The organism is Robertkochia solimangrovi, from assembly GCF_007279655.1.
GTDB lineage: Bacteria > Bacteroidota > Bacteroidia > Flavobacteriales > Flavobacteriaceae > Robertkochia > Robertkochia solimangrovi.
On record NZ_QKWN01000011.1, the window covers coordinates 1 to 115,343 of the forward strand.

Sequence of the window (115,343 nt, forward strand, 5' to 3'; positions counted from 1 at the left end):
TAACATGTAACAATGTTACCGTGTTACGGGGTGACTTGAAACAGAATACGGAAAACGGATTACAGAAAACAGTTTACTGTGTTACTGTATTACTATATTACTGTGTTACTACTCTCCTATTTTGCGGCTTCACTACTCAAAATAAAATCATATAGTACTTGTATTCAATATCTTAACATTTTATTTATAATTAATCTAAATAAATTTTGTCAGACAAAAAATGAAATATACATTTGCACCTATCCAATTATTTATATTTAATCTAAATAAAATGATCAAGCAACTTACATTAACATTATTCCTGATGATCACCCTGATCGGATATAGTCAGAACGGATCGATTAAAGGAAAAGTGACATCAGAAAACGGACAGCCCATCAGCAATGTGACTGTTCGTATCACGGAGATCACCGCCGGTACCGTAACCGACAACAGAGGTGAATACCAGATCAATACTATCAAACCAGGCACCTACACCTTGGTTTTCAGCTATATCGGTTTCTACAAACAGGAAAAATCGGTTACTGTATCATCGGGTATAACCACGTCCCTCCCAACGGTAATATTAAAGGAGAGTGAAGAAAGTCTCGAAGAAGTAGTCGTGAGTACGGATAAGAACAAATACAGCAATAATGAGCCTTCCAACAGTTTAAGACTGAATACTTCCCTAATGGAAACCCCTCAGAACATCCAAATATTGAGTAAAGCACTTCTGGAAGACCAGCAGACCCTCAGTATCATGGAGAATGTGACACGAAATGTCAGTGGGGCTCAAATGATCGAACACTGGGGACATTTTGCACGGATCAACATGAGAGGGTTCCGTATTCCTGCCTTTAGAAACGGGATGAATGTAGAGATGACCTGGGGTCCACTTGCCGAAGATATGAGCATGGTGGAAAGAATCGAATTCGTAAAAGGACCAGCCGGTTTCATGATGGCTGCCGGACAACCCGGAGGATTCTATAATGTAGTCACTAAAAAGCCTACCCTTCAAAACATCGGTGAAATATCATTTACCGGCGGTAGCTTCAACACCTATCGCGGTACCGTTGATTATGCCGGTCATACCAATAACGGAAAATTTCAATACCGGATCAATGGAATGCTACAATCTGAGGAATCATTTCGGGATTTTGAAAAATCTCAACGTTATTCCATCGTTCCTTCCTTAAAATATGAATTCACAGACAGAACTTCCCTAACTACTGAGTTTACCTATCAGTCTGCTGATATGCCGATCGGTGCTGCTTATGTATTTGCTCCTTCATCAGCCGGATATGGGAGTCTCGACCGAGATTTCACCTCCATCGACAACAATTACCCGAACACCGATATCGAAGAATACAGCCTGTTATCTATCCTGAGACATGAGTTCAATGACAACTGGTCAGTACAGGCTCAGTACACCATGTTCCGTTATGATCAGGAAGGCTTCTCTCCCTGGCCATGGTCTGTGGAGGAGAACGGAGATATTATCCGTGGTGTCTCGATATGGGATGCATTAGGAGATATGAATCTGGCACAAGTTTTCGTAAATGGTAAGTTCAATACCGGAAGTATCAGTCATAAGGTATTAGGTGGATTTGATTATAACGAAAAGGAATACTGGGCAGACTGGGCACAGGGAGGCGCTATCGATGCGACGGATGATCCGTTCAACATCTATAATCCAGTTTATGGTAAGGCGGTAATGCCGGAGGTAGACCGTTCTCAGGACATCAAGGTACGCGGGGAAGGCGGACATCAGGGACTTATAAACCGTGGTCTCTATGTTCAGGATGAAATAGGCTTTCTTCAGGATAAGATCCGACTCACACTGGCGGGTCGCTATACCGATGCCGATATCTATGCATACGGCTCCGGTGCAAAAGCCGATAAGTTCACACCCCGAATCGGAATCAGTGCAGACATCCTGCCTACGCTAACGGTTTATGGTTTATATGATGAATCCTTCTATCCGCAATATGGAATAAGCGCCACAGGGCAATCATTCGATCCGGAAGAATCGGATGATATCGAAGGGGGGATCAAAAAAACATGGTTCGAAGGTAAACTGAATACCTCTTTCACCGTGTACCAGATCACCAAGAACAACCTGCTGGTAAGCGATCCGGAAAACATCAATTTCTCCATTCAGTTAGGACAAGTACAATCGAAAGGTGTGGAATTCGATATGCAGGGTCAGATCACTCCTGAATTCAATGTAGTACTCAATTATGCCAACACCAATGTGGAGATTACCGAAGACACCAATCCCGATAATATAGGGAATCGCGTTGCAGGACATGCGAAACACATCACCAATGGTTGGTTCAATTACAACTTCAATGAAAATACTGCCCTGAAAGGCTTTGGAATCTCTTTGGGATATCAGTATCAGATCGACCGTTCATCCTGGAACTGGGGTGCTGAAAACGAATCAGAACTCCCTGATTATTTCAGGCTCGATGGAGCACTGACCTGGAAAAGTAAAAAGTTTGACGTAAGACTCAATGTAAACAATATACTGGATGAGTATCTGTATTCCGGTTCCAACTATGGTTCCTACCTCTATTGGCAGGCAGAACCTGGGATAAACGGAAGAATATCTGTGACCTACAGATTCTTATGATTCCTTAAAACTTTGATTTTTGTTCGTGATTCAAAACCGCTTCAGTCTTCGGATTGGGCGGTTTTTTTATATCATCAATAGCTGATTAACAGTATTTTATATGAAATACCATAGTGATAAAAAAACTTATTTGAAATTAATCTAAATAAGTTTTGCTTATCATACGATCATTATTATTTTTGCACTTTCGAAACTTATTTTTAACAAGTCTAAATAAAATGCAAAAATTATTACCCCTAACTTTATTAGTATTCCTTATCAGTTTCACTGCCTTCGCTCAAAGTGCAAGCGTTAGTGGAAAAATACTTTCATCTGATAAGTCCCCCTTACGATATGCAACCGTAAGTATCGAAAATAACTCCCGTGGAGCTATTACCGATGAAAAGGGTGCATTTACCATATCAAATCTGGCTGCGGGAACCTATACCCTGGTAATCTCCCACGTTGGTCATACCACAAGCAAAATGGATTTCAATCTTGCTAACGGACAAGCACTGACCCTGGCGGACATTATCCTGAACTCCACTGAAGAAGAACTGGACGCAGTAGTAGTAGAAAGCAACAAGACCAACAAATTCTATAAAAAAGAAAGTGTTACGGTTTCAAAAATGCCCCTGAAAGACATCGAGAATCCTCAGGTTTATAATGCAATCTCTGGAGATCTTTTAAGAGATCAGGTTGTTACCAATTTTAACGATGCCTTGAAAAATGCTACCGGGATCAGCCGCTTATGGGAATCTACCGGACGTGGTGGCGATGGTGCTGCTTATTACTCCCTCAGAGGTTTCTCTGTACAACAGACCATGACCAACGGACTACCTGCAAAGAACAACGGCGGACTGGATCCTGCGAACGTGGAAAGTATCGAAGTGATCAAAGGTCCCTCCGGAACCCTTTTCGGAAGCAGCCTTATCTCCTACGGAGGACTTATCAACGTGGTTACTAAGAAACCTTATAACTATTTTGGTGGTGAGATCGGGTATACTGGAGGATCTTACGGACTCAACCGTTTTACAGCCGATATCAACACTCCTTTAGATAAAGACAATCAAATCCTGTTAAGAACCAATGCGGCTTATACGGTTAAGAACAGTTTCCAGGATGCAGGGGAGCAAACTTCAGTCTTCGTCGCTCCTTCGCTTACCTATAACGTAAACGAAAAGCTGACGTTTATTCTGAATACGGAGATCCTGAACAGAGAATCGGTGAACGCGCCGATGATCTTCCTGAACAGAAATGTTCCACTTCTCTATGAAAGCATCGATATCTTTGAACAGAACTATAAAAATTCATTTACGAGCAACAACCTGTCGATCAAAAACCCAACCTTCAGTTTCCAAGGACAGATGCTGTATAAGCTCAACGATGCATGGACTTCTCAAACCGTCCTTTCCAGAAGTACTGCAAAATCTGACGGGTATTATTCCTACCTATGGGATCTTGGCGATGGTGACAGTTTTGCTCGCTATATCCAAAGAGCCAATCAGGAGACCCGTACCACCGATATTCAACAAAACTTTATCGGTGATTTCAAGATCGCGGGAATGCGTAACCGCGTTGTTGTCGGATTGGATTATTTCCATACAAACCTCCTCAACAACAGCAGTGGATGGGCAGGTCATGGTGTTGTGACTCTTAGTGATGGTGCTGATACCGGTGTACTTTCTCAAAATGCAGTAGACACTTCTCTTGAAAATTCAGGAGTTACCAATGCACAAACTGAACAAGAGATCTATAGTGCCTATGTTTCTAATGTAACGAACATTCTCCCTGAACTTTCCGTAATGTTAAGCTTAAGAGTCGATCAATTCGAAGGAGATAAAGCTAATGATGATGATGATCAAACCGCATTGTCTCCGAAATTCGGAATCGTTTACCAGCCGATCAAAGATAAGCTTTCCGTATTTGGTAACTATATGAACGGATTCAGCAATATCGCAGCGCAACCCTATTACGATAACGACGGAAATAATCTTGGCAACAGAAGTTTTGATCCGGAACAGGCCAACCAATGGGAAGTTGGAGTAAAGACCGACCTGTTAGAGAACAAACTTTCTGCAACCGCCAGTTATTATGACATAACCGTAAGCAACATCCTGATGACCGATCCTAACAACCCTCAGAACTCTTATCAGGGTGGAGAAATCGCCAGCAAAGGTTTTGAGCTTAGTGTAATCGCGAACCCGCTCGAAGGATGGAATATCGTGGCTGGATTCAGCAACAATGACAGTGAGGTAGTGAAAGATGAACCGGATGCAGGTTACATCGGAATGCGCCCGGAAAGTGCAGGACCTGAAACCCTGGTTAATTTCTGGACCAGCTATACCCTTACCGAAGGTCCGCTTGCAGGCTGGGGTGTTGGATTCGGAGGAAATTATGCGAGTAAGTTCGCCACCCTGAACAGAAGTAATATCGGTAGCTTCTACCTGCCTTCTTACACGGTATTGAACGGATCGGTATCGTATAATGCGAAAAAATATTCAGTGATCCTGAAACTCGATAACATTACCAATGAGAAGTACTTCACCGGATGGTCAACCGTATCTCCGCAACAAGCAAGAAGTATCTCAGCCGGATTATCATACAGATTCTAAAAATCAACCTTTATGAAAAAAGTATTCATTACACTCACCCTACTCCTCCTCACCGGAAGTCCGTTATTCGCCCACTATTTATGGATCGAAACCAACGCAACCGGAAAAAGTGGAAAAGCACAGGAAATCAAAGTTCATTTCGGTGAATATACCTATGGAATGATCGAAGAAGTTGCCGGAGATGCATTTTCTAATGTAAACCAGTTCAAACTTTGGGTTGTGGCTCCTGATGGAACTAAAACCGAACTTGAAACGAAGGCTCAAAAAGATCATTACCTCGCCTATTTCACCCCGAAACAAGCTGGTCGTTATACCGTATTACTGAACAATAATGAGATCGATGTGATCGATTATACACAGTATGATTTCGGAATCTTTAAAACCCATTACCATGCAGTATCCAGTTTTACAGTTGGTAAAGCAGATAATGACAGTAGCTCCATGAACCCCGAAGGGATCACCGTAAAGAGAATCTCTGCTGCAAATGACGAAGTAGCACTCCAGGTTCTTTTTAAAGGAGTTCCTATGGAAGGAAACGAATTGAAGATCTATATCAGTGATCTTTGGTCAAAGACCCTGACCACTGATAAAGAGGGGATCGTTCGATTTAAATTACCCTGGAAAGATACCAAGTACATCGTGGAAACGACCACCAAGGAGGAAGTTCCCGGTACTTATAAGGGAGAAGATTACCAGTTTATCTGGCATTGTGCAACGTATTGCATCCTATAATAATTCAGGTGACAGTGGTTAATTCCACTGTCACTTTTTAATTTTAATCCGTATGATTTCATCAACCATCCTTATCATCAGTCTCGCATTTTACCTGCTCTATAATACTTCAGCGAAATCGGTAAAGAACACCGGGCTTGGTATAGAGAACTTGATCATACAAAACCCCGTTCCGGCTAAATTAACCGGACTAATCTTGCTGATCATAGCTGCTGTAACCGATATCATTATTTTCGGATTCGGGTCAGGTTCGCTAACTTTTTTTATCATTCTCATGACCGCGGGAAGCCTATTGATCCTTTTGACACCTCTGAAATTAGTAACCCTGAGAACACTGTCTGTATTTTTCGTATGTAGTCTAACCATTGAATTGTTCATTCAATTTACCTGATCCATTATGCCAGCCAACCCAAAATATCTGTCATCACCGTTACAACGTTTTGCTAAGATCTCCGCAGGTTTTTTAGGAGGGTATCTGGTTACTATGTCGATACACCTTGCACTGGCGTCATGGTTCGATACTGCAAACATTGTCATCACCTCTGCCTATTCCGGCTTCATTCTCTGGGCGGTACTCTTCGTACTGGCATTCCTGGGTAAAAACGGATGGAAAGTATGGCTTCTGTATCTGGCTATAACCCTGTTATTTGGCCTGATCTGCTATTTCGGAATACAAAACCAATCCATTGTCTGATCGATCTATGAAACAACGCACCTATAACATTCTTTTTCACACTCACACGGTCAGCGGTATCGTGATCAGTGTCGTACTCTATGTGATCTTCTTTGCAGGATCATTCGCATTTTTTCGTGATGAATTTGTAAACTGGGAGCGTAATTCCGGAGTAGATGTTACCGACCATATCACCTTCAGTTTTGATCATTTACTGGATTCGGTTGGCCAGAACTACAATCTCTACGGAAGGGATATTGAGCTTTCAAAATATTATATAGAAGATCGTGTAAGTGTCAATATGACCGGGACACAAAGCAAAACTGCTGCATCAGAGGATCAATTGCCAAAGTTCTTCTATTACACCCCGACAGACAATAGTGAGGCGACCTATGCTGCATCTTATACTTTAGGAGAATTCCTCTACCGTTTACACTTTCTTGCACAGATTAAATATCCGATCGGCTATTATCTCGCCGGACTTATCGCCTTCTTCTTTCTTTTTGCAATTATCACCGGTTTTCTGGTCCACTGGAAAAAGATCGTAAGCAATTTCTACATCTTCCGACCGATGGCCAAGGCCAAAACTATTTGGACTGATGCCCATACTGCTCTCGGCATGATCGGACTACCTTTTCAGTTCGTCTATGCAGTTACAGGGGCTTTCTTTATGATCAAAGCTATATTGATCGCACCTAACGTTTTCTTGCTCTTCAATGGCGATCAGGAAAAATTCTATGCTGAGCTCGGTTATTCACACCCACACTCCAAATTCATCGACGAAAGAGATGCTGCAAACTATAGTATCGACGAATTCGTAGAAACGACCCGTGATCGTTGGCCGGGATTTAACGTTACGCAGGTACATCTCTTCAATTATCAAACCACTGACATGCAATTACTGGTGGAAGGTCATTTACCCTACCGCAGTAAATTCAATGGTACTGGTCAGGCACTTTACCAGGTAAACAGCGGGAAACTTATCTCTGAAAGAAGTCCGCTGGAAAAGGCTTCCTATCTGGAAGCGGTGAAAAATATATTATACCGAATTCACTACGGTGATTATGGGGGATATGCATTACGAATCATCAGTTTTCTTCTTGGAATCATTTCCTGCTTCGTGATCATTTCAGGAGTTATGATCTGGCTTGTCGCCAGAGATAAAAAGCACATCCCTGAAAAAAGACGAAGATTTAACGAAAAGGTTGCCAGGGTTTATATGGCAATAGCCCTCAGTATGCTGCCGGTAACTGCCTTGTCATTTATAGCGGTTAAGATCTTCGAGCCGCAGGGACAAAGCTTCATCATTAACTTTTATGGCATCACCTGGTTGCTGTTCACTATTTTCTATATCCTTAAAAAGGATCTTTCATTTATCAACAGAAATACCTTATTACTGGGAGCGGTGTTCGGACTCTTGATTCCTATTACGAACGGAATTAAAACCGGTAATTGGCCCTGGGTAAGCTACGAAAAAGGACTGTATCACATTTTCTTTACCGATGTGTTCTGGATTATTTTACCAATCCTTTTACTCTTTGCCTGGAAAAAAACATTGAAGTCTGGCGGACCAGGAGGAATACCACAAAAGAAAGTTTCAAAGAAGACCATACCCACAAAACCGATAGCTGAGGCAGTGAATTAAGACTTGTGTGCACTTACCTTCTTAAATATTCACTAATTCTAAGAAGGTAAGTATTCGCAGAATTATTTTTTTGGTACTTTTACTTTAAATCTACAAAAAGTATGAAGTATCCACCTATATACCAATCTATTACATTTATTTTCATCGTTCTTTTAACCTCCTGCAGTTCTACAAAGACGCTGTATCAGACTATTGGTGAGAATAAATGGGAACTCAACTATATTTCCGGAACAAGAATAGCTTTCGACGGTTTATACCCGGATCGCAAACCAGAAATCAATTTTGACCTGGTCGATAATAAGCTCTATGGAAATACCAGTTGCAATGCTTTTAACTCAGCCTATGAGATGAAAGGAAACCAGATCAGTATCAGTTCTCAGGGAATTATGACTATGGTCGCTTGTCCGGGGAATGGAGAACAACAATTCCTCGACATGCTATATAAAGTTGATACATTCAATGTGGAAGATGATGAACTTACCTTTTATATCGATGACGTCGCGGTGATGCGGTTTAAAAAGAAAGTGTAACCATGAAAATAGCAAACTTTATAAGCGCAGGATTATTGGCAACTGCTTTAATATTCGGAATATCCTGCAAGAATCCACAACAAAAGAACACGGAAACCGAAGAACAATCAATTTCAATGGATACCTTACAAACTCAAGATGATGATAACACCATGATGGAATCTAATGAAAAGTTCTTTCAAGGACTGGGAACGGAACCATTCTGGGGGTTGGATATCAGTGAAAACTCCATACGCTTCCATTCCTTACTGGATGATTATAAGGAATTCATTACTCCTCTTCCGGAGGTAATCAGGGTTGCGGACGCCAATATCAGAAAATACCGTGTTGAGACTGAATTGGTAAAGATGGATATTACCATTATGCAACAATCCTGCAGTGATGGCATGAGCGATAACACCTATGATTATAAGGTCGATCTGAGTATCACAAAATCGGGAGATGGAATTACCAAAGAGTTTCATGGATGTGGTTTCTTTGTAGCCGATACTAGTCTGGCCGGAGAATGGGAAGCAAAAAGCATTCTTTCAAATCCGGTAGATCCTGAAAAAAGCAACGGAAAATACCCTTCGATTACCATCGATACCGAATCCAGATCTTTCAGCGGTTTCGCCGGATGTAACAATGTTCGTGGTGAACTGTTCATGGAGCAACAACTGTTGCGCTTTACAAAAGTAGTTTCCACCCGTAAAATGTGTCTTCCCGGTAACCCGGAAGATGCTTTTCTAAAAGCGCTACAGGCTTCTACAACCTATGATGTTACCGAAGATACCCTGATTCTAAGTAATCCGAACGGTGAACAACTCCGATTCGAAAAAGTAAAATGAGCGTAGAATACTAAAAAATAAATACGTAAAGTATTGATTATTAAGGTAAAATAACTATTTTTAAATAGTTGTTCGGGCATAACAACGACTATCCTAAAATGGCTAATCAGTATTAATCAATCCTTTTATCATGAGAGTATTCTATTCCTTAATGTTCCTGTTACTATTCGTTTCCTGTGGATCAAGCACCAGTATCACCGGATCCTGGAAAAATGAAAACGCCTTACAGTCCAAGACCTATAAAAAGGTATTTATCATGGCGATCACCACCAATGTTCCTGCCAAAACCATCATTGAAGATGAATATGCCTTCTATGCCAAAAGAAACGGAATGGAGGTCGTGAAGGGTCACGATGAATTTCCCGGTACATTTACGAAACAAACTGTACCGAGCAGGGATCAACTCATCAAGATTATCCGTGATACCGGAAGTGATGTCATCATGACGATAACACTTCAGGACAAGGAAACCCAATCTCGCTATGTACCAGGCACTACCAATTACGCCATGGGATATAACCCGATGGGCTTCGGTTACTATGGAAGTTTTTACGGCTATTATAATTACTGGTATCCGATGACCTACGATCCGGGATATTATACCACTGATAAAATCTATTTTCTGGAGACCAATCTTTATGATGTACAGTCAGAAGAACTGTTATGGTCAGCACAATCAAAAACCTATAATCCTTCCGACCTGGAGGACTTTACCAAGGATTATACCCAGGCCATTATTAAAAAGATGCAGAGTGACGGACTGTTAGTGCATATGCAATAATCGTAAACAACCTTATTTTATGAGCTTGGAGCCGTTCAAAATAAAGTTTAATACGATACTAACCTTCTTGATCTTACTATCAGGAACATCACTACTTGCGCAGACAGATTCCCTGAAGCTAAAAAATGGGAACATCATTGTGGGTGAAGTGAAATCTATGGATCAGGGAGTATTGGTGATCGAGACCGATTACAGCGATGACGATTTTACCATAAAATGGATCGAAGTCATAGAAATGACGAGTGACCAGGAATTCCTGATCACACTGGAAGACGGAACCCGGATCAATAGCAGTGTTCAAAGGGATCCGAAAAACAAATCTCATGTGATCTTACACAGAAATGAAGAACCGATCAGTGTTCCCATCACAGACATCGTCTTTCTGAAGTCGGTTAAGGAAAACTTTTTATCGCGACTTGATGCGTCTATCTCTGTGGGTTACAACTTTACAAAAAGCAGCAGCCTGCAGCAATTTACAGTTCGAAGCACCCTCAACTATACCGGCCGAACCTGGGCATTCTATTCCTCGTATAACTCCGTTCGCAGTAAACAAGATAATACCGATGAGATCCACCGTACGGATGCATCGATCGGATCCCGATATTTTCTGAAGAATGATTATTTCCTGTTATTATCTGCAGACTTTCTGGCTAATGATGAGCAGAAATTAAAACTGAGAACCGCGATCAAAGGAGGTGGTGGTAAATACTTTGTACATTCCAATAAGCTTTATTTCGCTGGTGGAGGCGGTATTGCATGGAACAATGAAAATTACACCGATGAAACCATTCCAAGCAGAAATAGTGTGGAAGGATTTATCTCAGCGGAACTGAACATCTTCGATATGAAGAATCTCGATCTGATCTCGAATCTGACGGTGTATCCCAGTATCACGGAATCCGGAAGGGTTCGTAGCGATTTCAAGGTCGACCTGAAATATGATCTTCCCCTCGATTTCTTTATCAAACTGGGCTTTACCCTCAACTATGATAATATGCCGGTGGCAGGTGCTGCGAAAGATGATTACGTATTGCAAACTACTTTTGGATGGGAGCTATAATGTCTCGATTGGAATTATGTTTGGCGAATTTTATTTCATAACTTAGTGAAATTAAGCTTTTTACATATAAATCGTTTAAAATATTCATCATATGCTGACCACCCTCACACGTAACTGGAGGATCCTGATCCTTAAAGGAATTTTGTTGATCCTGTTTGCTCTATTTGCATTTTTTAATCCGACTCTAACCGCCACAACACTCGTGATGTGGTTCGCTGCACTTATTATTCTGGACGGAATTCTGACGATCATTGCCGCTATTGTCAGCTGGGATGAAAGAACCAATAATTGGATTCTTATCGCAGAAGGACTGGTAAGTCTGGTGATGGGAATCGTACTGCTGGTCGTTCCGCAGGTAACCTTATTCTTTATTTCTATCGCTATCGCTATGTGGTTTATCTTTATAGGCATCAGCCGGGTCTTTTCCGGCTACCGACTGCGCAAAGAGATCAAAGGAGAAGGTTGGGTTATTCTGGGAGGCGTCGTTGCGATCATACTCGGACTCCTGATCTTTGTAAACCCTACCCTGGGTATCGGATCATTGATGTACCTCATCGGGATCACCGCATTACTCGTGGGAATCGCGTTAATCTTTATCGGCTTTAAATTCAAAAAAGGTCACCAATTGATCAAGGAGAAGATCGACTCCATCAAAGAACAACACCAGGGAAGCTGAGGTTATGAATTAAGAGTTAAGAATTAAGAGTTAAGAATTAAGAATTTAAAGTTAACGGATTACTCTTAACTATCCGCAGCTACATAATCCTGTAGATAAGAAAATCTTTCTGTTAATTTACCACCGGAGGTCATTCGGGCGCGTTCGAGAATACCTTTTGAATCATTATCGAAGAAGGCCGGAATAACATATTTAAGAAACATATCTCCGAAACCTACACTAGCATCTGCGGGGAGTTCACAGGGTAAATTATCAACGGCCATTACCGCGATAGTTCCTGGCTCTTTATAATCTGTTTCAGCTTCTGATTCGGCGTTATAACCGTAAACAGGATCTGCGATGGTGGAAGCGCGCAAGGTAGAGGCTACCGGTCCGTCGATATCACAACTGATATCTGCAACGACCGAAATATTGAACTCCGGAGTTTTTGCATCTTCTCGAGTAAAGATAAAAGGTGCTCCGTCTCCATAGAAATGACCGGCGATGTATAGATCACTAACCCGGGCAAACCTCATAAAATCGGATGCATACTCCTTAGGATTTTTAAAGAAATCGGTTTCGCCCAATACTTGTCCATCTTTTCGTTTGTTATAATCGAGCACATCGATCTGGCAAAGTACCGGATGGTCATACGTTTTACTCAGGAAATCAGCTACGCTAACCGATTCAAGCCCCATAGCATCGAGAATTTCGCGAGCACCATTACCTACTCTGCCTTTTCCGGTCAGAACGATCTTCATAGCCGGAAGATCGATATTTTTCAATTCCGCTATCAAGGCTTTCAGATCTGGCAGTGTCTCCGCCTTAGGCATTTGAAAAAGTCCATGTTTGAGCCCATACGTTCGGATTCCGTTATAGGCTCCCACAAGTCCGGCATACCTACCAAATGCAACAAGCCTTCTGCCCTGCTGATCGGTGATAACCTCATGGTCATAGAGTTCAACATTTTTGGCGAGAATCGCCTTGAGCAATTTCCGGTTATAAGGTTGTTTTTTGATAGTATGGGAGAAAAAGAAATACTTTTTACCTGGTATTAATGCATCGATAGGAACTTCCTTAACGCCAAGCAGAACGTCACAATCAGATAGGTCGTCTGAAACTTCGAGTCCGGCCTCACGGTATTGGTCATCGGTAAAGATGCGAATGTCGGAGGGTTCGACTACGATACGGGCCTCGGGAAACTGTTTCAGGACATCCTGACAGGCTTTTGGAGATAAAACGACTCTTCTGTCGGGTGGATTCTTGCGTTCTCTGATAATTCCGAACTTCATACAGGATTGGTATAAGATTTGCACTAAGTTACATGGATGGCGGTAAATGAACAAGAATTTTAAAAATTGTATTACATTTGCCTCCCTGTCTGACAAAGACAGGAGTTCTTTGAAAGAAATTGGGGTCGACTGGTTTTGACAGCGAGTCTAATTGAAGTGTAAGCATGCAGAGCGCTGGGATACAGCTCTTAAATCTCATATTTCAAACTTTTTAAATGGCGAGAATAACTACGCTCTTGCTGCCTAATCTGAATTTATAGTAAGATTCCGGCCACGTCCCTGCAAGGCAGGGAGGCGAGATGTCTCCGGGAAGCCCTTGTTGATGGCGTCCCGTTTGGAGGCACCATAAAAGTCAACATAGAACAGCTATAGCTTCGGTACCTGTTCAAATCTAAAGAAGCTAAGCTTGAAGTAGGCGGTTTTCGGTCAGCTTCAAGTCGAAAATCAAACGAGAACTAAGCATGTAGAAAGCATTTGAATTGCTTGTTTGGACGGGAGTTCGAATCTCCCCGACTCCACCTACGCCCTCCTTCGCTAAAGCTATGGGGGGCTTTTCTTTTTCCAATAAAACTTTTGAAATTTATTTCACCTCCGTTACAGGCTTCGGTGGATGGGGATCCATATTTTTCCTATAATGATAGGCATTCGCAGCTATTGCGAAGGGGCTAATGTTCTCCGTAGCTTTAACGATGGAGGGTAACCTCCTCCGTAACTTTAGCGAATACGACTAATGCTTTTCATAGGATACGTTGTTGGCAACTGGCTTTGGTCAAGACTCTATTTTATATCCAAAAACCCTTTGGTAGCAAGAGAATCTAAAAAATCGCTCGAATCAAAAGTTTCTCCAGCACTAACAACACCTACTTCTTTAAAAAGACCTTGCTCAATCCGGATCAAGGCCTCAACAATTAATGGTGCGGTAATCCCGTAAATATCTATTCCAGAAGCTACAATTTTATTGGTTTTTTTGTTCGAACAGGCTTCGACTTCCATAATGAAGACCTGAGAAGAAAGCCCATTCTCTTTTGTTGCAACGGGTGTAGGCGTTTCAGGGTTGCGGATGTCCATCAAAGGTGCCAGGTTCATGTAAGTATTGATTTCGTTCACATTGAGGTGTTTTGAAATAGTAATGATTTCGGTCAAGGGAAAGCTTTCAACTTCAAGACTCCCAAAAGGCTCTGAAAATTGCCACATACGTTTAGGCTTTATAGTCGGAACTTCTATCAATTTTTTGTTCCTGTAAGTAAATCGAGGATATATATTTCTACTTCCTGTTTTGCGTGTTCCCAAGGTTGGCATCCAATTATCCAGTGCAACAGAAATATTTATTGTATCAGCAGCAACCAGCTTGTCCATCAAGCTAGTTGCTAATAAATCTGCTAGTCCACCAAAAAAGGCCATTGCAGGTAGTATCACGATTCTCTCTTTTCGAGCTCGTTTTGCAAACTGTTCATAGATTGAAATAACACATTGTTGTTCAGCCGTCATATCCAAATAATGAATATTGTTACGTAGTGCACATTCAATAATTGACATTGCCGTATCCAAAAAAGGACCGGCACAGTTAATTATTGCGAAAGAGTTATTGACTGCATTGTCTAAATTTTGAGGATTGTCTATAGAAATATGACGGATTTCTAGGTTCGGGTATTTTTTGCCGATTTCCTGAAGTTTTTCTTTGTTCCTACCCGCCAAAACTGGAATAAATCCCTCTTTCAGTAATTCGGCAATTACAAATTTACCCGTATGACCATAAGCTCCGATTACCGTTACAATTTTATTGTTTAAGTTCTTATGAGTTCTTTTCATTTATTTTAATATTTTTGATTTAACTATAAAAAGTATTGTAGCAAAACTAATTATAGTATATTTAAAATAAAATAACGGTCAAAAAGGATAGTTGAATTTCAAATATATAAGTTAAGTAATGTATAAGGTCAAAGGCAAAAAATATCCATGTTGTACTAGTGTTGCCATGGGAATAATCGGTGGCAAATGGAAGGCCGCAATTTTGTACTATCTATCTGAACAACCTTTACGATATAGTGAAATCCGTAGGCAAATGCCAACCGTAACCGAAAGGACATTGAGCCTACAATTGAAAAGTCTTGTTGAGGATGGTGTTCTTTCAAGGAGGGCTTATACGTCAAAACCTCCGCTCACGGTAGAATATTCATTAACGGATTTCGGCAAAACGTTGATTCCAATAATTTCCGGTATTTCCGATTGGGGTGCTTATGTAGTCAAAAATCACTCGGATGCTAAATAGGTCATAGTTTTTAGCTTGTTGCCAACTTGATTATATACTAAACTTTATTGGGCATATATAGCCAATTTGGTTGGTTATGCCTAAGTTTTGTAAATTATTGTTCGGTATAGATTCCATATTTTAATTACACGTAGAGGATACTTATACACTAATTTTTCGAATTGTAACTGACCCTTAATTTATTCATTTACATTCGATAAATCGAACAGACCTCTATTTTTTAATAGGATACATAGTTGTGTATAGTCTATAAATTAGAGAATTCTAACATGAAGGATTTGATCTGATAATATCAAGATTGAACTAACAACCATTATAATTATAGTTGTCCACGTATTAAATTTCCAACCTAATTTATACTTGTTTGAAATCTTGTAAACCAAGAAAAATAAGAAAATATTTACCAGTACAGATAATGTAAAAACTCCTAATCCAAAGTATTCACTTATTCTTCCTTCATCATTTGGATTGATGAAATTCATCCACCCTGCAAGCAACCTCATGTATAATGGAGTGAATAAGAAGGGGTAAACTAACTTATTCCAGTTTCGGCTAAGAAGAAACACAAACACAATTACGGCTTGCAAGATAGTGATTAATGGTCCCGACACTGAAACATAGACATTATGTAATTCAGAATATTTTTGCCCGGATAAAGGTGACACTGAGTTTAGTGTTAAAACTGATTCATATCCAAGTGATTCACTTGTAATCCAATGAGAGAATTCATGGATAATCCAGGTAAAAAATACAGCGCCTGTACAAGCTAAAAGATATTTCCATGTTACTCTCTGATCAGTCATATTTTAAGAAATTATGCACAATGGTTTTGTGTAATTGTTAGTTACGGATTTAAAGTTACTATTATTTGGTAAAGAACCGACGTTAGCAATTCCGAGTAGATTGCTTCACCAGTTCGCACTTCGGACTCGTGCCGGGCAGTTTTAATGCAGTTTCTGCCTGGGATGGAAAGATTGATTGCGTCCGAATTTATTATTTTTTAGAGTAAGAAACTAGCCATAAGCTATAGCCAAGGTTAGCACAAGTCTATAATCTTTTAATTATTTTATTTTCTGCAGTAGCCATCTCAATAATTAATTGATTGTTTCTCGAAAATTCTTGATTGTTTTCAATAAAAGATTTTAGATCAAAAAGTGCTGTCGGCTACCCCTAAACAGCACAGTTAATCAGTACAATATTACATCCAGGAATACTGAATTATTGTAATGCATATTTTATTCGGTGGTCAATGTTAACCATTTATTTTTTCCGATGGTGAGCGTCCCAATAACGGCAAGAATCATGACTACAAAAATTGCAATCCCAATATTTTTTGGAAATATATTCAGCTTAAAAATTATAAGTCCAAGGAGAGGAAATATGGCCCCTAATAACGAGAGTTTTCTATTTAAAAAGACATTCCCTTTTACCGTTACTTTTTCGTTGTCGGTAATATTTTTTAGATTTAATTTTTTACTACCACACCATTGAATTTTTGCACTTAATTCTTCATTTTCAAAGTCTGGTGGAAGCTCAATCATTTTTTCTTCGCCATTTTTTAAATCACTTAGAACTTGATCCCGTACTAAAATCTTATAAGAACAATATTTATTAAAGTTTTCTTTTGGCCTACTTACTATTATTGTTTTCATCTTTGTAATTTTTTCCTTTTAAATAATTTGATTATTGCAGGTATTCTAATCAAAGTTCACTTGCGAATATTTAAATGTAACTCATTGATTTAATTGCTGCAATAGATAATCAAACAATTTGCTTTTCACAGTTTTCAATTTTGGAAATTCTCGTTTTTAAGACTGTATGTTCATTCCCGAAATACATTGTACAGGCGGAATTTCATGCTAGTTTCATAATATCTGTTTTAATTGAAATGATTAACATACTTTTGAATTTGAAATGCTAAACACCTTGAAAACATTCTTTCAAGATACTTAATGGGGCCTTAAAATTGCCTTAACTGGTAATCATTTTAGCATTTATTCAATAAAAGGTTATCATCTCATAGTTAAAATTGATTTTTTTATTGAAATAAATACCTATTTGCTATATATGAATTCTCATTTAGCAACCGAATTCATCCATCACAATCGGGTATATAATCCAAATCGTGAGGTATAAAGGGTCGCCCCTCGTCTTTCGATTATTTTCAAGCTACAATCTCCTCCATTTACTTACAGCGTCTCTTCTCCTCCAGCCCTCCAATATCCAGAAGTTAAAAATATCATTGATTATTTAGGGATTAGAAAAAATAATGATGAATATTTATAAATTTTACAGAATTTTCCTGAATTTGACAGAAAAAACATTATTACAAAAAATGATTCTTATATTGATTCCAGTTTTTTAACTAACGACAATATTTTATGCCGATCCCTAAACATTCTGTGCATATATGAAGCTTCTGTATGCACTAAATTCAAGTAAATATCACTTTCATTTACTATGCCTATCGTGCATCCTATTCGGAGTCCGCCCGACACAGGCACAGACTTCCACCGCTCCCATGGTCTTTAACGCCTTTGACAAATCCGTGGGTATACAGAATACACCATTATATCAGGGGATAGCCTTCATTCCCATCTATAGAACCATCAATGAAAACACCCAATATTTTCTCACGTACGCTTTTCTGGATGGGTCGGTAAAATATGCCGGTCAAGCCTATAATGACCAGCAGCTAAAATATGATGTCTATGAAGACAAGGTATTGTTAAAACTGGTTTCCTCGGTAGGTGGTGCCACCATGGAACTGATCCCGGAATGGCTGGATGAATTCATCATAAACGGACACCGATTCGTACACCTCAGACCCACAGATACGCCTTCCTTAAGTAAATACGGCTTTTATGAAGTTGCGACAAAGGGTTCTGTATTGACCCTTTATACTAAACACAATATGGAGCGAATAGACCAACGGGATGAGAAGTTCGTCTATTATGAGTTCTTTCCGGAGAAAAGTACTTATGTGCTGCTTTATAATGACGAATATCATATTATAAATTCAAAATCAGATCTGTTAAGACTCTTACCGGAATATAAAAAACAGATCAGGCAATTCACCAATCATAACCGGAAATTAAAAAGGGATAATCCCGATGGCTTTTATCAGGCTTTAATCTATCATATGAACGGGGTTGTTCGCTAATACTGAAAGAATCGATGAAGCAAATATTTTTTATTCTTTTCTTTAATTTTCTTTATTTCGGAGTTGCCCAGGAATCAGAACCGCGTATCTCTATTTCCATCCAGAATACGGCATTGGTTACGGTTATTGAAGAGATCGAAGAAAAAACCGATTTCCATTTTTACTTTATTGATCAATGGCTCCAAGGAATAAAGGTAACCGGTGACTTTCGGGATACGCCGGTAACTGAAGTCATTGAGAAATTATTGACAAACACCGAAATCAACTTCTATGTAATGGACGGTTCAAAGGTGATCCTTACCAAAAACACCCTGATCACTGACCGGCTGCCGGAGAACTACTTTTCTAAACAAGAAGTTGTTCCTGAAAACGACGAAAACAATATTACCTCCGGTAAGAATAAAGTTCCTCAATCCCTAGTCGTTTACCAGATCAAGGAAACCAACCGAGCACGAATGATAACCATTGGTAAGGAAAAACCAAACGACATCAATGCTACTTACAACTTAAGAGGAACGATCACAGGAGCCGAAGATGGCAAGCCTGTTTCGGATCTCGTACTCATGGTGGAAGGCACCGGTAAAGGAACGACTACCGATGAGAACGGCGCGTATCAGTTGAAACTTACCAAAGGCCCTAACATCATCCTGACAAAAGGTTTGGGCTTTAAAGACACCAAAACCACCGTAGTTATTTATAGTGACGGTGAATACAACTTACAACTGGATGAGAGTATTGAATCCCTGGATGAAGTCGTCGTTCGAAGCGATTATAACAAAAATGTTGAAGATGCTCATACCGGTGTCATTACCCTGGATGTAGAAAATATAAAGAACATTCCCTTGATCCTCGGCGAAGAGGATATCTTTAAAGCCGCTCTTTTCATGCCGGGTATCTCAACCGCTGGGGAAGGTTCAGCGGGTTACAATGTAAGAGGAGGAAAAACAGACCAAAACCTGATTCTTTTTGATGAAGGAGTTATCTATAACCCGGCACATTTCTTTGGGATCTTTTCAGCCATCAATCCATTTTCCATCGGTAAAGCGACGATCTATAAAGGGAACATCCCGGTGGAATACGGGGGAAGATTATCTTCGGTATTCGATATCCGAAGTAAGAAAGGGAACATGAAACAAATTTCCGGTGAAGGTTCCATAGGTCCGGTAACAGGCAATCTCCTACTCGAATTACCCGTCGTTCAGGATAAATCCTCCATAATGGTCGGTGGCCGGGCTACCTACTCTAACTGGATCCTGAGGTCGCTTGATGACGACCGACTAAAGAACAGTGAAGCATCCTTTTTTGATCTGATCGGCAAGTTTGATCAGGTCATCAATGAAAATAACAGTATCGAAGCGACTGGATATTTCAGTCATGATGCCTATAGTGTAACCCGAGACTCTATCTATGACTATTCCAACCTGATGGCTTCCCTTATATGGAATCATCAGTTCAATACACAAAACTCATTGGCAGTAACACTCTCCCATAGTGGGTATGGCTTCGGAATCGCTTATGACGGACTGGCAAACAATGATTTCAATCTTGAATACAAGAATAATGAATCATCCTTGAAGATTAAAATGAAGTCTTTGCTAAACGAACAACACACCCTGGATTACGGGCTGATCAGTAAACTTTATACGATCTATCCGGGTAAAATAAATCCGGAGGGGATTGATTCAGAAATTACTGCCCTTACGATTCCCAAGGAAAAGGGACTTGAAAGTGCACTCTTCCTTTCGGATAGTTATAAATTCAATGACGACCTGCTCTTTGAACTCGGAATCCGTTATTCCCTGTATGCGGCGTTGGGTCCGTCTACTCAGCGAACCTATCCTGACGATGCTCCGAAGAACAGCGGGACTCAGACGGGTATGATAAATTATGACAACAATGAGGTGATCAAAACTAACGGAGGTCCGGAAGTAATGGCCTCTGCACGCTATTTCCTGGGAGAGGATTTTTCAGTTAAAGCAAGTTACAATAATACCATCCAATATATTCACACCCTCTCCAGTAATACCACAGCCTCCCCTATCGATACCTGGAAACTTTCAGACCTGAATATTGAACCGCAACGTTCCTCCCAGTATTCACTCGGACTCTACCGGAATCTGGATGCCGGATTATATGAGATCAGCCTGGAAGGCTACTACAAAAAACAAAAGAATCTTTTGGATTATAAGGTCGGTGCCCAGTTATTGCTCAACGAAGCGATCGAAACCGAGGTTTTACAAGGAGATGGAAAGGCCTATGGTATTGAATTAATGCTTAAAAAGAATGAAGGGAAACTCAACGGATGGCTAGCCTACTCCTATTCCCGCTCCCTGATCAGGTTAGCCGGTGATTTTGATGAAGAGATCGTGAACGGAGGGGAATACTTTGCTACCAATTACGACAAACCCCATGATCTTAGTATTGTAGCTAATTATAAATTTACCAGACGCTTCAGCGCTTCTGCAAATTTCGTTTATCAAACCGGAAGACCCGTGACATTCCCCGTAGGAAAGTACACGTATAACAATGCAGAATATGTGGTCTATAGCGACCGTAATGCATACCGCATTCCGGATTACTATCGTCTGGATCTAAGTTTTAATATGGAAGGTACCCACAAGATCGAGAAACTGGCACATAGTTTCTGGAGTTTCTCCATCTATAACGCATTGGGAAGGAATAATCCTTATTCGGTTTTCTTCGTAACCGAAGATGGCAACATCAAGGCTTATCAAAGCTCCATATTTTCAATACCGGTACCAACCATCACCTACAATTTTAAATTTTGATCATGACACAGAGATTGCTGAAATATCGTATTTACAGAAAAGTGACAATGATCGCGCTTTTTGGCATATTGGGGTGTGTTAAACCTTTTCCTACCGAAACCCTGGATTTTGAAGATATGATGGTCGTCGAAGCGACCATTACTAATGAGGAAAAGACGCAACAGATTTTCCTGTCAAGAACCTACCCCCTGGAAATCGATAGTATTATTCCGGAAAGCGGTGCAGCTATACAGATCACCGGAGGTGAACAGATCTATACCTTTTCAGAATCTTCTCCCGGGGTCTATATTTCTGATCAGGAATTTGGTGCACAACCGGAAACGGAATACCAACTGCAGATCACAAAAAATGGCAACACCTATCATTCCAACAACGTTAGGTTACCTCAGGTTACCCGGATCGATGGCCTGAAAGCGGAAAGCATCGTCGATGAAAATGGCGAAGCCATGGCGATCTTTGTGGATAGTTATGATCCCACCGGAAATTCGAGAAATTATCGCTACGAATATGTGGAAACCTTCCGGATCGTTGCCCCCTATTACCGTGAAAAGGATCTTATTGTTCCCAATGAAAATTCGTGCGGGGTAGAACTGGTAAATGATGAGTGGTCGGTGAAGGAATGTTTTATGACCGATTACTCAAATACCATCATTCAATACAGCACCAGTAATCTGACCGATGACAATGTTGAACGATTTATGGTGCGTAGAATCGCAAAAGATAATTTTATAATTGCTCACCGGTACAGCATTTTAGTCAGGCAATTTGTCCAAACGAATGAAGCTTTTGCCTATTATGAAGCCTTACACACCTTTTCAGGTCAGGAAAGTGTTTTCTCGGGGTCTCAACCCGGTTTTCTTCAGGGAAACATAACTTCGGATACGAATCCTGATGAAAAGATCGTTGGTTATTTCGATATTTCTTCGGTCTCAAAAAAACGAATATTCTTTAACTATAACGACTTTTTTAACGGTAATAGTTCGTCATCCTATACAGAAAATTGTGACTCATATGCCCCTTTAATTTCGGAGGGAAACCGTTGTTTCCTCAGCGAGCTTATCAATTTTAATGCGATCCGGTATTTGGAAGATAATAAGAACTATACACCCGGATTAGATGGACCTTATAGGGTGGTTCCGCGAATATGCGGAGATTGTTCCGTGGTTGGAGAAGTTGAAACACCAGATTTCTGGATTGAATAAATATAGTATCATGAGAAAGCTCATCATCGTATATACCCTATTATTTCTTTCTGTAAGCCATTCTGCAGGACAGACACGTTCGAGTGATCTGCTGAATCTCATGCCTGCAGAAAGTATCTTCCTCCATTTGAATACATCACTCTTATTCAGTGGAGAGCAACTGGATTTTAAAATATACTGCCTGAATAACCTTTCTGAAAATCTAAGCGATCTAAGTAAGGTTGCACACATTTTCCTGATCGGTAAAAACGATAAGATCATCATATCCCGGAAAATAATGTTGAATAATGGGACCGGACAGGGAGACCTTATCATTCCAGCCGATCTGCAAACGGGAAGCTATAAATTGTATTGCTTTACCAATTGGATGAAGAATGGAAGTAGTGAAAATTATTTTCAGTCGGATTTACGTATTATCAATCCCTATTTTCCTCTCCCTGTGGAAAATCTTCAGACAAATGACAAGGACAGCACACCTATACAAGTCGAAGATATTACAGCAGAAACCTCCAAGTACGCAATACCTCTTCAAGTTTCATTAGACCAGAAAGAAGTTGGCAAAAGACAGCAGGTCACGATCGACTTTTCAGTGGCTGATGCATCGGTCTTGCAGGGTAATTACTCCCTATCTGTGAGATCCTTTGCTCCCATAGAATCGCCTGAAAATTCCATCATTTCCTTTCAGAAAGCGTTCGTAAATCGTCCGGATCACTATTCAAATATAACTACAAACAACAATCTTCCGGAAATTCGTGGACGCCTGATCTCAGGGAAATTGCGCCAAAAAAATGATGGAACACCTGCCGTAAGACAAAAAATTGCCTTATCCATATTAAATGAGGATCCTTTATTCCAAATAGCAACGACTGATGGCAATGGACAATTCTATTTCAACATTGAAAGAACCACCGGGAATGTCAACGGTTTTTTCCAGTTGATCGATGATAATTGGTTAAATTTGGAATTGGTCATGGATGAAGACCAGTCCTCCTTTGGAAAAATATCGTTTCCCGAATTCAAGATCACTGAAAAACTTCATGATTATATACTGCAACGGAGCATCCATAACCAGATCGAAAGATCCTATGCAGCGATCAAAGAGGATTCAATACTGAAAGATGGTCAGCTAAACCCTTTTAAAATAGCGCTGCCCACCCGTTATGTACTCGACGATTTCACCAGATTCAGAACTATAGAAGAAACCATGATCGAGGTCATCGAACGGGTTTTTGTCATAAAAAAATCGGGAAAACGGGTTTTCCAGGTACGACAGGAACTTGGTTATGATAACCCTGAATTGGTTCCTCTTGTTCTGGTCGACGGACTCTATCTCAAAGACCATGAAAGTTTTATGGATTATGGGGCTAACAAAATAAAGGCCATAAGTTTTTCCAGGAAACAGTTTCTGTATGGCTCCGAATACTTCCAGGGAATTCTCTCGTTTGAAACCATCGACGGAAATTTTTCAGAGGAATACAATTCCTCTGAAATACAAGAACTAACAGTGGCCACTGCTGAGCCTGCGAAAGTATACTTCGATCAGGAATATTCGGCTTCAACTGATGACAAATCCTCCAGGATACCAGACTTCAGAAATCAGCTATTATGGTTACCAGAAATCGATCTGCAAACCCAAAAGGATAAATCGTTCTTTACTTCAGATATCATTGGAACTTTTGAGGTCGTACTCAAAGGATTTACCGCCGAAGGAGCACCGGTAGAGATCAGGAAGTACTTTACCGTATCTGAATAAGCGATTGGAATCTTCATAAGGGAAACTGTGTGAAAGCGAAGTGCTGGTACTCAGTTTTATTATATTGATATAGGGTAACCAACGAATAACCCCGGGTCCACGAAGAAATAATACCTGAGTCCGCTCCCGATTTCCCGGAACACTACTACCACAGGTCACATTAGCATTTAGAGGTAAAAGCATAAATAGTGACGACACTAGCTGCTGGCTAAGGGCTGGATCATCACTTATAAGTGCGCAAAAAGGCCAAAAGATTGCAAGCATACAATATTCAATTTATCACCCCATGTTTTCATTCTCCGATGATTACCCAATTTTAATCTTTACCTTAGTAGTACAAGCATAGTCAAAGGTAATTCTATATTTAGTTCAACTTTAATTCATAAAATATGTCCGGAAGATGAGTAAAGAGCTTCGTTTTAAATGCTGGATCGAAATAGATAATGAAAAATTCTTTGGTCCCGGGCCGGCACAGTTGTTAGCACTGATCGACGAAATGGGGTCGCTCTCCAAGGCAGCCAGGGAGATGAATATGTCCTATAAAAAGGCCTGGTCGATCATCGACGAATTAAACCAAAAAGGGAGTACAACCTATGTGATCCTGCACAAAGGCGGCAGTAAAGGTGGAGGCGCTGAACTTACAGAAACGGCGAGAAATGTTTTGAAATCCTATAAAGAACTCTTTTCGGAGATGTATCAAATCACAGAATTGCATCGGAGGAAAATACTTGAGATTCTTTAGTAATGTCCTGATATTTCCGTCTCCTTGCGCACTTAGAAGTGACAATCCTGGCTTCTGCAAGCAGGCTCAGTTGGGAATTCTTCGCGGGCTCAGGTATTTTGTGTCCTTTTCACATGGTATTGAAAAATCATTACCATGCCGCTAAGAAATTGAAAGATCTCTGCGATCGGTGGCGGAAGTATCTTCAGCAACACCAGATTTCCAGTAGGAATAGGCATACCATTGCTTTCGTTCTATGGCTGAAGAATTTTTAAGAAATTCCTGGATTACTTTTATCGTCCTGTATTCGGCCGCGGCCATAACAAACCAATGTATCCCATTGTGAATATTATAAGCTTTAACAGACTCCGCCAATACGGACCCGTCTTCAGGATTGGAGTTGATGACCCATTTGATCTCCATACCAGCTGGCTTTTTCAAGTGTAGCTTGTCTTCTTCACTATGCACCTCCAGTACTGCCCTTCCAGTTGCAGTTGCAGGTAAGTCTTCCAGGATCACACTGATCACTGGTAATGCCGTATGATCGCCAATCAGCAAATAGCTATCGGCTTTCTGAAAAAGAGGCTTGGTCTTTACCTTCATATACACCCCTATTTTATGGCCGGGTTGCGCCCGGGATGCCCATAAGGAAGCCGGTCCGTTATCACCGTGCATAACAAAATCAACAAGCATCTCCCCTTTTTCAAAATCCAATTTACGCAAGGTATACGTTCTAATGACAAATCCTTCTCCTTTCTCCCTGGGCGAATCCGGAAGTTCAAATTCAACTTCAGGTGCCGGTGGAATCAGCAATTTATTATTATCACCAGCCCTGGCTTCCCGGAATTTCACAAGGTCATTACCTTCCAGAACAATACGGACATAATTCGGGGTTAAGCGCTCCATTCGTTTTACCTGTAGTAAACCCTTCATGATTGCTGGTTTAATTATCTCACGCATTTTACAAATGATTTATATCGTTACAAATTTCCGTAGAAGAATGTTTAATTATTTGTACTTTCACACGAATCATTTGTAAAAAAGCATGCCTAACAACATTTCCATACACTCAGAAGTCTATGAAGAGGGAAACCGATTTGAATTTATGTTGCAACAAAACGGTCAATTATTTATTTCCCAGGGAAACGGTGTCTGCGTTAGGAATGCACAAAGCATTCCATTTACCGCAGGAGACCTTTTTCTATTGAACAGGTCGGATACGATTCAACTGGAATGCGAGGAGCGATCCACTGTATTTCTCCTGGAATTTACCGATGAAATCAAAATGATGCTTAAAGAACTCATACGGAATTCAGGAGGTAAGGCTATCCCTCCAATTCGTGCAAAATCGGCTATGCATCCCAAGATCAATTGCAATCAAAACGATCTGCTAACCCTATTAAGGATCTATACTTTGCTTTCAGACCTACAGAATCACAGTTTTTACAACAGGAATTTAATGCTCTATCAAATGCTATGTATCCTATCGATCGCAGAGCGAAATCTTTTACTTCAACCGACCCGTCAGGAAAAGGGTATTCCTGTTTTAGCCATCCAACCTATGATCCGTCATATCCACAAAAATTTACAGTTTCCGGAACTTCTCTCTCTCAATTTTTTGGCTCAAAAATTCAATCTGACCAAAAACAGGCTGGGATTCTTTTTTAAAAATGAAATGGGTATTACCGTCAAACAATATGTTTTGAATTGTCGGATGGAAGCCGTTGAAAAGAAAATTTCTCAGAGCCAACAATCGCTGTCTGAGATCGCCAATGAATTTGGATTTACGGACGAAAGCCATTTCAATAAAAGTTTCAGGAAACAATTCGGGATAAATCCCTCCGAATATCGAAACCTTAAATTGAATTAACCGGATTGAATCATCAGGAGATTCTTTCGATCAATGGGAATTTCACGATACCATTGCAGAACGTGGAGCATTTACGTTGATGAACAACTAATTTTCAGACCTGAAGTATCAGGCGCCCGATCCTGAATTGGTGTATCACGGAAAGTTTTATTACGCATCGGTGGCAAGACCTTTTCAGGAGAAGCAGAATTTTCGAGCCTGGTAAAAATGTCAAACCGTGAAATTTTCATAGGGCTAGAAACCGGAGGTAGCTATGCTGGTAACTCAAGTGGATATTCAGAATATGTGGAACTACCAGATTCTCACATTACCATTAAGATAGCAACCCTAAATTTTCAAATCGATCTTACCTCTGAAGAACCAGGACATGGTGTACTCCACGACTACCCGGTTTCATTTTCTCTAGATGATTACATGCGATAACAAAACACTCGGGAAAATTTTGCAATAGACCACATCATCAAAGGAGTTATCGGAAAGGTTGGCGAGTAATCAAAGTTATAATTCTGATTTACTCAAACACCCAAATCCTTCCCTTAAAAGCATTTAATTACTTATTTTTTTAATTAAAATATTTGCGCAACCAAATAACTGCATATATATTTGCAGTCAAATAGCTGCGCAATGAAATTAAGAAGAGATGTTTTTCAGGCAATAGCCGACCCCACGAGAAGAGCCATAATCACACTGGTTGCCGTGAACGCTATGACCCCCACTGCAATCGCAGAAAATTTTGGTTCCTCCAGACAGACCATTTCCAAACATATACAGATCCTTACCGAATGTGAAATTCTGAAACAGGAACAAAAAGGACGAGAGATTTACTATCAGCTAAATCCCAATGGGATGAAAGAAATTGCTGAATTCATTGAACCCTTTAGAAAAATGTGGGATGATCGATTCAACCGATTGGAAACCCTTATGAAAAAACAACATAAAATTTGATTACGAAATGGAATCGAAAACAAAAATAACCGCTGAAGTCGGTAAACAGGAAATCGTCATTAACAGAAATTTTGAACTGCCTGTTGAACTCCTATTTAAAGCATACGAGGAATCCGGAATCATCGAACAATGGATGGGTACTAAAGTACTTCATCTGGAACCTAAAACGAATGGCTCCTATCTTTTTGAAACTACCGATCCCCATGGAAATAAGCACCGGTTTCGCGGGGTGATCCATGAATTTCAGAAGAATGAACGGATCATCCGCACCTTTGAAATGGAAAGCAATGGTTTTGGAGTACAACTTGAAATCTATGCTTTTGAAAAATTGACAGAGAACACCAGCCGTTTACGCCAACAGATGATCTATCAATCCGTAACCCTCAGAGATGAAAATCTGAAATTACCTTTTGCTCAGGGTATCAATTGGGCACATAACCGGCTTGAAGAAATCATCAGTAGACGTAAATAAGCAAATCATGAAAAAATTAAATAAGATCATATACTGGATAGCAACCCTATGGCTGGCTCTGGGAATGACCGCTACTGCCATTGTACAATTGATACGAATGGAAGCTGAAGTTAAAAATTTCACCCATCTGGGCTACCCGCTATACCTCATGACCATTCTTGGAATCTGGAAGATCCTGGGCGTACTCATTCTACTTCTTCCGGAATTGCCCCGATTAAAAGAATGGGCCTATGCCGGATTCTTTTTCACCATGTCTGGAGCGATCCTATCACATCTGGTCATCAAGGATGAGGCACTTTCCTTATTCGGCCCTTCTCTATTGTTGATATTAACCCTAATATCCTATTATTTCAGACCTAACCCCCGAAGATTAAATCCTGCAATTGGTAATACGCAATCGTAATGCCACCTGATAATACAAGGATTAGGATAAGACTGCCATTTTATTGTTAACATTATCAAACCATATTTCATAGCCTGCGATGACAACCCCTCATCGAATAATGTGCAAAAATACATTTAGCCCATGACCAGATCTCTTGCCACTAAAGCTCAATACAACAGGGGTTCTTGAAACGATATGTTTTAAGAACCCCTGTTCAATATTTTGGACCTTTTACGGAAACAAAATTTATTTCCTGATATAAGTCGCTGCCCCGATTTGGATTTTATTCTCTGAAATGAAGTTCAGCGTTCTCGATTGTTCTGTGGACTGACCATTCTCATCTACCACGGTTGACGTGAAAACATTCTTATTTCTGCTGTAATCCAGAGTAACGGTTGCCGGATAATCTTTAGTGTCGATATAACTTCTGGAACAGGTCTCACTGTTTACACTATATCTTTTGATACGCTCATTATCCGAGATCGTAAAAGAACTTTCCTGAATCGTGATATTCTGATAAGTCAGAGTCCATTCGGCTACGGCTGAATTCGGACAGTCCGGATTACTATAGTCAGGTACAAATTCTCCCGGCGTATATCCATTTTCAAAAGTTACCATTTCCCAGCTTCCGATAAATGGATTCTTCGCCTGTACGTTGAAAGTCGTACTATATAATACTTCGCCCTGACTATTCTTCAACGCTACCGTAACCGGTATGTCGTCAATATTCGTGGGATCTGCATTAAGGGTAATAGTTACCATACCATTAGCAGCTGATTTAATGGATGACGTACTAAAGCTCGCTTTCGAATTGGTAGTAGAAATAACCAGTTGTGCATCGGCAATTGGTTCCTCTTTTTCGTCGATCACTTTAAACTCGAGGGATGCTGAATTGTTCTGTCCGATCTCTGCATCGATACCTTTCAATACCTGAATAGAACCTTCAGATGGCTTTAGTGTGGCTTCAAAAGTTTTAGTGGCAGTAGTACCCTCATAGGTAGTAGTAACGTCAAAACTGAAATCCTGTTCCTCCAGCGTCTTATTCTTAAAACTTGCCGTGATATAAGGACTCTCGGCTATAGCATCAGTTAATACAACCTTTTCATTGGTTAAATTATTGATTACGATAACTGATTCAGCTTCCACCGCATTTGTACTCATTCCAGAATCAGCAGGGAGCGTCTTGGCTCCGGCAGCAGGACTGGAAGTAGACCATCCGAATAATGATTTGGCTTTTTCATACATCGCTTTATATGCTGTTACCTTTGCTGCGAAACCACTTACTTCTTTCGCTTTATTTTTAACAGCCGCATTGGTACTGGCCAGGTCACCTTGGTTCATTCCGGAAAATTCACCTATTACGGTCAATCTGTATTCTGAACCATTAGAGAATGTAAGTGCCTTTTGCCCCAATCCTTTCTGAGATAGTTCAGCCAACAAATCATCGATGCCCCGAAACAGATCACATTTAAAAAGATCATCCATCGCGGCATGGGTCGCAATAATCCCGATATATAGACCAATGGCCGCATTCAAGGCAGCAACTTTTGAAAAAACAGGTTCCGGAGTAGCGACCAAAGCTGCTAAAACTGCCACAATCGTAACTGTAGTAACCACCTTCGCGGTAAAAACCCTCCCCCTTTTTTCAAAGCAAGATTCATCGGCTTTTTGTTCTGTATTTATGGCATCGTACATGAATGGTTTTAGATTAAGCTCGTAGAATGCTGCCACATCATCTCTACCTTCTTCTGAAATAAGAAAATATTCTTCCTGGAATTCATCGATCAGATTCTTCAGAGCATCTTCCCACTCCCCGGAAGCAGTGGTACCATCTTCCAGAACCAAACTATTTCTGGACATGGAGATCATCGACAGCATGACCTCATCGTGATTTTCAACCACTAAATTAGGCTTCACATTAAAATCGACCTCGACCAATTTGCCCTTTTCCAGAAAATGAAGTTTTGTGGAGCCTTGTGGCGCAGCAGAAGGTACCATAAAGGATATTACGGAATCATTCACTCGGGCAAGTTCAAGTTCAATATCGCCGAATTTAGCTTCATAATGGGAACTTGCCAGCATCGTTTTTGATTGCAGGATCACAATCTCTACCGGATACACTTCGATGGTACCGGAATAGAATTCATCGGAATATTCATAATCCGGTTCCGATTCATTAGGTTGTTCCTCCTCTTCTTTGGAACATTGCATAAATAAGGTCATCAGACAGATACCCAGAAAAATTCTGATTAGGTTTTTTAAATTCATTACAAGTATGGTTTAGATAGTATTAGTTATATAGGAAACATGAAAGGTCATATCGATTCCAAATCAGGGAACCCATAATAAACCTTCAAAGAAAGAATTGAATCTCAACAATGACGTATGTTGAAATATGGAATTATCAGAGCTTTAAAATTCATAAGGTCAAGTTTATGTTAGGGAATTACCTGACAAAAAACCTAAATTTTACAATTCTGTAAAATACCGCATATTAGGTATTTTGAAGTGAATAAAAAGCTATCAATATGCCAATAGAAATAACTCAAACCTATTTTACCTTCCAATCTTTATAAAGTCCGTAACCGGCAATAATACCCCAGGCTAAATTGATGAAGAGTACCGCCCAGGCAGTATAATAGGCGCCATTCAATACAAAAAGGAGACTCCCGATTATATTGTAAACATGATATTCTGTTTGATGAGAATTCCATTTCCCGGTGATCAGCTTATAATAAGCCAGTAAAAAACAAAAGGATCCGATCCATCCCAGGGTTTCGAAGAATATATTCATGAAACACTATATTTAAAAAGCTGGAGACAATGCGCTATGTAGGTCTCTTGTTGTGATTTATGCAGCGCATCTCCCTGATCGAACATACCCAGATAATAGTAAGAACCATCGACCAAAGCAAAGATAATTTCAGCTAAGGAATCGATATTCTCATTTTCGATGATACCATTCTCCCGGGCTTGTTGCAGCTCATCTCTCAAAACCCGGTGTAATTCCAGTAAGTAAGCTTTAAAACTATCTTTGAATGCCTCATTTCTGTATATCAAGGCATAACAACTATAGAAAACACCATCATCAAAATACTGATTCCATTTTCTGGAAAATAAATTTCTGATCAACTCTTCCAGATCTTTTCGCGATCTGATCTGTCCCCGATGCCCCTCCAGCATCACTTGCATATGCTGTTGCAGAATATAATCGTTAAGTCCGATCAGCAGCTCGTCTTTGGTTTTAAAATAATGCATTACGAGTCCGTTACTGATTCCCATATGCTCCCCTACTCTCGAAATAGATGCATTCTCAAGTCCGACTTCTCTGGCAACCGCATAAAATGCACGGATGATTTCTAAGCTTCGGGTGGCCCCCATTGGTTTTCTCCCCATTTTATCCTATAAAAATTTACTTTTTCAGCTAATCAGAATTCAATAATACTAAAAATAAATTAATTGAATGACCATTCAATTTATGTTACGATTCCATAACAATCAATTAAATATTTATTAATTGAACAGTTGTTCAATTTATATTCCTTTGCCGTGTTAAAAAAACCTAAACACATGCAATTGAATCGAATTTTACTTCTTGTCGCACTGCTAACCTATACATTATGTATGGCCCAGTCTTCTGAGGAACTTTCCAGAAAAACAGTCTTTATTATCATCGACGGAATTTCTTCCGATCAGTTAAAAAAGGCGGACACTCCTAATTTAGACCGCATAAGCAAAAAAGGTGGATATACCGATGCTTATGTAGGCGGTGGAAAGGATTCCTATTCTGAAACACCTACTATCTCTGCAGTAGGATATAACAGTTTACTTACCGGGACCTGGGCAAATAAGCACAATGTTTGGGGTAATGAGATCAAAGCACCTAACTATAACTACCCGACCATCTTTAAATTATATAAAGATCAATATCCAAAAGGTACGACTGCAGTTTACTCTTCCTGGCTGGACAATCGGACGAAACTGGTTGGTGAAGGACTTCCGGAAACCGGAAATTATAAAATAGATTATACGTTCGACGGACTTGAATATGACACTATCAACTATCCGCATGATCCCTATCGCAACTTTATGAAGCTGATCGATTATTCTGTAGCAGACCATGCCGCGGAATCTATTCGCAAAAACGGGCCTGATCTTTCATGGGTATACCTTGAATTCTCTGATGATATGGGTCACGGATTCGGAGACAGTGAACGATTCTCAGCGGCCATTCATTTTGAAGACCAACTCATAGGCAAGATTTATAATGCGATTCTTGAACGCGAGCAATCATTGAATGAGGAATGGTTACTCATCATCACGACGGATCATGGAAGATCATCCAACAATGGTAAACATCACGGGGGGCAGAGTGAACGTGAACGAAGTACCTGGATTATTACCAATATTAAAAACACCAACGAATATTTCTCTACTTCGGTACCCGGAATCGTAGATATTCTTCCCACGATGACCGATTTTATGCATATAAATGTTCCTCAGCATATCAGACGTGAAATGGATGGTATTTCTTTAATTCATCCGGCAGACATGATGAATTTGAGTGCTGAGAAAAAAGGTAAGAACCTAATCATCACCTGGGATAAACTACAAAACGGTCAAGCAAAATTATACGCAAGTGGAACTAATGAATTCAACACCGGTGGTAAAGACACTTATGAACAGTTGAAAACCCTTGATCTTTCCAAAGAAGAAACGTCAATTCCCTTGCGAAAACTTCCGAAAGGTTATACAAAGTTGGTGCTTGAAAGTGAGAACACCACCTTGAATACCTGGATACCTGTCGAATAATTCAGTACAAACCTTATAACTAATCAAATAACATTTAAATGAAAAACAGCTATTTCTTAGTCCTGTTCTTCGCTGCCATATTCATGAGTTATGGGCAGAAAAAGATCACAGGAACGGTAGTGGATGGTACCGATGTACCACTACCCGGCGTATCGGTCATGGTAGAAGGCACCGGTAATGGTGCTTCTACCGATTTTGACGGTAACTATTCCATTACGGCCTCTGAAGGGCAGGTACTCGTCTTTTCTTATATCGGTTTCAGCGCACAAAAAATAACCGTAGGGCAAGCTGACCGTATCGATGTAACCCTTCTCGAAGACATCCAGAGTCTTAATGAAGTGGTCGTAGTCGGATTTGGAACTCAGAAAAAGATCAACCTCTCAGGAGCGGTGAACAATGTTTCTGTCGAACAACTTTCCACCCGACCAATCAATAATGTTACCCAGGGATTACAAGGGGTATCTCCCGGTTTAAACATCGATTTTTCGAATGGAGCACCCGGTTCGAATCCTAAGATCAATATTCGGGGATTCACCTCCATCAATGGAGGAGATCCTCTGGTACTCATCGATAATATCCCCTCCGATGTCGCCTACCTGAATCAGCTCGCTCCCGAGGATATCGAAAGTATCTCCGTACTTAAAGATGCTTCCTCAGCGGCAATTTACGGAGCCAGAGCAGCTTTTGGGGTGCTCCTGGTAACCACCAAAAGCGGTACGGACGGAAAAATACAGGTCAATTATAATACAAATATTACCATTGGAACTCCCACGGTACTCCCGGAAAAGATCTCAGATCCGTACATTTATATGAGACTTCAGGAAACCGCATCGAAGAATACGCCATGGCATAACCAGTATTTTACAACAGAACAATTTACCTGGGCACGTGAACGCAGTGACGACCCCAACGGAACTGTAGGTGTACGTGAAAGTACCGTGAATCCGGGTCTATGGGAATATATGGGGAATCAGGACTGGACCGATTATTTTCTGGACAGCAATACATATTCTCAAAATCACAGTCTGAGTGCCACCGGAGGAACCCAAAAGATCAACTACCTGCTCTCTGCATCTTATAACAAGAACATCGGTTCCCTGAAATTAGCAGATGACTATTTTTCCAGAACAGGAATGCGCTCTAAGATCAATGCGGAACTCACCGATTGGCTTTCGGTAGGAAACAATACTTCCTATATCACCGGAAAAAGAAAGAATCCATCCTATTTCGACATATCCACCCTATTCAATTTCAATACTTACGAGTATGCCGAAAACCCAGACGGAAGCTGGGCTAATACTTCGGTAGGGCGTATGGCTGCGCAATTGACCAATGGAGGAACGGAGGAATATATCACGAATACCTTCCGTACCAACTTCAATGCTCAGGCATGGTTGATCAAAGACATTCTTAAGATCAACGGAGAATATACCTTTGAACAGGAGAACAAGGACTATGATGCGAACTATGCTAAATATCAGATAGGATTCGGACCGGAAGATATTCGTGAAGAAGGAACCAACCAGGTATGGAAGGGATTTGGGAATGACAAGTATCAGGTCATGAATATATATGCCACTTTCAATAAGCAATTCGGAGAGGATCATAACCTGACCTTGATCGGAGGCTATAATCAGGAAGAATTTCACAGCGAGTACATCTACCTTTCCCGTAACGGTGTGATCTCGGCATCCTTACCAACACTAAAACTCGCTACGGGGCCACTACTCCTGAACGAGAATCAAACCGCAAACTATAGCTGGTCATTAAGAGGTCTCTTCTACCGTGCAAACTATATTTTCAAAGATCGCTACATACTCGAACTGAACGGACGATATGATGGGTCTTCCCGCTTCCCGGAAGATCAGCGCTACGGATTCTATCCATCGGTTTCTGCTGCCTGGAATGTTTCCAAGGAATCTTTTATGGAATCGCTGGAACCCACCTGGAATTTATTCAAATTTCGGACTTCCTATGGTTCCTTGGGTAATCAGGATGTGTCTGCATTTGGATACATTCCTTCAATGTCAGCCGGACAAGGGGATTATATTATCGGAGGAGAACTTCCTACCGTTGTGAGTTCTCCCGGACTTGTTTCTTCCAACTATACCTGGGAGACCGTAAGCACGCTGAACTTTGGTGTTGACCTGGGTTTCTTTAAGAACAAGCTCACCTCTTCCTTTGACATTTATCGCAGAGATACCAAAGATATGCTGACTTTGGGTACCGACCTGCCGGGAGTCTTGGGTGCTACGGAACCGAATGAAAATGCGGCTGACCTGAAAACGGAAGGATGGGAACTTTCCATCGGCTATTCCGATAGTTTTGGGAATGGAAACAAACCATTGAATGTGAATGCAAGATTCATCCTTAGTGATAGCCGTTCATACATCACCCGATTCGAAAATCCGAATAACAGCCTTACCCAATACCGTGAAGGAATGGAACTCGGAGAGATCTGGGGGCTTACCAGTGACGGACTCTTCCAGTCACAGGAAGAGATCGATGCTCTGGATGAAACCGCTATCATTCCATGGGGAGCATTGGATATCGTCGAAGGTTGGCCTAAATATGTAGATCTTGATGGAAATCAAAAGATCGAAAAAGGAACCTCAGCCGATGATCCGAAAGACCTTAGCGTCATAGGAAATATGCTTCCCAGATATCGATTCGGTCTCAATCTGAATCTCGACTGGAACAACTTCGATCTCGGTGTTTTCTTTCAGGGTGTAGGCAAAAGAGATTATTATCCTAAAGATTACCTGTATTGGGGTTTCTATCAACAACCCTATGCAGGAGGCTATGCTCATCTGAACGATTTCTACAGAGCCAGTGATGACCCGGCAGATCTGATGGCACAACATTCACAGGCCTATATTGCTGCCGGTCTTGCAAGCGCAAACACCGATTCAAAATACCCGGTGCTGCAATCATGGCTTGCAGATCGTAACCTGGGAGAACGAATCGATCAGGCGCAAGGTTTAGCCATTCCTCAAACGGCCTATATGCTCAATGCGGCCTATATACGATTAAAGAATATCACAGTAGGTTATACGATTCCTGCAGAATATACCAAGAAGTTAGGAATTACAAATCTCCGTCTGTATTTCTCTGGTGATAACTTGTTCGAGTGGTCTGAAGTTGCTGATTTCTTTGATCCGGAATCCATCTCAGACATTGATAACCGCCTGAATCCCGCTTATAGTCCGGGGCGTCAGGAAACCAGTGGATACCAGTATCCATACCAGCGTAAATACGCTTTTGGTCTGAATTTGACATTTTAATTAGAAAAAAGCTGAACAATGAAATTTAAGAATCGAAATATAAAGAGCTTACTCAAAGGAGGAATGCTGGCAACAGCTTTGATTATGACTGGTTGTAATGATGATTTTCTGGAGCAATTACCCGAAACTGAGATCGGAACAGAAAATTTCTTTAATACTGAAGAAGATCTCGCGATCTATGTCTATGGATTGTATAACTTTCCAGGACTCGGAATCTATTATGATGATGCCACAGATAATGCCGGAACCACCGGAAACCGTGAGATCAAGACCATCATGACCACCGAGGCCAGCTCCCAAACCATCACATCCGGTTGGAGCTGGGGACAATTAAGAGATATCAATCTATTTCTGGAAAATGCCGGGAATGCGGATATCAGTGAGGAAGTAAAGAATCACTATATCGGGGTGGCCCGATTTTTCAGAGCACAGTTCTATATGGAAAAAGTGAAACGTTACTCTGATGTTCCCTGGTATGATTTCGTTCTGGAAACGGATTCCGAAGAATTATACAAAGCCAGCGATCCAAGAGCCATGGTTGTGGAAAATATCTTCGCAGATTACCAGTTCGCCATGGATCACGTAAAAGAAACTGTAACTGACGGAGAAGTTGATCGATGGACCGTAATGGCCTATTATAGTCGAAATGCGCTGTTCGAAGGAACTTTTAGAAAATATCATAGTGAACTGGGATTGACCGATACAGCTAACGGTATTCTTGATCTTGCTCAAAGTATTTCAAGGCAACTCATGGATGAGGGTGGTTTTTCGATCTATACGACCGGCATTCCGAATGAAGATTATCATTCGCTCTTCAGCAGCCAGGATCTCACTGGAAACCCGGAAGTGATCTTCACCAATATCCATGAAGATGATTTAAAGAACAATAGTGATCCGCAATACCTTTTTGGAAGCTATGAGATGTCGATGAGTCGTGATCTGCTAACCTCCTATCTTATGAAAGACGGCAGCTATTTCAGCGCCCAGTCAGGAAATGAGACCATGAGTTTTGTGGAGGAATTCAATAACAGAGATCCTCGTTTATCCCAGACCTACGCCGCTCCGGGATGGGAATTGAATTACACTTCCACCTATAGTCCCGGAGTTACCAACTATGTACAGGAATTGAAAAAGAACTTTACGGGCTATCACCAGATCAAAGGTTTCTCAAATGATCCTTCAGTTGATATTCGAAACGGAATTGATATTCCGGTATTACGATATGCTGAAGTACTTTTAAACTACGCAGAAGCAAGAGCTGAACTCGGTTTACTTACACAACAGGATCTCGATGAAACTGTAAATAAATTACGGGATCGGGTCGGAATTCCCCACCTTACACTAGGGGTTGCTACCGATCCTGAACAAGCTGCCCGATATCCACAGGTATCAAACCCGGTATTACTGGAGATTCGAAGAGAACGCAGGATTGAATTCGCTATGGAAGGAAGAAGACTGGATGATATCAATCGCTGGGCCGCCGGAAAATTACTGGAAAAAGAACCTGTCGGAATGTACTTCCCCGGACTTGGAAAATATGATCTGACCGGTGACGGAGTTGAAGATATTATCCTTATAAATGCTTCCGAAACGATTCCTGCACAGAAAGAACTGAATTCACTCGGTGTCGCCTATGTATATTACCGTGCCGGAAGTCAGGGAGAAAATGTCGATGTATACCTGACCAACGGAAACAGTGGCAATGTAGTGGGTGTATCAGAACGAGGAACGTTTGTGGGACCAAAACATTACTATCGACCGATTCCGGCTTCAGAAATTTTATTAAATCCGAATTTGAAACAGGTTTTCGGCTGGGAATGATTTATAAGTGGCAGTAGTGCTATTCGTGATACCAGCAATATTTATAAAAATAGAGATATCAGTAATACTGGTGTCTCTATTTTATTTTTAAAGAACAAGGATCAACTCGCCACCTTTAAAAATACCTGAATAGTTCAAGAACATTTGTCGATATATCGATAAAACGGAATTCAATTAACGATATAACATTAATCTAATGATGTATCCCGCATCAAAAACACCTTGTTTTAGACCCCAAATTGAATTGGCACACCATTCGATACTGTTTTCTTATGCTCCAATCACGTAATCAGAAAGCCCAACTGAAAAAATATCGATTTGTAAATCTTTGATCAACCCTATTTAAAATGAAAACAGAAACTATTGAGGTGAACGGGATGCTCCTCGCATACCGTCGAACCGGAGAAGGACAGCCCCTGCTATTATGTAATCGTTTTAGAGGCACACTGGATACCTGGGATCCACTATTTCTCAGTACACTTTCCAAGGAATTGGATATGATCATATTCGATTACCCTGAAGTAGGTTATTCCGGTGGCATGTTTCCGGAAGATATAATCGGTCTGGCTACCGTGGTTAACGGACTTTGTACTGCGTTGGGACTATCCTCGATCACATTAGCTGGTTGGTCATTCGGTGGCTATGTGGCACAAGCAGTGGCCTTCAAATTTCCGGAACTCGTACATAAACTCATTCTTATCGGTACGAATCCACCGGGAGAGAATCCGATTCCATTGGAACCCATATTTCTGGAAAAAGCCTTAATTCCCGTAAACAGTCTGGAAGATGAACAGATTCTTTTCTTTGAACCAGAATCCGAATTCAGTATTGCCACTTCCATCGCTTCCCATGAAAGGATCTACGCCTCGATCGAAGCGGAAAGAATTCCTTCCACTATGGAAGCCTTTAATAAATATTTTAGCGTAGGAGCCGGATTTAAGGAAGATAAATATGGATTCCGTGAAAAACTGTTAACGACTACTATTCCCGTTCTCATTCTTCACGGTGATCATGATGTATCCTTTGCCGTTGAAAATTGGTTTCAGTTATTGCGAAAATTAAAGAATGGTCAAATGATCATCTATACCAAAGCCGGGCATGCACCGCAACATCAGCTGCCGGAACTTTCGGCGAGTTATATATTGAATTTCATCCTTCATAGTGTTAACATAGAATCGTATTGATATGAAGTCACTATCATCCAAAACCATCGTATTTATAACCGGAGCCTTTGTCTCCCATCAGGGTTGGACAAACTGGATTGATTTTTTTAAAGCTGAAGGTTATACCTGTTATGCTCCACCCTGGAAATACAAAGACGGGACTCCGGAAGAGTTGCGTAAACTCGATGAAAACAACAATGAGCTAAAAGACCTGAGATTGGCTGCGGTAATTGAACAATTTGCAACATTTATTACGAAATTACCTGAAAAACCTATTCTTATTGGGCATTCCACAGGCGGACTTATCGTTCAGGTTTTATTACAAAAAGGAATTGCTGAAGCTGGTATTGCAATTCATAGCGTTCCTGCTCAAGGAGTACTCTCCTTCAAATTCTCCTTCTTAAAATCACTTTGGGGTCCTTTGGGATTGTTTTCCACCATCGATAAAACCTACCTCATGACCTTTGGGCAATGGCAATACGCATTTACTAACGGTATGTCATATGAAGATCAATTAAGCGCTTATAAAGAAAATGTCATTCCCGAATCCAAAAGACTGATCCGGGATTGTCTTTCCAGCGATGCCAAAGTAGATTTCACCAAACCCCATGTACCCTTATTATTCATCTCCGGAAGTACTGACAACATAATCCCGGCATCGTTAAACTACTCGAATTATAAAAAATATAAAGCGAATGGTTCAGTAACTGATTACAAAGAATTTGAAGGTAAGAATCATTTCGTTCTCGGACTTGCTACGTGGAAAGAGGAAGCTAAATTCTGTTTGGAGTGGTTAAATAACCGAAACTAAATATGGTAATCACGTATTAAAAGTGGACTTTAAAAAAAAGGCTGACTGAAAGTATCAGCCAGCCATACTTAGCCCTAATCAAATAATTATTTAAGAATATGAAGATCAAAGAAGTCGATCCAGAATCTCCTTTAATTTTGGATCTGAAGGTCTTGGCGCATCATATTCAATGATCTTTCCGTCGGGGTCTAATAAGATAAAACGAGGAATTCCCTGAACATAATACTTATCCACGAATTCTATATCCTTATTTTTACCAGCCCAAAGTTGTATACCCCCCATTTTTTTCTCTTCGATCATCGACCTCCATGCTTGCTCTTCTTCCTTTCTGTCAATGGAAATACTAACAAACTCAATATTGCTGTCTTCATAGAAATTTTCAATCTTTTCCAAATAAGGTATTTCATATTTACAAGGTTTACACCAGGTTGCCCATATATCGATATAAACATATTTCCCTCTTAAATCCTGTAAAGAAGTAGTTCCTCCCGTATAGTTCACATAATCCTTAAAATCTGGAGAAGGAGTACCCGGACTTAGCTCACGTATCATTTGTTGTTGCCTTTGATATAACGGTTCCATACTTGACTTAATGGTATCTGCATTCTGCAAATATTTAGTGATAAAGTCATCATCCAGAACTTCTTTATTCGCTCTGATCATCGAATTGATGTCAGCGACATACTGATCAACTTCCTGATCATAATCCGCTCTGGGCAAACTTAAAAATCGGGTAAAGGGATAAGATCCTATCAAGTCCTCATACCGCTTGTTTTTGGTGTTGAGAATTATATTCTCCGCACTCCCTTTCCCTGAAAAAGCAGGCATAGAAAGAGTATCGGTAAATGTTAGTTGCAGTTCCATTCCACTTTTAAGATACAATCCGAAAGGTTTAAAATATAACCCTGTAAAATAGGATGGTTTTTCCAGCCATAAAGTATCCAGAAAAACTCCGTCATTATCAGCAATTAGATTTATATTATCCTTACTGTCTTTTACACTAAGAGTAACCTCCCTTTTTAATTGAGGATAGGTAAGCTTTCCCTTTAATATTACATAATTGACAGGAGCAACATTCTCGCTACAGGCACTGATCATTACCAGTACCAGCATATATAAAATTCTTTTCATGATCTTTTAATTTTAAATTAATAGCCGGGATTTTGGATTAATTCATTATTTCCCGCAAGAGCGCTTAAAGGAAGGGGTAAAATGAACTGATCTTCATTTTTCAAACTGAGTTTTTCTTCAAATGCATTGGTATTTCCCAACTCATGATAGCGTATCAAATCGAACCAGGATTCTCCATTTTCAAAGAACAATTCCAATAATTTCTCTGATCTGACAGCTGCTAAAAGTCCTTCATTGGTCGTGAATTCTATAGGAGAAACACCTGCTCTATCCCTAAGAATATTAATAGCCCATAATGCTGCTTCATAATTATTGTCTGCTCTTAATATAGATTCAGCATAGATTAGGTAAAGTTCAGCCAAACGTAAATGATAATTGGTATTTCCCTTTCCGGAAGCGGCATTGGTATTGAATGGATATTTACCTTGATTATTAATTCCACGGGTGTATTCAGAATAGGCATAGGTAAATCTTGGATCATACCCTTTTCCATTTCCGCTAAGATCACCACTACCATCCACTTGTTCATCCGCGATCGCTGCCAGTATATTACTATAATTGGTTCTGTTGATCTGATCCATAGAAACATCTCCTTCACTTCCAACTATCGTATAGGGTGCAAATATGACCTCAGATGAATTGTAGGTATTTGTAAACACCTCTTCAAAAGTACTTTCCAGCAAATACCCCTGATCATTATTAATTACTTCGAAAGCAAGCTCAGCAGCCTCATCATAGCGCTGAACGTACATCAGTACTTTTGCCAGCAAAGCATTAGCAGCAAGACTTCCTCCATAATAATGAGCAACATTGGAAGGTCCGCTTTCTGCAGCATACTGTAAATCAGAAATTATCAGTTCATACACTTCAGCAACGGTATTTCTGTTTGCTGTGTAAACATCATTTGAAAATTCAGTTCGAATCACCACCCCATACGAAGAATTCAGGTCATAGAACTGACCGAAATTTCGCAATAATCCAAAATATGAAAGGGCACGATTAAATTTTCCCTGGGCGACAAGCTCTTTAATTCTGACTTCATCAATGCCTTCGACAGCACCTGATTCCAACTTAGAGATTAGGATATTAGCTTCATTAATTATCGAATAATATTGATTATAAATATTTGCCAGAAATGAATTTTCAGCGGTGACCTCATTCGTGTTCATTCCGCTACTTCCTACTACTGAACCCGTGAAGACTCCTTCATTTCCGGAAGCAGCAAGATGAAGCGGGAACAATCCCAATTCATAGGCTCTCCATTGACGATAAACTCCATTTAAAGCAAACTGAGCGGACTCTTCATCCCGGATTACATTTTCGTCGGTCAATTGATTTTGAGGTCTGATATCATCAATACTACAGCTTTGAAAGAGCGCCATACCTGTGAAGATCAGTAAAAATATTTTATTTAAATATGATTTCATTTTTGTGCGGATTAAAATTGAACATTAATACCCAGTGAAAGAGATTTAGCCAAGGGATAAGGATCACTGTTACGACTGGCACTGGTGATCGATGGTATACCACTTTCGCCGTAAGTTTCCGGGTCGCTCCCCGGCCATTTTGTCCATGTCCACAAATTTGTACCACTGACAAACAGGGCAGCCTGATCAATACCTATTTTATCCAAAAAACCTTCCTTTTGAAATTGATAGGTCAACTGTATATTCTTCATCCTCAAATAGGATGTTTCATAGATATACCTATCTGAAGTTCTCCAATTCGCTGAAGGGTCATTGTGAACCGGTTTTGCATATCTCGCATCGGGATTTTCAGGACTCCAGGTATTGAGTGCATACTCCCTGAGGTAATTAGGTCCTAAATAATTAAACACTTGAAAATTTATCATATCCCATGTGGCATCGGCACCAACAGAATACTGGAACATTGCACTTAATGATAAATTCTTGTAACTAATGGAATTTGAGAATCCACCGAAAAAATCCGGTTGGATAGAACCCAGTACTTTTCTGTCATCACTGGTAATCTGACCGTCACCATTCAAATCGCGGAACATATAATCTCCTACCCCAAGCGATTGCCGGTCATAAGTGCCGTCTGGTGCACCATCATTCAGTGCACCCACTTCAGCTTGTGTCTGTAAAATTTTAACCACTTCATATCCCTTAATGATACCGACTGGGGATCCAACCTCGTAGAGGTCCTGTGACAACTCATCGATATTAGCGCCATTTAATTTTTCCAGTTTATTTCTGTTCAAAGACCAGTTCACTGAAAAATTCCATTGAAAATTCTTTGATCGGATCAGATCTGCAGATAACGAAACCTCTACGCCTTCATTTGAAACATCCATAAGGTTCGCATAATAAGAAGTAGGTCCGAGTTCCAGTGGTATTGGCGCTGGTGCCAGTGCTCCGGTTGTCTGTCTTCTATAAAAATCTACACTACCATTCAAGCGATTGCCGAAAAAACTGAAATCTAAACCGAGATCTATCTCTTCGGTCGTCTCCCAACCAATTTGTTGATTAGGTAGGGTGTTCGAAGGAATTACAGCAGTATTTCCGGCGTATAGATCTGAGGAGCCTGTATTAAAAAACTGCAGGTAAGCAAAATCGGAAATATTTGCGGAACCAACCCTTCCAATACTTGCTCTCAGCAATAAATTATCAATGGCTTCTGTATTAGCGAAAAAAGATTCATTTGCAATATTCCAACCTCCTGACAAGGAAGGAAAATATCCTCTTTTATTTCCTGGACCAAATTTCGAAGAAGTATCTGTTCTGAAATTAAAGGTCAGGTTATACCTGTCATTATAATTATAGGTAAGTCTGGAAAACAAGGAATTAATACCCGTCTCGGTTTTATTATCAGAATAAGAAATTACCTCTTCAGCTGCACTTGCATTGATCAGTTCTTTGTCATCAGGAAATCCGCGGTAATAATGACGTGTAGTCTGATATTTCGATCTGTCCCATGAATATCCGCCTAAAGCTGTAAATCGATGATTGCCAACACTAACACTGTAATCGGCAGTCAAGTTCGTGGTTATATTTGAACTTATATTATCATTATTTGTCAATGTTGAGCGATTTGGAAATCCAAAACTAATCATGCTGGACTTTGGCGAAAACACGGAGGATCTGCTAATAAATAGTCCGCCATTCAATTCCCCTTTAAAGGTTAAATTCTTTATCGGTGTTAAAGAAATATAGGTATTCCCAACCACGTTATAGGCGTTTCGGGTGTTCTTATTTTCCAATGTTTGTAAGGGACTGGGATTTTGGGTTTCGATACCATAAGAGTAATCGGGTAAAGGCAATAGGTTTCCTTGTTCATCGCTGATCGGGAAATCGGGTCTGGCCTGTACACTGGATAAATTAACTCCGGAATTCGTTCTTGTAGAGGTTTCTCCGGAGATCGATCGATTATACCCTCCGTTCAACGTAACACCCAGTGCCACGGATTGGCTGGGTTTACTATTCAGGTTCATTCTCAAATTATATTGATCAAATTGATCATTGATAAGTAACCCTTCCTGATCCATCAGAGAAATAGAGAATCTATAATTTGTAGTTTGAGTTCTTCCTGAATAATTTACACTTGCTTGTTGCGTCATTGCCATATCACGAAACACTTCATCGTTCCAGTTAACATCAGCATCTCCAAAAGCAGCATCATTTAATCCGTTATACACATAACTGAAATCGGAAAAATCAATATCGATCTGGCCGAAGGTCAGCAATCCAAAATCAAGATATATTTGTCCGGAATTCAATGCCTCCATCGAGTTTCCGATCATACGATCGTAATAATTTCGATACTCCAGAGAATTCAAGGATTCCAATGTATTGATCGGTGTGGCATAAGATGTATTGTAACTTACCTCAAAAGAAGGTTTACTCGCACCACTTCCCTGTTTGGTACTTACAAGTATTACTCCATTAGCTCCCCGGGAGCCGTATATGGAAGTTGCAGCAGCATCCTTCAGAATATCGATACTTTGGATATCATCCGGTGCGATAGCCAGGAGCGGATTATTTCCTCCATCGAAGGTACCGGGCATGGCATCAATATTGAAAGGCACCCCATCGATCACATATAATGGCTGATTTAAACTTCCTGAAAGTGGAGAAGTGAAGCCTCTTATATTGATACGAACAGGAGCGCCAGGGCGACCGGTGTTTTGTGACACCTGTACCCCTTTAGCCAAACCTCCCAATGAACGATCGAAGCCAGCAGTACCCACAGAAATCTGTTGCAAATTTTTCATATCAACAGAGGACACTGCCCCAGTAACTTCTTTGCGTTTTTGTTTACCATAACCTATCAACACGACACTTTCCAGTTCACTGACCTGCTCCTTTAACTCAATATCAAGCCAATCCTGACCACTGTAAATGACCTCTTTATTTTCAAATCCTATATAACTAAAAATCAAAACATCATCCGGATTCGCCTTGATTGTAAACTCTCCGTTTTCGTCAGTAAAAGTTCCCAGTACAGAACCTTTAATATAGACGGTAACTCCCAACAGGGGGTTGCCTTTAGAATCTGTTATTCTACCTTTTATAAATTCCTGAAGAGCACTCTTCCGTATACTTAACAGATTATTATTCTCCGTATCAAAAACATACTCAAACCGACCGTTGATCATCGCCCTATCCAAAAGCTCCTTAACGGTAACGGCACCTTTCTTTAAATGTACTTTTGGCAGATCCATAAACAGATCCTCAAAATAGATGAACTTATAATCAGTCTGTTCACTGATCAGTTTAAATACCTCATCCATGGTGACAAAATCATCCTTTTCGATCTTTACCATCGCATTCTGAGAAAAGGTTGAAGAGGTTGTAAAACTAAATACGGTTGTACAAAAAAGAATCAGAAAAGTTCTCATACAAAGCATCAGTAGGTATCTTCCCTTTCGGAAAGCATATTCCCTTAAATTAATTTCCATAAATTTGTGGTGAATTAGTTAGTTATTAATAATTAATTAATCATCTTGAAGAGGGTAATTACCGGCCGTGAGAAAGTGGGTACTTTACCTTCTTTTATTTTAAAGTTATTTTACCTGCATCTATTTCATAGTTTTCAATTATTTGCGTATTCGTAATCAGTTTCAATATGGTCTCAAGCTTCTGATCTCGACTTAATTCTCCTGTAAATCTTTTAGATCTCAGCGCTTCATTTTCAAATTTGAATTCAACATTATACCAACGACCAAGCACTTTGGTGATCTCTTCCAGAGATCGACGTCTAAAAACAAAGTCTCCTTTTATCCATGCGATCTCAGTATTGACATCTACGGTTTTCACCGTTAAATTATGATCCATTTTAGATAGTATTGCCTGATCCCCTGGCACCAACTTGAACGCCCGTCCCTGATTTGCACTTATAGTAATTTGGCCTTCAGACAGTGTTGAATAGACATATTCTTCCTCCTGATAAGCTTTAATATTAAATTCAGTACCGGTCACAACGATCAACTGATCAGAATGTCTTACCTGAAATCCATCCCCCCCATTTTTATGTGCTGGCGAAATATCAAAATATGCCTCTCCGTATTCCAGTATCACTTCTCTGGATTCATTTGGTCTGAACTGAATGGGATATCGCATTCGGGAATCTGCATTCAATAAGACCTTGCTTCCATCTGACAACTCTAACCTGTAGTATCCACCTCTTGGAATTGTGAGTACATTATATACCAACGCTTTGTCTGAACGAATAGAATCGCTGTACCTAAGTAACTCACCATCGCTTTCCGCATTTCCTAAAACCAATTTTTCATCTTTATCAAGAGTAATACTTACACCATCCTCAAGTTGCAGGATCGCTTTACTGGATCCTGGCTGAAATTTATTATTCTCAACGATTTGTAAAGGTTCCTCAATCGTATTTCTTCCTTTCTGATGCAGGATAAATATTCCGAAAAGTATACTAGCAGCTATGGAAACTACACCTGCAATTCTTAGGTGTATTACCCTGCGCCTTTTACTTTCCAGTGCATCTATATTACCTTTTATGAAAGATGCAATACGGTTAGATTTTAACTGGGTCATATTAAAATTAATCGCATAGTTTAACCGTATCCAGGATTGAAATATCTTTCTATTATGTTCATCCTCCAGCCATTCATTCAAACAATCAAGTTCCGCAGCAGTAATGGAACTATTGAAATATTTAATAATGAGTACGTGTGCCTCTTCAGGTTTCATTTACGTATAATTTCTAGTATTAAAACAAGTCTCACCTTAAATACCCTACCTTATCTTTAAGAAAAAATTATTTTATTTTTGTTTTTTTGTAACCAACCACAATTCCCCCTTTATGTCTCTCACAGATAATCAAGTTCTGATAAGATCTCTGAATCAAAGCGATAAAAAAGCCTTCATTGCTCTGGTGGAAAAATACCAACATCCATTGTTCGTTTATGCCAACAGCTTTGTAAACAATCCAATGCTGGCAGAGGATATTACCCAAAATGTGTTTATTAAAGTATGGGAACAACGGACCAAACTAAATTCGGAATACTCACTGAAAACGTATTTATACAGGTCAGTTTACAATGAATTCATTAACCAGTACCGTAAAGAAAAAAGTGTTTCAAAAGTTGAATCTATTTATCTGGAGACACTCCAATCTATCATAGAAGAAGAGGAACAGGAAAATACCGATGCTGTTATCGCTCTGGTAAGATCTGCGATCGAATTGTTGCCTGAAAAATGTAAAAGAATTTTCGAATTAAGTAAACAGGAAGGACTTACCAATATTGAAATCTCCGAATATCTGGGTATTTCCATCAAGACCGTCGAAAAACAGATCACCAAAGGGTATAAAATCATAAGGGAAAATGTCGGAGAAAAGATTAAATTAATGCTTTTCACTGTTCTATCGATCCGTAAACGTAACGGAAAAGACTGGATCCCAAACCAAGGGTAAACTGTGAAATATTCGGCGATCACGCCCTTTTTAGGGAAGAATCTCTATTGATTGTTGCTTTTCAACCGGTTTTTTAATCCGGACCGTGATTCTGGAATAATTCCATTCCTCCTGAATGAGCTCTGCAAATATATCCATCATTGCTGAGCCTTTGTTCCCTCGAATTCTAACCGTGGAAACCACATTCTTATAGTCATCACTATAATTTACCTCTCCCTCAACAATCGCCATTTTATCCAGTGGCTCAAGTTGGCCTAAGGTTTCCTTTATTCGTGAATCTCTGGCTATCATTTCCATGGCATCTTTATATAGTTGTTTATCATTATAGGCCTGTACAAGATCTCCCGAAATACCCGATAAGCCGGAGGTAAAGAATATGAAAACTCCTAAGACAGTCACCAGAGCCGGAATTATCCATTTCCAATTTCTGCGGAACCATCCCTGCGATGGTATTGATGTGTGATGCATTATATATGAGCTATTTTGACCTCAATTTACCGTTTTTCGATTCGGAAAAGCTAGGTTAAATCATAATTTTCTATTAAAAATAAAATCGCCCATCCTGTAAAAAGAATGAGCGATTACTAAATCAAACCAAATAATTGCTTCTGAATCCGTGGTGACCGTGCCAAATACCAAAATTTTAAAATTCCTTCTCAAAGCCCTTAAAACAGCTTCAATTCTTATAAAATTTAAAATATCTCAGCTAATTTCCTGTCTAAAGCCTCCTCATCTTCATGGCTCCCACTGTAACGACCTACCACAACACCGTCAGGTCCAACAAGGATCTTAGTGGGTAATGACGAAATATTATAACCGTCACTGACCCCATCATCCAGCAATTTAAAACTACCGTTTGAGCGATCAACTTTCATACCCCTAAGTACATGTCTCCAAACGCCAATACCGTCGTCCTTAACCGCTTTTCTCCAGGCATCAGGATTGCTATCATCATCAGAAACGCCTAGTATTTCCAGACCTTTAGGATTATATTTCGCATAAAGGTCCAGTAGATGTGGATTTCCCTTTCTGCAGGGTACACACCAGGAAGCCCAGAAATCGATCAGAAGATATTGTCCTTTAAAATCAGACAACCTGATCGGGTTCCCACTAATATCTATCGTATTAAAATCTCCTGCTAATGCGCCGGGAACACCTTTAGCCATATCCTCGATATCTTTTTCGATCCGCTCAGCGAATTCTCCCTTTTTGAATTCCTCGGGAAATTTGGCATATATGGATTTTGCTTCTTCTGCAGATAAATCGTTCAAACTAAAATAGAAGTTGTTAAAGCTCACATAGGATTGCGGATGGGTTCGAATAAAATCCAGCATTGTCGCCGACATTTCTTCATAATAGGGTGTCAGATCGTTTCTGAGATCATCATCCTTCCATTTCAAGGCTTTCTTTTCTTCTTCGGTAGTTGCCTTATCATATAGATCCCTGTTCGCCTGGAAAGCTTGCAGTTCTTTATTATACTTCGATGCTAACTGCTCGCGTTCCCTGCTGAGCGAAGTAACTTCCTCCTGAAGCTTAGTTCCGCTGAATTCAGTATTCTCAAAGCTTGCCATATCCAGTTTCATTTTGATCACAGCCGGTTCAAGATAAATATTTACTTGTGAAGGTTGTTGCCTGAAATCTGTACCGCTCGCCAATGTTGCTGTTTCTACGATTCCGGGTATCTTCCCATCAATAACAAAGTTACCATCAATCACCTTTACCGTATCCGTTTTATAGCCATCCGGCCCCTTGGAAAATAAGAAAAGATCGCCTTCATTCATACCTTTAACTTCACCGAGTATTCGATAATGTCCGGGCTCAAGTTCAACGCTATTTTCTTTACAGGAAGTTACCAGGATCAATGTAATGATCAGATATATATATCTCATATCAAATGTTTTAATGTTTATAGTCTGTTCTTTTTAAGTCTTTCTATTCAGCAAAAAGCTCCTCCAATTTCTGGTCCAGCTTTTCACCATGTAAGTTTCTTGCTATAATCAGTCCTTGCTTATCGATAAGAATGGAATACGGCAGGTAAGGCGCAGCATATTCTGTAATGACGCGAGCCGTATATGGAGGTCCGGCATCTCTTGGTGGAAATTCGTCAACCACTTGCAACCAGGGTAATCCGTCATCGACAATCGCCTTTTTCCAGGCATCATGTTTGGAGTCGTTCGAAACTCCCAGGATCTCCAGTCCTGCATGCTTATAGGTATCATAGAGTTCTTTCATATGCGGAAAGGATTCACGGCATGGCACACACCAGGAAGCCCAAAAATCGATAAGCACATATTTTTCTCCTTCCAGATCGGAAAGTGAAAAATCTGAACCATCCGGAGTTTTCAATGTAAAATCAGGGGCAGGTTTTCCTACGGCCACTTTCTTTTGAAGGTTTAGCGATTTTACCAGATCTTTATGGTAAGAAGATCTTTTAACTTCCTTGCTGAACCCATTTACAATCAACTCAAGGTCTTTGATATTCTCCCCGATGATCTCGGTCTGAAATTTCATATAGTAGGCAGCCACATAGGACTCAGGATGGCTAAGCGCATAATTCTTGACATAGGTGTTTCTAAATGCTGCGGCTGCATCTCTGGCTTCATTCACAACATTTTCCATGTCAGCTAATTCCGGTGAATCCTTTGGTAATTTTTGCATTCGGGCATATACCTTCTCCAGATACTGTAATTGTGGTGATTCAGTCAATCCCTTTTTAAATTCAACATATTCTTCATGAACGGAAGATCCGTCGATAGTTGTCAAAAGGTGGTTACGCTCTGTTTCATGCACATCCGCAGTTATAGTGATCTCATCCGGTGAAGCAAAGACCTCCATGAACAGGGAATCATTCACATTCAAATAAATCAGTTCTGGTGAAGACAATTTACCCTCGATCTCAAACGCTCCATTTTTAATAGGATAGACAGAATCCTTGAAGTTTAATTTCCCGGAATCGATACCTTCGATCCTACCGTACAACTTAAAGGAAGTTTCCTCATCATCCTGCTCATTTTTCATTTTTTGGCAAGCGTTGAACACCATCAGAACCAAAAGGTAATATCCGATTTTAATTTTCATAGTCGATAAATTTTGGGAATCAGCCATTATCAAGAAGTTTTGATAATGGCTGATAGTGATTTTTAATAGCCTGGATTCTGTATTACAACTCCTCCAGCTACATCCAGAGACTCCTGTGGAATTGGAAATATAAATTTATCCGGATCTGTAGCCGTTGGCTTCTCGTCGACCACCTGAAATCCGGAACCAAATCCATCGGTATAATCATATCGAATCAGATCATACCAGGACTCCCCTCCTTCGGCCTGTAGTTCCGCCAGTTTTTCCTTTCTTACTGCAGTGAGGAAATCTTCATATCCGATCGTTGCAGGATAAGTTACAAATCCATCACCTCCATTAGGGGTAGCACCTGCTCTCAGCCGTATCGCATTCAGTGCCTCCAGAGCCTCAGGGGTTACTGCGTTATTTGCACGGGCACTGGATTCCGCAAGGATAAGATAAACTTCTGCTATCCTCATATGAATAAAGATCTCATAAGACCCACTGGAGAAATACGATGTATATTTGGAGGTCCAGTAACCGCCGTAAGAGGTATTTGTGTTCATGATGGCAGGTATTCTGTTTTCATCGATGGTGATGTCCTGACCGTTTACTGTAAAGATCGCAGAAACCTCATCGATATAAGACTGCGTAATGGCTGCAAAGAAGCCACTATAATAATTCCCAATACCTATTCCCGCATTACTTTCCCCACGGGTTCCAAAAAGAATCTCTGAAGTATCAAAGATTGCTTCCGATTCATGGTCTCCGAAGATCGAGGTATAATCCGATTCCAATTGAAAATCGGAAGTAAGGAGGTCAATAGTCTGAGAAGCAACTTCAGCCGCAGCTGCATAATCTCCTTTATATAATAATACTCTTGCTTTTAATCCTCTGGCAAAAGTTTTATTCACGTAATACTTAGCTCTAAGTTCTGGAGCCATTTCAATACCGGCATCCAGATCAGCTAGAATGGATTCATAGGTTTCTGATACCGTATTTCTTGGCATCGCTGTCTCACTGCGTACCGGTTCATCTCTGAGGTTGATTCCATACTCTGAATTCACATCATAGAATTGGCCAAAATTTCTCAAAAGATAAAAATCGGCCAGTGCCCTTAATATTCTGGCTTCCCCTATTATACCTTCTCTTCGGCCTTCGGTTACAAAAGCTTCATCAGAGAGTTCTCCTACCTTTTCGATCACCCAGTTCGCGCGATTTACAAGATCGTAAAGTCCGGCATAAATTCTTCCTTGATTGGTAGCATTCACTTCCAATGGCGCATTATTGATCCATCCCGCATATTCAGGTCGTGTAGCATAAGAAGCTGACACCTGTGCTTTACCACTCAAAATATCAGGAATAATGAACATTTCAGGAAAAGCTCCACCCGAACTCTTTTGTCTGAAGGTAGCATAGATTCCTGTTAAAGCCAATTCAGCGGTTTCTTCATTATTGATCGCAGTTTCTGCATCTAAAGCATATAAAGGCTCATAGTCATCCAGTTCTTCTGCCAGTTCACATCCCTGAAATGAAAATCCGGAAAGGAAAAGCAGACTTATATATAGAATTTTGATGTTTCTCATTTTTAGTGTATTTGATTGGTGTTGAAATACATTCATAATCTAGAATTTTACATTTACGGATAAGGTAAATGTTCGTGATTGCGGATACGCAAGCCCTGTATCGTTGGCATATCCGGTGGATCTCCCGGCAAAGGAGAAGGTATTAGCATCTTCAGGATCCAACCCGGGATAGTCTGTGATCGTAATCAGATTATTTCCACTCAACACCAGACTGGCACCTGATACACCGGTATTTGCAAACCATCTCGATGGAAATCTGTACCCTATCGAAGCTGACCTCAAACGAATATAAGAGGCATCCACCACTGATCGTGAGGTATGGGTATAACCATTGGTTCCCGATCCCAATCTGGCGTATTTAGCATCCGGGTTATCAGCAGTCCAGGTATCATGAACAAGGGTCGTTAAATTTGCCTGAGGATCCACATAGTAGAAATTCGAGATACCATCATAGGCTCTTTCGATTCCGGACACAAAATTCCAGTTCATCGTAAAGTCCCAGTTCTTATAGCTAAGGGTATTATTCCAACCTCCAAATAAGTCAGGATTCATATCCCCGATCGAAGTTCTATCCGAAGTATTGATGATCCCGTCGCCATTTACATCGCGGAAAATATAATCACCGGGAGCGAGTAACGTACTTTGATAAGTACCCCCTGGTGCTGTCTGGTTCATTGCATCGATCTCGTCCTGTGTCTGAGCAATCTTTACGACATCATAACCAATAATAGTTCCGATCGGCTCTCCTTCTACGATACCCGTCTGTGTACCGGCATTCCCAGAATACAGATTATCCACATTATTTTTCAGGGTAGAAAGATTAATACTTGAATTCCAAACGAAGTCGTCAGTTCTGAAGAGGTCTCCGCCGATTGAAATCTCCCATCCTTTATTCGAAACATCTGCAACATTCGCATTCCAACTCGTTGCACCTGTTTCATAAGTAACCGGCACGAAAAGGATGATACCAGAAGTATTCTTTTCATAATACACCACTTCCCCTACCAATCGGTTATTGAATAATCCGAACTCCAGACCCAGATCGAGCTGATCGGTTTCTTCCCAGTGAATACCAGAATTTGGCACTCCGGTTACCGCGATCCCGTTCACCCCTCCATAGAAAGAATCATTATTCTCCAGGGCCTGATAGTAGGCCAGGTAAGTAAAAGAAGGAAGGTTATCGGATCCTGTTTTCCCCAGGGATGCTCTTAGCTTCAACTGATCCAAAAAGGAGGCATTCTTCATAAAGTCTTCATTATGCATATTCCAGGCTAAGGCTCCCGAAGGAAAGAATCCATACCGATTGTCAGGACCGAATTTGGTAGACCCGTCTCGTCTTGCTGTAAAGGTGGCGAGATATTTATCTGCATAATTGTAATTGATCCGTCCGAACATGGAATTCAAACCTTGCTCAATGCTCTCACTTTCAGCACTGTCGAAATAAGATGCTGAATTGATATCCGTAAGAATATTATCGTCTGGAAAACCGCGATAATTCTGTGAATCGGCATCATATCTGCTGCGATCCCATGAAATTCCCAATACCGCATCCAGTGTATGCTTTCCTCCAAAGGTCTTGTTATAAGATAGTGTGTTATTAAAGGAAGTTACCCAATTCTCATTGGTCTGTACGGTTAACTGCGCTCCCGGACGATCATAATAAAGCCCGTAGAACAAACTGTTCGAACTTTTGGAAGTCGAGAATACATCAATATTATCGTTCTTTACCCCAACATTGATCTGCGATTTAAATTTGAGTTGGTCTACAATACGAATTTCTCCATATACCGATGCCAGTAAATTCTTGGCAATGGATTTATTACGTGTTTGCATCCCATCACCCAGCAAGGTATATTGTTCTCCATAGGAACCTTCATAAGTAGAATAGGATCCATCATCGTTATAAGGAGACAGGTCCGGACGAAAATCTCCCACAGCCAGGCTATTGAAGCCTTTACTTTTGTTGATCGAATAGTTATAATTTATGGTGGTTCCTACTTTGAAACCATCGGTAACATTAGCATCCAGCGCTGAGCTGATACTATAGCGTTTAAAATTATTCTCGATCATTACACCATCCTGATCAGATAATCCGAGTGAAACATTATAGGATACATTTTGAGTACCTCCATTCACATTAAAACGATATTCATTCCATAGGGCATTATCCCGGGTAATTAAATCCTGCCAATCGGTATCGGCATTCCCGAAATATTCAGGGTCATTCAAGATCTGAATCTGATTTGGATATATCAGCGACCAGTAAGCTTCCGGGTACGGTGAATTATCAAGCGTTTTTTGAGCCTGTTCCTTTATAATGCCTTTCCATTCTTCAGCTCCAAGGTAGTCATAGGTATTGATATTGTTTTGAATAGCAGATCGCATGTTAAAACTAAAACTAGGAGCAGTATCACGCTTACCGCGTTTCGTCGTGATCATGATCACTCCGTTCGCTGCTCTGGAACCGTATATTGCTGCAGAGGAAGCATCTTTTAAAACATCGATGCGCTCTATATCATTGGGATTGATCGCCAATAACGGGTTTTCTCTTTCCCCGTAATTGATGAGTCCGAGGCTTTCGGAGTTTGGCGTGGTAATGATAGGAACCCCATCAACAATATAGAGTGGTTGGTTATCACCACGGATTTGGCTTAAACCTCTGATATAAACCCGGGCACCGGCACCTGGTGCTCCACTGGTACTTTGGACGTATACTCCGGAGATCTGACCGACTAAAGCCTGATCCACAGATTGGGTTCTGATCTGTTCGATCTGTTCCGATTTCATAGTACCTACTGTACCGGTAAGATCTTTTTTACGGGTTTCACCATAACCCACAACCACTACTTCATCGAGTGCGCTCACATCTTCTTCCATGGTAACATTCAGACTAAGTTTACTACCCACCGGTATCTCCTGAGTCTTAAAGCCCACATAGGTGAATATCAATATGTCATCAGGACCTGCAGAAACTGCAAAATTACCTTCTGTGTCGGTAGCCGATCCCTTATTCCGGCCTTTGATCATTACGGTAACTCCCATTAAAGGCACTCCATTTTCATCGGTTACCTTTCCTGAGATAATTACCTGCATTTTCTGCGTGAGAATGATCCGGTTCTCATTGAAGAAGTCGAATTGGAAGTTCCCATAGTTCATGGTAGATTCCAGCAATTCCTTAACGGTTGTATTTCCCTTTTTCAATGTCACCTTCGGAAAATCCGTGAAGAGATCAGACAGATAAATAAAAGTGTAATCGGTCTGCTGCTTAATGATCTCAAACACTTCATCTATAGCGACCTCTTTATCGGTATCGATAACGATCCTAGCATTCTGAGAGAAGGTATATTCGGAAGTAAATCCGAATACAGCGGTGCAAAAAAGAAATAGAAAAGTTTTCATAATAGAAAGCATCAGCCTCCCTATTAAAGGGTGGGGGTTTCCCTTAAAATTTAATTTCATAAATTTGGATGTTTTGGTTAGTTGGACTTGATTAATTAAAACACAAAAGGGAAATTCCGGAGCGTTTTGTGGAAGATTCGTGCCGGACTCCCTTTATTTTTTATAGTATTATCACCTTATTTTCATAGACTTCATATTTAAAATTACTGGTTGATTGCATGATCATTAGAATCTCTTCAAGATGTTGTTCCCGTTTGAATACTCCATTGAATTGAAGTGATCTGTATTTTTCTGTTTTAAACTGGAATTCGACATTATACCATCTGGACATAACTCTAGCGATCTCATCGAATGCCATATGATCAAAACTAAAGGTACCTTTGATCCAGGAGGTAGCATCATAGGTATTTACACTTTTAACTGAAATGTTCCCCTTTTCAGTGTCTACTTCAGACTGTTCTCCGGGGATTAGTATCTTTTCACCAATCTTACTTTCCACCTTTACTTTTCCTTCAACCAAGGTTGTTAAAATGGATGATTCTTCCTGATAAGCTTTCACATTGAACATAGTCCCCAAAACCGAAACCTTCTGATTTTTATTGATAACTTCAAAACCGTTCCCGGAATTTAAATTACTGGAAGTCACTTCGAAATATGCCTCCCCATAAATAAGCTCAACAGTCCTTATCTGATGTGTATTAAATTTAACCGGATATTTTATTTGGGTCTCCGAGTTAAGATAAACCATAGTTCCATCGGAGAGTTCCATTTTAAAATGACCGCCTCTGGGAATTGTGAGTGTATTAAATACCTGCTCTTCGATTTTATCCGCTCCGTGCCTTGTATATTGGAGATTTTCTCCATCACTTTTAAGGCTCTCATTACTAAATACAACACCTTGTCCTAGTACCACTTCACTCCCATCGTTCAAAGTAAGAACCGCCTTATCTACTCCCGGCGCGATCTTGGGTGCAGCAACCACTGTATTCTCTGAAGGATCAAACACCTTTTTACCCAGGTATAGAAATACACCTAAGACAAATACTGCTGCCACCGCCGAAGCAATACGTAAATAGCGAACCTTGACTTTTCTGTTTGCCTTATTTCTTTCGGTTCTGATACGGTCGAGGAAATACTTTTTAGCCTCAAAAGTTTCAAAATCTGCAAAGAGCAGATCTGAGGAATAATTCAATTCGATATATTCCTTAAATAAAGTATCATTCTGTGAATCCTTTAACAGGTTCTCCAGAGTTTCCATCTCCTCTATAGAAATGGATCTTGTCAGATATTTAACTATTAATTCTTCCAAAGCTTAGCGCCTGATTACTGGTTCTATATATTAAAGACGAACTCCAATTTTCTTCCCACTACTTTTATTTAATTTTTTTTTAATATTTATTTAAAATTACTAACCTTTACGACTTGGTGAAGCTCATTAAGCAATGATCATATGAGATTAAGACTATGAACAAGAGCGATTTCGATAACCGGGATGAATTTATAACCTCCTTAAAAAAAGGTGATGAACAAGCCTACGAACACCTTATGGACACCTATTATCAAAGATTATGTGTCTATGCTATAAGTCTTACCAACAATTCCATGGAAGCTCAGGATATCGTTCAAAATGTTTTTTTCAGATTCTGGAAAAAAAGACATTTGATCACCATCGAATCTTCCATTAAAGGTTTGTTATATAAGTCGGTGTATAATGAATATATCGATCATTATCGGAAACGTATGAATCTTCTAAGGTTAGAAGAACGGTATATCGAACACTTGAATACTATTCTGGAAACAGATGATTATGAAAGTAATCACAGACTGATGAATCAGATCTTTAAGATCGTTGAGGCCTTACCTCCAAAATGCAAAGAAACCTTTCTGTTAAGTAAAAAAGAAGGACTGAGTAATATAGAGATCGCAGATTATATGAAAATCTCCCAGCATACAGTGGAGCGTCATATCACCAAGGCTTTTAAAATTATTCGCAGTCAGCTACTAAAAGATCCCGCTAAGAATGATCACGATAAGGATCATTTTAAAGGCAGTAATCTTTTAAAATTTATCTTCAAACCACTTCAAAAGATAAAAAATCCGAATTTTCAGTTATAATTACCTGATTAAATTATTCCCATGCACCTGTTTTGAATTAGATCGATCTAGTCTTTAGCAGAACCTATCATAGACTTTCAGAACAAAAAGAAACTGTTTTCGACACCTGCACATCAGTAATACCGCCTGGTATTTAACTCCTGAAGGATAATTTTAATAAAAATAATTGTATATTAGTGAATATCAATAACTTATGATTAAAAATTCAAATTATGAACAAACAAGTTTTATCATTAAAATGTTTGATGGCGGTGTTATTTGCACTTCCATTCCTGATGACTGCTCAGGATAAACCTAACATTTTGATCATTTGGGGAGATGATGTGGGAATGTGGAACATCAGTGCATACCACCGCGGAATGATGGGTGGAAGTACTCCAAATATTGACCGGATTGCTAAAGACGGGATGATCTTTATGGATCATTATGCCCAGGCGTCCTGCACAGCCGGACGTGCAGCTTTTATTACGGGGCAGTATCCTATGCGTACGGGATTAAGCACAGTTGGACTTCCGGGTGCACCACAGGGAATACAGGCTAAGGATCCTACACTGGCTGATCTATTAAAGCCTCTGGGATATGCAACCGGGCAATTTGGGAAAAATCATTTGGGAGACCGGGATGAATTTCTTCCTACTGCTCATGGATTTGACGAATTCTACGGTATTCTGTATCATTTAAATGCAGGAGAATACCCGGAACAGTACGATTTCCCTAAAGATGAACAATTTGTAGAAAGTCATAATCTGAAAGAAAGAGGAATCATCCATTCCTATGCGGGAAGCAACGGAAATCAGAAGATTGAAGATCTTGGACCCTGGGGAAAAGAAGTACAGCGGAATCTCGATCAGGATGTACTCCAACAGTCAAAAAGATTCATTACCGATGCGGTTAAAGACAATAAACCGTTCTTCGTATGGCATAATACCACTCGTATGCACTATCGTACCAACCTTAATGATCATTATGACGGGATCACTGGTTATGGAACCTATGCTGATGGTATGAAAGAATTAGATGATGATGTTGGTGAATTACTGGATCTTTTGGAATCTTTAGGAGTAGACGAAAATACCATCATTATGTTTTCTACAGATAACGGAGCTGCTTCAAATAGCTGGCCTGATGGAGGAAATCAACCCTTTCATGGGGAGAAAGGTGCCGGAGGCTGGGAAGGTGGATTCAGAGTTCCGATGCTGGTAAAATGGGACAACCATATCCCTGCAGGTACCGCCACCGGTGAATTCATGACCATGGAAGACTGGATCCCTACACTCATGGCTCAGGTAGGACAGAAAGACCTCAAAAGCCAATTATTATCCGGAAAAAAGGTGGGGAATAAATCTTTCAAAGTACATCTGGATGGATATGACCAGAGTGATATCATTCTGAATAACGGTAAATCCAAGCGGAAAGAATTCTTTTATTTTACGGAAACTACACTTCATGGTATGCGATACGGCGATTGGAAAGTCTTGTTCAAAGATCAGGAGAAATGGTTCAGGGCACCTCAAACGGATCTGAGTACTCCAATCATTATTAATTTAAAACTGGATCCCTTTGAAAGATTTGTCAATGCTAGAGGATATGACGAATGGGCCGAGAACAGAAGTTGGGTATTAGGACAAATAGGAACCTATTTAGGTCAGTTTCTACAAACCTTTAAGGAATTCCCGCCAAGCCAGGAAAGCTATTCTGTGCAACTGGATGATTTTAACGGACTTCTAAAAAAAGTGATCAGTGATTGATAAATGAAACAATATAAAAGGATTAAGGAGGTTTTGATCATGAATCAAGCCTCCTTTTTTCTAAGGCATTTTAGCATTTAATGTTAGAAGATCAATTAATATATCCACACAGTCAACATAAACCTGCCATATACTTACCCCCTATACTTTCTCAATTAAAGGAAAAATGTACTTGCCTTTTATAATAGAAATAGAGCAATGCAAAACCGATCAACGCAAAGAACACACCAGGTACTGCGGTGTGTTCATAGGAATATCCCATTTCTGCTGGAATGCCACCGGCAAAGGCTCCAATAGCATTCCCGAGATTAAAGGCTGCTTGTGCCAACGAAGCTCCCAATAATTGACCTCCTTCCGAATTTTTCAGCAACATGATTTGTTGGGGAGCCGATAAAGCAAAAAGACAGCCCGTTCCCACAAACATCAATGCCACTGAAATTATCGGATGCGATGCCAAAAAGAATATCCCGATAAGCACACAGGCAGCAATGGCCTGAGTGATCATCGCTATATATTCCGGAGAATACTTATCGGAAAATCTTCCTGCCAGAATATTTCCCGTGACCATTCCCATTCCTGCGATGATCATAATAAAACTAAGTGAATCCTCTGAGAAACCGGAAACCTGCGTCATCACTTTACTGATATAGCTGTACCAGCAGAAAATTCCCCCGTTACCAAACATTATTGCCAAAATCAAAAGCCATGGCACCCAACTCTTTAAAAACCGAAACTGCCCTTTGAAGCCTGTATCCGGCATAGGAGCCATATAAGGGATCCATCTCCAGAGCGCAAAGAAAGTGACAAACCCCCAGAGACCTACTAAGCCATAAGTGATTCGCCAACTTATCGTATGGCTAAGGAAGGTACCAACGGGCACTCCGGCAAGATTTGCTATGGTCATCCCAGAGATCATGGCGGCTACCGCTGCATTTTCCTTTCCTCGCGGGGCCAGTTTACTCGCCACAATCGAACCTACGCCAAAATACGCTCCATGGGGCAATCCGGCAATAAAACGGGAACAGGCCATTAACATATAGGTAGAAGCGATGGATGACAACAAATTACCCACACAAAACAAGGCTACCAGAAAAAGCAAGGTTCTTTTTAGAGGTGTTTTTCGGGCAAAGAGTACAATGGAAGGTGCTCCAACACAAACTCCGATTGCATACCAGGAGATCAATTGACCGGTAAAAGGGATTGAAACACCAAAGTCGGCTGCTATATCGGGAAGAATTCCCATCATCACGTATTCAGAGATTCCTAAACCCAGGGTTCCCAACGCCAGTGCTAAATAACTTTTTTTCATAGGAAATTTCTTATCACTTTGCGGAAGTGATAAAAGCTAAATTTAAAGGTCAAAAGGTGCAAATTTCCTGTAATTATGAAGATAACCTTTGTAAAAGCCTATGTAAAAATTGTAAAAATTAAGTTAATTACAACACGGTATCAAATACGAGTTTCTATAAATCAAATAGACCGCCTGATACAAGATCAGACGGTCTGAAGGATACTAACTCAAATATAATTATCCCTGGTATTTTACAGAGAAACCGCTAAGGATTAATGAATATCCCACCATAATTTGGTGTGAAGATCATCGGTTCCCTGGATTGCAATGATTGCGTTATAGTTTTCCTCGTTAGCACTTTCTACAGTAGCAGAGTATGCATGACGTACAGGAATTCTTGGATCAGCAGCAAACTCTGACGGAGTCAATGCAGGTGCATCAAGTCTTCTCCATTCAGCCCATGCTTCAGGTCCGTTCATATAAAGTGCTATCCATTTCTCATATGCGATCGCATCGATATCCACTGTGGTATGACTCGCCAGATAATCATCGATATCAGCTGCATCAACACCCCAGTAATCCATAGAAGCTGCAATTCCTTCTTCGAAAAGGGTTGCCGCATCTGATCCGGTATTCCATCCGTTCAACGCAGCTTCAGCCATAGTCAGCTTCATTTGAGCAGCGGTGAAAATTGGAGTTGGATAGGTATTATCATCATAAATAATGATCGCAGGAGGGAAAGAGTAATCGGGTACGTTACCATTTACTTTACCATCAGGAGCTCCGACATAAGCTGCATCGATTCCTCCTGGGAATGCAGGATTTGCATATACAGAATCTCTGGCAGGCTCAGCATACTTGAAAAGTCTTGGATCAAGATTTGAACGAAGCGCTTCCACCATTGTTTCAGCTACGATATAATCCTCACGAGTCTTAAATCTGTCATGCCATGGGCTATCACTTGCATCATCAGAGGTATAAGGAAATTCGATGTTATCTGCATTACTGTCGATATAGTTACCGGAAGCGATAACTTCTTCGAATTTACTTTTAGCAAGTGTAGGATTAACGTGGGAAATTCTAATTGCCAAAGTCATTTTAAGAGAGTTGGCAAAAATAACCCAACGGTCCATAGAACCACTGAATAAAATATCTCCATCAGGTCCATTTGCATCAAGATCGATCAAATCCAGTGCTTCTTCAACCTCTGCGAACATGGTGTTATAAAGTTCTTCCTGAGTATCGAATTTTGGTTGCGGACTGTCAATTCCCTGAAAAGCTTCAGACCAGGGAAGTCCTCCCCAACGGTCGGTCATGAATTGAAGGATATAAGCTCTGATAAGCTTAGCTACAGCTACCTGGTTTCCATTATCACCATAGTTTCCTGCTTCATCCATAGTTGCCTCATCAGTATTCAGTTTGATGATCTCATTAAGGTTCTGAATCGGACCGACATAATAATCATTATAACTATAGGTCAATGTTGAATAGCGAGATTCACCCGGATATTGTCCTTCAGTGATCTGCTGGGTATAAAGAATACCCGTCATGTTGGTCCCGATAGAAGAGATCGTCTTTTCCGCCTGTGTCAGTAACTGTGAAGTCACCGCTGCTGTCGGACCATTCGGGTTGTCATTTACATTACCAAAATCTACAGAATCACATGAATATGAAAGTATGGCTGCACCTGACAACAGTGTTATCTTTTTTAATATGTTTTTCATTTGTCTGTTTTTTAGAAAGTTAGTTTAACATTCAAACCGAACGAAGAAGTCATTGGTAAATTTCCACCTTCTGCCCAGTTCACTCCACTTCTTTTCTCTAACTCCGAAGGATCAATCCATGGAAGATCTGAATCGATCAACCAAACGTTGTTACCCAGTACTGATACCTGTGCAGAATCAAGTCCTAGTCCACCTACTAAATCAGTACCAAAAGTATAGGTAAGTTTAATAGTTCTCAATTTCAGATAACTTGCATCGTGAACGTTGTTTGAATAAATGTTCCCTAAGTTACCACTGTTGAAGTAATCTTGTGCATCCACATAAGTATCTACAACGGTTCCATCAGAAGTTGGGTTACCATTGCTGTCTGTTCCTGTTTGAAGAACACCCTGAATGTGAACACCACCACCGTCAGCAACCGGATCCCTTAAAGGATTTCCAAGGTCGTTCTCACCTGCGGTATAAGAGGTAAGACCAGAGTGGTCCATATATCTTTCTGTTCTTGAGTAATACAATCCACCATGCTGACCGTCAAATCCTAAGAATAATCCAAGATTTTTATAACGGAGGTTTGCGGTAAGACCATATGTATAATCTGGTAATAAACTACCTAATTTAACATTACTCGCGATTGCGAATTTATCTGTACTGGTATAGATAATGCTTCCATCTGTATGACGAGCAAAATCAGTAGCATAGAATGCACCGTACTCTTCTCCAACTTTCGCCAACAATCTCATGTTAGAAGTATACGTACTGATCTCGTAACTATCGATATCATTGTAGATCTCATCAACAACTTTCTTAAGTGTTCCTAGGTTAGCACTGATGTCAAAAGAGAAATCTTCAGATTTCAAAATGGAAGCTCTAAGAGCGAATTCCACACCGGTAGAAGTAGTTCTACCAGAGTTCAGTGTAATTCCGGTATATCCGGTCGATCCATCAAGACTAACATAAGTTGGGATCTCATCATCGATTCTGTTGAAATAAGTAACATCAAAACCAATTCTGTTTCTTAAGAAACTTAATTCTGTACCGATTTCATACTCATCTCTCACACCACCGATAAGGTTCGGATTGTTCTGAGTACCAGAAACACTAAGAGTACCATTCCCTTGGTAAAGAGAACCAGCATCATAAGTTGCAGAGATCTGATAAGGATTCGGGAAATAAGGTGCACTTGCATAACCTGCTCTTAATTTCGCAAAGGTTAGGAAATCATTCTGAGGGAATAATTCATGTACCAGGAAACTTCCTGAAATTCCATAAGTGGTAACACTATTATCATCAGGATTTACAGTAGAAGACCAGTCAACCCTGTAAGACCCATCAAGATAAAGCATGTTAGCATACCCTAAGGATGCCTTTGCGAACATACCTTTGGTTTTACTGTTTCTATAATAAGAAGATACTGATGCTGGATCCTGAGAACCGGCAAGGTTATAGAACTCAGGAATTGTTAGATCACCGTTGGTGTTCGCATTAAGATCCTTACGCTTGTTATCAACCATATCTCCACCCACAGAAACTTGCACATCAAGCTTATCATCTAAGAACTTATTCTTATAGTTCGCCATAGCGAAATAGTGTTCTTTGGTATCTCTTCTTTGGTATTCTGAGTAATACCCCGGATCCAATAATGATTTTGTAGTAACACGGTCATTTCCGTAATAAGAAGTGAATGAAGAACGAATCTCCGCAAGTACATCGAAATGCTCATCAAATTTATAAGTAAGGCTTAATTTACCATAAACCGCATTCTTTTCATCATTTCTTAAGTTTTCATAAGTCTGGAAGTAAGGCATATCCCAATATAATGGTCTTGGATCTCTTGGACCACGAATGTTCCATGAAACGATCTGTCCGTTACGCTGATAGCTTCTCAAACGACTCATATCCAATTGACGTTGCCACCACTGGTTCATGTTCGAACCTAGTCCACCATATCCCTGATCAGGGTTATTTAAAGTAGTTCTATCCTGATAGTTAACGTTTGCTGTAACTTTGAATTTTTCTGTAATATCGAAAGCAGCATTTGTTGAGAAATTGACTGTCTTTCTTTTTGAATTTGGAATGATCCCTTCCTCATCAACAAGGTTGATACTAGATCTTACATTATAACCTTCACCTGCTTTCGCAAAATCAAGTGTGGTATTGAATGTAGGAGCAGAGTTGTAGAAATTCTTTACGTTGTTTGGGTTTGCTTCCCATGCTCTTAATTCCCCGAATTCAGGAGTTCCAGGAACCCAAGAATCCCAGTGACGAACCATTTGACCTTCGAATCTTGGCCCCCAAGACTCATCAGCCCAGAAATCAGGATACATTTGTCCGTCAAATGAAGCCCAAGACTCAGGATCTACTGCAGGATCGTAATTAAAAGTATTGAATGTCTGGCTGTAACCTCCACCATATTCATTCTGATAATCCGGTAAAGCCGCGATCTGGTTGATCATAGTTGTATGATCGATAGAGAAAGTCGCTTTTCCTGATTTAGCAGTTTTAGTAGTGATCACCAATACCCCGTTCAATCCTTCAGGACCGTAGATCGCTGTTGCAGATGCACCTTTCAGTACCGACATATCTTCGATATCTGCCGGGTTGATGTTACCGATATCATCAACGAATACACCGTCAACAACATAAAGTACCCCAGATTCACCTCTTAACTTGATCTCAGAATTTCCAAAGGTAGAACTCGAATTACCAACGATCTGCACCCCGGAAACTTTACCAGCCAAGGCGTTGTTGATATCCACTTGCTTACCTTCCTGAATTGCTTCCCCGGAAACACTCTGCTGAGAATATCCAAGTGCTTTTTTCTCACGTTGTATACCAAGACCGGTAACAACCACCTCATCAAGAGCCTGAGCATCTTCTTCGAGGGTTACATCATAAGTATTAGAACTACTTACAATAACTTCCACCGTTTTCATTCCGATGTAAGAGAAAACCAGTGTCTGACCGACACCGGCAGTAATGGTATAATTACCATCAAAATCAGTTTGTGTACCTTCCGAAGTTTCCTTCACTTGAATGTTGGCTCCCGGAAGCGGCAAACCTGTTTGATCAGTCACCGTCCCTGTGACTGTCTTTTCTTGTGCAATAGCTAACTGCACAACTAACGCCATAAATAGCGTCAGCAATCCTTTAAAGTTTTTCATACGAATTAAATTGGTTAGCGCCACGAATGTAAATATTCTGTTAATATTTCCAAAAACTTTAAAAAAATTTCATGCGATTTCAATAACTTTTATGAATAAAGCGCTATTACCGTTAAATTCTGCGAAAAAAGTAATAATTCTTCAGTTTTATTTGCAATCTTTTTAAACCACTATATACTGATCTGATTTACAATTATTTAACCTTGTTAAAACCTGTGATTATCGAATTTTGAGGGAATACGCCAACCTAACTCTAACGTTTGAGAATTAGACCGATAGGTCTTTTTTAACGATTCCATATTTTAAACCCCAAAAAGTTAAGAAATTATTAACTTTTTAATTATGAAAGAATTTTACTATAAAATAAATCTTAAAGTCTATTAAAAAATGTTAACACGTATGGTATATTTTCCTCATAAGTCCAAAAAACGGTAATATCAGGTCAAATTCTAACATGTTCTGAATTTGTATAATTTCTTTACTCCTAAATATGAATACAAATAAATAAGTATGGCTCCAGGCCGGAATCTAAACCCGATCATACTTAGTTCTAGCTGTATGGTTAAAAAGTGGTCGTTTACTTATGATCAGTAACATATATTGATTTATTGATTATTTCAGTAAAAACCGGATGATCTGCCCCCCCCCTAATTATTGAAACTCGAAATCACATTTATGAAAATCACTTCTTATAAAAAGATTAGAAAGATCATCCTTACGGTATTGATTTCAGGATTCATTATCTATATGATATCCGGAGGGTTAATCTACTTCAATCAGGAAAAGTTAATCTTCCATACTAATGTTCTGGCAGCAAATCATAATTTCGATTTCAGGGAGAATTTTGAAGAAATAAACATTCCCACCGCAGATGGTAACACACTTAACACGCTTCTGTTCAAATGTAACAATCCTAAAGGCGTGGTTTTCTATTTACACGGAAACGCAGGTAATCTTCAGGGATGGGGTGTAAATGCCCGAAAATTTCTGGAACATGATCATGATGTATTTATGTTGGACTACAGAGGATTTGGAAAAAGTACCGGAAGTATTGAAAGTGAAGAACAATTCCTCAAAGATGTGCAATTAGTCTACGATACACTTAGATCCCGTTATGAGGAAAACAAAATTACCGTATTGGGATATTCCATCGGAACCGCTCCTGCCGCTAAGATATCTGCAGACAACCATCCAAAACGTCTTATTCTTAACGCTCCATATTATAGTCTAAACGACCTAATAGCGCATAATCCAAATTTTGGTTTCACTTCCATCTTCCCTATATCATTATTATTGAAATACGAATTACCGAATTACCGTTTCCTGGCCGATTGTAAAGTACCCATTACCATTTTTCACGGCAAAGATGATAAACTCATCTACTATGGTTCCTCCCAAAAGCTAAGCGAATTTTTTAAACCGGGAGATACGCTTATCGGACTTGAGCATACCGATCATAATAATATTACGCAGAATCCTATCTATCAGCGTATGCTTTTTGCGATTCTACAATCCGACTAAACTTTTAAAGTTGACAAAATTCTATTTTGTATAGACCGTTTTACCTTCTTTAATAGTTTCAAGAACCGAAATATTCATGATATCCATAGGATCTACCTTCAGTGGATTCCTATCAAGGATTACCAGATCGGCAAGTTTCCCGGCTTTCAGTGTCCCTTTTGTATCTTCTTCGAAATATTGATAGGCAGCCCATTTGGTGATACTGGAAAGTGCTTCATACGGACTCACCCTTTCGTCGGGTCCGATTATGTCACCACTCCTGCTCACCCTGTTCACTGTAGTATGCAGGATCATAATACTACTGGGTAAGGCCACCGGACAATCATGGTGTTCTGTAAAAATCATTCCCTTCTTTAAAGCGGTAGCAGTTGGTGAAATTCTGTAAGCACGCTCCTTACCTAAGGTTTCATCCCGATGCCAGTCACCCCAATAATAGGTATGCATACTAAAAAAGGATGGCATGATGTTCAATTCCTTCATAGCATCCAATTGATCAGGTCTTACCGTCTGAGCATGGATCATTACTGTTCGTCGTCCGTCCATTCCATAGGTTTCTTCTGCAGAACGCACCGCTTTAATGTATTGATCACCTGCCGCATCACCATTACAATGTGCCAGTATTTGCCAATCATTCGCAAATGCAGAATCTACCAATCTGATCACTTCATTATCATCTTTTATAGCTGGATAGCCTTTATAATCTGCCGGCTGACCTGGAGGTGGTACTACATATGGTTTTGTCAACCAGGCTGTTTTACCCTGAGGAGAACCGTCTAAGGATAATTTAACTCCTGCTATTCTGAAATGATTCTCATAGGTGTCACTGTCTCCATTGGCGATCATATATTTCAATTGCGACTGAATATCAGGATAGGCTGCTACATCGATCGGTAACTCATTCCGTGCAGCAAGTGCTTTCCAGGTTTCACAATTTGCATCAGTTGCTCTCCCTTCCTGCGCAGTCGTATACCCGAATTTCTTATAGGCATCTAATCCGGCAAGAGCTATCGATTCATTTGCCGAGGTATCTAATCCGCCCATAGCTTTAAACAATGGAATGAACATGGCCATTTCCTCCAAAACTCCATTTGGTTTCTCAGTTCCTTCCTCCCTTCGTATAGACCCTCCAGGAGGATCCTCAACGCCATCTGTATAACCGACCATTTCAAGTGCTTTATGATTCATAGATCCCAAATGTCCGGATTGATGTATGATCAATACCGGAATATCTTCAGAGACCTCATCCAGATCATCTGCCGTTGGATGTCGCTTTTCTTCTAACTGCGAATCATCATATCCAAAACCGATAATGGCACCATACTTTTGAACAGTTTCAGAGTTATCCGCTGCCCATTGTTTCAAAAGACTGATTACAGCCTCAACGCTATTACCAGTTCCATCTGGTGGGGGGAGTAAATTTGCAGAGACCGCCTGAAAACCGGCATTCCAGACATGGCCATGGGCATCGATAAATCCAGGTAACAATGTTTTACCATTAAGATCCACCATTGTATGTCCGACACCTGCCTGTCGCATCGCCTCATCTCTTCCCCCGGTATAGGTGATTTTTCCATCAGCGATCACCAGGGCATCTACATATTCCGGAGATTCTCCCTCCATTGTCACAATATCCCCATTAAAATACACGGTACTTACACTCGCTTGTTTCGTATCCGCTTCTTTATGTTTGGATTCTCCCTTACATGCCGATAAAACCAGGAATAAAATGAATAATAATTTAAAAGTACTTTCTTTCATTTGATAACCTTTAACCCGTTAATAATCTTTCTTGTTTGATCTGAAATGAAATTTTCTGAATAATTACAATAAAATTAACGAAAACCCCACAAATAAACTATATTAAACATTGATTTTCAATATATTAATACTCATAAAATGCACTCAGACACGTTATTAAATAACCTAAGTAAACTAATGGAAGATCTTATACAAAGAACTTCAGTATTTAAAGCACTTACCGATGAACAACTCAATTTCAGAATTCATGAATCAAGCTGGAGTATTCTGGAATGTCTGGAACATCTGAACCGGTATGGTAATTTTTATATCCCCGAGATTCGAAAACAAATCTTAAATTCAAAAAGCACACCTGATAAAAACTTCAAAAGTGGATTACTGGGCGGGTACTTTGCAAATTCCATGCTCCCCAAAGAAAAGTTGAATAAGATGAAAACGCTGGCTTCGATGAATCCTATTGGTAGTAAACTAAATCACGAAGTAATCGATATCTTCATAAATCAACAAAAGAAAATCCTGGAATTACTTTTTTTGGCGAAGCAAGTCAGTCTTAACAAAACCCGATGCAGTATTTCCATCGCCACCTGGATAAAGCTTAAATTAGGAGACATTTTCAGCATAGTAATCAATCATAATCTAAGACATGTTGTTCAGGCAGAAAATGTAATGAAAGGACAAATAAAGTAAGCGATAACCACTTTAGCCATTTTCTACCTATCGGTCTGTTACTATTGAATTATATTATTAATTTACAACGCTTTAATTTTCACTTTTATATTTCTATTTCACCGAATAAATGAAACTACTTAAACGTCTCCTGAAAATCATTTCAATACTTGCAGGACTCCTTCTCATAGCCATTTTAGTGATTCTTTTGATCGATTCAAACAACACCTCCTTTTTAAAACCTGATTCCGAGGCCTCCTCTCTACTCCTCGTAAAGAATGTTAACATTATACCCATGACCTCTGATACGGTTCTCTATCATAAAGATCTACTTATCGAAAATGGGAAGATAAGTAGAATAGCTGATTCCATAAATGAAACGGAAGCTGAGATTTTGGAGGGCAACAACAGGTTTCTGCTTCCCGGACTCATCGATATGCATGTTCATGTATGGGATAAATATGAACTTGGTCTATATCTTGCAAACGGAGTAACCTCTGTACGGAATCTATGGGGAATTCCCATGCATTTGAGACTTAAAGAAGCTATCAACTCTGGAAATATGATTGCACCGGAATTCTTTACATCAGGACCTAAACTTACCGGCCCTGAATTCATCGGAGATGACAACCTGCAATTAACCACTGTTGAAGAAGCGAAAGCCAAGGTGAGTTCCTATAAGGAACGAGGTTATGATTTTATCAAAACCTATTACGGACTTACTCCGGATCTATATGATGCGATTCTTGAGCAGGCAGAATTATCGAATATGGATGTAGTGGCACATGCCTCTCAAAATGTGGATTACACCTATCATTTTAATCCTCAGATCGCTTCGATAGAACATACAGAAGATATTGTACAGTTACCACTTGACTTTAAAATGGATACGCTTGAACTTCAAAAGATCGTAGATGACTTCATAGCATCTCCCCATACTTCTTTTTGCCCTACATTAACCGTATTTAACAATATCCATGTGCTTTTATCGGATAAGGATGTTCTTTCTGAGGACCGTCTTAAAAACATGAACCCACTGATTAGAATGGTAGACAGTAAAGCTCAGTATGATCGATGGGAATACACAAAATTTCAGGATTCAACCATAACTGAAAGAATTGAGGCGCAACATAATTTCCATTTATTTATCGTAAAACAACTCCATGATAATGGGGTACGCATTATTTGTGGAACCGATGCCGGAATCGGAATTACCGAACCGGGAAGATCGATACATCAGGAAATGGCCTTTTACAAAGAAGCAGGACTTTCCAATTACGAAGTGCTTAAAACCGCCACTGCGAATCCGGGAAAAACCCATAAACTGATGCAAAATCTCGGAACGGTGGAAGTTGGAAAGCATGCTAATCTTTTATTGGTGGAAACCGATCCGACTGAGGATCTGAAAACACTTGAAACTCCCACTTATGTACTCATTAAAGGAATGGTACTGAATCAGCAAAAATTAAATCTGTTCAAGGAAAAAGCAGCCGACCGAAACAACCTCATACCAACTGCACTTAGATATGCAGAAAACCTCTGGATTGAAAAGTAAAACTTTTTTTCATGTTACGGGGTTACATCGTAATGCAGTAAACTGTTTTCTGTTTTCTGTTACAGAGTTACTGATTACAAGGTTACTGGTAACTTCGTCACATCGTAACATCGTAACATAAATTCCTGTGAAATACCATGAATGAAAGTGAAGAAAATAATATAATCGGACGCTGATGATTTCGTATCTTTAAAGAACAATTCCTGAACTTTCACAGGAAGTTTTGATACAATGAATTAAGTAAATGCCAGACGAATCTTCACATAAGGCATTCTTTATTACCAAATCCTCCGGGGACAAGGTTGACTTTTCATTTGAGAAACTACGTTCCTCCCTGATACACTCAGGTGCCCATCAATCAGTGATCGACCATATCATCAATACGGTCTATAATGAATTATATGCAGGAATAACGACCGGGGAAATCTATGAAAGGGCCTTCGCTATGCTCAAAGAGCAAGGTGGTTCTTACGCTTCAAAATACAAACTGAAACGAGCGATCTACGAATTAGGTCCAACCGGTTTTCCTTTTGAGAAATTTATACGATCTATTTTAACGTATTCCGGTTATTCCTGTGAAACCAATATTACCATAGAAGGCAGTTGTGTAAATCATGAGATCGATGTTGTTGCGAGAAAGAATGGGATGATCGACCTTATCGAGTGTAAATTTCATGCAGAGCAAGGTAAAAATTGCGATGTGAAGATACCGATGTATATCAATTCAAGACACCGAGATGTAAGATCCAATTGGGAACACAATCGGGATGCCACTTTACAGCATTTCTGGTTGGTTACGAACACCAGATTCACGGGAGATGCCCTGCAATTCGGTAAATGTGTCGGCTTATATCTGCTAAGCTGGGACTATCCCCCAGGGGATAGTTTAAAAGAACGCATCGACCGACTTAGACTTTATCCAATTACCGTAAGTACCACCATGACATCCCGCGAGAAGAAGGCCTTACTGGATGAAGGAATCGTACTCTGTCGTGAACTTATGGAGGACACATCGGTACTTCAAAAGGTCGGGATCTCCAAAAAAAGAAAAGTTAAAATTATCGAAGAAATAAAAAATTTATGCCACAAATAAGCGTACAATTTCTAGGGGCCGCCGAAACCGTTACCGGATCCAAATTTCTTTTGGAATCCGAAGACTTTCATTTCCTGGTTGATTGCGGACTCTTTCAGGGTGAAAAGTATCTCAGAGAACTGAATTGGGAAGGACCTAATATCAACATTAAGGAATTAGACTTTATAGTGCTGACCCATGGTCATTTGGACCATGTGGGTTATCTCCCTCGGTTAGTTCGTGATGGCTTTTCAGGAAAGATTTATGGAACCGCACCAACCCTTGATATCACACGGATCATTTTACTGGATAGTGCTAAAATACAGGAAGAAGAAGCTGAAAAGGCCAATGAGGAGAAATATTCTAAACATCACCCCGCAGTACCCCTGTACAGCGTTGAGGATGCAGAAAACACCTTCCATCTCTTCGAGGAGATTGAACTTGAAAAATGGACTAGTCCTGTGCCTTCGGTAACTTTTCAATATCGTTACAATGGACATATTCTTGGGGCCACCTTTATAGAAATGGACATTCATGGCAAGCGCTTTGTATTTTCAGGTGATATCGGTAGGTTTGAAGATATTTTACTTTCCGCCCCTGAGAAGCCTGCGTCAGCCGATTATCTTTTTCTTGAATCTACTTACGGTGATCGACTTCACCCTGATGAAGATGTGGAACAAAGACTTAGTGATATAATAACGGATGTGATTCAACAAAGAGGGGTTTTGATCATACCGAGCTTTGCCGTTGAAAGAGCTCAAGGCTTGTTATTACTGTTATTCCGTATGTATAAAAAGAATAAAATCCCGAATATCCCAGTAATTATCGATAGTCCCATGGGTGAAAAGGTTTTGGATGTATTTAACCGGTATCCCCAATGGCATAAGATCTCATCAGAAGAATTACAGGCGATGATCCACCATGTACGAATTGTATCCTCTTATCGGGAGACCTGGGAAATAATAGATATGACCCAACCCAGGATCGTGGTTGCCGGAAGTGGAATGATCACCGGAGGAAGGGTATTATCCTATCTGGATCAAATGATCGACCGGGAAAACACCACTGTTTTACTCGTTGGCTTTCAGGCTGAAAAAACCAGGGGTCGGGATCTTCAGGAAGGAATCAGGGAGATCAAATTTTTCGGCAAATATCATCCTGTAAAGGCTAAGATCGAATCCTTCTCCTTACTTTCCGCCCACGCGGACCAGGCAGAACTTCTCGAATGGCTCTCTGCAATGAAAAACCGACCTGAAAAGGTATTTCTGATCCATGGTGAAAATTCCGCACTGGAAGCCTTAAAAGTCAAATTAAAGGATGAGAAAAACTGGAACGCAGTGATCCCTAAATTGAATGATCATATAGTCCTGAATCTATAAGTTCAGGCAAGAGTTATGGATTATGAATTATGAATTATGAATTATGAATTATGGATTATGGATTATGAATTGAGAGTTCATTCAAACGGGAAACAGTTTACTGCGTTACTGCTTCACAGCTTAACTGCTTCACAAGGTAACATGTAACAGTGTAACTAAATCGAATTGAGAATTGAGGATTTAGGATTATGGATTAATTAATTTGAGTCTGTTTAAAAAAGTGTTTCATAAGTAATAATTAAATAATTAACCCATGATAACGATGTCTGCCAAGAAGACTTTCACGACAGGTCACTTTAGCATTTACGAGAGCTAAAAGTCCTAAATAGCGACGACACTCGACGCCGCCGAATGCGGGAACCTGCCTACAGTAGACAGGATCGTCACTTCGCAAGCAGACGAAAAGTTATTAGCATCCCCCAATCCTACTCGCCTGGAATATACTCCTCTCCAAGTTTCAGCTTATCTCCCGAATCATCTACCCGAAATAGTCTGGGAATTCGGATGTATTCTCCTTGTGCTCCTACCTTGTGACTATGCAAAGACATCAATAAAATTCCATCAAAGGTTTTAAAAAGCATACTATGACCGAAATTTGGAGGTGTGATCGGTTCAGAATCCTGAATCCAGGGACCATCGAGCGTACCGCTTTCAGAATAAGCTACTCCCTGAACATAATCACTAAAGATCCAACTGGTCCACAACATTCCCAACCTTCCGGTTTGAGTGCGGAATAACCATGGGCCGTCGGTTACCTTATTGGGTATGATATCCCCATTTTCGTCCTTTTCTCTGCTCCAGGGAGATTCACTTGCTTTGAATAATAATTCACCCTCTCCGACAGAACCACTCAAATCAGACTTTAATTCGATCTTTTCAATGGTTCCATCCCAATTTTGCAGCCATTCGTAGCAATAGACCATATAAGGTTTACCATCGGTATCAACCCATAGTGTACCATCGAGTGTGGGTTTATCAGCCGGAAGATAGGTAGGGTCTGCCATAGGCACATAGGGACCATCAGGTTTATCACTGACAAGAACATGACTTGCTCTTCTTTCTATTACATTTCCTTTAACCGTATCGATCTTGACATCGCGATTGGTAAACGTAGCGAAATAATAATATTTATCATGATACTTATGCAATTCTGCTGCCCAGATCATCGGTTTTTCACCCATCCAGGAATCGGGATCCGTTTTGGTTACGATATAGGGACCTTTCCATGTAACAAGATCCTTGCTCTTCCACAGGAGTCCACCCGAACCTGTCATATAATACATTTCTGATTTTGCATCGGGAAGAATACACGGATCACTCAATCTGATCTCATCGAGTTTCAGATCACTTCTGAAACCCGGAGCCTTTTTCTGTGAATGACCTATGTTTACGATTAAAAATACACATACAATCAGGATAGTACGGATTGCCGAAGATAATTTCATAGTAGCTTTTTTAAATTATCAAATCCAGAGCAAATCCGGATTTCTTCAGCATCTAAAGTTCGGAATTTTCTGATGAATTAACCACCTCAAAAAAAAGTTTATTGGATTTTTATCTTCTGTTTCTATCTATAAGACTTTTTCGGATTTATTTTCTTTCCTTTGAATCTTCTTTTAAAACATCAGTCAATACTACACCAAACACTGATTTAATGACCATTAATAAGAATGACCCTTATGCTGCTCTGAGATACAGAGAGTTTAATATTTTTCTCCTCATGCGTTTTGCGTTTGTATTTGCCAGAACCATGCAATTCATCGTTATCGAATGGGAAGTATATAATCTGACCAAAGACCCCTTGTCTTTGGGAATAATCGGCTTGATGGAAGTTATCCCGGTAATTCTCATGGCCCTATTCGCGGGGCATATTGTCGATCAGAAGGAAAAACGAGGTATCCTGGTGAAATGTATATTGGGCTTTTCAGTGGTAAGTGCGGGTTTATTTTTACTCACCTGGCCTGTGGTGGTCTCCGGAGTTCCTAAACATCAAATACTATATGGGATATATGCTTTGGTCTTTATTGGCGGGATTGTTCGTACCTTCTACGGCCCGGCATCTTTTTCGATGTTTTCACTGATCGTACCCAAAAAAATCTATCCCAATGCAGCCACCTGGAACAGTTCAATCTTTCAGCTTAGTGCCGTATTAGGTCCGGCTTTAGGAGGGTTCTGTATACACTGGATCGGGGTACATTCATCCATGTTACTGATCTTCGGCTTTTCCCTTATAGCATTGGTTTCCTTATTACAAATCCCCAGGAAACCTATTATGAATCCAAAAATCGGTGAACCGATCTTTCAAAGTTTAAAAGAAGGTTTACAATTCGTAATGAACAACAAGATCATATTAGGGGCTATTTCTCTGGATATGATCGCTGTTCTTTTTGGAGGTGCGGTTGCTTTATTACCGGTCTTTGCTCAGGACATATTAAAGGTAGGTTCTCAAGGATTTGGTATCCTCAGAGCAGCCCCGGCAGTCGGTGCCATTATGATCATGTTTACATCCGCATATTTCCCGTTAAATAAGAACGCCGGATTGAAATTGCTTGGGGCGATATTCGGATTTGGACTATCGATCGTTATTTTTGGATTATCCACATCCTTCTGGATCTCTGTGATCGCATTATTCCTCAGCGGTGCTACGGATGGAATTTCTATGATCCTTAGACAGACCATACTTCAGTTATATACACCGGATCATATGCGGGGACGCGTATCATCCGTGAATTCCATATTCGTCAGTTCCTCTAATGAGTTAGGAGCCTTTGAAAGTGGACTCACTGCCCGATTGATGGGTACGGTTACCGCGGTGGTGTTCGGTGGAAGTATGACCATATTAACCGTAGTAACCACAGGGATTGTTTTACCAAATTTCCGGAAACTGGACTTGAGAAAAACCGTTGAGGAGCATGAGAACTCCTAAGCGAAGTGATTTTTATTTCAAAATAATGAATTCACACCTGCGGTTGATGGAATGCTCCACTTCTGTACAATTGTCTTTACAATCCACCAGTGGCTGAGATTCGCCAAATCCTCTGGCGCGTAATCTGGATCCGGAAATACCTTTAGATGCCAGGTAATCCAAGGCTGATTGTGCTCTTTTTTGGGAGAGATCAAGATTATAGGCAGCAGAAGCTCTTGAATCGGTATGTGCTCCCAGCTGTATATCCATATCCGGATACTTTTTCAACAAGGCTACCAGAATATCCAATGTTTTTGCCGCCTGGGGTTTAATGGCCCATTTATCAAGATCGAAATATATATTTTCCAACTCGATATATCTCTTACCATCCCGGGTCACAACGATATCCTCGGCATCATCATATGAAATGATCTCCAGTTCGATATTGTATTCCAGCGTTCCCAGATCATTTGTCTTAAATTCCTCTACTGTCGTTGCATAGAAATTAAGCTGACCCTTGATCCTGTAAGTTCGGTTGGGTCGGGTGGTAAATCGATATTTGGCATCTGCTCCCACAGTGACCTCCCCTACTGCATTATCCGCTTCATCATATAGGGTCACCAACGTATTCGGCAACAGGTTCTTTGTGATCTTATCCCTTACACTACCTTCTACCGTATATTCTATGTCGCTTTCAGTACGATCGATGGCATAGAGATTATCTGCGCCATCTCTGTTGGAAGATATATATCCTTTATCATTGGCATCATTCAGTGCATAAGCAAAATCATCCAGGCCGGAATTCATCGGTTCGCCGAGATTTAACGGCACCGTCCATCCTGCTGCAAGATATCGCGTCATAAATATATCAAGTCCTCCAAAGCCCTGATGCCCGTCTGAGGCAAAATACAAGGTGTTATCGTCGGAAACAAAAGGGAATTGTTCTCTGTGTTTCGTATTGATCACCGGTCCGAGATTGACCGGATTCCCATAACCACTTTCCGTAATATCCACATAGTAAAGGTCCATAGAGCCTTCCCCTCCTGGCATATCACTGGAAAAGTATAGTTTATCGTTTTCTTTGTTGAGTGCCGGATGTACGGCCGAATAATAATCGTTATTAAAAGGCAATTCCGTAATATTCGTCCATACAGAATCTAAAAGTTCTGCCTTATAAATCTTGACATTCGCAACTTTCTCGTCTCCAATCTTCACCCTTTTCTCATTGGTCCTTGAAAAGTACATGGTCTTACCATCGGCGGTAAAGGTCGGATTACTTTCGTGAGTTTCGGTATTGATATTTTCAGAGAACGGTTCCACATTTTCCAATTCACCGTCTTCAGATACTGTTGCCTGAAAAAGATCGAGGTAGGGTCTGTCATTCCATTCATACATTTTGCCATCACTATTTCTCAGTGATGCAAACACCACCTTATCTCCATAAAAAGCGATACCAAAATCACCGGTTGAAGTACTACTGGTCATTCGTTTCAATTCATAGGAATACGGCACTACCTTGGTAAGATTCTCCTCGAATTGCTTCGTATTATATTCCTTATCAGCATAGATACTCATGATCCTGTCTGCCTCCTCATAATTTCCGGTGCCTTTCAGGGCCTGGGCATACCTGAAAAAAACCTCCAGTGGTACTGATTCCTTATATTTTTCAAATAACTGGTTATAGGCCTCCACCGCGGGTTCCATCTCAGAATTATAATAATAAGAATCCCCCAGATTTTGTAGTACTTCCTGACTGTCACCAAGTTTTGCGTACATCTGAGCAGCCTCCACATAAGCTTTCTTTTTAAAAAGTCTGTTGGCTTTACTAAGGCTCTGCCCGTATAATGCGGGAATCGCAAATAATGTTAATAACAGCAGGTAAAATTTTTTCATCTCTATTCAATTTAGAAGAAGCGCGGCGATTTATCATTTCCTAATCCAAAAATGTTTAGATCCCAAAGCAGCATGATCTCATGGGTTCCTGAATTGAATCTTCCCAAATTCGAAACCGTATAATCATAAGCATATCCGACACGAAGTCCCGGTGTTACTTTGAAATTGACCAATCCGGTCATGGAATCCCCGAAACGATATCCCAGACCTACTTCAACCTTATCTTCGATCATAACATTAGCATTCAGATCGACCGATAATGGAGCACCTCCAACCGCTCTGGTCATGAAGGTTGGCTTGAATTTCACCGAATCACTTAACGGAAATACATACCCCCCGGTTAAGAAGAAGTGAATCTCTTCTCGTCCTAAAGCCATCACTCCTTCATCAGATTCAAGGTGTTTCGATCGTAACAACTGTGGCGCTGATAAGCCCACATAGTAGCGATCACTGAAGAAGAAAGCTCCGAAACCAAAATTAGGAAAAGTTTTACTAACATTTGAAGCATACGCCGGATCCGGCAAAGGGTCAGAGTATACAAAACCATCGAAATCTGTATTATAAAAAGTAGCACCAACCTTGACTCCAAAAGATAATCTGCTCCATCGGTTCAAAGAGATCACATAAGCCGCATCTGCATATACATTGGTCTCCTTAACCACATCGCCGATCTGATCATGGACGATAGAAAGACCACCTTCCACATTATAGGTCAAGGGAGAATGAACAAAGACCGACATGGTCGTTGGCCCGCCTTCAGCGCCAACCCATTGATTGCGGTACATCGCTCCGAAATTTATAAAATCAGGATCATCGGTGGCATATCCCGGATTGATCAGACTCATGTTATACATGTACATCGTAAAACTCGGATCCTGCTGAGCATAGGAGTTAAGCCCTGTGATCAGCGCGATAATCAGTAAACTATATCGAAATGAGAAGTTTTTCATCTAAAATACTATACTTATCTGTTGAGATAGACCCGACCTTGTAAAGGCTCCCTGCTTCCATCGTTAAAATTCAATATAAAAAAGTACACACCTACAGGCAAGGTATTGCTTCCTATCGTTGCTCCTTTTTGCGCGTTTCCATCCCAATCCGGTGTACCTTGATTTCCTTCATAGAGTACATTTCCGTATCGGTTGAATATTTCTAGTGTAAAGCTCGGATAAAGCTCTCTCAGATTGTTAATTTTAAAGGTGTCATTGATTCCATCCCCATTGGGTGAAAATCCGTCAGGAATCAGAAGATCCGATTCGCAAACCTCAAATTCCACCGTTACCGCAAGTCGGGTAACACTTTCACATCCGGAAGCATTCACTCCTGTGGCATAATAGGTCTGGCCGTCAACCAAAAGATCCGATGGATCATAGGGAGTGCCTCCGGTCTCATTATCATACCATACATAAGATTCTACGCCGGTAAGATTACCGCCGAGATCAGCTATGGTAGGTGCGTCACTTCCACAGAAGGTCGCACCACTTTCAACGAGTTGTGGTTCTGGACTTGATTCTATTGTAAAACTACCAGAAGGAACTACAGAAACATCAGCATCACACCCGGACACTGCCCGTGATAACTGATCGATAACGATCGTGGTACTACCCTCATTCGATAGATCCGATGATTCGATTGTAAACTCTCCGGAACCATTTGCAAAAGTCACAGTCGTTGTCGTTTCTGAATTATTTGCTCCGAGCAACGTATAGGTTATCTGATAATCCCCGGAGGTTAATTGATCAGCGCCGGAGATCATCGCAACTGTACTTTCGCCAAGACAAATATCACCGACGGTAATGACAGCCCCGGTAATCACCGGATTAGCCTCAATAGTAACGGTAATCTGAGAAGAATCGGTAAGTCCGCATTGTGCAGACCCTGTTACGGTATAGGTATAAGTACCATCTGTATCTAAATTCGGGTCGAATATTCCATTCCCACCAGATAATGCGGGATTCCAGACCCCTCCGGCGTCGGGCGATCCTCCTATGTACTCAAAGAGATCAACAGGGCCATTATCAGCACATACAATGATATTAGCATTGGTTCCCGCATTCGGATCAGGGATAAGCGTTACAGTAACACTAGCACTGACTTCTCCGCAAGCGTCACCACTGGTCAGGGTATAGGAATATACCCCCCCTTCATCCACAGCAGGATCAAAGATACTTCCCCCTCCGGACAATTGTGGCGACCAGGTACCTCCGGTTTCCGGAGATCCTCCCAGTAAACCAAACAAGTCTACCGGATCATCGACTGTACAAAGTGTCACTGCTCCATCAGTTCCGGGATCGGGTGCAGTATTGATCGTTACGGTCACCGTTGCAGTATCATCGCTACACGGTAATTGCCCGGAAACGGTATATGTATATATACCCGCTGCATCCACAGCAGGATCAAATATTCCCGAACCGCTGCTTAAAGTGGGCGTCCATACTCCTCCGGCATCAGGTTCTCCTCCCAAACGGGAAAACAGATCCTGTGGAGGCGCAATATCACATAAGGCAAGCGTACCGTTCTCTCCTGCATTGACCAGCGGTACGATCGAAACGGATACCGTGGTACTACTGGCAGGACACTCAGTATCGGGCTTATCGACGGTATAAGTAAATGTATATGGACTATCCGCTACGGTCATTCCCGAAGGATCAATGGTACCAACACTACCGTTAGTTATAGATAAAGGGCCTTCCCAAACCCCAATGGATTCAGGATTACCTTGCAGAATATCAAAAAGATTTATGGTTCCTGTAGTTTCCAGCTCAGAGATACAAATATCGAGGGATCCGCTGTTTCCTGAATTATTAACCGGCTGAAGATCCACGACAACTTTAAGACGTTCCACACTTTCACAAGGCGGTTCAATCTTACTGGCATAATAATCTTCTCCATCGATCAGTGGTGTGGACGGATCAAGTGGAACCACAGAATAACTTGTAGCATACCAGTTGTTATTTCCGGTAGCATCGAGATCACCTACTACAGGTGGTGAGTCTGGGTCATTACAAAAATTCTGGAACTCCTCACCCTCAGGAGCTGCAACCACACTGATATTTACGAAAACCGCTAAACGCGATGTACGACAACCTGTATCAGGATTTGCCTGATCGGCATAATAGATCATACTACTTTCAATTACCGTTGTCAATGGTAATGGAGACCCTCCTGTTGCGCTGGTGTACCATTTGACATCATTCCCTTCAGCTTCCAGTGCTGCAAGTGTGATATCGGTATTTTCGCCGGAACATACTCCCTGAAAATTGAGTCCGACTGGTGGACCGTAGATCACGACATCCACTCTTTCCCGACTCTCGCAACTACCGGTATTGTCATCGGCATAATAATCCTCTCCATTGACGAGTTCAATGTTAGAACCTAATGGAGTGGTACTGGTAGCGGTTGCATACCAGACTATGCCACCACCATTATCAGTTGCGATCAGGTCTCCTACAAGACTGGATTCAACATCACAAAAGGACTGTGTGGATTGAGTAACCGTAGGACATTGAGCTGCTATCTGAAAACTACTTAGAAGCATTGCAAATGCACAAAATATTTTGCAATAAATATTGATCAGGGGTGAATTTTTCCTCATATACAACCGGGGTTACGCTACAAAATCGGGTATGTTATACTATTAATCTTTTTTCGTTTTTGCGAATTCTTACTCCAGAATTTTCAATCCTGATCTGGAATCAAATTGAAGTAGGTTAATACCATTGTTCAGGTAGGGGCCGGTATTTCCTTTTTCATATCTGTAATTCACGCCATTGAACTCGGTAAATCCTGTTGATAGAGAACCGTTGAACCCTTCTTGCTGAGCGATCCTTAGCAGTGTGTCGAAAGTGAGCACATATCCAAAATAAGCATCGTTTGAAGGAGTACCCCCAAAACGCTTTTTATATATTTTCCCGAATGATTCCGGGATCGTATTCAATCCTGATAGTTCCGGTGACGGATAAATCATATTCAAAACCTGAAAACGCTTATGAGATACATCTCTATCTGCAGGTATCAAATGTTCATCCAAAACTGCCAATTGCATATTAAACCCACCCATTTCGCGAAGCAATAAATTGGTGGTATTCAAAAACACCCGGTTTCTCGGACTATCGATCAAGATAAAATTCTTCTTATCTTTTCTCAATTTCGACACCAATGCTTCATCATCAAAAATACCCTGTTCATTGGTCTTAACAAGAATCGCTTCCGGCATGTATTTGGCGAGAAAAGCCTCGCTCTCTAACCGAACCGGATCATGAATTACAACGATATTCGGATCACCGGAGCTCTTGATATAACCAATAAGCTTTTCACGTTGTGCATTGATGGAAGGAACACCCTCATAGATATTGTTAATACCCGTGAAATCAGGATTGTTTGACGCAGTAATCACAGGAATTCCCGCTGCAACCACAACCTCAGCTGCTGCCTTGGTCGGATAATCAAAATAAGGTGATATAATCGCCTGTGAATTGTCCCAATTATATTTTTCCAGCATTGCCTTAACGGTTGCTGCATCGGTCTGTGCAGCTATGGTTGCGATCGATGGTTGTACGTCAACGCCTTTTAATTTAACCGCTTCCATCGCCAGACTTGCTCCCTGATAGAACTGATAATTTCTTTTTATATCTTCAGATTCGGCTGATTCCACATCCTTAGAGGAGAATTGCGATTCTGAAAAAGGCAAAAGAAAAACGAGTCTGGCTTTGCTTCCGGACACAACAGAATTTACCATATTACCGGAAACCGATTTCTGAGGACCCGTTTTTACCGGCGGCACAACCGGATCTTTCTCAACGATACTGACCGGTGTAGTATCGGGTTTCACATTTGGTTTAGTTGTGGTCACGGAAGTTGGCTTTTCAAATTTCGGCACCTCGGTAGATCTGGGATTAACCAGTCGGTCTCCTGCCATAAGAACCGGAACAATATTTGGGTTAGCCCGTTCAAGTTCACCGATACTCACCCCATATTTACGGGCAAGACTGAATTTGGTGTCTCCGGGTTGAATAATGTAAACACCCGGCTCTTCAGATACGGGAATAAGACGGATCATCTCTCCTGATTTTAATCCATCTGAGATCCCCGGATTCATAGCATCCAGATCTTTTATAGTTATATTAAATCTTTGCGAAATTGCAGATTTGGTATCTCCGGGTTGAACGATATAGGTTGTTGGATTAACCGTTCCGGATTTAACGATGAGGGATTCACCAACATAGATTATCTCTTCCGGCCTTGGGTTCAATGCCAGCAATGCTTCTACGGTAAGATCGTAGGCTCTGGATATACTATACAACGTCTCCCCTGCCTTCACTACATGCTTTCCGGTGTTTTGCCCGTTCATGAAATGAAAGCAAAGACAAATGAACGTTACATAGATAACATATTTATTTGATTTTACTCCCATACCCGTACCCAGTATACTATGCCTAAAGTTTGTAATTAAATATAACACAAAAAAATAGCTTGAAAATGGTATCCTTCTTAAGATGTCAATATTTTATCAACAACAAAACAAGTCAATTCAGACATCAGAACAGCACAGTTTACCAACAGGTTGAAGTTCCATTCCCAATCAATGGGCGAAGATGCACTAATATAGATGTATGGACTAAAATAATCGATGAACGCATCAATATATAGGGTTGTAATGTCATTTCATCGAAAATAATAAAAAATATACTATAAATTACCTCATAATAATTCCTTAAAAATCACGAATTTACTGACATTATCGTGAAGTTACAATCACGATTTCTGACCAATGTTTTTCAGATCATTATTTCCTTTTTAATTTCAATATTACGCTGTTGCCATTCAACCGAATAGCCTTCTCCTCATCGTTTATTTATGGAAAATTATTGCAAAATTAGTAGCTTAGATGGGTTAAGTTTGCAAAAATAATACATATTAAATTTCTGTGGTTATGGTTCTTTCTGTTGAAAACGCTTATTTGGAAACTAAAGAAATCCTTCAGGGAAGGAATGCTTTACGAGATGATTTTCAGCCCTTAGCAGATTGGATTCAAGCCAATTACGAAGTTACACCAATAAATATATATTTTGAGGTTAAAGGAGAAAACCGTATCCCTACTCTAGAAATATGGTTTGAAAGGGATCGTGATCTCGAACCCTTCCAAAACAAGTTCCACACATTCTTCAAAAGCAAACATGTCGATGCCATTAAGGAACAGTTTAAAGCATTAACACCGCATAATCAAGGGAGCGCAGATACCGACCTCCACGCTGGGTTAAACGGAAAATCCTTTCCCCAATTTGATTTAAATGAGTTGCAAGTGGAATTTACGGCTTTTAAACCGATCGCCAGAATCTCCATAAATGAACAAATAACTTCTGATGAGATCGAATCCCTTCAAAAAGAGATCGATAATCCTGTGATCTGGAAAATTTCCCGGGGGCCCTCTGGCACTACCTTTTTTCTATATACCGACGATCAGGTACGGAGATTCATGTTTACCAAATCACATATGAAGTGGACCGATATGTATTTTGAATTACTGAAGAAATATGATGAGTTCAACTATTTCGAAAGAGATAATTTCGTGATCTATCTGGATAGCAAAGAAAATTTCGAAAACAACTTTCACGGAAACTGGTTCTTCTATTATAAATAAATCGTATTGGTGACACTATACTGGTGACAGTAACTGAGTCTGTGAAACAGTTCACTTCCGCATTTAAGGCTAAAGTGCCTAAATAGGGATGACACTCGACGTCGCCGCAGTTGTCCCGAGAATCGGGAGCAGGATCGTCACTTTCAGTGCGTCATCTGACAAGCAGATTTCAAGCAGTCTCCAATTTAACATAAACACTTGATTATCTTAAACTTACATTTATTTTATTTATCTTAGGCCTACTGACTAACATTCGTCAGCGACTACCCTAAAATTTTGATAAATGAGATCCAAACACCTCGGAACTTTAACAATCGTTTTCTGGATAACCATCCTTAGCTTTCCAATATCAATCAATGCCCAGCAAGTAACCGACTCACTTCAGAATGACAAAAAACAAAAGAAGATCGATCTCACTGTAATGCCTTTTATCAATTATAACCGTGATCTGAAATTCATGTTCGGGGTGATCCCGATGGCGATGTATCGTCCGATGAAGAATGACACCATCTCTCCCAAATCTCTATCCGGCATCTCGGCCGTATACACGACAAATGGTTCCTATTTTATCGCTTTATTCAACAAACTATACCTTTCTGAAGACACCTGGAGAATCAATTTTTTTGCCGTAACAGGCGATCATAATTCTCAATTCTTCATGGATGACCTGGATGCCCCCGGATTTTATGATTATGGAACCAAAACAAGCATCATAAGTATTGGAGCACAACGTAAAATTATGGAGCATCTTTATGGCGGACTCACCTACACCTTCTCCTATTTTGATACAGATTATGAGGATGAAGTGCAACCATCCTCCATTACACGTACACACGGTATAGAATTAAGTGCGCTTTGGGATACCCGCTCAGATGTCTACTATCCTTACAATGGAAGAAAAGTCAGACTTCGCTGGATCACTTATCCGGAATGGTTCGGAAATGAGAGCAATGCAAATCGCGTAGTGACAATCCTGAATCAGTATTATGGGGTAAGGAAAGATACCGATGTGATCGCAGCCCGTTTCTTCGGAAGTTTTGGACTCGGTGATATTCCATTCGAACAGCAAGTAACTCTGGGAGGTAAAGACATCCGTGGTTATTCGGAAGGTAAATACAGAGGTGATGGTCAGATCGCTATCCAGGGTGAATATCGCTATAACTTCAGTCAGAAAATGGGATTGGTTGGTTTCGCCGGACTTTCAACCATCTACGGATCTGACACAGAGGACTTCAATTGGGACCTCTACCCCGGTATTGGCGTAGGTTATCGCTACCGGGCTTTTAAAGCTGTCAAGTTCAATATAGGCCTGGATGCTGCAGTTGGAAAAGGTGACTGGGGACTATACTTCAGAATCGGAGAAGCATTTTAAGAAACTACTTTAAATTAATTATGGATAAAGGATTATGGATTTGGATTAAGGATTATGGATAATAATTAACTCTAAACCTCAATTCTCAATTCTCAATTCTTAATTCATAATTCTCAATTCTTAATTCTTAATTCTTAATTCATAATCCATATTTCATAAAAAAGTAACGGTTCTTCATGATCATAGAATACTGAAGAACAGTTACTTTTTCTAGTTACTATTTTGCTTTAGTAATCAGGAATCAATTCCCTTTACTTCCGCTTCTCATTTTATCCATAACTTCATCAAGGTTAAAGGATGCTGGTTTTTGCCTCGGTGGATAATCCTTGAAGCTCATAACCATTTCGCCAGTTATATCCTGAGCTGCCACGCCTGCGAACTGCATGATTCCTTCCATCCATTCGTAATAAACATTTGAATTATGCTGTGCCCTTTCAAACGGATCCATTTTCAGATCGAAGATCAACGGAATCCTAAGACTTACAAACGGATACATCCATACGCCGAATTTTGACGATTGCTGTTCCATGAATACAAGCTTCCAACGATCATATCTCAGAGCGACCAATTGACCATCATCATTCCAATAAAAGAACTCCCTTCTGGGCCAGTTTGTAGCACCAAATTCATTTTTGGTTACTTGCTGCTGTCCGGTTAAAAATGGTAAAAGATTATATCCATCCAAATGAACCTTGTAGTTCATACCTCCGGCAGCATAACCTTTCAATAATTTATCTTTTATTCCTGTATCTCCGGCAGCAGCCATAAGCGTAGGCACCCAATCATTTCCGGCTACAACCTCATTAACTACGGAACCTGCTTCAATCTTACCCGGCCATCTGATAACACATGGTACCCGGTAAGCACCTTCCCAGTTGGTATTCTTTTCACCACGGAATGGTGTGATTCCACCATCCGGCCACATATTGAAATGTGGACCATTGTCTGTAGTGTAGATCACGATCGTATTCTCGCTTACGCCCAATTCATCCAATTTATCGAGGATCATTCCGATCTGATCATCATGCTGCATCATACCATCAGCATAGAAGTTCAAGCCAGACTTTCCTTCATAGGATTCCGGTACATGCGTAACATAGTGCATTCTAGTGGTATTGAACCAAACAAAGAAGGGTTTATTAGCCTTTACAGACTTATCCATAAAATTATTAGCCGCATCCAGGAATTCCTGATCAACGGTTTCCATACGCTTCATGTTCAAAGGACCGGTATCTTCAATTTTCCCATCGGCATAGGAATGAATCACTCCTCTGGGACCATATTTCTTTCTGAACTCCGGGTTCTTGGGATAATACGGATTTTCAGGAGTCTCCTCAGCATTTAAGTGGTAAAGATTTCCAAAGAATTCATCAAAACCATGATTGGTTGGAAGGAATTCATCCAGATCTCCCAGGTGATTCTTTCCGAACTGACCCGTAGCATATCCCAATGGTTTCAAAAGTTCCGCCAGGGTTGGATCCTCCTTTTGTATTCCTAAGGTAGATCCCGGCACACCCACTTTCGTCATCCCTGTCCGAACCGGCATTTGCCCGGTAATAAAAGCCGCCCTTCCGGCTGTACAGCTCTGTTCAGCATAGTAATCCGTAAAGATCGCACCTTCGTGGGCTAACCGGTCAATATTGGGTGTCTTATACCCCATCATCCCACGATTGTTATAACTCAGATTCCAATACCCTATATCATCACCCATGATGACCAGAATATTCGGTTTTTGTTGCGGAAATACCTGGGTAAACCCCATCAGTATCAACGCAAGAAGAATATTTCTAAAATTCATATTAAAAGTAATTTGGTTTACAATTTTACAGACCTGACCACAACAGGGCTAAATTTGTGGATAAGAGAGTCTTAATTTACAATATTTATATAACAATCTGATTTTTAGATCGTTATTTTTATTTGAATTATGGATTGATCCATTGTCCAGTCGAACTATCGATTGGAGAAATGCCGATTACCGACTTTCTGAATTCCTTCCAGAATTTTCTATCGAGCGAAATTTCTTTTTTATTTTCGTTTATCGCATCGGCAATTTTCGCGATTTCTTCATCTAGCTTTATGGAGTTACCATACGTACCTAAAGACTCCAGATCATAGATACCTGTGCCTGTTTGATCCAGCCATCTGTAGAGGGCATTGATCACAGACCCGGATGTTCTCTTTTTGATATTTTTGAGAAATCGTCTGAAGTACCAGGCTTCCGAATTCCTGTAAACTGCCCTTCTTTTTCTGTATACCTTCAGGTAATGCCGGATAACCTTAAAACTGATGACGAGTAAGATCAGAAGTGTCACCAACATTAACAGAAACTCCTTTAAAGTCATTCCCATGATCGTAACTGCTGCCTTTTTTATTTCGGTATCATCACTGGTGGTTACAACGGAAAGTGAATCTTTAACGGTGGCGAGAATACCACTGTCTTCATTTTCGATGACATCGATAATAATTTTGCTCAATGTGCGGTTTGAAACTTTTTTAGTATAAGGATTATACCATTGAAAAACCTTTTCCGGCAATTCATAGGTACCTGCCTTTTCAAACAGGTATTTGGCTGATTCTCTTCTAACACCTGTTATGGCGGTTTTCGTTTTGCGAGTACTCACCGAGGCTCGTCCGGGATATAAACTAACATCGGGTAAGGTATCCCATTGCACCGGTGGTATCATTTCACCAACCGTTCCGGAAGCCGAACGATCGATCGCTCTTTCAAATACTTCTCCTGTTTTCATCTTTAACGCTTCTCCTGCATTTCTGTCTCTGATAGTAAGAGAAGATGCTACAAGCCACATTCCATCATTATATTCATCGGGAGCTGGTTTTACATCGATCTCTTTTTCATCGGTGCTTACCTTATGCGGAGTTCCCTTATAATTCCCAGGGGAAGGTGATGTCACTGTAAAGGAAAGTGGAGGAATTTTCAGGACTCCTGATTGAAAGGGGAATACTTTAAAACTCATCGTCACCCCTGCATAAGTATTGCCATTCTTCCTGAAAGACTTACTTTGCCCGTTGAGATAAACCACAAATGCCCCCTGGATTTGAATATTACCTGGATTAACCCCTTCACTAAAAAAGGTGGAAGTATACATTGTCACCTTTAGATCCAGTGGCTCCCCTACCAAAACTTCAGATTTATTAACATAAAGATCAGCCCAGACCTGTTGGGAGCATACCGTTGGCATACTCAACAAGAGTATGAAAAAGAGCATAAAATATTTAAGCGTTTTAATTTTCATTCCCTCCTGAATTTGGTTGCAAATGATCTTTTCTGGCCTGGTATCTGAATTTTTTTCTTAAAAACTCTGCCGGGTCGTCATTCACTTTTCTAAGCATGATTTTTGCTCCATCGTTCTTTGTTGCACCCGGCTCTCCTAATTGATCGCTTTCCTTTCCCGTTCGCATATCCGTAGCGACATTCTCCTCAAGGCGTTCCTTTTCCATATCCTTTTTCGTCGCCTCCTGACCTCCTCCACTCAGATCTTCAGCACTTGTATTTTGTCTGTTCTTATTATTGGATCCCGGATCTTCCTGTTGTTTTTTATCCTTTTCAGACACTGGAGACCATCCTTTTAACACCTCAGAATTCTTTCGTGCATTTTCCATATTGGGGTTCAGACGTGAGGCCTCATCAAAAGCCATTTTAGCCATGAGCGTATCCCCGGTTTTTATCAATGTAATTCCCAGATTGTAAAATCCATTCGCAGTGGAATCTCTTTTGAATTCACGCTTGGCAGCCTCATAATCACCGGCCTTATAATAAGCCACCCCTTTTCTCATAGGTTCATCATACCTTTCGGCAGCATTGCTGTAATCTCCATGGTCACTCATGCGCTGTCCCTGATAATCGCGTGTGTACCATAGATCTGCAAAGCGTCTTTCCTTGCTGCAAGAGGTTAACACCATCAGCGGGAACAAATACAGAACCCAGCCTTTTCTGAACCACCATAATAATAGTAACGCCATAGGAATCATGAGAAACCACCCCATATCAACCCACTGCGGCTCTTGTTCATTATCATCTTTATGATAGATCAAATTTTCGCGTATTCGCTTGGAAAGCATTTCCATATCGCTGTTATCCATCGTCAGATAATTGACCTCTATCCCTTTGGTTCCATCGAGTTTCGTCATGATATTCCGATCTATAAAACCGGCTGATTGCTGACCTGACGAACCGGGATTTAGATTAAAAGGAATAATCTCCAGCATATTTTGCGATCTGCCGGCATAAGCCTGGAGAATCCCGGCCAGAGTCTCATCGATATCATCGATACAAAGTACTATTCTTGCAGGAGCTTCAACATTTACACTCAGTGAATCAACCAGGTCAAGACCACTTCTCAGATCCGCTCCTTTAAAAGGCATAACCGAAGGCTGTAATGAATTCAAATGATCCTTGACTATTTCGTAATCATCTGCGAGCGGAACCACCGAATGTGCTGTTCCGGCGTAGGCAAGTAATCCGAAGCGAGCTCCCGGTTTGGCATCGAGTAGATCCGTCATTTTAAACTTAGCACGTTCAAGACGATTGGGAGGGATATCCTCCGACATCATTGATGCTGACAATTCCAAAACGATAAACACAGGACTTTCGATCTGTTGTTTATCCACATCCCTTTGATGCCAGGTTGGCCCTGCAATAGCGATAACCCCCAAAGAAATGGCAATGATCCACATCACATGCATAAAAATGGCAGTGCGTTCATTCCCCTTTTTGATAATATAGGGACGTAAATGGGGAGCGATCAATGTTTCCCAGGGTGCTTTTTTCTTAAACCGGATAAACCCAAGAATTCCGAATATGATTACAGGAATATACAACCATAAGAAAACCGGTCTCAAAAAATGAAACGCATTCCAGTCTATGGGTAAATATTCATTCATCGATTATATTTTGATTGACGAAATGCCTGCCAGAACATCACCAATTGATTGATCATCCAGGAAATGAATAACAATAGCAATACACCGCTAAGCGGATACATGTATAAAAGCGTTACCGGTCGGTTCTCTTCCTCTTCATATTCGATCGGTTCAAGTTTATCCAATTCTTCGTAGACTTTTTCTAACTCGTTTTGATCCTTTGCCAAAAAATATTTTCCTCCTGTTACTTCCGATATTTGCCGAAGGGTTCTTTCGTCAAGATCGCTGCCGGAAGTACCGGGTTCACCGATTCCAAGGGTATAGATCACCACTGAATCTTTTGCCGCCATGTTTGCAGCATCGATAGGTTGTATATCATCACCTGCATCCACCCCATCGGTTAGCAATAACATTACCCTGGATTTTAAAGTATCCTTTTCGAACATTGACATACCTTTGGTGATGGCCTTTCCGATATGGGTAAGTTGCCCGGCCATACCAACGTCTGTTTCTTCCATCAAATGATTGACAGTTTTCAAATCGGGAGTAAAAGGTGCCTGAATATAGGCTGCCGAGCCAAAGAAGATAAGTCCCATTCGATCTCCTTCACGGTCATCGATAAACTTTTGTAACACCGATTTAACGCCATCCCAGCGTCGAACTCTTCTACCCGCTTCGACCCAGTCGCTTGTTGACATACTGTTTGAAATATCAGCTGCGATTAAAAAGCTTCGGGAGGTTTTGACCTTCATCTTAGGTTCACCGGTTAACTGCGGTGAAGAAAGCGCAAATAATAGCAAGGCCCAGCAGAGATACAGAACTATCCAGTTAAGAAACTTCCTGCGCCTAACCTCAGCTGCTTTTCTGGGCTTTGCACCGGTATAAGAGACCATCCTTGAAAAGGTCGGATAAAATATTGAAGTGCTTTTTGAATGCAAAGGAGGTAGCAGCCAATATACCAGTAAGGGAAAAGGCAACAACACAAAGATCCAAGGATATAACAGCTCAAAGTTTTCGTTCATGATTCCTGATCCATTTTTTTGCATACATGAACAAACTCGAACGTTGCTCATTTTCAAGAGGTATGTTTTTATAAACAAGCGCATTCAGCGAATCTGCCATCGAAGAAAAATCAACGCTACTGGCTCTTGCATCCAAAAAAGAAAACCAGTCTTCCCCGTTTAATGCTGCGATCGATTCACGACCGTAAACATCCATTGCCAGATTCTTTAACAAAATGAGTATGCCAAGGGCAGAATTTTCGTTATCCTTAGCCAGATGTTCTAAATTCCGGATTGCAATCCTTCGATAACGATCCTTTTGAATAAATCTCCAAATGAGATACATAAGGAGCAAGATCAAAATGATAAGGAGCACCATCCATCCATAGGTTTCAAATGAAAATTGAACTTTTGGAGGTTCGTACAGTTTCTCCAGTGAACCTGTCTTCAGATTCTGAGTTAACTCGGATATGGACAGGTACAGACTTCTTACATACATCATCCTACCTCTTTTTAGACAATTGATCTTTAAGTTGTTTATCTATCGGTATGGCCGTATTAAATTCAAGCACCGGAATTCGATATTTTTTAGTTCTGTCCCGAAATTGATTTATTTCTTTCTCCATGGCTTCCTGATACGCACCGCGCAAATTATCCTGACCGGAAATCAGCGAAACCTGTTGTTGTCGGTCTCCGAAAATAACATCTGTATCAGGGAGTTTTATTTCCAGTGGATCACTCACCTTTGCCAGAATCACATCATTATGTCTTGAAATTCTGGCCAGTGATTTTAAAAAACTTTCTTCCTGTCTGAAAAAATCACTGATAATGATCACCAGAAAATCATGAGTCACCAGATTAAAGATCCTCTGCGTAGCTTCCTTTAAAGCAACTTCAAAATCTACCGGATCAGAATCCCTCAATTGATGATTACGCATTTCGATCGTTTCCAGAAAACGCATAATGTTTCTTCGGTCTCTTTTAGGAAAGACAATATCGGTACCATCATCAGAAAACACCATCCCGCCAACCCGATCACCGTCATTAAGAATACTAAAAGCAATGATTGCTGCGATTTCAGCTGCAACAACGGCTTTGGTTTTCTTTACCGATCCGAAGAACATTGATTTGGATTGGTCTACCACGATAAAAACAGGTTTTTCCTTTTCTTCTTTATAGACCCGAACATGCGTCTTTTTCGTTCTGGCCGTAACCTTCCAGTCTATGGTTCGCACATCATCGCCATTCACATAGGTTCTTACCTCTTCGAAATCAAGTCCGCGACCCCTGATCCTGGAAGCGTGCCTTCCTCCTAAAACACTGTTGACCGGCTGATTTCTGGCGAGAAGACTGATATTCTTCCCAGTATGTTCCAGGTGTAGCATTTCCTTTAGAGAAATAAAAATGTCGGCTGGATATTCCTGATCTTCTTTTGACATACGCAACTTATGCCAGCACGGCAACCTTTTTTAAAACATTATCAATAACCTGAGCGGTGGTAATACCTTCGGCACGGGCTTCATAGCTAAGTACCAGACGGTGCCTTAGACAATCTGCGGTTACAGCACGAATATCATCGGGAGTAACAAAATCGCTTCCTCGCATCCAAGCATGAACCCGGGAACAACGATCTAGAGCGATAGTCCCACGCGGACTCGCCCCAAAATCGATCCAGGTAGCCAATTCCTGATCATACCGATCCGGATATCGAGTTGCTTCAATTATATCGACCATATATTTTTCCATCGCTTCAGAGGTCTTCACCACCAGAATTTCCTTTCTGGCATCAAATATGGATTCAGGCTCTATCTTTTCTTTTTTCACAGGAGTTCCATTCTTTTGCTCCTGTCTGTTTAATCTTAGTATTCCCACCTCTGAAGCCTCATTTGGATAGCCGATGATCACGTGCATCAGAAATCGATCCATCTGTGCTTCTGGTAATGGATAGGTGCCTTCCTGCTCGATAGGATTCTGGGTGGCCATGACCATAAAAAGAGGTTCCATCGGATAAGTTTTACCAGCAACGGAAACCTGTCTTTCCTCCATCGCCTCCAAAAGAGCTGACTGAACCTTCGCAGGAGATCTGTTTATTTCATCAGCCAGTATCAAATTGCTAAAAATAGGTCCTTGCTGAAATACAAAACGTTCTTTCAGTTCCGGTTGATAGATCTCGGTTCCTGTAATATCAGAAGGCAGCAGATCCGGAGTGAATTGTATTCTGCTCAGTCCACAATTCAATTCATGGGCAAGCGTTTTTATCGCCCTGGTTTTAGCGAGGCCGGGCAGACCTTCCAACAGGAGATTACCATCGGCAAGCAATACCAGTAAAATCCGGTCTACCAGTGTTTCCTGTCCGAGAATTGAACTATTCATGCGAGTTCTTAACTCGTTAATCGCATCGATCGGAGTCATTGTTAATGGAGATTAAAAGGGACACCCCGCTTTATAAAAGCGGGGCTACCTATATATTAAAACTAGATTAATTTCGAGCCGGTGAACTGAGAGACTGTACCACCTTATCAATAGATAAAGAGCTACCCATAACAGGAGGGTATTCTTTAAATGTATTCAGAAATTGAGTAGCGTAGGCCTGAGCCGGAACGAAAAGCCACATATTTTCCCCGTACCACTCGGTATAAAGGGCGGCTTTCCAGGAAACTTCGTATGGGTCAGCTCTGAGATTGATCGCAATAGGCCAGGATGGAGCTTTTCGATATGCTTCATTGATCGATCCCTCCATAATCGTAAAATGTAATTTCCAATCCTTATATCGAATGGCATTCAGATTTCCACCTGCATCGAAATAAAAGATTTCATTTCTTGGAGCTTCACTGACTTCACCCTTAAAAAACGGCATCAGATTATATCCATCCAGATGACATTTAAAGGTTTTTCCATTCGCTTTATAACCACTCAACAGCTTTTCTTTCACATTGGGCTCTCCGGCCGCAGCTACCAAGGTAGGCATCATATCTTCATGAGAGAATATATCATTATAGATCGTTCCGGGTTTGATGACACCCGGCCATCTGATGGCACAGGGTGCGCGGAAACCACCCTCCCAGGTTGAACCTTTTTCACCGGCAAAAGGTGTTGTACCTCCGTCAGGCCAGGTAAATTTCTCTGCCCCGTTATCCGTAGAATACATAATAATAGTATTATCGATTATACCGAGTTCCTCAAGTTTTGCCAGTACAACGCCTATAGCCTTATCATGCTCTACCATTCCGTCAGGATAGAGTCCGATTCCTGTAACGCCCACACTTTCCTCTTTTAAGTGAGTCCATACGTGCATTCTTGTTGCGCTCAGCCAAACGAAGAAGGGTTTTCCTGCAGCATGTGTTTTTTCGATAAAGTCAAGAGCAGCATTTGTGAATTCCTCATCCACGGTTTCCATACGTTTCTTGGTCAGTGGCCCTGTATCTTCGATTCTGCCATCGGCATAGGAATGCAACACGCCTCTGGGCCCGAATTTCTTACGAAATTCTTCATCTTTGGGATAATAGTACCCTTCCGGTTCTTCTTCAGCGTTCAGGTGATAAAGATTTCCGAAAAACTCATCGAAACCATGATTGGTCGGTAAATGTTCATCACGATCCCCAAGGTGATTCTTACCAAATTGGCCACACATATACCCCTGTGGTTTCAGAAGTTCTGCTATGGTCGGTTGATTATCTTTGATTCCTTGTTCTGCCCCCGGCATTCCGATCGTTAAAAGACCTGTTCGGAATGGATGTTGTCCTAGAATAAATGCTGCCCGACCAGCTGTACAGGATTGTTGTGCATACCAATCGGTGAACATCGCACCTTCTTTAGCGATTCGGTCGATATTCGGGGTCTTATACCCCATTATTCCCTGATTATAGGCACTGACATTCGCCCAGCCAATGTCATCTCCCCAAATGACCAGAATGTTTGGTTTATCCTGACTGTATGACAAGCCTACACTGAGGATAGCCAAAAAAAGCAATACCTCAATTTTAAAATTTAGTTGTTTCATAATGGATTATATCTTTATTAGATTCAAAAAGTTAAATCTAAATAGCTTATTATCAAAGAATTACTACAACATATTATGTAAATTTAACATCGAAATGCCATACGTCGATAAAACCGACAAAAACATCGATATTCTACGTTTGTATTATGTTGTATTTACCTCATTTACTGCGTTTTAAATACGCACACACTTGCGATATTTCTTACTGATTTAATAAATAATCACGGTATTATCTATGCCGGCTTTAAAGAATGGATATGGTTCTTTTGCAAAATGATCGCAGCTGATTAAAAACTATACTTATAGAAATAACAGTCCTGAAATATTTTGTTATTCCTAAGAAGAACTAGCTCATATAACCTACTTCTGATTTTTAAATCATCGTTAATTCTACTATTTAATATTACCTTTGCCGTTATCATATCTCAGCCTGACGGTTTGTTCCTCTTACTGAGTAGATACCTCCGAATAAAATATTTTTCGAAATGGATTATGCCAAAGAGATAGCCAGATTAAAGAAAGAAAAGAATGCTGTTATTCTGGCTCATTATTACCAGCGTCCCGAAATACAAGATGTGGCGGATTATGTGGGAGACAGTCTTGGATTATCGCAACAAGCTGCTCAAACCGATGCCGATATGATTGTCTTTGCAGGAGTACATTTTATGGCAGAAACTGCCAAGATCCTGAATCCTGCAAAAAAAGTGGTGCTTCCGGATTTGAATGCTGGTTGCTCACTGGCGGATTCATGTCCGGCCTCTTTATTTGAACCCTTTGTAAAAGCTCACCCTGATCATGTGGTCATTACTTATATTAATTGTTCCGCGGAGATCAAGGCCCTGAGCGACATCGTTTGTACTTCCTCCAACGCATTGAAGATCGTTAATTCAGTACCTAAGGAAACACCGATAATCTTTGCTCCGGATAAGAATCTTGGGAACTATATTATGAGCCAGACCGGAAGAGAAATGCTTTTATGGGATGGTAGCTGTATCGTTCACGAAGCTTTCAGTATGGATAAACTTTTAAACCTGCATCAGGAACATCCGGAAGCAGTGATCATCGCCCATCCTGAATCAGAAACCCATATTCTTAAAACGGCTCAGTATATAGGCTCTACCGCAGGGATGATCAACTATGTCAAACAACATTCAGATAAGAAATTTATAGTTGGAACTGAGGCGGGTATTCTTCATGAAATGCAAAAGGAAGTTCCAGGAACTGAATTGATTCCCTTGCCTTCTAAGGAGAATAACACCTGTGCTTGTAGCGAATGCGCCTATATGAAGGTGAACACGATGCAAAAACTATATGATTGTCTTCTGAACGAGACTCCTGAGATTCATGTGGATGAAAAAATCATGGATCGTGCACTGTTACCAATAGAACGTATGCTGGAGCTTTCTAAATAAAATAAATGAAAACCGACTATCTCATCATCGGTTCCGGCGTGGCCGGACTAACCTATGCTGTAAAACTGGCAGAACAATTTCCGGAAAGAACCGTGACCATCGTTACGAAAGCCGATGAAGATGAATCGAATACCAAATATGCACAGGGGGGTGTTGCCGTGGTGCTTAATGTTGCTGAAGATTCCTTTCAAAAACATATCGAAGATACGCTCATTGCCGGTGATGGTCTTTGTGACCGAAAAGTTGTGGAAATGGTCGTGAAGGAAGGCCCTAAACGGTTAAACGATCTTATTACCTGGGGTGCAAATTTCGATCTGGATCCCAATGGTAAACTGGATTTGGGTAAGGAAGGTGGTCATTCCGAATACAGGATCGTTCATCACAAGGATATTACCGGCTACGAAATTGAAATGGCTCTGTTAAAAAGGGTTCATAAGCTGGATAATATCGCTATCTATAATCATCATTTCGCATTGGATCTTATCACCGAACATCATCTTAAGATACCCCTAACGCAGAATCGAACTTGTTTTGGAGCCTACGTCCTCGACCAGAAAAGCGGAAAGATCAGTAAGATCATCGCAGGAAGTACCTTACTCGCGACTGGAGGGATCGGAAGGGTTTACGGTCATACCACCAATCCTGTGATCGCCACTGGTGATGGTATTGCTATGGCGTATCGTGCAAAGGCCAGGGTTTCGGATATGGAATTTGTACAATTTCACCCTACAGTTTTCTTCGATAAAAGCGATGGTCAATCCTTTCTGATCTCTGAGGCTGTCCGGGGATTCGGAGCCTATCTCAGAAATAAACAAGGCGAACGTTTCATGCCCACCTATGATGAGCGTGCCGAACTTGCCTCCAGAGATATTGTATCCAAAAGTATCGATACTGAACTCAAAAATTCCGGAGAGGAATGTGTATATCTGGACTGTACCCATTTGGACATGGATAAATTCAAAGGCCATTTTCCAAACATCTATGAAGAATGCATGAATCGGCACATCGATATCGCTAAAGACTGGATACCTGTAGTTCCTGCTTCCCATTACTTGTGTGGGGGAATCGAAGTGGATATGCAAGGGCGAACCTCCGTCAAAAACCTCTTTGCCTGTGGAGAATGTACCCGAACCGGACTTCACGGAGCTAACCGACTGGCTTCGAACTCACTTCTGGAAGCATTGGTCTATGCTCATAATAGTTATGTTTATCAAAGTGATAAAGAATCGGTACCAACCGACATCGAAATCCCTGATTGGGATGATAAAGGCACCGTTATCAATAAGGAACATGTAATCGTAAGACACAATATCCGAAAACTACAGTCTCTAATGCAGGATTATGTAGGGATCGTTCGCAGTAATCGAAGATTGGAAATGGCAGCAGCAAACCTGAAACTTATATACGAAGAAGTGGAAGAGCTGTATAAACGGTCTAAAATAAATACAGGCCTTTGCGAACTCCGCAATATGATCAATATCGCCCACCTTACCATCGACCAGTCAAGAGCGCGAAAAGAAAATCGGGGCGGATACTTCAATGTCGATAACGTGATATGAGTTATGAGTTATGAGTTATGAATTAAGAATGAAGAATTAATTGAAAATTTAGAATTGATAATTGAGCTCCAATTAAACTATTGTCACTAGTATCACTATTGTCACTAATATCACTATTTTATGTATCTTTGAACCTGAAATGAAGAATCTGGCAATTCGAATATTGGCTTTTTCGATGGCGATGCTCTTGCTATTGTCCACAACCTCATTCACCATTAGCAAACATTTTTGTATGGGAAGTTTGGTTGATGTTGCCTTATTCAGTGAAGCTGATACCTGCGGAATGGATATGGTTTCCGATATGGAACAAAATACTCCGGACCTTAAATCAACCTGTTGTTCTGACGAAAAGATTGTACTTCAGGGACAGGATGATCTTTCTTCCGGATATGACCAGATCTCACTGGATCAGCAATACTTCATTCAAACGTTTATTGTAAGCTGGCTACAGGTTTTTGAAGAAGCAAATAAAGAACCTGAAACCTTCAAATTCTACACACCACCACGTCTGGTCACGGACATTTCGGTAATGTATGCTACTTTTCTGATCTGATGTACTAAGCAATTTCCATCTGGAATCTGTTACGCCATATTTTGACGTATCCGTTTAATTGCTTAATACATTTAAAATGATCAATAAAATCACAGGTTATCTTATAGAAAACAAACTGGTCGCCATTCTGATCCTTATCGTTTTAACGGTATGGGGAATCAGTACTGCACCATTCGACTGGGAAATCCCCTTTTTACCCAAAGACAGCGTCGCTGTGGATGCTATTCCGGATATTGGGGAAAATCAGCAAATAGTATTCACCAAATGGCCGGGGCAATCACCGCAGGATATCGAAGATCAGATATCCTACCCCCTGACCTCTGCCTTACTGGGCATACCGGGAGTGAAAACCATACGTAGCTCCTCGATGTTCGGTTTTTCGAGTATCTATGTCATCTTCGATGAGGGTATAGACTTTTACTGGAGTCGTTCGAGAATTCTGGAAAAATTGAATTCTCTGCCTTCCGGCCTGCTTCCTGAGGGAATCAACCCTTCTTTAGGTCCTGATGCGACAGGTCTGGGACAAATTTTCTGGTATACCCTGGAAGGACGCGATGAAGAAGGGAATGTCACCGGAGGTTGGGACCTCGATGAGCTGAGAAGTATCCAGGATTATATCGTGAAATACGGACTTGCATCTGCGCAAGGGGTTTCGGAGGTCAGCTCCATCGGGGGATTTGTCAGAGAATATCAGGTCGACATCAGACCTGAACTCATGAAAAAATACAATATTAATCTTGGTCAGGTTGTATCTGCGGTCAAACAAACGAATCGTGAGATCGGAGCACAGACCATCGAGATCAATAAAGTGGAATATCTCGTTCGCGGTCTTGGCTATATGAAAAATGTGGAAGACCTGGAAAATACCGTGATCACCAGTACAGAGCATACTGCTTTACGTATAAAAGACATCGCCCGTGTTCATCTCGGACCGGCCGAAAGAAGAGGTATTCTTGATAAGGAAGGTGCTGAAGTTTCCGGAGGTGTTGTGGTTGCCCGTTACGGATCAAATCCGATGGAGGTCATTCAAAATGTTAAAAAGAAGATCGAAGCGATCAGTCCGGGTCTTCCCTCTAAAGAACTTGCCGACGGGCGAATTTCAAAAGTGACCATCGTTCCTTTTTATGACAGAACACAATTGATCGGTGAAACCCTGAACACCCTTAATGAAGCCCTCACCTTTGAGATCCTGATCACTATTCTTGTGATCATCGTTATGGTGAATAATCTCAGAGCCTCCATCCTTATTTCAGGTTTACTCCCCGTAGCTGTACTTATGGTCTTCATCAGCATGAAACTCTTCCATGTGGATGCGAATATCGTTGCCCTGTCAGGTATTGCCATTGCAATAGGAACCATGGTGGATGTAGGCGTCATTCTATCCGAGAACATTCTGAGGCATATGGATGAGGATAAGGAAAAATTACCGGTAAATACATTAGTTTATAACGCTACCGCGGAGGTTTCGGGAGCCATAATTACCGCTGTGCTTACCACCATCATAAGTTTTATACCCGTATTCACCATGGTCGGTGCAGAAGGTAAACTTTTCCGCCCGCTGGCCTTTACAAAGACCATGGCACTTACTGCCTCCATAATAGTAGCCTTATTTATCATCCCTCCCTTTGCTGCCATCATCTTTAAAAAGCGAAATGTATGGAAACCCATGAAATTCGGGATGAACGGATTTTTTATCCTTGCAGGGATCACCGCCATATTATATGGATATTTTATAGGGATAGCACTCCTCTTGTTCGCAATAGCCAACCTCTTACGGCTTCAGGATTACCTTGATGAGAAAAAATATCAAGCCTTAAATCTTATCCTGGCTACCGGTACAATTGTGGTATTACTGGCAGATTACTGGAGACCACTTGGATTCAGATACAGCATCTTTGCTAATCTGATGTTTGTAGGGATCATTTGTTTTGGCTTTCTGGGGCTGTTCACCCTTTTCAGACAATACTATCTTCGAATTCTCCATTGGACTCTCAAAAATAAAGCAGTATTCCTGAGTATCCCATGTGTATTACTCACCCTTGGCTTTTTCATCATGAAAAATACCGGAAAGGAATTCATGCCTGCTCTGGAAGAAGGCTCATTTTTACTCATGCCTACTTCTTTGCCACATGCAGGTATTGAAGAGAATAAGCGAGTGCTGCAACAACTGGATATGGCAGTGGCCGGGATTCCGGAGATCGAAACCGTGGTTGGTAAAGCAGGTAGAACAGAGTCTGCACTGGATCCCGCTCCGCTGTCTATGTATGAAAACATCATTCAGTACAGATCCGAATATGCTGAGATTGATGGAGAACCACATAGATTTAAAATTGACGACCAGGGCCGCTTCCTTTTAAATGACGGAGCGATTACCTTAAATCCGAATATCGATGAAGCTATTGCAACACCCCAGGAATTTCCTGTGGCCACAGAATTGCTGATTCCAGATGATGATGGTGAATATTACAGAAACTGGCGTCCGGAGATCAAATCTCCGGATGATATTTGGAATGCCATAGTTGCGGTTACCAAAATTCCCGGAGTTACTTCTGCTCCCAAATTACAACCGATCGAAACCCGATTAGTAATGCTTCAAACCGGAATGCGGGCACCCATGGGAATCAAAGTGAAAGGTCAGGATCTTAAGAAGATCGAAGCTTTCGGAATAGAACTGGAAGAACAACTAAAACAGGTTGAAGGTGTTAAAAAAGAGGCTGTCTTTGCAGATCGTATTGTGGGAAAACCATATGCACTGATCGATATCGACCGTGAAAAACTTGTTCGTTATGGCCTGAGAATTGAAGATGTTCAGCAAACTCTGGAGATCGCTCTGGGAGGAAAAGTACTATCTCAAACCGTAGAAGGCAGAGAACGTTATGGAATACGGGTACGATATCCTCGGGAAATGCGTTCACGCCCGGAAGATATCAGCAAGATTTATATCCCGCTTCCTAACAAACAAGTGATTCCCCTGAGCGAGGTTGCAGCTGTGGAATATGAACAGGGACCTCAGGTTATCAAAAGTGAAGACACATTTTTGGTAGGCTATGTGCTTTTCGATAAGATGGATGGTTATGCTGAAGTGGATGTAGTTGAAAATGCCGGAAAGAAAATTCAGGAAGCCATCGATCAGGGAACCCTGCGGCTTCCCAAAGGGATCAGCTATCAATTTACGGGCACCTATGAAAATCAGCTAAGAGCGGAAAAAACGTTGGCATTTGTGGTTCCATTGTCGCTGATGATCATCTTTTTGATCTTGTATTTTCAATTTAAATCTGTATCGACTTCACTGATGGTATTTACGGGTATTGCAGTAGCATTTTCAGGTGGATTCATCATGATCTGGCTCTATGGTCAGGACTGGTTTCTAAACCTTCAATTGTTTGGGATAAATTTCAGAGAGTTATTCCGTATCCAAACGATCAATCTCAGTGTTGCCGTATGGGTTGGATTTATCGCTTTATTTGGAATTGCTACAGACGATGGTGTCGTTATGGCAACCTACCTTTCTCAAAACTTTGAAAGAGATCAGCCAAAAGATAAAGAATCACTTTGGAAGAGTGTTTTGGATGCGGGAAGCAAGCGAATACGCCCGTGTCTTATGACCACGGCCACTACCTTGTTGGCCCTGATCCCGGTGCTTACTTCCAGAGGAAGAGGAAGTGACATTATGATCCCAATGGCAATCCCGGCATTTGGTGGTATGCTGGTAGCACTGATCACCCTTTTTGTGGTGCCTGTATTGTTTACGTGGAAAAAGGAATATGAATTAAAAAGATCCATACGATGAGAACGAACTATCAAATACTAATTGTACTCGTACTTTTCATTCCTTTTGGAAAAGGCATCTTTGCACAGGAGAGCATCATCCTGCCAACTCCCTATATCGAGGAAGCTCTGAAAAATAATCCCAAAGTTGCTGCCATGGAACTGAAATATGAAATGGCCAATGAAAAGGTAACCGGAGTGCGTACCGTACCGAACACTGAGTTTTCATTCGGATATTTCGTAAGTGAACCTGAAACCCGAACCGGTGCGCAAAAGATGAAATTTTCTGTAAAGCAAATGCTGCCTTGGTTCGGAAATATCGGTTCTCGTGAAGACTATACAAAATCATTGGCAGCGGCAGATTACATGGACTATCTCATCGCAAAACGACAATTGATCAAAGAGGTCGCCGAACTATACTTTATGCTTTACACATTACAGCAGAAGTCGGTTGCCACAGAGGAACAATTGGAATTACTCTCTTCGTTCAAAGAAATGGCTTTGACCTCTGTTTCTGCAGGAAAGGCTAGTGCAGTGGATGTATTGAAGCTACAGATTCGAACAAATGATCTCGAACAAAAGAAGGCAGTATTGGCCAATAATTTTCTTTCTGCAAAAAGAAAGTTCGATAATCTTATCAACCGTGATGATGCCCTGGAATTAAGGTTGCCCGATACCCTGACCATCGATGGTTCCGATGCGTTGGTCAATCCGGAAACTCTTGAATTCCATCCGGAACTTTTGAAATATGACAGGATCTACGAATCTACAGAAGAGGCACTGGCACTCAATAAAAAGGAGAGTTCCCCCGGTTTCGGCCTCGGACTGGATTATATACCGGTTGCAGAAAGAACCGACATGAACGTTGCAGAAAATGGAAAAGATATAATCATGCCGATGGTCAGTCTCTCCATCCCCATTTTCAATGCGAAATACCGTTCTGAGAATCGTCGGCTGAATCTGGAAAAGGAAGCTCTGATGAAACAGAAAGAAGAACGTTATAACCAATTGAACACCATTCTGGAAGCAGCCATACTCGATCGAAAATCAGCTGAGTCGGGAGTGAACACCCTATTAAAAAACCTTCAGGAAAGTGAATCGACCCTGAACATATTAATAAAACAATATGAGACAGAAACCGTTGATTTTTCAGATCTGCTTGAAATACTTGACCTTCAACTGAAGCTACAGTATGATCTGAACGATCTGGTGCAGGAATATTTTAAACAGTCATTAATCATTAATTATCTCAGTAAATAAATTAAAACCATGAAAAAAGTAATTAGAAACATCGCAGGACTTTTGGCAATCGCTGCCTTTACAATATCCTTTCAATCGTGTGCTGAACAAAAGAAAGAGGATAAAAATACGATAGAAGTAAGCAAGGAAACAGCGGTTGAAAAAACTGAAGCGGCTAAAACTGCAACAGAATTATCGTTCAAAAACGATCAGGCTAAACTTGTTTTCGATAATTATATTTTGATCAAAGATGCCTTGGTTAAAGGAGATGTCGAAAATGCAACAACCGCTGCTAAATCGGTAGAGGAAGCTTCCGGAGAAGCCTATCCAGAGATCTTTGCAGCGGCCAAAAGTATCAGTGAAACTGCAGACATCGAAAAGCAACGAGAAGGTTTTGAAGCGCTAACCCTTGCGATCACCCCAATGATCAAAGAGAACATCGCTTCCGGAGCGATCTACAAACAGCACTGCCCGATGGCATTTCAAAATAAAGGTGCAGATTGGTTTGCTATGGAAGAGCAAGTGAACAATCCCTATTTTGGTGATAAAATGCTTCACTGTGGTATGGTTAAGGAAACCATCAAATAATTTCATCAGGCTGTTCTGAAAGGGACAGCCTGACACTATCAGACGGATCGACTAATCTTTAAAATTGAGAATATCATGAAACATCAATATAAGGTTCACGGAATGAGTTGTAACGGATGTCGTTCACATGTAGAAGACGTGCTAAGCCAGGTTGATCAGGTGGAAAATGCCGAGGTTGACCTGCAGACCGGAACCGCAACGATCACCATGAGCAGCCATATCCCGATCGAAATACTGCAAAAAGCACTTGATAAGGATGGCGGGCGATATTCCATCAGTCTTCCTGAAGATAAGATGGCTATGGAACATCATCATAAAAAAGAAAAAACAGCAACTTCAGATAAAGGTCCCGGAACCTATTATTGCCCGATGCACTGTGAAGGTGAAAAGACTTATGATAAACCGGGAAGTTGTCCGGTGTGCGGAATGGATCTGGTAAAAGAAGCTTCCGCTGCCTCCCCTTCCAGAAAATATACTTGTCCGATGCATCCGGAAGTTGTAAGCGATGAGCCCGGCTCGTGTCCGAAATGCGGAATGGATCTGGTACCCATTGCTAATACAGCCGAGGAAGAAGAAGATCAAACCTATAAGGTCCTCCTGAAAAAATTCAAAATAGCGGTATTGTTCACGCTTCCAATATTTCTGATCGCGATGTCAGATATGATTCATCCGAATCCACTTTATGCACTGATGGATCAGAAATATTGGAACTGGGTACAATTCATATTGTCACTCCCGGTGGTTTTCTATGCTACCTGGATGTTCTTTGAACGGGCCTGGAGGTCTTTCAGGACCATGAACCTCAACATGTTCACCCTTATCGGAATAGGCGCAGGAGCCGCCTGGATCTTCAGTTTAATCGGGCTGTTACTCCCGGATATCTTTCCTGACCAATTCAAATCATCCTCAGGAGCCGTACATCTTTATTTTGAATCTGCCACTGTCATTCTGACACTGGTATTATTGGGACAATTACTCGAAGCCAGAGCCCATCAGAAAACAAATGCCGCGGTAAAGGAACTCTTAAAGCTATCACCCAATGAAGCCACCCGGATAAAGGATGGTAAAGAAGAGATAATTCCGGTGGAACACATCGATAAAGGAGATCTGATTCGGGTAAAACCCGGAGAAAAGGTTCCCGTTGATGGAGAGATTACCGAGGGTGAAAGCAGCATCGATGAATCCATGATCACCGGAGAACCTGTAGCGGTCACTCGTTCTGTTGGCGATAAAGTTAGCTCAGGAACCGTGAATGGCAATCAAAGTTTTGTAATGAGAGCTGAGAAGGTAGGCTCAGAAACATTGTTGGCTCAGATCATTCAAATGGTCAATCAGGCTAGCCGGAGCCGTGCACCGATCCAGAAACTGGCAGATAAAATATCAGGATGGTTCGTTCCCATCGTGATTGGAGTTGCAGTTGTGACCTTCATTGTCTGGGCCATTTTCGGCCCCCAACCGATCTATGTATATGCTTTTGTAAATGCCATTGCCGTTTTGATCATCGCATGCCCTTGTGCACTCGGACTCGCGACACCGATGTCAGTGATGGTTGGAGTCGGTAAAGGAGCTCAGTCCGGAATCCTGATTAAGAATGCCGAAGCATTGGAACAAATGAACAAGGTAAACACCTTGTTGGTAGATAAGACCGGGACTTTGACGGAAGGAAAACCATCTGTTGAAAAAGTCGTGATCTTCGGGAAAGATCAGGATACAGCGAAAATCACCTCCCTGATCGCATCAGTAAACCGGAATAGTGAACATCCGCTTGCTGCAGCTACTTTGGAGTATGCTGCTGAAAAGAATATTAAGACCCATGAGGTTTCCGAATTTTCTGCGGTTACGGGGCAAGGTGTAAAGGCTGTACTCGATGGACAGCAATTGTATCTGGGAAACCTCAAAATGATGGAAAAAAACAGCATTGAATTGCCGGAAGAACTTCTCAAAGAAGTCAAGCAAGTTCAGGAACAGGGAAAGACCGTCTCCATTCTGGCAATCGATCACACCGTTGCCGGATTTGTAGTGATAAGTGATAAGATCAGAGAAAGCAGTAAAAAAGCAGTACAGGATCTCAAATCCCATGGCATCGAAGTTATCATGCTCACCGGAGATAATAAAGCGACCGCAAAAGCAGTAGCTACAGAGCTCGGGCTTGATGATTATCAGGGCGAGCTTCTCCCGGAAGATAAACTTCGTGTCGTTGAAGAATATCAGCATAAGGGAAGGGTAGTCGCTATGACCGGTGACGGTATCAATGATGCGCCTGCTTTAGCAAAAAGCGATATAGGGATCGCCATGGGTACAGGAACGGATGTTGCCATCGAAAGTGCTGCCATCACACTATTAAAAGGTGATCTTCACGGGATCGTCAAAGCGAAGGTTCTAAGTGAAAAGGTACTTAAGAATATCCGTCAGAATTTGTTTTTTGCGCTGATCTATAATACAATCGGAGTTCCTATTGCTGCCGGTGTATTATATCCGTTTTTCGGTTTGCTTTTATCACCGATGATCGCAGCCCTTGCCATGAGTTTCAGCTCAGTATCTGTTATCGCGAATGCACTCCGCTTAAGAGGTGCGAAAATTGAATAAAACTGGTAATATGAAAAAGTATTTGATCTATACAGGAATGCTGATCGCCGGATTGTTAATCGGGTACCTGTTATTTAATTCGAATGGAAACAACCATAATCACGAGGCAGAAAAGGAGGCCTCCGCACCAGAAACAAAATTCTGGACCTGTTCCATGCATCCTCAGATCATGAAGACCGAACCCGGTGATTGTCCGATCTGTGGAATGGAACTAATCCCGGCAGATGCTAATGCCGACGGACTCACTGCAGCGCAATTCCGCATGTCGGAACATGCCATGGCGTTGGCAGATATCAACACGTTCCCGGTAGGGTCATCAGAAACAGAAAAAGGAACACTTACCCTTTCAGGAGAGATTCGTACGAATGAAAAGAGTGCTGCTGTTCAGTCCTCCTATTTTAAAGGAAGAATAGAAGAGCTAATGATCCGAAGTGAAGGAGAATCCGTTAAAATCGGACAAATGCTGGCACGTATCTATTCTCCTGACCTCATCGCTGCACAACAGGAATTACTCACCGCTTCCAAATTAAAGTCCAGACAACCGGAATTATACCAGGCTGTACGTCAAAAGTTACTGAACTGGAAACTCAGTGAAAAACAAATAACAGCGGTAGAAAATTCTGGAAAAGTATCGGAATATTTCCCGGTCTATGCTACCATTTCCGGAACGATATCGGCTAAATTAGTAGAAGAGGGTGACTATGTACAGACCGGACAGCCTCTATTTAAGATTGAAAAGCTTACCGATCTTTGGGCCATTTTCGATCTATACGAAAGCGACCTGGGAGCTGTACAACAAGGGCAAAAAATGGAGATCATCACGAATGCATACCCTGGTAAAAGTTTTTCGGGAAATATCGATTTTATAGATCCGATACTGAACAGTCAGAAACGTACTGTAGAAATACGTGTTCAACTTCAAAACAATAATGGAGAACTAAAACCTGGTATGTTTGTTGAAGGCACCGTTCAGATTGCAAAAACTTCTGAAAAAGATGTACTCCTCGTACCGAAATCTTCGATATTATGGACTGGCAAACGCTCTGTGGTCTATGTAAAGTCTGCCGATGCTCCGGTTTTTGAAATGAGAATTGTAACGTTGGGAGAAGATCTGGGTGATTCCTATATCATAAAGAGCGGACTTGAAAAAGGAGATCTTGTGGTAAGTCAGGGAACCTTTACCGTTGATGCAGCAGCTCAGCTACAGGGTAAGAAATCGATGATGAACAGAATGGAAAATGCGAAGGGTGAAACCATGCAAATGAATTTCAGCGCCAGATTTAAAGAACAGATGGATCCATTGTTACAGGAATACCTGAACTTACAGGAGGCCCTGGTAGGTTCGGATGCTGCAAAAGTTAAAGTATCTGCCACAAAGGCGGCTACGATCTTCGAACAACTCGATCGCTCAGGATTAGGAGCTATGGAAAATGAACATCTTAAGATGATCGGTTTTTTACTGGATAAGACCAGTAATTCAACCGATCTGGAAGTGCAACGGGATGCGTTTGTCAATCTATCGGAACAGATGATAACTATCTATCGCTCCTTCCCGGACCTCGATCGTTCTTTATACGTCATCAATTGCCCAATGGCAAATCACAATAAGGGTGCAAACTGGCTTAGTGAGAATAAAGAAGTACTCAATCCATATTACGGAGAAGCGATGTTAAAATGCGGAAGTGTAACCGAGGTATTGCAGTAAAAACAGATACATTGTGAAGATCGACTTTTTACAGGACCGAAAAAGAAAGGAATTAATCCTTTCTTTTTCTGATCTTTTGATATAGTCTTATGACATAAACGAGCCAGAACAAAAAAATTGAACCGATAACTAACGAATAAGTCCATAAAAGCTCTGACATCCTGGTCCTGATTATAATGTATCCGGTTAAACCGGATCTGAAGCAAAATCGAATTGACTAAAATGTGCTTAAAAATTATTCCGGGCAAGCCAATTTTTGTAAACCAGTAAACTTGTGGCCGGCACGCAGACTAAAGAAGTTAACACATTGATTACCAATGATATTGATGATTTTGCAATACTGCAAGTTAAGAAAAAATTAACATATATTTCACACTAAAAATGCAGTTCGTATCATCGGTGATCATTTTTAAGGATTTTGAAGAAATAACCTTTTTTATTTATTAAAAAACAAAAAAAGTGCCTGTCTAAAGCACTTTTTATCGGTATTAATTTATAGTCTTATATATCTTAAGCTGTGACTCCTAATAAATTAAAAAGAAATGAAATTAATACCCATGATAGCACTGCTACCAAACTAAATACTACGACTTTTAAAGCGTAGATTAAAAAAGAAGATTCGCTATGTAATGTGTGCCCCATAATGAAAGATTTAATTGTTGATAAAAATTTGATGTATTTGGGGCTGTAATAATGTTGGTAATTTACGTATTATTTTGAAATATTCCAAATAATAATCAAACTTTTAGCGCTGAATACGAGAGAATTATCATACAATATCCATCCATTCACCACCATTATCAGCTGAATCAAAGATCGCATTGACCACCACAATATCCCGCATTCCTTCTTCTCCGGACACCATAACCGTAGAATTATTCATTATTGCCATTGCATCATCATCCATTTGTTGTGCCTGCTGATTGCCAGGCCATGCGTGTAGTTCTTTTCCGTCACTGGTTTCACCCTGTACTCCGGTATACGATTGCATGGGTGCAAGAAAGAAATTTCCAGATTCACAGGTGACATCGAGTTTGTTGATATTCTCCGCAAAAGAAGTCTTACCGGTAGCGATCAATCCATTCTTAAATCGCAATTTAAAAGTGGTAATCTCATCTACATTTCTGAACACATCAGGTCTTGTGGTTTCATGTGCAGCACTTACGGCCACAGGCTCCAAACCTGTAGTGTAACGTATCGCATTGATACAATATACGCCCATATCATATAATGCTCCCCCTCCCATATCCTTTTGTAATCTCCAGTAATCGGAATAGCCTCCCCCATACCGAAATCCCGCAACAGCATCCAATGCAGTAATACTTCCATAAGGTTTGGTTTCCGACCATTTCATAATCAGTTTGGTGTTCGGCTCATGCTGCATTCTGTATCCGATACTTAGTTTTACCTTATTTCGGTTACAGGCATCGATGATCTTCCTGCATTCTTCTGCATTGATGGCCATGGGCTTTTCACACCATACATGTTTCCCTGCTTCAGCAGCCATTATTGCATATTTCATATGAAGACTATTAGGCAAAACAACATAGACCACATCGATCTCATCATTATCAGCAATGGTGTGCATATTCTCATAATTATAAACATTACCATCTGTGATGCCATATTTCTCCTGCCAAACCGGAATTTTTTCAGGACTTCCGGTGACGATTCCCTTTAGTTCACAATGCAAGGTCTTTTGCAGGGCCGGAGCGAGCAGGTCTCTGCTGTAATACCCCAATCCTACCAGGGCTACGCCCAGCTTCTTCTTTGGCCTCAACATACCGAAAGTTGGAAAGGATAAGGTGCTGAAAGCAGCTATTGCTGCCGATTGTACTAAAAACTCTCTTCGATTTGACATATCATCTTAATTAAATGGCACTGATTATATCGTGACGGGTTATAATATCATAGGCGCCACCTGTAAGCTGTACCAAAACCGCTTTATTCTTACGATTGATCAGTCTGGCAGCGGTTTCCAGTGTTGCTGTGGCAGGTAAAATCGGGAAGGGTTCCTGCATCAATTCTTTCACCGATAAATTACCGATATCACGGTTGCCGATAAAAGCCTTTAAAAGTGTTCGTTCATCCAGTGACCCTGCAAATCCTTCGGCATCCTTTACCGGCATTTGAGAAATATCGAAATGCCTCATCCTGTCAATTGCCTGATATACCAATTCTTCAGTTCGTACAGTGATCAGTTCTCTCTCTGAATGTAACAGATCAGAAACGGTGCGAATCTCGGAACTGATAAAACCGTGATCCTGCATCCAGCTATCGTTAAACATCTTTCCCACATAGCGGGTTCCTGAATCGGCGATAACCGCTACTATGATCTCCCCTTCCTTAAAATTAGCAGACAATTGTTCGATTCCCCGAATCACCGCTCCGGAGGAATTTCCTCCTAAAATCCCTTCTTCTCTTGCCAGACGCCGGGTATACACCGCAGCATCACGATCTGTGACCTTGGTAAAACCATCGATAATTTTGAAATCAACATTAGCAGGAAGGATATCCTCCCCTATACCCTCGGTTATATATGGGTAGATCTCATCAGGATCAAAAATTCCTGTCTCATGATATTTCTTAAAAACCGATCCGTAGCTATCCACTCCCCAAATTCGAATATTTGGATTCTTCTCCTTCAGGTATTTCCCTACACCACTGATCGTTCCTCCTGTACCCACACCAGTGATGAAATGATCGATTTTCCCATCGGTCTGCTCCCAGATTTCCGGTCCAGTGGATTCATAATGTGCCCGGCTGTTTGAAGGGTTGTCATATTGATTCACGTACCATGAGCCCGGGGTTTCCTCAGCTAATCTTTTAGATACGGAGTAATAAGATCTGGGATCTTCCGGTGCAACACTGGTAGGACAAACGACCACTTCAGCACCCACTGCCCGAAGAATATCAACTTTCTCCTTCGATTGCTTATCGTTGATCACACAGATCATTCGATATCCTTTGACCACAGCCGCCAGGGCGAGTCCCATTCCTGTATTCCCACTGGTACCTTCAATGATTGTACCTCCTGGTAAAAGGCGGCCGTCTTTTTCAGCATCCCCGACCATTTTGACAGCAATGCGATCTTTGATCGAATTTCCGGGATTGAGATATTCGATCTTAGCTAATACGGTTCCGTTAACAGCAGCACACATGTGGTTCAATCGCACTAGTGGAGTATGGCCAACCGCCCCCATAATATTTTCAAAGAATTTCATTTAGCCCCTCATTTTCAATAATTTCCCTTTAAGAAAATTACGGAAAAAAAAGCATTTGAAGAAGCTCCGTTGAAATGGGGATAAAATACAGGTTACTCAAACCTGATGGAACGTGCCGGCGAAATCTTTGAGATAATATAAGAAGGAATGAGCAACATTAGCAGGCAAAGCAATAAGGTTCCGATATTCAAAATCACAATATGCCAGGGATCGATCAGCACGGGAGCAGTTGAGACATAATACGTGGATGGATCCAATGGAATAACCTTAAAGTAATTTTGAACCAATAAAATAGTTAGTCCGATAATATTCCCCCAGAATAGTCCGATCCCGATCAAATACGCTGCATTGATCAGGAAGATCTTACGAATACTCCAGTTCGACATGCCTTGCGATTTCAGTATACCGATCATGGGCGTTCGTTCAAGAATGAGAACGAGCAATGCTGTGATCATATTGATTCCTCCAACGATGATCATGATACCGATAATGATGGCTATATTAAAATCAAATAGTGAAAGCCATTCAAAGATCGTGAAGTACTTGTCAGCGATCGTTTGTGAATCGAGCGTTGATAAGGTCTTGCCATAAACCTCCCGTCCAATGTTCTTGAGGTTATCAAAATCATCTACGAATACTTCAAAGGACCCTACCTCATCTTCTTTCCATTTGTTCATACGCTGAATATGTCGAAGGTCTACGAACATGTAGTTGGCATCGAAGTCCTGAAATCCGCTGTCATAGATTCCCACGATCCTGAACTTGATCTGATTGGGAATATCTCCACCATCATCTTTTAAAAAGAAGGCCCAAAAATCATCTCCCACATCCAGCTTCAACCGGGAAGCAAGATAATTAGAGATCAAAGCCTCCTCATTGCGCTTATTGTTGTAGTCAGGAAGTCGCCCTTTGATAAGAAATTCTTTAAAGGGCTCCCAATTATAATCTTTTCCTACGCCTTTAGCAATCACCCCTTCAAACGTCTCATCGGTCCGGATTATTCCGCCTTTGGTAGCCACGGCCTGAATGTGACTGATTCCTTTTACCGTGTTGAATTCAGGGTAAAAATCCTGATGGATCGA

At 40.8% G+C, this 115,343-nt stretch carries 84 protein-coding genes and 1 other RNA gene (1 of these 85 running past the window's edge); 47 read left to right on the forward strand and 38 right to left on the reverse strand.

Annotated features, from left to right (window positions below):
• The first annotated feature begins 271 nt into the window (after positions 1-271).
• From DMZ48_RS14875 to DMZ48_RS14925, 11 genes are all read left to right on the forward strand, one after another.
• Positions 272-2,614 carry a TonB-dependent siderophore receptor gene (locus DMZ48_RS14875; protein WP_143955958.1) on the forward strand — a complete coding sequence of 781 codons (2,343 nt, stop codon included), beginning with the start codon at positions 272-274 and terminating at the stop codon, positions 2,612-2,614.
• Positions 2,615-2,832: 218 nt separating this feature from the next.
• Entirely contained in the window at positions 2,833-5,208 is a 2,376-nt protein-coding gene (locus DMZ48_RS14880; protein WP_143955959.1) for a TonB-dependent receptor, read from the forward strand.
• 12 nt (positions 5,209-5,220) lie between these two features.
• Positions 5,221-5,940, forward strand: coding sequence for a DUF4198 domain-containing protein (locus DMZ48_RS14885; RefSeq protein WP_143955960.1), 720 nt, complete (start codon positions 5,221-5,223; stop codon positions 5,938-5,940).
• A gap of 52 nt (positions 5,941-5,992) precedes the next feature.
• Entirely contained in the window at positions 5,993-6,331 is a 339-nt protein-coding gene (locus tag DMZ48_RS14890; protein ID WP_143955961.1) for a hypothetical protein, read from the forward strand.
• Positions 6,332-6,337: 6 nt separating this feature from the next.
• The gene (locus DMZ48_RS14895; protein WP_143955962.1) at positions 6,338-6,634 is read left to right on the forward strand and encodes a hypothetical protein; all 297 of its coding nucleotides are present in this window, start codon (positions 6,338-6,340) and stop codon (positions 6,632-6,634) included.
• Positions 6,627-8,258 carry a PepSY-associated TM helix domain-containing protein gene (locus tag DMZ48_RS14900; RefSeq protein WP_338420313.1) on the forward strand — a complete coding sequence of 544 codons (1,632 nt, stop codon included), beginning with the start codon at positions 6,627-6,629 and terminating at the stop codon, positions 8,256-8,258. Before DMZ48_RS14895 ends, DMZ48_RS14900 begins: the two co-directional genes overlap by 8 nt.
• A 101-nt stretch (positions 8,259-8,359) precedes the next feature.
• Positions 8,360-8,788: an META domain-containing protein gene (locus DMZ48_RS14905; RefSeq protein ID WP_143955963.1), complete on the forward strand. Its 429-nt coding sequence runs from the start codon at positions 8,360-8,362 to the stop codon at positions 8,786-8,788.
• A 2-nt stretch (positions 8,789-8,790) separates the two neighbouring features.
• Positions 8,791-9,615, forward strand: coding sequence for an META domain-containing protein (locus DMZ48_RS14910; RefSeq protein ID WP_143955964.1), 825 nt, complete (start codon positions 8,791-8,793; stop codon positions 9,613-9,615).
• Between the two features lie 130 nt (positions 9,616-9,745).
• On the forward strand, positions 9,746-10,396 hold the full coding sequence (locus tag DMZ48_RS14915; RefSeq protein ID WP_143955965.1) for a hypothetical protein: 651 nt from the start codon (positions 9,746-9,748) through the stop codon (positions 10,394-10,396).
• A gap of 67 nt (positions 10,397-10,463) precedes the next feature.
• Positions 10,464-11,456 carry a DUF481 domain-containing protein gene (locus DMZ48_RS14920; protein WP_242009226.1) on the forward strand — a complete coding sequence of 331 codons (993 nt, stop codon included), beginning with the start codon at positions 10,464-10,466 and terminating at the stop codon, positions 11,454-11,456.
• Between the two features lie 91 nt (positions 11,457-11,547).
• Entirely contained in the window at positions 11,548-12,132 is a 585-nt protein-coding gene (locus DMZ48_RS14925) for an HdeD family acid-resistance protein (protein WP_143955967.1), read from the forward strand.
• Positions 12,133-12,197: 65 nt separating this feature from the next.
• Here the strand turns inward: DMZ48_RS14925 and DMZ48_RS14930 are convergent, their stop codons facing one another.
• Positions 12,198-13,403, reverse strand: a complete 1,206-nt coding sequence (locus DMZ48_RS14930; RefSeq protein ID WP_143955968.1) for an NAD(P)-dependent oxidoreductase — start codon at positions 13,401-13,403, stop codon at positions 12,198-12,200.
• 121 nt (positions 13,404-13,524) lie between these two features.
• Here DMZ48_RS14930 and ssrA point away from each other — a divergent pair.
• Positions 13,525-13,924, forward strand: a transfer-messenger RNA (tmRNA) gene (gene ssrA / locus DMZ48_RS14935).
• Between the two features lie 256 nt (positions 13,925-14,180).
• On the opposite strand, the gene DMZ48_RS14940 is transcribed toward ssrA, so the two are convergent.
• A complete protein-coding gene (locus DMZ48_RS14940; RefSeq protein ID WP_143955969.1) occupies positions 14,181-15,212 on the reverse strand; it encodes a saccharopine dehydrogenase NADP-binding domain-containing protein in 1,032 nt (343 codons plus the stop codon).
• Between the two features lie 118 nt (positions 15,213-15,330).
• Between DMZ48_RS14940 and DMZ48_RS14945 the strand changes: the two genes are divergently transcribed.
• Entirely contained in the window at positions 15,331-15,672 is a 342-nt protein-coding gene (locus DMZ48_RS14945) for a winged helix-turn-helix transcriptional regulator (protein WP_143955970.1), read from the forward strand.
• 254 nt (positions 15,673-15,926) lie between these two features.
• Here the strand turns inward: DMZ48_RS14945 and DMZ48_RS14950 are convergent, their stop codons facing one another.
• Entirely contained in the window at positions 15,927-16,475 is a 549-nt protein-coding gene (locus DMZ48_RS14950) for a hypothetical protein (protein WP_143955971.1), read from the reverse strand.
• 432 nt (positions 16,476-16,907) lie between these two features.
• Positions 16,908-17,324, reverse strand: a complete 417-nt coding sequence (locus DMZ48_RS14955; RefSeq protein ID WP_143955972.1) for a hypothetical protein — start codon at positions 17,322-17,324, stop codon at positions 16,908-16,910.
• Between the two features lie 758 nt (positions 17,325-18,082).
• Between DMZ48_RS14955 and DMZ48_RS14960 the strand changes: the two genes are divergently transcribed.
• From DMZ48_RS14960 to DMZ48_RS14980, 5 genes are all read left to right on the forward strand, one after another.
• Entirely contained in the window at positions 18,083-18,835 is a 753-nt protein-coding gene (locus DMZ48_RS14960; RefSeq protein ID WP_143955973.1) for a hypothetical protein, read from the forward strand.
• 14 nt (positions 18,836-18,849) lie between these two features.
• Positions 18,850-21,624, forward strand: a complete 2,775-nt coding sequence (locus DMZ48_RS14965) for a TonB-dependent receptor (protein ID WP_143955974.1) — start codon at positions 18,850-18,852, stop codon at positions 21,622-21,624.
• 2 nt (positions 21,625-21,626) lie between these two features.
• Positions 21,627-22,826 carry a DUF4249 domain-containing protein gene (locus DMZ48_RS14970; RefSeq protein ID WP_143955975.1) on the forward strand — a complete coding sequence of 400 codons (1,200 nt, stop codon included), beginning with the start codon at positions 21,627-21,629 and terminating at the stop codon, positions 22,824-22,826.
• 10 nt (positions 22,827-22,836) lie between these two features.
• Entirely contained in the window at positions 22,837-24,579 is a 1,743-nt protein-coding gene (locus DMZ48_RS14975; RefSeq protein ID WP_143955976.1) for a hypothetical protein, read from the forward strand.
• 400 nt (positions 24,580-24,979) lie between these two features.
• On the forward strand, positions 24,980-25,321 hold the full coding sequence (locus DMZ48_RS14980; RefSeq protein WP_143955977.1) for a winged helix-turn-helix domain-containing protein: 342 nt from the start codon (positions 24,980-24,982) through the stop codon (positions 25,319-25,321).
• Positions 25,322-25,462: 141 nt separating this feature from the next.
• On the opposite strand, the gene DMZ48_RS14985 is transcribed toward DMZ48_RS14980, so the two are convergent.
• Positions 25,463-26,233 carry a siderophore-interacting protein gene (locus DMZ48_RS14985; RefSeq protein ID WP_162558735.1) on the reverse strand — a complete coding sequence of 257 codons (771 nt, stop codon included), beginning with the start codon at positions 26,231-26,233 and terminating at the stop codon, positions 25,463-25,465.
• Positions 26,234-26,345: 112 nt separating this feature from the next.
• On the opposite strand from DMZ48_RS14985, the gene DMZ48_RS14990 reads away from it, so the two are divergent.
• The 5 genes from DMZ48_RS14990 to DMZ48_RS15010 all read left to right on the forward strand — a co-directional run bounded on the left by DMZ48_RS14990 (position 26,346) and on the right by DMZ48_RS15010 (position 28,990).
• On the forward strand, positions 26,346-27,170 hold the full coding sequence (locus DMZ48_RS14990; protein ID WP_143955979.1) for a helix-turn-helix domain-containing protein: 825 nt from the start codon (positions 26,346-26,348) through the stop codon (positions 27,168-27,170).
• Between the two features lie 207 nt (positions 27,171-27,377).
• A complete protein-coding gene (locus tag DMZ48_RS14995) occupies positions 27,378-27,593 on the forward strand; it encodes a hypothetical protein (RefSeq protein ID WP_143955980.1) in 216 nt (71 codons plus the stop codon).
• A 201-nt stretch (positions 27,594-27,794) separates the two neighbouring features.
• Positions 27,795-28,115 carry an ArsR/SmtB family transcription factor gene (locus tag DMZ48_RS15000; RefSeq protein ID WP_143955981.1) on the forward strand — a complete coding sequence of 107 codons (321 nt, stop codon included), beginning with the start codon at positions 27,795-27,797 and terminating at the stop codon, positions 28,113-28,115.
• 7 nt (positions 28,116-28,122) lie between these two features.
• Positions 28,123-28,587: an SRPBCC domain-containing protein gene (locus DMZ48_RS15005; protein WP_143955982.1), complete on the forward strand. Its 465-nt coding sequence runs from the start codon at positions 28,123-28,125 to the stop codon at positions 28,585-28,587.
• Positions 28,588-28,594: 7 nt separating this feature from the next.
• Positions 28,595-28,990 carry a DoxX family protein gene (locus DMZ48_RS15010; protein ID WP_143955983.1) on the forward strand — a complete coding sequence of 132 codons (396 nt, stop codon included), beginning with the start codon at positions 28,595-28,597 and terminating at the stop codon, positions 28,988-28,990.
• Positions 28,991-29,218: 228 nt separating this feature from the next.
• On the opposite strand, the gene DMZ48_RS15015 is transcribed toward DMZ48_RS15010, so the two are convergent.
• From DMZ48_RS15015 to DMZ48_RS15025, 3 genes are all read right to left on the reverse strand, one after another.
• Entirely contained in the window at positions 29,219-31,240 is a 2,022-nt protein-coding gene (locus DMZ48_RS15015; protein ID WP_143955984.1) for a hypothetical protein, read from the reverse strand.
• Positions 31,241-31,523: 283 nt separating this feature from the next.
• Positions 31,524-31,766: a CBU_0592 family membrane protein gene (locus DMZ48_RS15020; RefSeq protein ID WP_143955985.1), complete on the reverse strand. Its 243-nt coding sequence runs from the start codon at positions 31,764-31,766 to the stop codon at positions 31,524-31,526.
• Positions 31,763-32,368 (reverse strand): TetR family transcriptional regulator, encoded by a 606-nt coding sequence (locus DMZ48_RS15025; protein ID WP_143955986.1) that lies wholly within the window; start codon positions 32,366-32,368, stop codon positions 31,763-31,765. The genes DMZ48_RS15020 and DMZ48_RS15025 overlap by 4 nt, the downstream gene beginning before the upstream one ends.
• Positions 32,369-32,542: 174 nt before the next feature.
• Here DMZ48_RS15025 and DMZ48_RS15030 point away from each other — a divergent pair, with 174 nt between their 5' ends.
• The 5 genes from DMZ48_RS15030 (at position 32,543) to DMZ48_RS15050 (ending at position 40,863) form a co-directional block, all read left to right on the forward strand.
• Positions 32,543-33,784: an alkaline phosphatase family protein gene (locus DMZ48_RS15030; RefSeq protein ID WP_143955987.1), complete on the forward strand. Its 1,242-nt coding sequence runs from the start codon at positions 32,543-32,545 to the stop codon at positions 33,782-33,784.
• A gap of 38 nt (positions 33,785-33,822) precedes the next feature.
• A complete protein-coding gene (locus DMZ48_RS15035; protein ID WP_143955988.1) occupies positions 33,823-37,068 on the forward strand; it encodes a SusC/RagA family TonB-linked outer membrane protein in 3,246 nt (1,081 codons plus the stop codon).
• An 18-nt stretch (positions 37,069-37,086) separates the two neighbouring features.
• Complete coding sequence (locus DMZ48_RS15040) at positions 37,087-38,889, forward strand: RagB/SusD family nutrient uptake outer membrane protein (RefSeq protein ID WP_242009227.1); 1,803 nt, start codon at positions 37,087-37,089, stop codon at positions 38,887-38,889.
• Positions 38,890-39,236: 347 nt separating this feature from the next.
• Positions 39,237-40,073: an alpha/beta fold hydrolase gene (locus DMZ48_RS15045; RefSeq protein ID WP_143955989.1), complete on the forward strand. Its 837-nt coding sequence runs from the start codon at positions 39,237-39,239 to the stop codon at positions 40,071-40,073.
• 1 nt (position 40,074) lies between these two features.
• The gene (locus DMZ48_RS15050) at positions 40,075-40,863 is read left to right on the forward strand and encodes an alpha/beta hydrolase (RefSeq protein WP_143955990.1); all 789 of its coding nucleotides are present in this window, start codon (positions 40,075-40,077) and stop codon (positions 40,861-40,863) included.
• Between the two features lie 105 nt (positions 40,864-40,968).
• Here the strand turns inward: DMZ48_RS15050 and DMZ48_RS15055 are convergent, their stop codons facing one another.
• From DMZ48_RS15055 to DMZ48_RS15070, 4 genes are all read right to left on the reverse strand, one after another.
• Positions 40,969-41,994 (reverse strand): TlpA family protein disulfide reductase, encoded by a 1,026-nt coding sequence (locus tag DMZ48_RS15055; RefSeq protein WP_242009228.1) that lies wholly within the window; start codon positions 41,992-41,994, stop codon positions 40,969-40,971.
• A gap of 17 nt (positions 41,995-42,011) precedes the next feature.
• The gene (locus tag DMZ48_RS15060) at positions 42,012-43,421 is read right to left on the reverse strand and encodes a RagB/SusD family nutrient uptake outer membrane protein (protein WP_143955991.1); all 1,410 of its coding nucleotides are present in this window, start codon (positions 43,419-43,421) and stop codon (positions 42,012-42,014) included.
• Positions 43,422-43,432: 11 nt separating this feature from the next.
• Positions 43,433-46,915, reverse strand: a complete 3,483-nt coding sequence (locus tag DMZ48_RS15065) for a SusC/RagA family TonB-linked outer membrane protein (protein WP_143955992.1) — start codon at positions 46,913-46,915, stop codon at positions 43,433-43,435.
• 94 nt (positions 46,916-47,009) lie between these two features.
• Positions 47,010-48,176 carry a FecR family protein gene (locus DMZ48_RS15070; protein WP_143955993.1) on the reverse strand — a complete coding sequence of 389 codons (1,167 nt, stop codon included), beginning with the start codon at positions 48,174-48,176 and terminating at the stop codon, positions 47,010-47,012.
• A 112-nt stretch (positions 48,177-48,288) separates the two neighbouring features.
• Between DMZ48_RS15070 and DMZ48_RS15075 the strand changes: the two genes are divergently transcribed.
• Positions 48,289-48,900: an RNA polymerase sigma factor gene (locus tag DMZ48_RS15075; RefSeq protein ID WP_143955994.1), complete on the forward strand. Its 612-nt coding sequence runs from the start codon at positions 48,289-48,291 to the stop codon at positions 48,898-48,900.
• A 30-nt stretch (positions 48,901-48,930) separates the two neighbouring features.
• Here DMZ48_RS15075 and DMZ48_RS15080 read toward each other — a convergent pair whose 3' ends face one another.
• The 6 genes from DMZ48_RS15080 to DMZ48_RS15105 all read right to left on the reverse strand — a co-directional run bounded on the left by DMZ48_RS15080 (position 48,931) and on the right by DMZ48_RS15105 (position 58,251).
• On the reverse strand, positions 48,931-49,368 hold the full coding sequence (locus DMZ48_RS15080) for a cytochrome c oxidase assembly factor Coa1 family protein (RefSeq protein ID WP_143955995.1): 438 nt from the start codon (positions 49,366-49,368) through the stop codon (positions 48,931-48,933).
• Between the two features lie 224 nt (positions 49,369-49,592).
• Positions 49,593-50,789: a TlpA disulfide reductase family protein gene (locus DMZ48_RS15085; RefSeq protein ID WP_143955996.1), complete on the reverse strand. Its 1,197-nt coding sequence runs from the start codon at positions 50,787-50,789 to the stop codon at positions 49,593-49,595.
• Between the two features lie 43 nt (positions 50,790-50,832).
• Complete coding sequence (locus DMZ48_RS15090; protein WP_162558736.1) at positions 50,833-51,978, reverse strand: TlpA disulfide reductase family protein; 1,146 nt, start codon at positions 51,976-51,978, stop codon at positions 50,833-50,835.
• A 62-nt stretch (positions 51,979-52,040) separates the two neighbouring features.
• A complete protein-coding gene (locus DMZ48_RS15095) occupies positions 52,041-53,543 on the reverse strand; it encodes a RagB/SusD family nutrient uptake outer membrane protein (protein ID WP_162558737.1) in 1,503 nt (500 codons plus the stop codon).
• 39 nt (positions 53,544-53,582) lie between these two features.
• Positions 53,583-56,942 carry a SusC/RagA family TonB-linked outer membrane protein gene (locus DMZ48_RS15100; RefSeq protein WP_162558738.1) on the reverse strand — a complete coding sequence of 1,120 codons (3,360 nt, stop codon included), beginning with the start codon at positions 56,940-56,942 and terminating at the stop codon, positions 53,583-53,585.
• A gap of 160 nt (positions 56,943-57,102) precedes the next feature.
• The gene (locus DMZ48_RS15105; protein ID WP_143956000.1) at positions 57,103-58,251 is read right to left on the reverse strand and encodes a FecR family protein; all 1,149 of its coding nucleotides are present in this window, start codon (positions 58,249-58,251) and stop codon (positions 57,103-57,105) included.
• Positions 58,252-58,406: 155 nt separating this feature from the next.
• Here DMZ48_RS15105 and DMZ48_RS15110 point away from each other — a divergent pair, with 155 nt between their 5' ends.
• On the forward strand, positions 58,407-59,057 hold the full coding sequence (locus DMZ48_RS15110; protein ID WP_143956001.1) for an RNA polymerase sigma factor: 651 nt from the start codon (positions 58,407-58,409) through the stop codon (positions 59,055-59,057).
• A 212-nt stretch (positions 59,058-59,269) separates the two neighbouring features.
• Positions 59,270-60,805, forward strand: a complete 1,536-nt coding sequence (locus DMZ48_RS15115; protein ID WP_143956002.1) for an arylsulfatase — start codon at positions 59,270-59,272, stop codon at positions 60,803-60,805.
• A 151-nt stretch (positions 60,806-60,956) separates the two neighbouring features.
• Here DMZ48_RS15115 and araJ read toward each other — a convergent pair whose 3' ends face one another.
• From araJ to DMZ48_RS15130, 3 genes are all read right to left on the reverse strand, one after another.
• A complete protein-coding gene (gene araJ, locus DMZ48_RS15120; protein WP_143956003.1) occupies positions 60,957-62,114 on the reverse strand; it encodes an MFS transporter AraJ in 1,158 nt (385 codons plus the stop codon).
• A gap of 254 nt (positions 62,115-62,368) precedes the next feature.
• Positions 62,369-63,820, reverse strand: a complete 1,452-nt coding sequence (locus tag DMZ48_RS15125; RefSeq protein ID WP_143956004.1) for a SusD/RagB family nutrient-binding outer membrane lipoprotein — start codon at positions 63,818-63,820, stop codon at positions 62,369-62,371.
• 11 nt (positions 63,821-63,831) lie between these two features.
• Complete coding sequence (locus tag DMZ48_RS15130) at positions 63,832-66,981, reverse strand: SusC/RagA family TonB-linked outer membrane protein (RefSeq protein ID WP_143956005.1); 3,150 nt, start codon at positions 66,979-66,981, stop codon at positions 63,832-63,834.
• Positions 66,982-67,656: 675 nt separating this feature from the next.
• On the opposite strand from DMZ48_RS15130, the gene DMZ48_RS15135 reads away from it, so the two are divergent.
• Entirely contained in the window at positions 67,657-68,502 is an 846-nt protein-coding gene (locus DMZ48_RS15135) for an alpha/beta hydrolase (RefSeq protein ID WP_143956006.1), read from the forward strand.
• 21 nt (positions 68,503-68,523) lie between these two features.
• Here DMZ48_RS15135 and DMZ48_RS15140 read toward each other — a convergent pair whose 3' ends face one another.
• Positions 68,524-70,260, reverse strand: a complete 1,737-nt coding sequence (locus tag DMZ48_RS15140; RefSeq protein WP_143956007.1) for an amidohydrolase — start codon at positions 70,258-70,260, stop codon at positions 68,524-68,526.
• 177 nt (positions 70,261-70,437) lie between these two features.
• Between DMZ48_RS15140 and DMZ48_RS15145 the strand changes: the two genes are divergently transcribed.
• The 4 genes from DMZ48_RS15145 to DMZ48_RS15160 all read left to right on the forward strand — a co-directional run bounded on the left by DMZ48_RS15145 (position 70,438) and on the right by DMZ48_RS15160 (position 74,932).
• The gene (locus tag DMZ48_RS15145; RefSeq protein WP_242009229.1) at positions 70,438-70,947 is read left to right on the forward strand and encodes a DinB family protein; all 510 of its coding nucleotides are present in this window, start codon (positions 70,438-70,440) and stop codon (positions 70,945-70,947) included.
• 109 nt (positions 70,948-71,056) lie between these two features.
• Positions 71,057-72,481, forward strand: a complete 1,425-nt coding sequence (locus DMZ48_RS15150) for an amidohydrolase family protein (RefSeq protein ID WP_143956009.1) — start codon at positions 71,057-71,059, stop codon at positions 72,479-72,481.
• A 244-nt stretch (positions 72,482-72,725) separates the two neighbouring features.
• Positions 72,726-73,574 (forward strand): ATPase, encoded by an 849-nt coding sequence (locus DMZ48_RS15155; protein ID WP_143956010.1) that lies wholly within the window; start codon positions 72,726-72,728, stop codon positions 73,572-73,574.
• A complete protein-coding gene (locus tag DMZ48_RS15160) occupies positions 73,562-74,932 on the forward strand; it encodes an MBL fold metallo-hydrolase RNA specificity domain-containing protein (protein WP_143956011.1) in 1,371 nt (456 codons plus the stop codon). The genes DMZ48_RS15155 and DMZ48_RS15160 overlap by 13 nt, the downstream gene beginning before the upstream one ends.
• Positions 74,933-75,357: 425 nt before the next feature.
• Here DMZ48_RS15160 and DMZ48_RS15165 read toward each other — a convergent pair whose 3' ends face one another.
• On the reverse strand, positions 75,358-76,377 hold the full coding sequence (locus DMZ48_RS15165) for a glycoside hydrolase family 43 protein (protein WP_143956012.1): 1,020 nt from the start codon (positions 76,375-76,377) through the stop codon (positions 75,358-75,360).
• 209 nt (positions 76,378-76,586) lie between these two features.
• Between DMZ48_RS15165 and DMZ48_RS15170 the strand changes: the two genes are divergently transcribed.
• Positions 76,587-77,858 carry an MFS transporter gene (locus DMZ48_RS15170; RefSeq protein ID WP_143956013.1) on the forward strand — a complete coding sequence of 424 codons (1,272 nt, stop codon included), beginning with the start codon at positions 76,587-76,589 and terminating at the stop codon, positions 77,856-77,858.
• A 12-nt stretch (positions 77,859-77,870) separates the two neighbouring features.
• Here the strand turns inward: DMZ48_RS15170 and DMZ48_RS15175 are convergent, their stop codons facing one another.
• From DMZ48_RS15175 to DMZ48_RS15190, 4 genes are all read right to left on the reverse strand, one after another.
• Positions 77,871-79,730 carry an OmpA family protein gene (locus tag DMZ48_RS15175; RefSeq protein ID WP_143956014.1) on the reverse strand — a complete coding sequence of 620 codons (1,860 nt, stop codon included), beginning with the start codon at positions 79,728-79,730 and terminating at the stop codon, positions 77,871-77,873.
• An 11-nt stretch (positions 79,731-79,741) separates the two neighbouring features.
• Positions 79,742-80,680 (reverse strand): PorP/SprF family type IX secretion system membrane protein, encoded by a 939-nt coding sequence (locus DMZ48_RS15180; RefSeq protein WP_143956015.1) that lies wholly within the window; start codon positions 80,678-80,680, stop codon positions 79,742-79,744.
• A 14-nt stretch (positions 80,681-80,694) separates the two neighbouring features.
• Complete coding sequence (locus DMZ48_RS15185; protein ID WP_143956016.1) at positions 80,695-83,325, reverse strand: T9SS type B sorting domain-containing protein; 2,631 nt, start codon at positions 83,323-83,325, stop codon at positions 80,695-80,697.
• A gap of 69 nt (positions 83,326-83,394) precedes the next feature.
• Entirely contained in the window at positions 83,395-85,143 is a 1,749-nt protein-coding gene (locus DMZ48_RS15190; protein ID WP_143956017.1) for a LysM peptidoglycan-binding domain-containing protein, read from the reverse strand.
• Between the two features lie 546 nt (positions 85,144-85,689).
• Here DMZ48_RS15190 and DMZ48_RS15195 point away from each other — a divergent pair.
• Both DMZ48_RS15195 and DMZ48_RS15200 read left to right on the forward strand, forming a co-directional pair.
• On the forward strand, positions 85,690-86,370 hold the full coding sequence (locus tag DMZ48_RS15195; protein ID WP_143956018.1) for a hypothetical protein: 681 nt from the start codon (positions 85,690-85,692) through the stop codon (positions 86,368-86,370).
• Between the two features lie 283 nt (positions 86,371-86,653).
• Positions 86,654-87,742: a BamA/TamA family outer membrane protein gene (locus tag DMZ48_RS15200; protein WP_143956019.1), complete on the forward strand. Its 1,089-nt coding sequence runs from the start codon at positions 86,654-86,656 to the stop codon at positions 87,740-87,742.
• A gap of 241 nt (positions 87,743-87,983) precedes the next feature.
• On the opposite strand, the gene DMZ48_RS15205 is transcribed toward DMZ48_RS15200, so the two are convergent.
• The 8 genes from DMZ48_RS15205 to DMZ48_RS15240 form a co-directional block, all read right to left on the reverse strand.
• On the reverse strand, positions 87,984-89,540 hold the full coding sequence (locus tag DMZ48_RS15205; protein WP_143956020.1) for an arylsulfatase: 1,557 nt from the start codon (positions 89,538-89,540) through the stop codon (positions 87,984-87,986).
• Positions 89,541-89,667: 127 nt separating this feature from the next.
• Positions 89,668-90,999: a BatD family protein gene (locus DMZ48_RS15210; protein WP_143956021.1), complete on the reverse strand. Its 1,332-nt coding sequence runs from the start codon at positions 90,997-90,999 to the stop codon at positions 89,668-89,670.
• On the reverse strand, positions 90,989-92,647 hold the full coding sequence (locus tag DMZ48_RS15215; protein WP_143956022.1) for a VWA domain-containing protein: 1,659 nt from the start codon (positions 92,645-92,647) through the stop codon (positions 90,989-90,991). The genes DMZ48_RS15210 and DMZ48_RS15215 overlap by 11 nt, the downstream gene beginning before the upstream one ends.
• On the reverse strand, positions 92,644-93,648 hold the full coding sequence (locus tag DMZ48_RS15220) for a VWA domain-containing protein (RefSeq protein ID WP_143956023.1): 1,005 nt from the start codon (positions 93,646-93,648) through the stop codon (positions 92,644-92,646). The genes DMZ48_RS15215 and DMZ48_RS15220 overlap by 4 nt, the downstream gene beginning before the upstream one ends.
• Complete coding sequence (locus DMZ48_RS15225; protein WP_143956024.1) at positions 93,632-94,129, reverse strand: DUF4381 domain-containing protein; 498 nt, start codon at positions 94,127-94,129, stop codon at positions 93,632-93,634. Before DMZ48_RS15225 ends, DMZ48_RS15220 begins: the two co-directional genes overlap by 17 nt.
• Position 94,130: 1 nt before the next feature.
• Positions 94,131-95,066 (reverse strand): DUF58 domain-containing protein, encoded by a 936-nt coding sequence (locus DMZ48_RS15230; protein ID WP_143956025.1) that lies wholly within the window; start codon positions 95,064-95,066, stop codon positions 94,131-94,133.
• 7 nt (positions 95,067-95,073) lie between these two features.
• Positions 95,074-96,039, reverse strand: a complete 966-nt coding sequence (locus DMZ48_RS15235) for an AAA family ATPase (protein ID WP_143956026.1) — start codon at positions 96,037-96,039, stop codon at positions 95,074-95,076.
• A gap of 67 nt (positions 96,040-96,106) precedes the next feature.
• On the reverse strand, positions 96,107-97,627 hold the full coding sequence (locus tag DMZ48_RS15240) for an arylsulfatase (RefSeq protein ID WP_143956027.1): 1,521 nt from the start codon (positions 97,625-97,627) through the stop codon (positions 96,107-96,109).
• A 473-nt stretch (positions 97,628-98,100) separates the two neighbouring features.
• Here DMZ48_RS15240 and nadA point away from each other — a divergent pair, with 473 nt between their 5' ends.
• The 8 genes from nadA (at position 98,101) to DMZ48_RS15280 (ending at position 111,037) form a co-directional block, all read left to right on the forward strand.
• A complete protein-coding gene (nadA, locus tag DMZ48_RS15245) occupies positions 98,101-99,039 on the forward strand; it encodes a quinolinate synthase NadA (RefSeq protein ID WP_338420314.1) in 939 nt (312 codons plus the stop codon).
• A gap of 5 nt (positions 99,040-99,044) precedes the next feature.
• Entirely contained in the window at positions 99,045-100,598 is a 1,554-nt protein-coding gene (nadB, locus tag DMZ48_RS15250; RefSeq protein ID WP_143956029.1) for an L-aspartate oxidase, read from the forward strand.
• Between the two features lie 139 nt (positions 100,599-100,737).
• Positions 100,738-101,151 carry an HYC_CC_PP family protein gene (locus tag DMZ48_RS15255; protein WP_242009231.1) on the forward strand — a complete coding sequence of 138 codons (414 nt, stop codon included), beginning with the start codon at positions 100,738-100,740 and terminating at the stop codon, positions 101,149-101,151.
• 76 nt (positions 101,152-101,227) lie between these two features.
• The gene (locus DMZ48_RS15260) at positions 101,228-104,941 is read left to right on the forward strand and encodes an efflux RND transporter permease subunit (RefSeq protein WP_143956030.1); all 3,714 of its coding nucleotides are present in this window, start codon (positions 101,228-101,230) and stop codon (positions 104,939-104,941) included.
• On the forward strand, positions 104,938-106,179 hold the full coding sequence (locus DMZ48_RS15265) for a TolC family protein (protein ID WP_143956031.1): 1,242 nt from the start codon (positions 104,938-104,940) through the stop codon (positions 106,177-106,179). Before DMZ48_RS15260 ends, DMZ48_RS15265 begins: the two co-directional genes overlap by 4 nt.
• A gap of 9 nt (positions 106,180-106,188) precedes the next feature.
• Positions 106,189-106,746, forward strand: coding sequence for a DUF3347 domain-containing protein (locus DMZ48_RS15270; protein ID WP_143956032.1), 558 nt, complete (start codon positions 106,189-106,191; stop codon positions 106,744-106,746).
• Positions 106,747-106,821: 75 nt separating this feature from the next.
• On the forward strand, positions 106,822-109,332 hold the full coding sequence (locus DMZ48_RS15275) for a heavy metal translocating P-type ATPase (RefSeq protein ID WP_143956033.1): 2,511 nt from the start codon (positions 106,822-106,824) through the stop codon (positions 109,330-109,332).
• A 10-nt stretch (positions 109,333-109,342) separates the two neighbouring features.
• Positions 109,343-111,037, forward strand: a complete 1,695-nt coding sequence (locus DMZ48_RS15280; RefSeq protein ID WP_143956034.1) for an efflux RND transporter periplasmic adaptor subunit — start codon at positions 109,343-109,345, stop codon at positions 111,035-111,037.
• A 769-nt stretch (positions 111,038-111,806) separates the two neighbouring features.
• Here the strand turns inward: DMZ48_RS15280 and DMZ48_RS15285 are convergent.
• From DMZ48_RS15285 to DMZ48_RS15295, 3 genes are all read right to left on the reverse strand, one after another.
• Complete coding sequence (locus tag DMZ48_RS15285; protein WP_143956035.1) at positions 111,807-112,898, reverse strand: Gfo/Idh/MocA family protein; 1,092 nt, start codon at positions 112,896-112,898, stop codon at positions 111,807-111,809.
• A 10-nt stretch (positions 112,899-112,908) separates the two neighbouring features.
• Positions 112,909-114,261: a pyridoxal-phosphate dependent enzyme gene (locus DMZ48_RS15290; RefSeq protein ID WP_143956036.1), complete on the reverse strand. Its 1,353-nt coding sequence runs from the start codon at positions 114,259-114,261 to the stop codon at positions 112,909-112,911.
• A gap of 92 nt (positions 114,262-114,353) precedes the next feature.
• Positions 114,354-115,343, reverse strand: partial view of an ABC transporter permease gene (locus DMZ48_RS15295; protein ID WP_143956037.1) — the 3' portion only. It continues 246 nt past the right edge of the window; 990 of the gene's 1,236 nt are visible here — the last part of the coding sequence; its start codon lies off the right edge, out of view; it ends in the stop codon at positions 114,354-114,356.

Bases quoted from the DNA above. Each gene is read 5' to 3' on its own strand.
- DMZ48_RS14890 (WP_143955961.1), top strand. From the start codon at position 5,993: ATGATTTCATCAACCATCCTTATCATCAGTCTCGCATTTTACCTGCTC.
- DMZ48_RS15175 (WP_143956014.1), bottom strand. From the start codon at position 79,730: ATGAAAAAATTTTACCTGCTGTTATTAACATTATTTGCGATTCCCGCA.
- DMZ48_RS14960 (WP_143955973.1), top strand. From the start codon at position 18,083: ATGAAGCTTCTGTATGCACTAAATTCAAGTAAATATCACTTTCATTTA.
- DMZ48_RS15040 (WP_242009227.1), top strand. From the start codon at position 37,087: ATGAAATTTAAGAATCGAAATATAAAGAGCTTACTCAAAGGAGGAATG.
- DMZ48_RS15170 (WP_143956013.1), top strand. From the start codon at position 76,587: ATGACCATTAATAAGAATGACCCTTATGCTGCTCTGAGATACAGAGAG.
- DMZ48_RS15270 (WP_143956032.1), top strand. From the start codon at position 106,189: ATGAAAAAAGTAATTAGAAACATCGCAGGACTTTTGGCAATCGCTGCC.
- DMZ48_RS15205 (WP_143956020.1), bottom strand. From the start codon at position 89,540: ATGAATTTTAGAAATATTCTTCTTGCGTTGATACTGATGGGGTTTACC.
- DMZ48_RS15100 (WP_162558738.1), bottom strand. From the start codon at position 56,942: ATGAAAACTTTTCTATTTCTTTTTTGCACCGCTGTATTCGGATTTACT.
- DMZ48_RS14990 (WP_143955979.1), top strand. From the start codon at position 26,346: ATGCCTAACAACATTTCCATACACTCAGAAGTCTATGAAGAGGGAAAC.
- DMZ48_RS15030 (WP_143955987.1), top strand. From the start codon at position 32,543: ATGCAATTGAATCGAATTTTACTTCTTGTCGCACTGCTAACCTATACA.
- DMZ48_RS15035 (WP_143955988.1), top strand. From the start codon at position 33,823: ATGAAAAACAGCTATTTCTTAGTCCTGTTCTTCGCTGCCATATTCATG.
- DMZ48_RS15155 (WP_143956010.1), top strand. From the start codon at position 72,726: ATGCCAGACGAATCTTCACATAAGGCATTCTTTATTACCAAATCCTCC.
- DMZ48_RS15060 (WP_143955991.1), bottom strand. From the start codon at position 43,421: ATGAAATCATATTTAAATAAAATATTTTTACTGATCTTCACAGGTATG.
- DMZ48_RS15200 (WP_143956019.1), top strand. From the start codon at position 86,654: ATGAGATCCAAACACCTCGGAACTTTAACAATCGTTTTCTGGATAACC.
- DMZ48_RS15240 (WP_143956027.1), bottom strand. From the start codon at position 97,627: ATGAAACAACTAAATTTTAAAATTGAGGTATTGCTTTTTTTGGCTATC.
- DMZ48_RS15140 (WP_143956007.1), bottom strand. From the start codon at position 70,260: ATGAAAGAAAGTACTTTTAAATTATTATTCATTTTATTCCTGGTTTTA.
- DMZ48_RS15215 (WP_143956022.1), bottom strand. From the start codon at position 92,647: ATGAATGAATATTTACCCATAGACTGGAATGCGTTTCATTTTTTGAGA.
- DMZ48_RS14910 (WP_143955964.1), top strand. From the start codon at position 8,791: ATGAAAATAGCAAACTTTATAAGCGCAGGATTATTGGCAACTGCTTTA.
- DMZ48_RS15055 (WP_242009228.1), bottom strand. From the start codon at position 41,994: ATGAAAAGAATTTTATATATGCTGGTACTGGTAATGATCAGTGCCTGT.
- DMZ48_RS14965 (WP_143955974.1), top strand. From the start codon at position 18,850: ATGAAGCAAATATTTTTTATTCTTTTCTTTAATTTTCTTTATTTCGGA.
- DMZ48_RS14875 (WP_143955958.1), top strand. From the start codon at position 272: ATGATCAAGCAACTTACATTAACATTATTCCTGATGATCACCCTGATC.
- DMZ48_RS14930 (WP_143955968.1), bottom strand. From the start codon at position 13,403: ATGAAGTTCGGAATTATCAGAGAACGCAAGAATCCACCCGACAGAAGA.
- DMZ48_RS14940 (WP_143955969.1), bottom strand. From the start codon at position 15,212: ATGAAAAGAACTCATAAGAACTTAAACAATAAAATTGTAACGGTAATC.
- DMZ48_RS15045 (WP_143955989.1), top strand. From the start codon at position 39,237: ATGAAAACAGAAACTATTGAGGTGAACGGGATGCTCCTCGCATACCGT.
- DMZ48_RS14975 (WP_143955976.1), top strand. From the start codon at position 22,837: ATGAGAAAGCTCATCATCGTATATACCCTATTATTTCTTTCTGTAAGC.
- DMZ48_RS15150 (WP_143956009.1), top strand. From the start codon at position 71,057: ATGAAACTACTTAAACGTCTCCTGAAAATCATTTCAATACTTGCAGGA.
- DMZ48_RS15275 (WP_143956033.1), top strand. From the start codon at position 106,822: ATGAAACATCAATATAAGGTTCACGGAATGAGTTGTAACGGATGTCGT.
- DMZ48_RS15160 (WP_143956011.1), top strand. From the start codon at position 73,562: ATGCCACAAATAAGCGTACAATTTCTAGGGGCCGCCGAAACCGTTACC.
- DMZ48_RS14950 (WP_143955971.1), bottom strand. From the start codon at position 16,475: ATGACTGATCAGAGAGTAACATGGAAATATCTTTTAGCTTGTACAGGC.
- DMZ48_RS15075 (WP_143955994.1), top strand. From the start codon at position 48,289: ATGTCTCTCACAGATAATCAAGTTCTGATAAGATCTCTGAATCAAAGC.
- DMZ48_RS15285 (WP_143956035.1), bottom strand. From the start codon at position 112,898: ATGTCAAATCGAAGAGAGTTTTTAGTACAATCGGCAGCAATAGCTGCT.
- DMZ48_RS15080 (WP_143955995.1), bottom strand. From the start codon at position 49,368: ATGCATCACACATCAATACCATCGCAGGGATGGTTCCGCAGAAATTGG.
- DMZ48_RS15005 (WP_143955982.1), top strand. From the start codon at position 28,123: ATGGAATCGAAAACAAAAATAACCGCTGAAGTCGGTAAACAGGAAATC.
- DMZ48_RS15135 (WP_143956006.1), top strand. From the start codon at position 67,657: ATGAAAATCACTTCTTATAAAAAGATTAGAAAGATCATCCTTACGGTA.
- DMZ48_RS14885 (WP_143955960.1), top strand. From the start codon at position 5,221: ATGAAAAAAGTATTCATTACACTCACCCTACTCCTCCTCACCGGAAGT.
- DMZ48_RS14980 (WP_143955977.1), top strand. From the start codon at position 24,980: ATGAGTAAAGAGCTTCGTTTTAAATGCTGGATCGAAATAGATAATGAA.
- DMZ48_RS15290 (WP_143956036.1), bottom strand. From the start codon at position 114,261: ATGAAATTCTTTGAAAATATTATGGGGGCGGTTGGCCATACTCCACTA.
- DMZ48_RS15020 (WP_143955985.1), bottom strand. From the start codon at position 31,766: ATGAATATATTCTTCGAAACCCTGGGATGGATCGGATCCTTTTGTTTT.
- DMZ48_RS15085 (WP_143955996.1), bottom strand. From the start codon at position 50,789: ATGAGATATATATATCTGATCATTACATTGATCCTGGTAACTTCCTGT.
- araJ (WP_143956003.1), bottom strand. From the start codon at position 62,114: ATGAAAAAAAGTTATTTAGCACTGGCGTTGGGAACCCTGGGTTTAGGA.
- DMZ48_RS15065 (WP_143955992.1), bottom strand. From the start codon at position 46,915: ATGGAAATTAATTTAAGGGAATATGCTTTCCGAAAGGGAAGATACCTA.
- DMZ48_RS15220 (WP_143956023.1), bottom strand. From the start codon at position 93,648: ATGAACGAAAACTTTGAGCTGTTATATCCTTGGATCTTTGTGTTGTTG.
- DMZ48_RS15280 (WP_143956034.1), top strand. From the start codon at position 109,343: ATGAAAAAGTATTTGATCTATACAGGAATGCTGATCGCCGGATTGTTA.
- DMZ48_RS15115 (WP_143956002.1), top strand. From the start codon at position 59,270: ATGAACAAACAAGTTTTATCATTAAAATGTTTGATGGCGGTGTTATTT.
- DMZ48_RS15185 (WP_143956016.1), bottom strand. From the start codon at position 83,325: ATGAGGAAAAATTCACCCCTGATCAATATTTATTGCAAAATATTTTGT.
- DMZ48_RS14995 (WP_143955980.1), top strand. From the start codon at position 27,378: ATGTCAAACCGTGAAATTTTCATAGGGCTAGAAACCGGAGGTAGCTAT.
- DMZ48_RS15130 (WP_143956005.1), bottom strand. From the start codon at position 66,981: ATGAAAAACTTTAAAGGATTGCTGACGCTATTTATGGCGTTAGTTGTG.
- DMZ48_RS15110 (WP_143956001.1), top strand. From the start codon at position 58,407: ATGAACAAGAGCGATTTCGATAACCGGGATGAATTTATAACCTCCTTA.
- DMZ48_RS15000 (WP_143955981.1), top strand. From the start codon at position 27,795: ATGAAATTAAGAAGAGATGTTTTTCAGGCAATAGCCGACCCCACGAGA.
- DMZ48_RS14955 (WP_143955972.1), bottom strand. From the start codon at position 17,324: ATGAAAACAATAATAGTAAGTAGGCCAAAAGAAAACTTTAATAAATAT.
- DMZ48_RS14915 (WP_143955965.1), top strand. From the start codon at position 9,746: ATGAGAGTATTCTATTCCTTAATGTTCCTGTTACTATTCGTTTCCTGT.
- DMZ48_RS15010 (WP_143955983.1), top strand. From the start codon at position 28,595: ATGAAAAAATTAAATAAGATCATATACTGGATAGCAACCCTATGGCTG.
- DMZ48_RS15125 (WP_143956004.1), bottom strand. From the start codon at position 63,820: ATGAAAAACATATTAAAAAAGATAACACTGTTGTCAGGTGCAGCCATA.
- DMZ48_RS15050 (WP_143955990.1), top strand. From the start codon at position 40,075: ATGAAGTCACTATCATCCAAAACCATCGTATTTATAACCGGAGCCTTT.
- DMZ48_RS15190 (WP_143956017.1), bottom strand. From the start codon at position 85,143: ATGGGAGTAAAATCAAATAAATATGTTATCTATGTAACGTTCATTTGT.
- DMZ48_RS15255 (WP_242009231.1), top strand. From the start codon at position 100,738: ATGAAGAATCTGGCAATTCGAATATTGGCTTTTTCGATGGCGATGCTC.
- DMZ48_RS15015 (WP_143955984.1), bottom strand. From the start codon at position 31,240: ATGAATTTAAAAAACCTAATCAGAATTTTTCTGGGTATCTGTCTGATG.
- DMZ48_RS15265 (WP_143956031.1), top strand. From the start codon at position 104,938: ATGAGAACGAACTATCAAATACTAATTGTACTCGTACTTTTCATTCCT.
- DMZ48_RS14925 (WP_143955967.1), top strand. From the start codon at position 11,548: ATGCTGACCACCCTCACACGTAACTGGAGGATCCTGATCCTTAAAGGA.
- DMZ48_RS15180 (WP_143956015.1), bottom strand. From the start codon at position 80,680: ATGAAAAACTTCTCATTTCGATATAGTTTACTGATTATCGCGCTGATC.
- DMZ48_RS15025 (WP_143955986.1), bottom strand. From the start codon at position 32,368: ATGGGGAGAAAACCAATGGGGGCCACCCGAAGCTTAGAAATCATCCGT.
- DMZ48_RS15145 (WP_242009229.1), top strand. From the start codon at position 70,438: ATGGAAGATCTTATACAAAGAACTTCAGTATTTAAAGCACTTACCGAT.
- DMZ48_RS15210 (WP_143956021.1), bottom strand. From the start codon at position 90,999: ATGAAAATTAAAACGCTTAAATATTTTATGCTCTTTTTCATACTCTTG.
- DMZ48_RS14880 (WP_143955959.1), top strand. From the start codon at position 2,833: ATGCAAAAATTATTACCCCTAACTTTATTAGTATTCCTTATCAGTTTC.
- DMZ48_RS14970 (WP_143955975.1), top strand. From the start codon at position 21,627: ATGACACAGAGATTGCTGAAATATCGTATTTACAGAAAAGTGACAATG.
- DMZ48_RS15260 (WP_143956030.1), top strand. From the start codon at position 101,228: ATGATCAATAAAATCACAGGTTATCTTATAGAAAACAAACTGGTCGCC.
- DMZ48_RS14945 (WP_143955970.1), top strand. From the start codon at position 15,331: ATGTATAAGGTCAAAGGCAAAAAATATCCATGTTGTACTAGTGTTGCC.
- nadB (WP_143956029.1), top strand. From the start codon at position 99,045: ATGAAAACCGACTATCTCATCATCGGTTCCGGCGTGGCCGGACTAACC.
- DMZ48_RS15225 (WP_143956024.1), bottom strand. From the start codon at position 94,129: ATGATGTATGTAAGAAGTCTGTACCTGTCCATATCCGAGTTAACTCAG.
- DMZ48_RS14895 (WP_143955962.1), top strand. From the start codon at position 6,338: ATGCCAGCCAACCCAAAATATCTGTCATCACCGTTACAACGTTTTGCT.
- DMZ48_RS14985 (WP_162558735.1), bottom strand. From the start codon at position 26,233: ATGAAGGGTTTACTACAGGTAAAACGAATGGAGCGCTTAACCCCGAAT.
- DMZ48_RS15235 (WP_143956026.1), bottom strand. From the start codon at position 96,039: ATGACTCCGATCGATGCGATTAACGAGTTAAGAACTCGCATGAATAGT.
- DMZ48_RS14905 (WP_143955963.1), top strand. From the start codon at position 8,360: ATGAAGTATCCACCTATATACCAATCTATTACATTTATTTTCATCGTT.
- DMZ48_RS15070 (WP_143955993.1), bottom strand. From the start codon at position 48,176: ATGAAACCTGAAGAGGCACACGTACTCATTATTAAATATTTCAATAGT.
- DMZ48_RS15090 (WP_162558736.1), bottom strand. From the start codon at position 51,978: ATGAAAATTAAAATCGGATATTACCTTTTGGTTCTGATGGTGTTCAAC.
- DMZ48_RS15165 (WP_143956012.1), bottom strand. From the start codon at position 76,377: ATGAAATTATCTTCGGCAATCCGTACTATCCTGATTGTATGTGTATTT.
- DMZ48_RS15095 (WP_162558737.1), bottom strand. From the start codon at position 53,543: ATGAGAAACATCAAAATTCTATATATAAGTCTGCTTTTCCTTTCCGGA.
- DMZ48_RS15230 (WP_143956025.1), bottom strand. From the start codon at position 95,066: ATGTCAAAAGAAGATCAGGAATATCCAGCCGACATTTTTATTTCTCTA.